This window comes from Streptomyces sp. NPDC051452 (genome assembly GCF_044454765.1).
GTDB lineage: Bacteria > Actinomycetota > Actinomycetes > Streptomycetales > Streptomycetaceae > Streptomyces.
Genome location: NZ_JBITEB010000019.1, coordinates 1 through 115,343 on the forward strand (window position 1 = coordinate 1; position 115,343 = coordinate 115,343).

Here is a 115,343-nt window from a genome sequence, read left to right on the forward strand (position 1 = left end):
AAACGCCCGGTTACATACCGAACCCGGAAGCTAAGCCTCACAGCGCCGATGGTACTGCAGGGGGGACCCTGTGGGAGAGTAGGACGCCGCCGAACTCCTTTTGTAGCTCCGGCTCTTGGGCATAAGCCCGAGAGCCGGAGCTTTTTTGCGTTGAGGTAGGGTCAGGGGGCATCGTTGGTTCGTTTCGCACAGGAGGCCCCCGGGTGGAGGTCCAGGAGACCCGCGTCCAGACAGACCGGGTCCTCACCATCCCCAACATTCTCAGCATGGCGCGGCTCGTTGGCGTACCCCTCTTCCTCTGGCTGATCCTCAGGCCGGAGTTCGGAGGCCCCAACAGCGACGGCTGGGCCCTCCTGGTGCTGGCGTTCAGCGGAGTCAGCGACTACCTCGACGGCAAGCTCGCCCGGCGCTGGAACCAGATCAGCAGCCTTGGCCGGCTCCTCGACCCCGCGGCCGACCGCCTCTACGTCCTCACCACGCTGCTCGGCCTCACCTGGCGGGAGATCCTCCCGCTGTGGCTCACCGGCCTGCTGCTGGCGAGGGAGCTGGTTCTGCTGGTGATGGTGGGAATCCTCCGCCGGCACGGGTACCCGCCACCGCAGGTGAACTTCCTGGGGAAGGCGGCCACCTTCAACCTGATGTACGCCTTCCCGCTCCTGCTCCTCAGCGACGGAACTGGTTGGATCGCGTCACTCGCCGCAATTTTCGGATGGGCGTTCGCCGGATGGGGTACAACTCTCTATTGGTGGGCAGGAGTGCTGTACGTGGTACAGGTCCGCCGTTTGGTTCGCGCGGACGCCATGGCCGATTGAGCCCGGCTCATGTCCTGACGTATCGATGGCCCCCGCTGGAAATGTGCGGGACAATCTGGACGGGTGAAGTCGGCTAGACCGTCGTCTCTTAAGGAGGACGCTTCCGACATGAAGGCCGTCGTGATGGCCGGAGGCGAAGGCACGCGCCTGCGCCCCATGACCTCAAGCATGCCCAAGCCGCTCCTGCCCGTGGTCAACCGCCCGATCATGGAGCATGTGCTACGGCTGCTCAAAAAGCATGGGCTCAACGAGACCGTGGTCACCGTGCAGTTCCTGGCATCCCTCGTCAAGAACTACTTCGGTGACGGCGAAGAGCTCGGAATGGAGCTCACCTATGCCAATGAGGAGAAGCCACTCGGTACCGCCGGAAGCGTCAAGAACGCCGAAGAGGCGCTGAAGGACGATGCCTTCCTCGTCATCTCCGGCGATGCCCTGACCGACTTCGACCTCACCGAGCTGATCAATTTCCACAAGGAGAAGGGCGCGATGGTCACGGTCTGCCTGACCCGCGTGCCCAATCCGCTGGAGTTCGGCATCACCATCGTCGACGAAGAGGGCAAGGTCGAGCGCTTCCTGGAGAAGCCGACCTGGGGGCAGGTCTTCTCCGACACGGTGAACACGGGCATCTACGTCATGGAGCCCGAGGTCTTCAACTACGTCGACCCCGATGTTCCGGTCGACTGGTCCGGCGATGTCTTTCCGCAGCTCATGAAGGAAGGCAAGCCGATCTACGGCTATGTCGCCGAGGGCTACTGGGAGGACGTCGGCACGCACGAGAGCTATGTGAAGGCCCAGGCCGACGTCCTCGAGGGCAAGGTCAACGTCGACATCGACGGCTTCGAGATCTCGCCGGGCGTGTGGGTGGCCGAGGGTGCCGAGGTGCACCCCGATGCCGAGCTGCGCGGGCCGCTGTACATCGGCGACTACGCGAAGGTCGAGGCCGGCGCGGAGATCCGCGAGCACACGGTCGTCGGCTCGAACGTCGTCGTCAAGAGCGGTGCCTTCCTGCACAGGGCCGTCGTGCACGACAACGTGTACGTCGGACAGCACAGCAATCTGCGCGGCTGCGTCGTCGGCAAGAACACCGACATCATGCGCGCCGCCCGCATCGAGGACGGCGCGGTCATCGGTGACGAGTGCCTGATCGGTGAAGAATCGATCGTCCAGGGCAACGTCCGGGTCTACCCGTTCAAGACCATCGAGGCCGGTGCCTTCGTCAACACCTCGGTCATCTGGGAGTCCCGGGGGCAGGCCCACCTGTTCGGTGCCCGTGGAGTGACCGGCATCCTGAACGTCGAGATCACCCCGGAGCTGGCGGTTCGGCTGGCCGGCGCGTACGCCACGACCCTGAAGAAGGGGTCGACCGTCACCACCGCCCGTGACCACTCCCGTGGTGCCCGGGCGCTCAAGCGGGCGGTCATCTCCGCGCTGCAGACCAGCGCCATCGACGTACGCGACCTGGAGAACGTGCCGCTGCCCGTGGCCCGCCAGCAGACCGCGCGCGGAAGTGCCGGCGGCATCATGATCCGGACGTCGCCCGGCGTGCCGGACTCGGTGGACATCATGTTCTTCGACGGCAACGGCGCGGACCTCTCGCAGGGCAGTCAGCGCAAGCTGGACCGGGTGTTCGCCCGCCAGGAGTACCGCCGGGCGTTCCCCGGTGAGATCGGCGACCTGTACTTCCCCGCCAGCGTCTTCGACTCCTACACGGGGTCGCTGCTGCGCAACGTCGACACGACGGGGATCGCGGAGGCGGGGCTCAAGGTCGTCGTCGACGCGTCCAACGGCAGCGCCGGGCTCGTGCTGCCCAGCCTGCTCGGCAAGCTCGGCGTGGACTCGCTGACCATCAACCCCGGTCTCGACGAGTCCCGGCCCACGGAGACCCCCGAGGTGCGGCGCAACGGGCTGGTGCGGCTCGGTGAGATCGTGGCGTCCTCGGGCGCCGCTTTCGGTGTGCGGTTCGACCCGGTCGGCGAGCGGCTGTCGCTCGTGGACGAGAAGGGCCGGATCATCGAGGACGACCGCGCCCTGCTGGTGATGCTGGACCTGGTGGCCGCGGAGCGGCGCAGCGGCCGGGTGGCCCTGCCGGTGACGACGACCCGGATCGCCGAGCAGGTGGCCGCCTACCACGGCACCCAGGTCGAATGGACGACCACCTCGCCGGACGACCTCACGCGCGTGGGTGGTGAGGAAGGCACCATCTTCGGCGGCGACGGCAAGGGCGGGTTCATCGTCCCCGAGTTCAGCAGCGTCTACGACGGCACGGCGGCCTTCGTACGGCTGATCGGGTTGGTGGCACGGACGCAGCTCACGCTGAGCCAGATCGACGCCCGGATTCCGCGGGCGCACGTGCTCAAGCGGGACCTGGCGACGCCGTGGGCCGTCAAGGGCCTGGTGATGCGACGAGTGGTCGAGGCCGCCGGAGATCGCTTTGTCGACACGACCGACGGTGTGCGGGTCGTGGAGACGGACGGGCGCTGGGTGATGGTGCTGCCCGACCCGGCCGAGGCCGTCACCCATCTGTGGGCCGAGGGCCCCGACGACGCCTCCGCGCAGGCCCTGCTGGACGAGTGGGCGGCCGTCGTGGACAGCGCCGGCCGATGAGGCCGGTCGAGGTGCGAAACAGCAGGCCCGCCGGGGTGGCCGGGTAACGCCGGACGGCGCCGGAAACGCCGCACGCGTGCGTGCCGGACACGTGTCCCGAAGGGGGCGTGTCCGGCACGCCGGTGGGGCCATTCGGAGGTACCGGTCGCGACATGCGACGATGTGCGGCATGCCGCAGCAACCCCCCGTTCGGAGCAGCCCCACGCGGTCGCGGCGCCCGGACGCCTCCATGTCGTTGATCACCAACGTCATGGATCACAGCCTCGACGACGGGTATGCCGAAGCCGCCGCCCGGAAGACGTCCGAGGGTGAGGGCGGCCTGCCGAAGACCCTGAGGGCGAAGCTGGGCCTCGCGGCCGGTCTCGTCCTGGCGGCACTGGTGGTGACCGTCGGGGCGGCGCAGGCGCGGGTGACGGCTCCGGCGGTGGCCAAGGAGCGCCAGGAGCTGATCGACCGCATCGACGGGGAGACCGCGGACGCGGACAAGCTCGAGGGCACCGTCGACAAGCTGCGCGACCAGGTCGGCGCGCGGCAGCGGGCGGCGCTGAAGTCCAGCGGTGGCAGCGCGGAGGCCGACCTGATGGGCATGTTGTCGGGAGCCACCGCGGTACACGGACCCGGCATCAAGCTCGTGGTGAACGACGCCAAAGAGGCCAGCAGCGGCGGTGACGGGAGCAACCCGCGGGAGACCTCGGGGTTCTCCGACACCGGCCGGGTGCGCGACCGGGACATGCAGCGGGTGGTCAACGGCCTGTGGGCCTCCGGCGCCGAGGCCGTCTCCATCAACGGCCGGCGGCTGACCGCCCTGTCCGCGATCAGGGCCGCGGGGGAAGCGATCCTCGTCGACAACAAGCCGCTGGTGCCGCCGTACACGGTCCTGGCGGTGGGGGACGGGGAGAGGCTGAGCACCAGGTTCCAGAACAGTGCCGATGGGCTGTATCTGCACGCCCTGGAGGAGAACTACGCCATCCGCGCCACCGTCTCAGCGCAGGGCGACGTCCGGTTGCCCGCCGCCCCCAGTGTGATCGTGCGTACCGCACAGCCGAACCCCGAGAAGACCGAGAAAACTGAGAAGGGCACATCGTGATCGCCGTACTGGGCCTCGTCGTGGGAGTCGTGGCCGGCCTGTTGGTCCGACCGGAGGTTCCGGCGGTCGTCGAACCGTATCTGCCGATCGCCGTCGTCGCGGCGCTGGACGCCGTCTTCGGCGGTCTGCGGGCGATGCTCGACGGCATCTTCGACGACAAGGTCTTCGTGGTGTCGTTCCTGTCCAACGTGGTCGTCGCCGCCCTGATCGTCTTCCTCGGCGACAAGTTGGGTGTGGGCGCGCAGCTCTCCACCGGCGTCGTCGTGGTGCTGGGCATCCGGATCTTCTCCAACGCCGCGGCGATCCGGCGACATGTCTTCCGGGCGTGAGGGACATGAGCGACCGTGACGAGCGGCCCGAGAACGGGCTGCGCAAGGAACTGCCGGACGAGGTGCGCGCGCCGGCCCCCGAGCCCGCGCCGGCCCCCGAGCTCGCGCCGGAGCAGAAGGCCCAGGGGCCGCTGACCGGCCGGCAGCGGCTGGTGAAGGGTCTGTGGCCGCCGCGGATCACCCGGGCCCAACTCATCGTCGCGATCCTGCTGTTCGGCCTCGGCTTCGGCCTGGCCGTGCAGGTGGCGTCGAACAGTGACAGTGACAGCGCGTTGCGCGGCGCACGCCAGGAAGATCTTGTGCGCATCCTCGATGAACTGGATTCGCGCACTCAGCGTCTTCAGGACGAGAAGCAGGGACTGGAGAAGCAGAGTCAGGAGTTGCAGAGCAGCTCCGACCAGGCCGCGGAGGCGCGCCGGCAGACTGCCGAGAAGGAGAGGCAACTCGGCATCCTGGCGGGCACCGTGGCGGCGAGGGGTCCCGGCATCACGATGACGATCGAGGACACGAAGGGAACGGTCCAGGCGGACATGCTGCTCGACGCGATTCAGGAGCTGCGCGCGGCCGGTGCGGAGGCGATCCAGGTCAACGGGGTACGGGTGGTCGCGAACACCTATTTCACCGACTCCGGCAAGTCGGTGAGCGTCGACGGGAACAAGATCAACGCTCCCTATCGTTTCCAGGTCATCGGCAAGCCGCAGGACCTGGAGCCGGCGCTGAACATTCCCGGAGGCGTGGTGCAGACTCTGGAGAAGGAGCAGGCCACGGTGACGGTCGAGCGGTCGGACAAGATCGTCGTGGACGCCTTGCGACAGGTGAAGCGGCCTGACTACGCTCGGTCGTCCTCCCAGTGAACCGCCGGTGCATGGGGGGCGTCGCGCAGGGGCATGAGGTTGCGGGGGGTCGGCGCACCGAAGGGGTGGTGCGTGGTGGAAACTGTCTGGTGGTTACGGACGTTGTGAGAATGTCCGGCTCGGCCGGTGTAGGCAATCAGGGTTCGTCCTGCCCCACGGGCGGGTCTGTTTCGGTCAAGGGGAATCGCCCGTGAAGTTGTTTGCGAAGTTGTTCGGCAAGAGCGCGCGAGAGGGTAGCGACAACGCGACCGCTCGCCATCGCGCACAGCCTGACGCGGAGGGTCGGCGCCCGCTGTTCCGGGACCAGGTCGCTGGTCCGGGCGGTGACATTTCGGGTGGTCAGGGCGCGGCGTCTGTTGACCCTGCCCAGTCCGGCGGCATAGGTTTCGGGCAACCGTCACCCTCAGGTGCGGGTGGAGGGTTCGCCTCCGGCCCGTACGCGTCCAACGCCCCGGCGGGGCAGCCGCGGCAGGAGGATCCGTCGATGTCGGTCCTGGTGTGTACGAGGTGCGGTAACCGCAACGCGGAGAACGCCCGCTTCTGTTCCAACTGCGGTGCGCCCCTGCGTCCCGGAGTGGCGCCCGAGCGTGCCTCCGAGACGACGTCCACGATCTCGATCTCGGGCCTCGAGGCCTACGACGCGGAGGTCACCGGCCAGACGCCGCTGCCGATGCTGTCGCCGGAGGCCCAGGCCGCGGTGGACGCGCTGCCGCTGGGCTCGGCACTGCTGGTGGTGCGCCGGGGGCCGAACTCGGGCAGCCGGTTCCTGCTGGACAGCGACCTGACCACGGCCGGCCGTCACCCGCAGAGCGACATCTTCCTGGACGACGTGACGGTCTCGCGTCGGCATGTGGAGTTCCGCCGCTCTCCGGACGGCTCCTTCACCGTGGCCGACGTGGGCAGCCTGAACGGCACCTACGTCAACCGCGAGCGGATCGACCAGGTCCCCCTGGCGAACGGTGACGAGGTGCAGATCGGCAAGTACCGACTGGTGTTCTACGCGAGCCGGCAGGGCATCTGACCACCCGCCCCCGGACCGGCGTCCGGGGGGCTCCCCAGGGAAGGTCCATGCTTCAAACACCGAGCGGCGGTGCCGGTGGCGGCACCGCCGCCAGGGACAGTGGGCTGATGAGCATCGGCGCGGTGCTGAACGCGCTGCGGGTCGAGTTCCCCGAGGTCACGATCTCCAAGATCCGGTTCCTGGAGTCCGAGGGGCTCATCGAGCCGCAGCGGACGCCCTCCGGGTACCGCAAGTTCAGCACCGGTGACGTCGAGCGGCTCGGACACGTCCTGCGGATGCAGCGGGACCATTACCTCCCGCTCAAGGTCATCCGTGAGCACCTGGACGCCATGGAGCGGGGCGAGGCCGCCCCGCTGCCCATGGTGGGCCGCCAGCGCACCGCGGACGACGTCGAGGGGCTCCCGGGGGGCCGTACGGTCGCCCGGGTCGGCAAGGCCGAGCTGCTGGCGGCCGCGGACATCGACGAGGACGCACTGCGGGAGTGGGAGTCCTACGGCCTCATCGCCCCCCTGGAGGACGGGGCGTACGACGCCGAAGCCGTCACGGTGGCCTCACTCGTCGCCCAACTGGGCCGTTTCGGTATCGAGCCGCGCCACCTTCGGGTGATGAAGGCCGCCGCCGACCGCGAGGCGGGGCTGGTGGACCAGGTGGTGACCCCGCTTCGGAGGCACCGCAATCCCCAGACCAGGGCGCTCGCCGAGGCCCGTGCGCGGGAGCTGGCGGCGCTCACCATGAAGCTGCACGCGGCGCTGGTGAAGACCGCTCTCGGCCTCCACCTGCCCTGACGGCGCGGTCGCGGAGCGGCCGGATCGGGCACCTGTTCCCGGCCCGACTACCCAAACGTCCCGGGCACGGCCTAGGGTTGCTGTGTGAACGAGCTCGATGTCGTAGGTGTCCGGGTCGAAATGCCCTCCAACCAGCCGATCGTGCTCCTGCGCGAAGTGGGAGGCGACCGTTACCTCCCCATCTGGATCGGGCCGGGGGAGGCCACGGCGATCGCCTTCGCCCAGCAGGGCATGGCCCCCGCGCGGCCGCTGACCCACGACCTGTTCAAGGACGTGCTGGAGGCCGTCGGCCAGGAGCTGACCGAAGTGCGCATCACCGATCTGCGGGAGGGCGTCTTCTACGCGGAGCTGGTCTTCGCCAGCGGGGTCGAGGTCAGTGCCCGTCCCTCGGATGCCATAGCGCTGGCCCTGCGCACCGGGACGCCGATCTACGGCAGTGACACGGTGCTGGACGACGCGGGCATCGCGATCCCGGACGAGCAGGAGGACGAGGTGGAGAAGTTCCGCGAGTTCCTCGACCAGATCTCGCCCGAGGACTTCGGCACGAGCAGCCAGTGAGCTGACGCACGCTGACGGGCCACACGGACCGGCGCGTTCACGGGAGCGTGCCGCCGTCTGTACGGCCCTCGCGCGGCCGCCGGGTGGCGCAAGCTCGCGGGCAATTGCCACCGGCCATTGAGAGCGTCCTACGGCCCTCGGCGAGCGCATTCGGCTAGCCTTTCCCCGCGGTGGGGCACGGAAAACCACTCCTAGGGTGATTATCACTCGGCGTGCCGAGTGTGGCGATCGTTGACGCACCCCTGGTGACTGCCTACCGTCGAGAAGGCAGGTCAAGGACGGAGGTCGGCGTGAGAACGAGCGGCGACGGTACGGCTGGGGGTGCCCCGGAACGCGGTTTCGGGGAGAGCGGTCCGTACCCTTCCCCGGGCTCTCAGCTGCGTGCCGGCGGGGGCCACCCTCAGCAGGGCGGCGCGGTCGATCACGCTCCGCACCGGCCGACGGCGGTGCCGAGCGGCGGAGGGGCGGCGTCCATGGCATCCGAGGAGCTCGGCTACCGGGGACCGACGGCCTGCGCGGCCGCCGGCATCACCTACCGCCAACTGGACTACTGGGCCCGTACGGGTCTCGTCGAGCCCAGTGTGCGGCCCGCGTACGGCTCGGGCACCCAGCGCCTGTACAGCTTCCGGGACGTCGTCGTCCTGAAGATCGTCAAGCGCTTTCTGGACACCGGTGTCTCACTGCAGAACATCCGCACGACCGTCCAGCACCTCAGGGAACGCGGTTTCCGCGATCTTGAGCGGATGACCCTGATGAGCGACGGCGCCACCGTCTACGAGTGCACCTCGCCCGACGAGGTCCACGCGCTGCTCCAGGGCGGTCAGGGCGTCTTCGGGATCGCCGTCGGCGTGGTGTGGCGCGATGTGGAAAGCGCACTCTCCCAGCTGCACGGAGAGCGCGTCGACACCGGTGAGACCCTCGTCGGACACAACCCCGCGGACGAGCTGGCCCGGCGCCGCAACCGGGCGGTCTGACCCGCTCCGGAGCCGTGCGCCCGCCTCGCGCCGCGACGGGCGATGGCGGGCCCCGCCGCGAGCCGGGGGCATGGGGCGGGTCCGTGCCCCCGCATTGTCAGTGCCGTGGTGCAGCATCGGACATGTGAGAAACGCGCCCACGATCCTGCATCTCGACATGGATGCCTTCTTCGCCTCGGTGGAGCAGGCGTCCAAGCCGAGCCTGCGCGGGAAGGCGGTCGTCGTGGGCGGCCTCGGACCACGCGGGGTGGTGGCCACCGCGTCGTACGAGGCCCGGGTCTTCGGGGTGCACTCGGCGATGCCGATGGCCCAGGCCCGCCGGCTGGCGCCCAACGCGGCGTACCTGGTGCCGCGCTTCGCTCTGTACCGGTCGGTCAGCGAGCAGGTGATGGCGCTGCTGCGGGAGCTGTCGCCGCTGGTCGAGCCGCTCAGCCTGGACGAGGCGTTCGTGGACCTGGAGGCCGGGGGAGCGGCCTGGGACGAGGAATCGGCTCGCTCGGCCGGGGCAAGGCTGCGCGCGGACATCAGATCGGTCACCGGGCTGACCGGATCGGTGGGGCTCGCCGCCTCCAAGATGCTCGCGAAGATCGCTTCCGAGCAGGCCAAGCCGGACGGTCTGGTGGTCATCGAGCCGGGTACCGAGCGGGCGCTGCTCGGGCCGATGTCGGTACGGACCCTGCCGGGGGTCGGGCCGGCGACCGGGGACCATCTGCGCAGGGCCGGCATCACCACGGTCGGGGAGCTGGCCGAGGCGGGTGAGGACGAACTCGTCCGGATGCTCGGCAAGGCGCACGGGCAGGCGCTGTTCGCGATGGCCCTGGCGCACGACGACCGGCCGGTGGTCGCCGAGCGCGAGGCCAAGTCGGTGTCGGTGGAGGACACCTACGACGTGGACATCCACGACCGGCTGCGGGTCGGCCTCGAGGTGCGGCGGCTCGCCGACCGCTGCGTACAGAGGCTGCGCGGGGCCGGGGTGTCGGGCCGGACCATCGTCTTGAAGGTACGGCGGTACGACTTCTCCACGCTCACCCGCTCCGAGACGCTCAGAGGCCCCACGGACGATCCCGCGGTGGTCAGGGAGGCGGCCGAGCGCCTGCTGGAATCCGTTGACACCACCGGCGGGGTACGGCTGCTCGGCGTGGGTGTCACCGGGCTCGCCGACTACACCCAGGAGGACCTGTTCGCGCAGGCGGCGGAGGGGGAGCGGGCCGCTCGTGAGCGGGCGGCGGCCGAGCGGGCGGCGGAAGGTGTCGCGGAGGACGTCGTACCCGAGGCGGTGACGGAGCAGCCGGAGCCCGCCGAGCGGCAGTGGCGGGCCGGCCAGGACGTACGGCACGCCGAGTGGGGCCACGGCTGGGTGCAGGGCAGCGGCCTGGGGCGGGTCACCGTGCGCTTCGAGACGCCCCAGTCGAAGCAGCGGGGGCGGGTGCGGACGTTCCGGGTCGACGACGCCGCGCTGGAGTCGGTGGATCCGTTGCCGTTGGTGGTGAGACCCGAGTCCGCCGAGTCCGCCGCCGAGCCAGGCGAGTCCGCGTCGAGCCGCGGTGGGGAGGGCTCTGCGGACGGCCGTGCGGAAGGTCCTGGGAAGGGGCCGACGGCCCTGCGCGACGACGGTACGGCCTCCTCGCCCGAAGGGCGGCTTCCGGCCGACGAGGCGGACGAGAGACGGGTACGGGAGGGGAAGGGGTCACCTGCCGGGAGTCAGGCCGCCGGCGGGCGTCGGGGGGTGGGAGCGGTAGGGCGTCCCGGCGGGGCGGGTCAGGTTTCCTCCGTGCCGGCCAGCCTGCCGAAGTCGTGGTCCGGAAGTGGGGGTGAGGGGGCCACGTCCAGGCCGTAGTGGTGGTAGAGCTGGAGTTCCTGCTCGGGGGAGAGATGGCGGCCCACGCCGAAGTCGGGGGCGTCCTTGATCAGGGCGCGCTCGAAGGGGACCTGGAGGGCGCCCCCGACCAGTTCGCTCGGCTCCAGGGGCACGAAGGCGTCACGGGAGAACAGGCCGGTGCGTATGGCCGCCCACTCGGGCACGCCGGTGGCGTCGTCGAGGTACACCTCGTCGATGGTGCCGATCTTGGTGCCGTTGCGGTCGAACGCCTTGCGGCCGATCAGGTTGCGCGGATCGATGTCGGTCTGCACGGTCCCTCTCCCTCCACGTGGTCGCAACTCATCCGTAAGCACTACGAAAGAGCACATTGGGGGAGGCGGCCACTCGAAGACCCGGCCGTTGACCCCGCTGGTAGGCTGAGAGCGGCTGCTGACCCCGTGCGGGAGAGTCCTCCGACCACCTCGGAGGCGCCGAAGGAGCAAATCCTCCCCGGAATCTCTCAGGCTCACGTACCGCACGGACGAGGTCACTCTGGAAAGCAGAGCGGTTGTCGATGGCTTCCGCTCTCACCGACGGGGAAAGCCGGGGCCCTCGGGCGCCCGGTGAAGCTCTCAGGTTGAGATGACAGAGGGGGAGGCCGTCGGGGCACCCGAGCCGTGGTGCCCCCCGAAGGTCGTGTCAGACCAGGAGGCCTCCGCAAATGACCGCCCATCGCATTCCGCTCTCCGAACTCGAGCAGGGTATTCCCTTCGAGCAGCGCCACATCGGGCCCGACCCGGAGGAGCGGGCCAAGATGCTCGCCCAGGTCGGTTACGGCTCCCTCGACGAGCTGACCGCGGCCGCGGTGCCGGACGTCATCAAGAACGCCGAGGCGCTGCGCCTGCCGGGTGCCCGCACCGAGGCCGAGGTGCTGGCCGAGCTGCGCTCGCTGGCCGACCGCAACCAGGTCCTCGGTTCCATGATCGGCCTCGGCTACCACGGCACCTTCACGCCGCCCGTCATCCTGCGCAACGTCATGGAGAACCCCGCCTGGTACACGGCGTACACGCCGTACCAGCCGGAGATCTCGCAGGGCCGTCTCGAGGCCCTGCTGAACTTCCAGACCATGGTCGCCGAGCTGACCGGTCTGCCCACCTCCGGCGCCTCCCTGCTGGACGAGGGCACGGCCGCCGCGGAGGCGGTGGCGCTGTCCCGGCGCATGGGCAAGAACAAGAAGGGCCTGTTCCTGGTCGACGCGGACGCACTGCCGCAGACCATCGCCGTCATCGAGACGCGCGCCGAGCCGACCGGTGTCGAGGTCGTCGTCGCCGACCTGGGCGACGGCATTCCGGCCGAGATCGCCGAGCGCGAGATCAACGGCGTGCTGATCCAGTACCCGGGCGCCTCCGGGGCCGTGCGGGACATCAAGCCGGTCATCGACCGGGCGCACGAGCTGGGCGCCGTCGTCACCGTCGCCGCCGACCTGCTCGCGCTGACCCTGCTGACCTCGCCCGGCGAGCTGGGCGCGGACATCGCCGTCGGCACCACCCAGCGCTTCGGCGTGCCGATGGGCTTCGGCGGGCCGCACGCGGGCTACATGGCGGTGCGGGAGCAGTTCGCGCGCAGCCTGCCCGGCCGGCTCGTGGGCGTCTCCGTCGACGCCGACGGCCACAGGGCCTACCGGCTCGCCCTGCAGACGCGTGAGCAGCACATCCGCCGCGAGAAGGCCACCAGCAACATCTGTACCGCACAGGTGCTGCTCGCCGTGATGGCGGGGATGTACGCGGTCTACCACGGGCCCGAAGGCCTGAAGACCATCGCGCGGCGCACCCACCGCTACGCCACGATCCTCGCCGAGGGCCTGCGGGCCGGCGGGGTCGAGATCGTCCACGGCGCCTACTTCGACACCCTCACCACCCGCGTGCCCGGCAAGGCCGCCGAGGTCGTCGAGGCAGCCCGCGCGGGCGGGGTCAACCTCCGCCTGGTCGACGCCGACCACGTCTCCCTGGCCTGCGACGAGACCACCAACCGGGCGCAGCTCGACGCCGTCTTCGCCGCCTTCGGTGTCGACGCCGACATCGAGGCGCTGGACGCCGCGGCCGGGGAGGCGCTGCCCGAGGCGCTGCTGCGCACGGACGACTACCTCACCCACCCGGTCTTCCACGACCACCGCTCCGAGACCGCGATGCTGCGCTATCTGCGCAGGCTCTCCGACCGCGACTACGCGCTCGACCGCGGCATGATCCCGCTGGGCTCCTGCACCATGAAGCTCAACGCGACCACGGAGATGGAGCCGGTCACCTGGCCCGAGTTCGGCCAGCTGCACCCCTTCGCTCCCGCCGAGCAGGCCGAGGGCTACCTCACGCTCATCCACGAGCTGGAGGACCGTCTCGCCGAGGTCACCGGCTACGACAAGGTCTCGCTCCAGCCGAACGCCGGTTCGCAGGGCGAGCTGGCCGGTCTGCTGGCCGTACGCGGCTACCACCGCGCCAACGGCGACGAGCAGCGCACCATCTGCCTGATTCCCTCCTCCGCGCACGGCACCAACGCGGCCAGCGCCGTGATGGCCGGCATGAAGGTCGTCGTCGTCAAGACGGCCGAGGACGGCGAGATCGACGTCGACGACCTGCGTGCCAAGATCGAGCAGTATCGCGACCAGCTCGCGGTGCTGATGATCACCTACCCGTCCACGCACGGTGTGTTCGAGGAGCACGTCGCGGACATCTGCGCCCAGGTGCACGAGGCGGGCGGCCAGGTGTACGTCGACGGCGCCAACCTCAACGCCCTCGTCGGCCTCGCCAAGCCGGGCCACTTCGGCGGCGACGTGTCCCACCTGAACCTGCACAAGACGTTCTGCATCCCGCACGGCGGCGGCGGCCCGGGCGTCGGCCCGGTCGCGGTCCGCGAGCACCTGGCGCCGTATCTGCCGAACCACCCGCTGCAGCCGGCGGCCGGCCCGGAGACGGGCGTGGGACCGATCTCGGCGGCGCCGTGGGGCTCCGCGGGCATCCTGCCGATCTCGTGGTCGTACGTCCGCCTCATGGGCGGCGAGGGCCTGAAGCGAGCGACGCAGGTCGCGGTGCTCTCCGCGAACTACATCGCCAAGCGCCTGGAGCCGCACTTCCCGGTGCTCTACACCGGTCCCGGCGGCCTGGTCGCGCACGAGTGCATCATCGATCTGCGTCCGCTGACCAAGGCGACCGGTGTCAGCGTGGACGACGTGGCCAAGCGCCTGATCGACTACGGCTTCCACGCGCCCACCATGTCCTTCCCGGTGGCCGGCACGCTGATGATCGAGCCGACCGAGTCGGAGGACCTCGGCGAGCTGGACCGTTTCTGCGATGCGATGATCGCCATCCGCGCGGAGATCGAGAAGGTCGGCTCCGGTGAGTGGCCCGCCGAGGACAACCCGCTGCGCGGGGCCCCGCACACCGCCGCCGCGCTCGGCGGCGAGTGGACGCACGCCTACAGCCGCGAGGAGGCCGTCTTCCCGGCCGGTGTGTCCGTCGCCGACAAGTACTGGCCGCCGGTGCGCCGCATCGACCAGGCCTTCGGCGACCGCAACCTGGTCTGCTCCTGCCCGCCGCTGGACGCCTACGAGGACTGACCGAGGCATCGCCGGCATCGACGAATGCCGGTCCGAGGGCCCCGTCCGCATCCGGACGGGGCCCTCGGCCTTGTCCTGCCTCGCGTGCCGTGCCGCTTCGCGCCGTTCCCGGGCGGATCGGCAGGGCCGCTCGGGACGGCTACGACGTCGCCAGCGATACCTCGGTCGACTTGATCAGGGCGATGACGTCGGAGCCCACGAAGAGGCCGAGGTCGCCGGCCGCGTCCTTCGTGATCGCGGCGGTGAGCTCGCCTTCGGCCACGGAGACTCCGACCGTGGCCATGGCCTCGCCGAGGACGAACCGCGTGACCGTGCCGGGGAGCTGGTTGCGGATGGACAGGCCCTCGACGCGGGCGGTGGACAGGGCAACCTCCGTCGACTTCACCAGGGCCTTCACCGAGGTCCCCGGTGCCAGACCGAGTTCCTCGACCGCCTCCCGGGTGATGGCGGCGGTGAGGTGCTGGCCACCGGTGAGCCGGACTGCGACGGTCGCCATGACATCGCCCGGGCGCACCTCGACGACGGTGCCGGGCAACTGGTTACGGATACTCAGGGTCATGGGCCCTCACCGTAGTGCTGGAGGGCGTTCAGTCGGGTTATGCGGGCGCCTGCGTCGTATGTGCCGTTGTGCCCGTGACGATCTTCGTCGTCTCGGGGCCGGCGGCGGCGCCCACGCCATGGCCGGTCACCTGAGCGTGTCTGTGGGGTGTGGCTGGGGGCGTGTCGGTCGTGGTGGGCCGAGTGGGTCAGACGCGGTCGATGTGCACGTTGGTGGACTTCACGCGCGCGGTGGCTTCCATGCCGACCTCCAGGCCCAGTTCCTCGACCGCTTCCCGGGTCAGCAGCGACACCAACCGGTGCGGGCCGGCCTGGATCTCCACCTGGGCGGCGACGTCGCCCAGCTTGATCGCGGTGACGATGCCGGGGAAGGCGTTGCGCACGGAGGTGTAGGACGCGTCCTCCTCACCGCCGCCCGACTTGGCCAGCTCGACCGAGAACGCGGCGAGGTCACGGCCGTCGACGAGACGCCGCCCGGCCTCGTCGCGATGGGTGGCCACCCGGCCCGCGTCCGCCCAGCGGCGGGCGGTGTCGGGGCTGACGCCGAGCAGCCGCGCGGCCTGGCCGATCGTGTAGGACTGCATGCCGGTCACCTTAGGGCCAGGCGCCGCGAACCATCGACGTGGGGTTGGCCGTCGGGCGTGACGCGATATGGCGCAGTGGGCGACGGGGAGCCCGTGGCACGAGGCGTGTGCCCCGAGGCCGGATTCTCAGCCCGCGTGCACGCGCGGCCGCCGCTCGCGGTCGGGCTCCGCTTCCCGCAGCACTTCACGGGTGACCGGGGCGACCTCGCCCTGACCGAAGAGGAAGAAACGCAGGAAGTTGGCGAACGGGTTGCCCTCGGTCCACTCGAAGTAGATGTGCGGGGTGCAGCCGGTGACATCACGGACGTGCAGGAGGAGCGCGGCGAGGGCGTTCGGGATGGAGGCGGATTCCAGGGTCAGCACCCGGTAGCGGCCGTGCAGCACCTCACCGCGGACGGTCAGCCCCGCCTCGAACTCGGAAGGGTCGGTGACGGTGACCTCGGCGAAGACGAAGTCCTCCTGCTCCGGCAAGTCGTTGTCGGCGCGGATCTGCTCGATCTTGTCGCGGTACTCGGCCTTGTCGCGGCTATCCGGCTCGTTGGCGATGAACCGCATCTTGCGACTGGCCATATCCCGGATGAATCGTTCCGCCAGTGGGTCGAGCGTCACGCTCGTCACCCGCAGCTCGAAGGCACGGGCCAGCCGGGACAGCAGCGACACCAGGATGATGCCCGCGATGAAGCAGGCGCCGATCTTCACACCGTCCGGGCGCTCGATGACGTTGACCACGGTCGTGTAGAGGAAGACCGTGGCGATCACCCCGAACGCGATGGTCCAGCCGCGCTGTCCCGCCTTGCGCGCGGCGATGGTCACCGCGATCGCCGCCGAGCTGATCAGCACCAGCACGCCGGTGGCGTAGGCGCTGCCCTGCTTGTCGACGTTGGCGTCGAAGATCCAGGTCACCAGGAACGCGACCAGCGTGAAGACGATGACCATCGGGCGCACCGCCCGCGCCCAGTGCGGGGCCATGCCGTAGCGGGGCAGATAGCGCGGCATCAGGTTGAGCAGCCCGGCCATGGCGGAGGCGCCGGCGAACCACAGGATGGCGATGGTCGAGACGTCGTAGACCGTGCCGAAGGCGCCACCGAGGTACTCGTGCGCGAGGAAGGCGAGGGCGCGGCCGTTGGCCTGGCCGCCCGGCTTGAACTCGTCCTCGGGGATCAGCAGCGTGGTGATGAAGCTGGTGGCGATCAGGAAGACGCTCATGATGATCGCGGCGGTGGTCAGCAGCTTCTTGGTGTCCCTGATCCGGCCGACCGGACGCTCCTCGGTGTCGCCCGGGTCGCCCTTGACGTGCGGCATGACGGCGACACCGGTCTCGAAGCCGGAGAGACCCAGGGCGAGCTTCGGGAAGACGATGAGGGCCACGCCGATCATCACGAAGACGTTGCCGTGCTCGGTGGTCAGGGCGCTGGTCCAGTCCGTGATCACGTGCCCGGCCGTGACGACGTGCCACAGCCCCACGATCACGACGACGACGTTGAGGGCGAGGTAGATGCCGACCAGGGCGACCGCGACTCCGATCGCCTCCAGGAAACCCTTGAGGAACACCGCGCCGAGCAGCGCCACGAGGCACAGCGTGATCACCAGCTGGTAGCCGTGCAGGGCGCTCGTGAGGTGCGGATTCTCCACCAGGTGGGTGGAAGCGTCGGCAGCCGACAGGGTGATGGTGATCAGGAAGTCGGTGGCCGCGAAGCCCAGCAGGGTGAGCACGAACAGCTTGCCCTGCCAGAAGGACAGCAGCCGCTCCAGCATCGCGATCGAGCCCTCGCCACGCGGGCTCTCCTCGGACACCCGGCGGTAGACCGGCAGGGCGCCGGCCAGGGTGACGATCACCAGCACGATGGTCGCCACCGGCGACAGCAGACCGGCCGCCAGCGCGGCGATGCCCGGCTGGTAGCCCAGGGTGGAGAAGTAGTCGACGCCGGTCAGGCACATCACCCGCCACCAGCGCTGTCCTTGGTGCGGGGGTTCCGGTGTGGCGTGCGGTCCGGTGTGGCCACCACCCTTGCCCATGTCGGACAGCCCCTCCAGCATCCAGGCGCGCAGGCGACTGGGAGGGTGCTCGGTCGTGGCCATCGGTGTGCTCCTGGGGTGCGGCTCCGCTGTTTCCGGCCATCACGCGGACGGAGGCACCAGCGTAAGCAGAGGGTGACGCCAGGGCCCACGGATCCCGGGCTCCGTGGGCGTCAATCTTCCGTTAAGAATGGCCCGGGAGAGCGGATGCCGCATCAAGAGGCCGAGGTCGGGGCCGGTTGGCGGGAGCGGAACCAGGTGGAGGGGGCGGCGCGACGTCGGTTGGGTCGGCAACCGAGCGTCATGTCCCGGGGTGTGCGGACCGGCCGTCCGGGACCGGCGGTTGTCCGCCGAGTGGAGCCGGGGTCGGCAGCCCGCGGCGGCGGGTCCGGGTCATCTCAGGCCCGCGGCCCCGGGACGCCCCCAAGCGGTCTCGCCGTCGACGTGGCGGGCGGAGCCACAGCCGGCCGCGGACTTCGAGGTCGGTGGCTGTCGCGGCAGGGACGGTGGCGTGTTCGGGTGGGGTGCGGCAGGCGGTGACCCGCGGCACTCGGCCGGCTGGTGGTGCCGTCCGATCCGCCGGTGACGTCGTCCGCGGAGATCGAGCAGCGCGTCCGGATGAAACCGTGACTGACCAGGGCGCCGCCGTGACTGGCCAGGGGCGCCGTTCTCGACCCGTTCGACGCGCCGGTCCGCACCCGCGGGGCGCGTCCCCGGGCCCGATCCCTCACAGCCCGATCCGTCACAGCTCCCGTATGTCCATCCGCAGGTGCCAGGTGTTGCGTCGGTGGACGGTGAGCAGCTCGGACTCCAGCGGGGACGGGGGTACCGCGAGGACCGGGCAGCCGGCGTGCGCCAGGCAGTGCCGGGAGACCCGGCCGGAGAAGGCGCGTTGGAGGCCGCGCCGTCCCGCGCCCACCACCAGCACGTCGTCCTCGCGGTCGGCGATCGCCACCAGAGCCGGGCCCGGAGTGCCGCGGACGATGACCGGGCGCATCGGTACGCCGGGTCCCGCCACACCGAAGATCTCCTCCAGCACCGCGGCCAGCCGCTGCTTGGCCAGTCGTTGCCACTCCTCCGTCGGCAGCCCGCAGGCGGGGGAGCGCCGGGCGGCCGGATCACCGCCCGGCGGTTCCCAGGCCAGCACCGGCCAGAGCGCGGACCCCAGGCGGCGGGCCAGTGCGGCGGCCCGCCGCAGTGCCGTGACGCTGCCCAGGGAACCACTCACTCCGACCACCACACGAGCGGTCGCCGAGACGTCGTGACCGGACATGACTTCCCCGTTCGTCAGACACGGGCACCGGCCGGGTGTCTCCCGCGGCCGCGCCCGCCACGAGGCTCCAGCTCTCCTTCCATCCCACTCCCGCACCGGCGATCCGACCAGCCGGGCGGGCGGCCCGAGGGGCCGGGATGTCCGTCGATTCCCGGGCTGCCGACGACGACTGCGGCACTGCGATGCCGTACGGACACGGACGGTGACCGGCCCCGGACATGCGTCGGGGCCGGTGCGCACCCAGTCGTGTGCGGCCGGCCCCTCAAGTCCTGTGTGCTCCGCTCAGGCGGCGGTCATCACGCGCTCCGCACCGAGCGGGCGGTGTGGAGCGATGATCCGGCCGTCGGGCAGCAGCTCGCCGGTGTCCTCGAAGAGCAGGACGCCGTTGCACAGCAGACTCCATCCCTGTTCCGGGTGGTGCGCCGCGAGACGGGCGGACTCCCGGTCGGCGGATTCTGCGGGCGGGCACGGTGGCTTGTGCTGGCACATGGGTGGGATCTTTCGCTGGGTCGTGGTCATCTTCGTCCCCCCGTGGTGATACGTCGGTCGGAACCCAGTGTTGTCCTCCGGGCGCCGTTCCGCAGGGATTTCGCGGCACCGCTTCTCACAGGTTCAGGACGCGTCACCCGCGCGGACGGTTCACTCCAACTGCACTGTCCCTTCGGGTGGTTCGCAGTGGCCGGAACGGGCTAGTCCAGGCGATGACGTCCGGCCGGGACGGACGTACCCCGCTTCCCTTCCGGGCAGCGGGGTACGCGAGTGTCGTTCAGGCGGGGGAACCGAGCAGCGGGACGGGAGTAGCCCGATGGGTCAGCACCGGAAGCAACTCGGCGACCCGGAAAGGCCGGTGCGTCGATATACCGGGCGGTGCCGGGGCCAGCGGGACGAGCAGATCGGTGGCGGCCGGGTGGCCGTCCGCGCCGTCGGCGACGCAGTCGCCGTGCAGCCACAGGGTGAGCATGTACAGACCGGGCACCGACAGCAGTCTCGGCTGATAAGGCTGTTGCAGTGCCTCGGCCTGCTGGAGGGCGCGCTCGGTGGAGGCGATGTAGGGGCCTTCGAAGAAGTGCGAGAAGGCCCAGCCGTCAGGGGTGAGCATCGTCTCCGCCGCGGCCACCGCCCGGTCGCCGCAGCGGATCAGGAAGCGCCAGCCGGCCAGCCGCGTCGCGGTCAGGCCTTGGGGGGTGATCCGGTCCAGCACATGGACGGGCAGTGGGAGTTCGGGTGTCGCCGGGCCCTGCGCGGCACGCAGGGAAGGGGTGCGGGCCTCGCGGACCGCGGTGGGAGAGCCGAGGGCGGTGAGGACGGAGCGCAGGGCGGGCGCGGGGGCAGGGGGCACGTGCAGCGGCATGTGGGTCGCCTCTCGTTCGACAGGCGCGGCGGCGCGAGGAGGGTGGGGCGGACGGCGCTGTCTGCTCACGGGAAAGGCCTGAGGGATGGGGGCCCGGGTCGGTGAACAAAGGTGCGTGCGGCTCGGCCTGCCGCCCGTCGTGGTGACGGCAGGAACACGGCAGGAACCAGGACCGAGGGCGCCAACCTTCTGCCTTGTGGACGAAGTTTATATGACGCGTGTTCGGCCGGTGTTTCGTCTATCCGTTTTCGGTAGGTCCCGCAAGGCGCTATTGAGCCGCCGATTCACGGAAATTATCCCGATTCTCGCGCCGACTCCTCCTCGCTGACCTGGCGGTACGTGCCGGTAGCGGTCGGCCGAATGTCGTCGGCGTTTTTCACGAGGCGTTCGGGGCACCCGAAGGTGCGAGTTGCGGCATGCCTCGTGAATGTGCCGCCGGGAACATTCGACAGACTAGCGGGTGCGAGGCCCGCGCGGGACGTTATCGATCGCTCTCGCTGGGCATCATCCATCCTGACCCGGGGCCTTCCCCCGGGAGCCCGGCGGCCGATCGTCGGCCCGCTTGTGCGAGGAGGGACACGTCGATGGGGGAGAAGGTCGTGGCAGGGCAGTTCGACCTGTCCGATCGCCAGCGCTACCGCGAAAAGCTCCAAAAGTGCCTGACGGGACTGGAGCGACTGCTGGTCGAGAAGCGCTTCGATCGCCCCAAGAATCTCATGGGCGTGGAGATCGAGCTGAATCTCGCGGGTGCGGACGGCCTGCCGAAAATGTTGAACGGGCAGGTACTGGAGCGCATCGCGAGCCGTGATTTCCAAACGGAGCTCGCGATGTTCAACCTGGAAGTGAACATCGCTCCCCACCGACTGGGGGGCCGGGTTTTCGACCGGCTCGCCGAGGAGCTGCGCACCTCGCTCGCCTACGCGGACCGCAAGGCCGGCGAGGTGGAGGCGGGCATCGTGATGATCGGCATCCTGCCCACGCTCGGCCGGGACGACCTGGTCTCCTCCAACCTTTCCGAGGTCGACCGCTACACGCTGCTGAACGACCAGATCGTCGCCGCGCGCGGGGAGGACTTCCGGCTCGACATCGACGGCGTGGAGCACCTGACGTGCACATCCAAGTCGATCGTCCCCGAGGCCGCCTGCACGTCCGTACAGCTGCACCTGCAGGTCACGCCGGCCCGGTTCGCGGACGTGTGGAACGCGGCACAGGTGGCGTCCGCCGCGCAGATCGCCGTAGGCGCCAATTCGCCGTTTCTCTTCGGTCACGAACTGTGGCGCGAGTCCCGGCCGCCGCTGTTCCTGCAGTCCACCGACACCCGGCCGCCCGAGCTCCAGACCCAGGGCGTCCGGCCGCGCACCTGGTTCGGGGAGCGCTGGATCTCCTCCGCCTACGACCTGTTCGAGGAGAACCTGCGCTACTTCCCGGCCCTGCTGCCGCTCTGCGACGACGAGGAACCGCTGGAGGTCCTGGACGCCGGCGGCACACCCAAGCTCGCCGAACTCGTCCTGCACAACGGCACGATCTACCGCTGGAACCGGCCGGTGTACGGCATCGCGGACGGTGTCCCGCACCTCAGGGTGGAGAACCGGGTGCTGCCGGCCGGACCCACCATCACCGACGTGATCGCCAACGCGGCCTTCTACTACGGCCTGGTGCGGGCGCTCGCCGAGGAGTCCCGGCCGGTGTGGACCCGGATGCCCTTCGCCGTCGCCGAGGCCAACTTCGACGCGGCGTGCCGGTACGGCATCGACGCCCGCTTCGTCTGGCCCAGGCGGGGCCGCTACGGTGGTACGAGCGAGGTCGACGCGGTCACCCTGGTCCGGGACGAACTGCTCCCGCTGGCCTCGGCCGGCCTGGACGCGTGGGGTGTCGAGGCAGCGGACCGTGACCTCTACCTGGGCGTCATCGAGGAGCGCTGCCGCCGCCGGGTCAACGGCGCGTCCTGGCAGACGGCCACCTTCCACCGGGCGCTGGAGAAGGGGCTGAGCCGCGAGGCCGCGCTGGCGGCGACGACCCGGCGCTACGCCGAGCTGATGCATGTCGGCGAACCGGTGCACACCTGGCCGGTGGGGCTGCCGGAGCCGGCACCGCTCGGCTGACCGCCGGTGTGCGGGCGGGCGGTGGCGGAGACTCCTCTCACGGGACAGTGCGTGGCTGGGCCGCGCGCACGTGGACATCGTCCGACGTGCGCTGTCCACGCCGCCCGCACTGGGCAGTGCCTGGCTGGAGCCGCCGGCGCTGCCTGCTCCGGGTAGCGCCGGAGCGGGCAGGTCCCGGGGCTGACGGGGCCTGACCGGGGCGGGCCTGGCCTGACCCGCGTGGGACTCGCGTCGGACCGGGCCGGACCGCGTCGGACCGCGGCGGACCCGCTCGTGACCGCACCCGTCCTGCGCTCGATCGCACCCGACGCGTGCCCGACCGCACTCGTCCTATGCCGAACGCATGCCGTGCCGGACTCCGCAGGCACGGGGCGGATACCCCCGGACCACGTCGGGTTCTCACCCACCCCGCCGCGCCCGGCGGGCGGGACCCGGGGGTCCTTCTGCGATCCTTGCCAGGCATAGGTGGGCCTGGGGCCCGTGAGCCGGCTGGAGGCAGGGGTGCAGGTGGAGGCTGACGCGGTGGGCGAATCGGTGGCGCGCGAGCGCGATCCGCGGCGGATCCTGCGGGACGAGACGCTGCTCGTCCTCGCGCTCTCGCTGGGCGCGAGCGGAGTCTCCGCGCTGATCAGCTTCATCGGCTCGGTCACCAAGCCGGGCGGCCTCAAGGACCAGGCGGCCACCCTCAACGCCTCGGCCGCGCCGGGCCGCCCCTGGCTCGACCTCGCCTGGCAGCTCTTCGGTATCGCATCCGCTCTGGTCCCCGTGGCCCTCGTCGCCCACCTCCTGATCCGCGAGGGGCGGGGGATGCGGACCCTGGGCTTCGACCGCACCCGCCCCTGGCCCGACCTTGGCCGGGGAGCCGGTGTCGCGGCCGTGATCGGCAGCACCGGCATCGCCTTCTACCTCGCCGCGCGCGGCCTCGGCTTCAACCTCACCGTCGTCCCCGAGGCGCTGCCGGACGTGTGGTGGAAATTCCCGGTGCTGATCCTCTCGGCCCTGCAGAACGCGGTCCTCGAAGAGGTCATCGTCGTCGGCTATCTGCTGCGCAGGCTCGGCCAGTTGGGCTGGACCCCGGGGACCGCGCTGGTGGCGAGCGCGGTCCTGCGCGGTTCGTACCACCTCTACCAGGGCGTCGGCGGCTTCCTCGGCAACCTGGTGATGGGCGTGGTGTTCGTCTGGCTGTACCGGCGCTGGGGCCGGATCGGTCCGCTGGTCGTGGCCCACTCCCTGCTCGACATCGGCGCCTTCGTCGGCTACGCCCTGCTCGCGGGCAAGGTGGGCTGGCTGCCGACGGCCTGAGTACGACGAGATGGCCTGCGGTGCCGTTCAGGCGTGCAGTTCGCCCTCGATGACCGTCACCGCGCGTCCGGTGAGCAGGGTGCGCGGGCCCCGGAGACCGGTGCGGACCAGGCCGGTGCGACGGGAGGCCTGCAGTCCGGTCAGGTCGTCGCGGCCGAGGCGGGCCGACCAGTGCGGGGCGAGCGCGGTGTGGGCGCTGCCGGTGACGGGGTCCTCGTCGATGCCGACGTTCGGGAAGAAGCAGCGGGAGACGAAGTCGTAGCCGAGGTCCGGGTTCTCGGCGCGGGCGGTGGCGATGACGCCGCGCGCGGAGTAGGCGCCGAGGGACCTGTGGTCGGGGGAGAGGCCGAGGACGGTCTTCTCGTCGGCCAGCTCCACCAGCAGGTCGCCGACGTTCGGCCCGGTGTCGAAGACGGCGGTCGGCCGCGCGCCCAGGGCCTCGGCCACCCCGGCCGGGATCCGGACCGGGGTGAGCGGGGCGGTGGGGAAGTCGAGAGTGATCGAGCCGTCCGCCGCGGGCGTGGCGACGAGGACACCGCTGCGGGTGGCGAACCGCACCGCACCCTCGTGGGCACCGGTGGTGTGCAGGACGTGTGCCGTGGCGAGCGTGGCGTGTCCGCACATCGCCACCTCGGCGACGGGTGTGAACCAGCGCAGCGCCCAGTCCGCCTCACCGCCCCCGGGCAGCCGGTGCGCGAACGCTGTCTCGGCGTGGTTGATCTCCATGGCGACGTTCTGGAGCCAGTCGTCGTCCGGGAAGACGTCGTCCAGGAGCAGGACTCCGGCCGGGTTGCCGGCGAAGGGGCGGTCGGTGAAGGCGTCCACGATTCGCATGCGCATGGCGCTGACGCTAGCGGCTGCGACCGTCCCCGGGCCAAGGCCAATTCACGAATCCCGGACCGTTTCTCGGACGTGGTCACAGTGTCGGGGGGCCGGTCGCGGGGACCGTGCAGGTGCTCCCCTCTCCGCCGTCACGTGCGTCGACCCGTCTCGACGACTCCGGGTCAGGACGGGGCGAGGACGCAGAACTCGTGTCCCTCAGGGTCGGCCAGGCATGTCCACGGGACGTCGCCCTGGCCGAGGTCGAGGTCGGTTGCCCCGAGGGCCCGCAGTCGTTCCACTTCCGCCGCCTGGTCGTCACCGGGATACGGCAGCAGGTCGAGATGGACGCGGTCCGGCACCGTCTCGCCGCCGGGTACGCGGAGGAACTCGAGATACGGGCCGCCGCCCTTGGCGGAGCGCAACACCGCTTGCCTGTCGCTCACTTCGTGCAGGGTCCAGTCGATCGCCTCGCCCCAGAACCGGGCCATGGCCCGCGGATCCGCGCAGTCGACCAGCACGGCGGCGATCGGCCCGGTGTCCCGGTAGACCTCCCGGGGCTCCAGCACGCAGAACTCGTTGCCCTCGGGGTCGGCGAGGACCGTCCACGGCACCTGGCCCTGGCCCACCTGGGCGGGCGTCGCGCCCAGAGCCTTCAGGCGCTCGACCAACTCCGCCTGATGGGTCGTGGAGGTGGTGGCGAGATCGAGGTGCACACGGTTCTTCGTCGCCGTCTTGGGTTCCGGGACGGGAACGACGTCGACGCAGACGGAGACCGGGTCCGGCCAGACGAGGCCGCCGCCGGGTCCGACGTAGGTGGTCACGCCGGCGCTGTAGGCACACCAGCCGAGCGCCTCCGCCCAGAACCGGCCGACCGCCGCGGCGTCAAGAGCCTTGATGTTCACCTGAACGGGTCGCAGTGCCATGCCGGCGATCCTAAAGGAGACCCCGTGATCTCGCGGCAGGAGTCGGCGGGTTGTACCGATGCGTGAGGTCGTCGGAGTCGCCGCGGATTGCGCCCGGTGGGCGGACGGCCGGCCGACCACACGCGGTTCCGGGCCCGGACGGCCGGTCTGCCGGCGTCAGTTGGGGAAGTTGGCGTCCGGGCGCGTGGGACCCGGAGGGGGGTATCTGTTCTCGGACGTCCGGGCCGGTCAGTCCGACAGGGCGGCCGTGAACGCCTTGCGATGGTCCACCAGCCAGGTCTGCATGCGGTCCCAGCGTTCCCATCCACCACGCTCGGCCAACGCCCGGAGATAGACGAGATCTCCGTCGGCCACGCGGCGGGCGACGAAGGCCCGGCAGACCTCCGTGGCCTGTTCGATGACACCGGGCAACTCGGCACGGTCCCCTGCCGAGAGGCCGTAGCCGTCGGCAAGGATCCGCAGCCGTGCGGCCGCATCGAGCCCGGGGGGATGGAGAGCGGCTGCGGACTCGGGATCGAGCATGGGCACCCAGTAGCGGGCGGTCATGGCGATGTCCCAGAGTGCACGGCCCGGGGCCGCCAGGTCGAAATCGATCAGGGCCGCGGCGCGACCGTCGCGGAAGACGACGTTCTCCGGGCACACGTCGTTGTGGCACAACATCGTTCCGCCCTCGGGGTCGGCGAGGTCCGAGGGCCACTCGGCTCGGGTGTCGACCGCGACGGTCGCGCTGGTCTCGTGCAGACGCCGCAGCAGGTTCCCCACCGATGCGAGGGCGGGATTTGTCATCGCCCAGTCCGGGAACGGCGGCAGAGCCACATCGCCGGGGATGAAAGTCAGCTGCTCATGGCCGTCCGAGGTGAGACCGACAGGCGTCGGCGCCGCGTCGAAGCCGTGCTGCTTCAGCGCAAGGAGATAGGCATGGAGGGCGCGCGCGTTGCGCGGTGCCGGTCGCTCCACCAACTCCCCTCGGCGGAAGACTGACCCCGCATTCGCCATGCCGCCGGTCAGCGCCTCGTCTTCAGCCGTCATGAGGATCACGCTATCGCCCGATCCGCCCCACGCGGGCCGGGCTGCAGGGCTCATCGAACCAACCACCGCCACGGAGCACCCGGTAGGCGCCAGAGACCTCGGCGTCGTAGACATCCCAGCACCAGTCCCAGACGTTGCCGAGCATGGCAATCGATCAACGTTCACCGGCACAGGTCAAGCAAGTATCGGATGCTTGTCACGCGATGGGTTCCGATATATCGTTGAGCCATCGCGAACAGTACGCGATGCATTCGTGACAGATCAACGATGGAATGGAGTGATCGCGATGCGCACCCACGGATTCGAGCGTGGACATCGGCACCAGGGCCCCGGTCGGCGGGGCATGGGCGGCGGGTTCGACGGTCGTCGCGCCGCGTTCGGCCCCTTCGGTCCGGGCGGTCCCGGTGGTCCGGGCTTCGGTCCGGGCGGGCCGGGCTTCGGCCCTGGGCCCTGGGGACCGCGAGGACGTGGCGGGCCTAGGGGGCGGGCGCGGCGCGGTGACGTGCGCGCCTCGATCCTCGCCCTGCTCAAGGACCGGCCCATGCACGGTTACGAGATGATCCAGGAGATCGCCGAACGCAGCGGCGGCGCGTGGAAGCCCAGCCCCGGCTCGGTCTACCCGACGCTCCAACTGCTGGAGGACGAGGGCCTGATCGCCAGTGAGAGCGAGGGCGGCAAGAAGCTCTTCGCGCTCACCGACAGCGGTCGCAGTGCCGCCGAGGAGGGGCCGGACGCTCCGTGGGAGGAGGCCTCTCGCGGCGTCGACTGGGAGGCCCTGCACGAGATCCGGCAGGCCGGCGTCGGACTGATGGAGGCCTTCGGTCAGGTCTGGAAGACCGGCACCAAGGAGCAGCGCGAGAAGGCGCTGACCGTCATCAACGACGCCCGCAAGAAGCTGTACCTCATCCTCGCCGACGAGGACTGAGACGTACGCCGGGACACCGGGACGCCTTCCAGTGTCCCGGTGTCCCCGTCTCCCGGTGTCCCCGTCTCCCGCCCGGGTCAGGTCACCAGGCCGCCCAGCTTGCGCAGCGACTCGTTGAGGGCCGCCGTCGCCGAGTCCTTCAGCCTGCCCGCCATCAGCGACACGGCGGCCCCGGTGAACTCGCCGTCGACGCGGACGGTGGTGGCCTCGCCGTCGGGGACGAGTGTGTAGCGGGTGGCGACGGTCACCGCCATCGGGCCCTTGCCGCGAATGGCGAACAACCGGGCCGGCTCCAGCTCCTCGATGGTCCAGTCGACCTCCGCCGGGAAGCCCATCAGCTTCATGTTCTCCCGGAACGTCCCGCCCACCGCCAGGGTTTCCGGGCCGCCCTGCGGAAAGCTGGTGTGGGTCGCGTTCCACTCCCCGTGGGACGGCCAGTCGGTGAGCTGGGCCCACACCTTCTCGGCCGGCGCCGGAATACGTGCCTCCGCGCTGACTTCGGCCATGCGACCACCCCTTCGGAATCGGGCGTAGCGGGCTACGGTGCGCGGAACGTATCCGCAGGCGCGCGAACATTCAATACACGCGTGGCGTGGGTTCGGGCGCCTGGCAAGGCGGCGCGCGAACCTCGCCGTGAATCGCCCTGATCTCCTCCCCAAGGATGAGATCCCGGCCGGTGACGTCCACTCTGTGTGGGACGCGAGAATGGTTCCGCTCGTGGATGCCCCGGCGCGCTGTGGCTGATGAGGTGGGGGTGTGCTTCCCCGTACAGCCCGCCCGACAGCCCACGACGAGATGGCCGCGCACATGGACGACGATGCCGGGCTCGGTGCCGAGTCGGCGGCGGTGGTCGAGGGTGCCCGGCGCAGGGCCGTCCGGGACGGGGACCGGCAGATCGACACCGCCCATTTGCTCCACTCCCTGCTGGAACACGACCCCCACGTCCGCGCGGCCGTCGGCGCTCCCGCGCAGCTCGCCCGGCTGCTCGGCTACCTCGTGCAGCGCAGCATCGGTTACGGGCTGCGCTGGCAGGGCGGCGTGGAGGGTTCCGGCGGCGGTTCCGGCGTGCTGACCGCCGTACCCGCTCCCGCCGCCCCGGGCATGGCGACCGTGCCCGCGGCTCGTCACCGTGAGGTGCGCGACGGTCGCGACGGTGGAGGATGTTCGCCCGTCGCCGCCGCCGCGTTGGCGGAGGCGCGCGAGCGTGCCCGGCGGCGGGGCGAGAGCGAGGCCACCGGCCTCGACCTGTTCGCCGCGCTCGTGGCGGACCCGCAGTCCCGTGCCGTCGAGGTCCTTCGGCGCGCCGGCATCCCGGCCGGCGACCTGGCCGCCCGGATCGAGGCCGCGGCCGGGGAGCGCGCCGGCGACGACCGCGCGACCTGCTGACGCACCCCGTGCGCGCACAGGTCCACATACCGCCCTTCCATGCGCCGGTCCACGCATAGGTCCGCACACCGTTCGACACACCGGGCCCCGCGCCGGGCGTCCATCAGCTGAGACAGGTGTCAAAGAGGGTGACGCTCCTGTCGTCGCCTGCCATCATGTGCCGGTGCGTACGTCAGAGAGCAGTCAGGGCGGCCGGGGCAGGGGTGTGGGACTGGGTCTCGCGCTCGTGTCGGCGCTGGCCTTCGGGGGGTCCGGAGTGGCCGCCAAGCCGTTGATCGAGGCGGGTCTGGACCCGCTGCACGTGGTGTGGCTACGGGTGACCGGTGCCGCGCTGGTCATGCTGCCGCTCGCCGTACGGCACCGGGCCCTGCCGCTGCGTCGTCCCGCACTGCTCGCCGGTTTCGGACTGCTCGCCGTCGCCGGTGTGCAGGCCTGCTACTTCGCCGCGCTCTCCCGCATCCCGGTGGGCGTGGCCCTGCTCATCGAGTACCTGGCCCCCGCCCTGGTGCTCGGCTGGGTGCGGTTCGTGCAGCGGCGGCCGGTGACCCGGGCCGCCGCGCTGGGCGTGGTGCTCGCGGCGGGCGGCCTGGCCTGCGTGGTGGAGGTCTGGTCGGGGCTGAGCTTCGACCTGCTCGGTCTGCTGTGCGCGCTCGGCGCCGCCTGCTGTCAGGTCGGCTACTTCGTCCTGTCCGACCAGGGCAGCGACGCGGGTGCCGAGGCCCCCGATCCGCTCGGGATCATCGCCCACGGACTGCTCGTCGGTGCCGCCGTACTGACGGTCGTCACGCGCCCGTGGACCATGGACTGGTCGGTGCTGGCCGGTTCCGCGCAACTGCGGGGCACCGCCGTACCGGCCGCCGTCCTGCTGGCCTGGGTCGTGCTCGTCGCCACGGTGGTCGCCTACATCACCGGCGTGTTGTCCGTGCGGCGGTTGTCCCCGCAGGTCGCGGGCGTGGTCGCCTGCCTGGAGGCGGTGATCGCGACGGTGCTGGCCTGGGTGCTGCTCGGCGAGCATCTGTCGGCGCCGCAGGTGGCCGGTGGCGCGATCGTGCTGGTCGGCGCGTTCATCGCCCAGTCCTCGGCGCCCGCCGGCGGTTCCCGGGAGCCGGTCGCCTCGGGCGGCGCGGAACGCGAGTTGTCGGCCCGTGGCACCGCCGCATAGGGTTTCGGCCATGCCGTCGAACGCACTCGTCCTTCCGCCTCCGGCCGCCTGAGGCGGGCCTTCCGGACCTTGGCCCCGCGCCTGCGCGTGGGGCCGGACGGTGCTGCCCGCAGATGAAGTCCGCGCGCCCCGCAGCAGCGGGTCGCCCTCGAACTTCCGCACCCTCGTGTGCGCTTCTGCGGAGAAACTCCCTTGTCGAACACTGCTTCCGGCCTGCCCACCGGGCGTGGCCTGCTCTACCTGATCATCACCGGCGCCGCCTGGGGCACGGCCGGTGCCGCCGCCTCACTGGTCTACCGGACCAGTGACATGGGCGCCTTCGGCCTGTCCTTCTGGCGCTGCGCGCTGGGGCTCCTCCTGCTGCTCGCCGGGCGCGGGATGCGTCCGCGCGTCCGGCCGGTCCGCACCGAACCCCGGCGCCGCGGGATCACCCGGGCGGTGTCCACCGGTCTCGGCCTCGCCGTGTTCCAGACCGCGTACTTCGCGGCCGTGCAGTCCACCGGCCTCGCCGTCGCCACCGTCGTCACTCTCGGCGCGGGTCCCGTCCTCATCGCGCTCGGTGCCCGAGTGCTGCTCGGCGAGCGGCTCGGCGCCGGCGGGCTCGTGGCGATCGTCGGCGCGCTCGCCGGGCTGGCCGTGCTGACCTTCGGCGGGTCGGCCGCGACCGTCCGGCCGACGGGTGTGCTCCTGGCACTGGCCTCGGCGGCGGGCTACTGCGTCATGACGCTGCTCACGCGCTGGTGGGGGCGGGACGGCGGCGCCGACGCCACGGACACGACCGTGTGGTCCTTCGCCGTGACCACCCTGTGCCTGCTGCCGTTCGCCGTACACGAAGGGCTGCTTCCGCACACCGCCCACCCCGAGCGGCTGCTGTGGCTGCTGCTGTACGTCGCCGCCGTGCCCACTGCCCTCGCCTACGCGCTCTACTTCGCCGGAGCGGCCGTCGTACGGTCGGCCACCGTCTCGGTGATCATGCTGCTGGAGCCGGTGACCGCGGCCGTGCTCGCCGTCGCCCTGCTCGGCGAGCGGCTGTCGGCGACCACCACGGCCGGCACCCTGCTGATGCTGGGCGCGGTCGTGGGTCTGGCCGTGAGCGAGGTCCGCGGCGCTGCCCGGCCGGGGCCGGCGTAGGGGCGGCCCCGGGGTGAGCGGCCGCCCGACGACCGCCCTGGGCCTACCGTCCCGCCAGGTAGTCCGGCAGCTCGATGCCGGGGGCCAGGTCGGCGTTGGGGACGGGCGTGTCGTACCCCTTGCGGAGCGGGACGACGCCGGCCCAGTGCGGCAGGGACAGGTCCGCCGGTTCGTCGACGGCGCCGCCGGTGCGCACCTTGGCCGACACCTCGTCCAGGTCCAGGCGGATCACGGCGGTGGCCGCAAGCTCCTTCTTGTCCGCGGGCCGTGAGTCGGCGGCCCGGCCCGGTACGACGTGGTCCACGAGCGCGTCCAGGGCCAGCCGCCGCTCCTCGGGCTCGGTGACCTCGTGCGCGACGCCGTGCACCACGACCGAGCGGTAGTTGATGGAGTGGTGGAAGGCCGAGCGGGCCAGCACCAGCCCGTCGACGTGGGTGACCGTCAGGCAGACCGGCAGTCCGGGGTCGGCCTGGCCGGTCATCCGCAGCGGGCGCGAACCGGTGGACCCGTGGACGTAGAGCCGCTCGCCGACCCGGCCGTACAGCGTCGGCAGCACCACCGGGGCGCCGTCGCGGACGAAGCCGAGGTGGCAGACGTACCCCTCGTCGAGTATCGCGTGCACCAGCTCCCGGTCGTACGACGCCCGGTCCGCGGAGCGCGTGGGTACGGTGCGGTCGGTCGGTGTGTAGGCCGCGGTCCGCGCTTCCTCGGTCGTGCCCTGCATGGGAGTCCTCCTGGCGATGTGGCGATGTGGCGATGCAGCGATGTCGTGATCCGGCGATCCGTGCGATCTGCTGCCTGGCGGTTTCGTTTGTACTAGTGCATAATACTGTTTGTGCTAGGAGAGTATCGGATTCAAGGGCGTGGCGCAGCCGAGATCGCGGCCGGTGTCGAGCGCGCGGTCGGTGCGGGTGAGCTGGAGCCGGGGCAACCCCTGCCCCCGATGCGGGAGTTGGCGGGCCGGCTGGGGGTGAACCCGAACACGGTCGCCGCCGCCTATCGCATCCTGCGGGACCGGGGAGTGATCGAGACCGCCGGCCGCCGGGGCAGCCGCGTCCGTCCCAGGCCGGCTACCACCGGCCGCGAGGAACTCCGGGTGGAGGCCCCCGCCGGCGGCCACGACCTGTCCACGGGCAACCCCGACCCGGCGCTGCTGCCCCGCCTGGCCCCGGCCCTCGCCGTCGCGGCCGAGGAGGGGGACCGGCGGCCCGTCCGCTACGGAGACGATCCCGTCGACGACGGCCTCGCCCGGGTGGCCCGAGCCGAACTCGACGAAGACGGCGTACCGCAGGGGCCGCTGACCGTCACGTCCGGCTCCCTGGACGCCATCGAACGCCTGCTCACCGCGCATCTGAAACCGGGTGACACGGTCGCCGTGGAGGACCCGGGCTGGGGCAGTCTCCTCGATCTCGTGCCTGCCCTGGGCCTGCGGGCCGTACCCGTCGCCGTGGACGACGACGGGCCGTGCCCCGGCGAACTGCGCCGCGCCCTGGAGGCCGGGGCCCGCGCCCTGATCGTCACCGACCGGGCGCAGAACCCGACGGGCGCCTCGGTGACCGCCACGCGCGCGCGTGCGCTGCGCGCGGTGCTCCGGGAGCATCCGCAGACCCTGCTCATCGAGGACGACCACGGCCACGGCATCGTCGACCTGCCGCTGCACCCCCTCGCGGGCGTCACCCGGCACTGGGCCTTCGTCCGCTCCGCCGCCAAGGCCTACGGCCCGGACCTGCGCCTCGCCGTGCTCGCCGGGGACCCCGTCACCGTCGACCTGCTGCGCGGCCGCCAGCGCCTGGGGCCGGGTTGGGTGAGCCGGCTGCTGCAGCGGACCGTCCTGCACCTGTGGACGGAGGGCGCGGTGGACCGGGCGGCGGTGGCGGCGTCGTACGGAACACGCCGGGACGCGCTGATCGACGCGCTGGCGGACCGCGGGGTCACCGCCCGCGGCCGCAGCGGGATGAACGTGTGGGTCCCGGTCCCCGACGAGACCGGGGCGGTGGCCCGCCTCCTGCAAGGGGGATGGGCGGTGGCTCCGGGGGCCCGCTTCCGGCTCGCGTCCCCACCCGGCGTCCGCATCACGATCTCCCCCCTCGCCATGGCGGACATCGGCCCCCTCGCCGACGCGGTGGCGAGAGCGGTACGACCGTCCCCGGCGCGCGTCTACGGCTGAGGGTTCCGCCGTTCCCGGGGCATGTCCACGACGGCTGAGGGTTCCGCCGTTCCCGGGGCATGTCCACGACGGCTGAGGGTTCCGCCGCCCACGTCAGCCAAGCCGGGTCTGCCGCCGGCTCCCCGTCCCGCCGTGAACCCGGGCGCGTCCGGGGGGAGGGCGGTGCTATGCGCCCTTGCGTCGCACCTGTGTCAGTGCGGCTCCGGCCAGCACGATCACCGCTCCCACCGGCGTGGTCCACCGAAGCGACTCCCCGAGGATCGCCACGCCCGCGGCCGTGGCGATGACCGGGATGAAGTACGTGACCATCTGCGCGGTGGTGGGACCGACCTCGGCGACCAGCCCGTACTGGATCAGCACGGCCAGCCCCGTCCCCAGGGCGCCCAGCGCGGCGATCGCCAGCAGCGGGACGACCGCGAGGTGATCGGGGACGCCGGTGAACAGGGGCGTCACCACTGCCAGCTGTACCGTCGCCAGCAGCAACTGCGCACCGGTCATGGACAGATGGGAGTGCCCGGTACCGGTCAGTGCGCGCCGGACGTAGATCCATCCCACCGGGTAGCTCAGCGACGCCAGCAACGCCATCGCCGTACCCGAGGCATCCAGGCCGTGGAACCCCTGCCAGGCGCCGAGCACCGTGAGTACGCCAACGAATCCGAGACCGAGCCCGGCCACGCGGACCCGGGTCGGCCGGTCCTCGGAGAGGGCGACCACGGACAGGGCCATGCCCCACAGGGGCGACGTGGCGTTGCAGATGCCGGCCAGGGTGGACGGGATCGTCAGCTCCGCGTAGGCGAAGAGGGAGAACGGCAGGGCGTTCAGGAAGAAGGCGGCGACCGTCATGTGCCCCCACAGCCGGGCCCCGCGCGGCAGCCGCTCCCGCTTCACGGCCATCGCGGCCACGAGGACGGCCGTACCGAACACGAGCCGGCCGAGGGTGACCTGGAAGGGGGCGTATCCTCCCGTGCCCACCTTGATCAGCAGAAAGCTGAAGCCCCAGATCAGGGAGAGGAGGCCGAAGCGGAGCCGCCAGCCGAGGCGGGCGCGGGCGGGGGTGTGGGTGCCCGATCGGATGGTGTCGGGGGCGGGGGACTGGGTCCCGGGTGGGGTGACCGTGCTCATGCCCTCCACGATGCGGGAAGCAACGTCTTAGGACAATGGAAATATCGCGCCCGGTACCTCTTAGAATCACTTACATGTTGAACCTGGAGCGCCTGCGCACCCTGGACGCCGTCGCCCGGCACGGCTCGGTCAGCGCCGCCGCCGACGCGCTGCACGTCACCACCTCCGCGGTCTCCCAGCAGCTGGGCAAGCTGGAGCGGGAGATCGGGCAGCAGATCCTCGCCAAGAACGGGCGGGGGGTCCGGCTCACGGACGCCGGCCGGCTGCTGTCCGAGCACGCCTCGCGCATCCTGTCCCAGGTCGAGCTCGCCGAGTCCGACCTGGAGGCACACCGCGGGCAGGTCATCGGCGAACTCCGGCTGTCGGCGTTCCCCACGGCCGCCCGGGGACTCTTCCCGGGCGCGCTCGGCATGCTGCGCGCGGGGCATCCGGGGCTGCGGGTGCGCTCCAGCGAGCTGGAGCCGGAGCAGGGCATCGCCGGAGTCGTGCGCGGTGACCTCGACCTCGCGGTGGTCCTGGACTGGTACAACAAGCCGATGCCCGTGCCCGACGGCCTGGTCAAGGCGCCGCTGCTGGACGACCCCGCCGAGGTCGCCATGCCTGCCGGGCACCGGCTCGCGGGCCGGGACGAGGTGGACCTCGCCGAATTCGCCGAGGACGAGTGGATCACCTGGGGCGAGGGGGAGTTCTGCCACGAATGGCTGATGTTCACGCTGCGGTCCAGGGGCATCGAGCCGATCGTCGGCCACCGGGCCGGCGAGACGCACACCCAACTCGGCCTGGTGAAGGCGGGGCTGGGTGTCTGCATCGCTCCCCTGCTGGGGCGTGATCCGGTGCCCGACGGTGTGGCCCTGGTGCCGCTCAAGCAGCGGGTCCGCCGGCACGTGTACGTCGTGTGGCGGGCGGACGCCGACCGCCGCCCCTCGATCCGCGCGGCGGTCGAGGCGTTGCGCACGGCGGCGCGCCGACTCGGCTGAAGCGTCCCGCGGCTCGGCCGGGCCCTTGCCGCAACCCGGCTCGGCCGGGCCCTTGCTCAACCCGGCTCGGCCGGGCCCTTGCCCAACCCGGCTCGGCCGGGCCCTTGCCCAACCCGGCTCGGCCGCAGCGCCGCGGCCCGCCCCGGCGCCTTGAGGGGGGCGTTTCGGATCTTGCCGTGGCCGTGGAGTCTGGCGCGCGACCCCGCTCGGGTAGGCCGTGCGACGCCCCCGATCCCGGCCGGCGCGATCCGAAAGCAGGGGTTCAGGCCCCGCCCAGCTTCCGGAAGTCCCAGGAGACGATCTTGTCCGGGGTGAGTCGGGCCCAGGCGTGGCGGCCGTCGTGCGGCATTTCGTCCAGGCCGAAGTTCTTGCGCGCGAACAGCGTCTCGGCCGTGTCCAGTTCGGCACACAGCTCCCCGGTGCGCGGCACCTCTCCCACGGATTCCACCCGGCCGGTCAGCTCGACCCCGCGCAACTGGTCGTACTCCTCGCCCGAGTCGACGACCACCGCCACCCGTGGATCGCGGCACAACTGGGCCCAGCGCCTGCTGCGCACCACCGAGTACAGCCACAGCGAGGTGCCGTCCCAGGCGAACCACAACGCGCTGACGTGCGGTGTGCCGTCCGCCGAGACGGTCGCGACCCGGCAGGTGCGCTGGACGGTGAGGAACGCGTCCAGCTCGCCGGGCGTCATCATGATCTTCCGGCCCCGGCGCTGCTGAGTGACGGACATACGGCCCCCTCTTCTCTCACGTCGTGCCAGAGAACTTCCGTTCGCCGGTGATCCTCTGACATTACGTCAGAAAAGGGAATGGCTCGTCTTCCACCCGTGCCCGGATGTGGCTACTCTCACCTGTCCCGGGCCTCGGCGAAAGGGTGCGTGATGCCGGTGAACGAGCGGCTGGGCGACCTTCTCGACCCCGTGGGCACCGTGCTGCTCACCGTGGAGTGCCAGCAGGGCGTGGTCGGCCCGGACAGCGCCCTGCCCGAACTCGCGCGCGAGGCCCGCTCCTCCGGTGCTCTGCACCATGTGGCCCGGTTGGTGGCCGCCGCGCACCGGACCGGGGTGCAGGTGATCCACGCGATCGCCGAGCGCCGCCCGGACGGCCGGGGCGCCAGTCGCAACGCCCGCCTCTTCCGTGCCGCCGAACGGCTTCCCGTGCGGCAACTGAGTGGCAGCACGGCGGTCCGGGTCGCGCCCCCGATCGAGGTCGCCGAGGAGGACTTCGTCGTACGGCGGCTGCACGGACTGTCGCCGATCCACGGCACCGACGTCGACGCCCTGCTGCGCAACCTCGGCTGCCGCACGCTGGTCGTCACGGGAGTCTCGGCCAACGTCGCGATACCCAACGCGGTGTTCGACGCGGTCAACCTCGGCTACACCGTCGTCGTCCCGGCCGACGCCATCGCGGGCGTGCCCGCCGACTACACCCCCGCGATGATCCGCAACACCCTCGCCCTCGTCGCGCGGATCACCACCACCGACGAGGTGCTCGGCTGCCTGGAAGGACCGCGTCGACGACCCTAGGCGGTTCAGTCGAGCGTGATCTCCTCGCCGGACACGGTGATCTTCGCCGGGGGCAGCGGCCGGGTCGCGGGCCCCTGCTTCACACTGCCGTCCTCGACGGAGAAGTGGCTGTTGTGGCAGGGGCAGACGATCGTACCGCCCGCCACGCTGCCCACCGCGCACCCCTGGTGGGTGCACTTGGACGAGAACGCCTTGTACGTGCCCGCCGTCGGCTGGGTGACCACGACACCCTGATCCTTGAAGATCTTTCCGCCGCCCTCGGGGATGTCCGATGTCCTGGCGAGCGCGGCGCCGCCACCCGCCGGAGAGCCGCTGCCCTGAGCGGAGCCGCCTGATCCGGGTTTGACGGTGTCGGACGAGCCGTCGCCCGCGCCGCAGGCGGTCAGCGCGGCGGCGAGCCCCGCCCCTCCGGCCGCCGCCATCAGGGTACGGCGGGCCGGTCCCGCCGGGGGCTGGAGCGAAGCGCTGGTCATGTGGGGTTCCTTCCGAGATGCGTCTCCTGGTCCGTCCAGGGGTACGGGCCGCGCGCACGCCCCGTTCAACCGCCCTGGTAACCGGCGGCCCCAGCCCCTGCTCCGGCCACGGCCGGCTCGGCGGGTGCCCTGAGTGCGGAAAGTAGGGCGCAGGCACGGCAGGTACGGCTAATACCGTGAGCGCTAACATTGGCGGCCTGGAGCGCACGCCTCTCTCTCCCCGCGAACCGCCCGGGCGTCGACGCGCCCGACGCGCGCCCGCTCGCATCCGGGGTGCACGGGCCCGTCCGTCGGGACGCGAACGGCGGCGCACTCGGCGCGGGAACTTCTTGTGTCATCGACCTTGACGCTCCGGTCTGTGAGCGCTAACAATACGGCCATCGAGACTCGGGAGGACCATGTCACACACCGCGGAGAGTGCGGCGCCGCGCCGGGCTCCCACCATGGCCGATGTCGCCCAGCGTGCCGGGGTGTCGCACCAGACCGTCTCCCGGGTGCTGAGCGACCATCCCAACGTACGCGAGTCGACCCGGGCCGAGGTGCTGCGCGCCATCGAGGAACTCGGCTACCGCCGCAACTCGTCGGCCAGGGCGCTGGTCACCCGGCGGACCCTCACGCTGGGAGTGGTCGCCTGCAACCCGACGCTGTTCGGTCCCGCGAGCACGCTGTTCGGTGTGGAGGAGGCTGCGCGGGACGAGGGATACATGGTCTCCGCCGTCACGCTGCGCCGCTACTCGGCCGGCGCCCTGAAGGAGGCCATCGACCACCTCAGCGGCTGGGGAGCCGAGGGCATCGTGGTGATAGTGCCCCACCGCGCCGCCGTCGAGGCGCTGGCCGAACTGCGGCTCCCGTTCCCCGTCGTCACGGTCGAGGGCGGTCACTCGCTGCCCCTGCCGAGCGTCTCCGTCGACCAGGAGCTGGGCGCCCGCCTGTTGACCGGCCACCTGCTGGCCGCCGGTCACAGCACCGTCTGGCACGTGGCGGGTCCGTCGGACTGGTTGGAGGCGGAGGCCCGCGTGCAGGGCTGGCGGGGCGCGTTGGAGGAGGCCGGCGCCCAGGTCCCGCCGCCACTGGTGGGGGACTGGACGCCGCTGTCGGGTTACCGGGCCGGGCAGGAGCTGGCCGGGCGGGTCGTGGCGTCCGGCACCGGACGCAGGACGCCTGAGGTCAGCGCCGTGTTCGTGGCGAACGACCAGATGGCGCTCGGAGTCCTGCGGGCGTTCCGCGAGGCCGGTCTTTCGGTACCCGGCCAGGTGGCGATCGCCGGGTTCGACGACATCCCCGAGGCGGAGTTCTTCACCCCGCCGCTGACGACCGTGCGGCAGGACTTCGTCGCGGTCGGCCAGGCCAGCATCCGCATGCTCGTCGGCCGCCTGGAGTCCGGGACGGCGCCGGAGCCCGAACGCCTCGTGATCGAGCCGCGGTTGATCGTGCGCGGCAGTACCACCCCGTCCTGAGCGAGCGCGTTCCCACACCTCGGGTCCCGGCCGCCGGCCGGGGCCCTCCCCTCGGGAGGAAAGCATGACGACCGACCTGCCCGCCGTCACGGTGGGCGTCGACTTCGGCACTCTGTCCGGCCGCGCGCTCGTCGTGAGCGTCGAGGACGGCCGGGAGCTGGGCAGCGCCGTCCACGAGTACGCGCACGGTGTGGTCGAGTCCACGCTGCCGGGCGGGCGGCCGCTTCCGCTGGACTGGGCGCTGCAGATTCCGCAGGACTGGCGGGACGTGCTGCGGTTCGCGATTCCCCGTGCCCTGCGGGCCGCGGGCGTGGGCCCCGAGCAGGTCGTCGGCATCGCCACGGACTTCACGGCCTGCACCGTGCTGCCCGCCACGGGGGACGGCACCCCGCTGTGCGAGGTCCCCTCGTTCGCCGAACGCCCGCATGCCTACCCCAAGTTGTGGCGGCATCACGCGGCACAGCCGGAGGCGGATCTGATCGTGGAGCGCGCGCGGGAGTCGGGCCAGTCCTGGCTGGCCCGGTACGGCGGCCGGATCTCCAGCGAGTGGCAGTACGCGAAGGCACTGCAGGTGCTGCGCGAGGACCCCGGGGTCTACGCGGCGGCGGACCGCTGGATCGAGGCGGCCGACTGGATCGTGTGGGAGCTGACCGGCCAGGAGAGCCGGAACCTGTGCACCGCCGGGTACAAGGGCATGCGTCAGGACGGGACCTATCCGGACGCCGCCTATCTGGCGTCGCTGCACCCGGACTTCGCGGACTTCACCGCCAAGCTGGACCATCCGCTCTCGCCGCTCGGCGCCCAGGCCGGCAAGCTGACCGAGGCGGCCGCGGAGCTGACCGGACTGCGCCCAGGCACGGTGGTGGCGGTCGGCAACGTCGACGCCCACGTCACCGCGGCCGCCGCCCAGGCCCTGGACCCCGGGCACATGCTGGCCATCATGGGTACCTCGACGTGCCACATCATGAACTCGGAGGTGCTGGCGGAGGTCCCCGGGATGTGCGGCGTGGTCCGCGACGGCGTGGTGCCCGGACTGTGGGGGTACGAGGCCGGCCAGTCCGGAGTGGGAGACGTCCTCGCGTGGGCCGTGCGGACGGCGACGCCGCACGAGTACGAGAGCGAGGCCCGGCGGCGTGGGATCTCCCCGCACGAACTGCTGACCGAGAAGGCGGCGGCCCAGCCCGTGGGCGCGCACGGCCTGGTGGCGCTCGACTGGCACAGCGGCAACCGGTCGGTACTCGTGAACCACCATCTCTCCGGTGTGCTCGTGGGACTGACCCTGGACACCCGGCCCGAGGACGTCTACCGGGCCCTGATCGAGGCGACCGCGTTCGGCACCCGCACCATCGTCGACACCTTCGAGCAGTCGGGTGTGGCGGTCACCGAGTTCACCGCGGCGGGCGGACTCCTCAGGAACCCGTTCCTGATGCAGACGTACAGCGACGTGCTGAACCGGCCCGTGAACGTGCTCGCCTCCGAGCAGGGGCCCGCGCTGGGATCGGCGATCCACGCCGCCGTGGCCGCCGGCGCCCACCCCGACATCCGCCGGGCCTCGGCGGCCATGGGGGGCAACCAGCGCGCCGCCTACACCCCCGACCCCGCGCGCGCGGCCGCCTACGACCGCCTCTACACCGAGTACCGCACCCTGCACGACTACTTCGGACGCGGTGCCAACGACGTCATGCTGCGCCTGCGCGCCCTGCGGGACCAGTCCTGAAGTCCTGACCCGTCGGCATGTGGTCGACGCTCTCCCCGGAATGTTAGCGCTCACTTCACGAGTAGCGAGGTCAATCGTCCATGAGGAGCATTTCACCCGCGGCCGCCTCGGCGGTCGCCTCCGCGCGGCGGAACGTCGCCGAACTCCACCAGGAGTTGGTCCGCTACGGACTGGTGGTGTGGACCGCGGGGAACGTCTCGGGCCGGGTGCCCGGGCACGACCTGTTCGTGATCAAACCGAGCGGCGTCGACTATGAACGCCTCACGCCCGACAGCATGATCGTGTGCGACCTGGCGGGCGAGGTCGTGGAAGGCGGCCTGTCACCGTCGTCGGACACCGCGGCGCACGCCTACGTCTACCGGAACATGCCCGAGGTCGGGGGAGTGGTGCACACCCACTCCACGTATGCCAGCGCGTGGGCCGCCCGCGGTGAGGCCGTGCCGTGCGTGCTGACCGCGATGGCCGACGAGTTCGGTGCCGAGATCCCGGTGGGGCCGTTCGCCGTCATCGGGGACGACTCGATAGGCCGGGGCATCGTCAAGACGCTCACCGGACACCGCTCACCGGCCGTACTGATGCGCAACCACGGGGTGTTCACCATCGGCGAGGACGCCCGAACGGCGGTCAAGGCCGCGGTGATGTGCGAGGACGTGGCACGGACCGTGCACATCTCCCGCCAGCTCGGCGACCCGCTGCCGATCGATCCGGCCGCCGTGGACCGGCTGTACGACCGCTACCAGAACGCCTACGGCCAGCCTGGCACGCCGGCCGGCGATTCCCGCGACCACTCCGCCGAACAGGGGGCCTGACGCCATGACGTCGTCCGACACATGTGAGGTGTGGTTCCTCACCGGCAGCCAGGGCCTGTACGGGGAGGACACCCTCCGGCAGGTCGCCGGGCAGTCCCGCCGGATCGCCGAGCGGTTGGCCGGTGAACCGGGGACCCCGGTGCGCGTGGTGTGGAAACCGGTGCTGACCGACGCGACCGCGATCGTGGACATCGTGCTGGAGGCGAACTCCTCCGCGTCGTGTGTCGGGCTGATCGCGTGGATGCACACCTTCTCCCCGGCCAAGATGTGGATCGCGGGGCTCGACCTGCTGCGCAAGCCGCTGCTGCACCTGCACACCCAGGCTGACGCCGAACTGCCGTGGTCCACCATCGACATGGACTTCATGAACCTCAACCAGGCCGCGCACGGCGACCGAGAGTTCGGCTATGTCCAGTCCAGGCTCGGTGTGGCCCGCAAGACGGTGGCCGGGCATGTGTCCGACCCCGCGGTGGTCCCGCGTGTCCACGCCTGGATGCGCGCCGCCCAGGGCCGGCACGCTCTGCGCACACTCAGACTGGCCCGCTTCGGCGACAACATGCGCGACGTCGCGGTGACCGAGGGGGACAAGGTCGAAGCGCAGCTCCGCTTCGGGGTGTCGGTGAACACCTACGGCGTCAACGACCTGGTCGAGGTGGTGGACGCGGTCGAGGACGCGGCCGTGAGCGAGCTGGTCAAGGAGTACGCGAGCGCCTATGTGCTCGCGCCGGAGCTGGCCGTCGGGGGCGAGCGGCACGAGTCCCTGCGGTACGCGGCCCGGATCGAACTGGGCCTGCGCACGTTCCTCACCGAGGGCAGGTTCGGCGCGTTCACGACGAACTTCGAGGATCTGGGCGGCCTCAGACAGCTGCCGGGGCTCGCGGTGCAGCGTCTGATGGCCGACGGTTTCGGCTTCGGCGGGGAAGGCGACTGGAAGACCTCCGCCCTGCTGCACACCCTCAAGGCGGCCGGCCGGGGCCTGCCCGGCGGCACCTCCTTCATGGAGGACTACACCTACCACCTGGCCCCGGGCAACGAACTGATCCTGGGCGCCCACATGCTGGAGGTGTGCCCCACCATCGCCGCCCACAGGCCGAGCTGCGAGATCCACCCCCTGGGCATCGGCGGACGGGAGGACCCCGTGCGCCTGGTCTTCGACGCCCGCCCGGGGCCGGGAGTCGTCGTGGGGCTGGTGGACATGGGTGACCGCTTCCGCCTGGTCGCCAACGCCATGGAGGTCGTCGCGCCCCTGGAACCCCTGCCCAGGCTGCCCGTGGCCCGGGCGGTGTGGAAGCCCGCACCCGACCTGAGGACCTCCACCGAGGCCTGGCTGAGCGCGGGCGGTCCCCACCACACGGTGCTGACCGGGCAGATCGGCGCCGAGGAGCTCGCCGACCTCGCCGACATGCTGGGTGTCGAACTCCTCCTCATCGACACCGCCACCACCGTCAGGCAGTTCATCAGGGAACTGCGGTGGAACCAGGCGTACTACCGTCTGGCGGGACGGTTGTGAACGGGCCGGGACGATCGCGTGCCGGCGCTCCCTGACACCGGTCGCGGGGCTGCCGTGGGGGTAGGCGTATGCGAGCGCGCACAATGGCCGTCGTACGGCCGGGGCGACGTAGCCGGGCCGTTGAGCGCCCCGTCCGCCGCTCGCGTCCGGCCCCCGCGACGCCCCGACTCGCGTCGTGTGTGGCCGCCGGACGCCCGGCGGCCCTCGTATCCCGCTGCCGCCTCGACCCCGGTCCGCACGGTCCTGACCAGGCGCCCTCGTGCCGCGTGGCGCAGGGCGGGCGGCGAGGCGCCGACGACGTTCGGCCCCGGGGAGACAGGAAGACCGGGTGGCTCTCTCGCGGAACGGCGGCGGGCGGCGGCGAATGGGCCGGGCCGCGCTGATTTTCTTCCGTGTGACACCTTGACGACAAACCAGTGAGCGCTAACACTCTCTGCCAAGCGGAGACACAAGGCGCAACGGAGTTCTCCTGCCCGGCAGTTCGCCTTCCATCGGGGCGTGAGGGTTCGGCAGGGACGTGGAACGAGGAGCGGGCGGCAGGAACGTGGGGGTGCGGGGTCGTCCCCGGGACTGCGCCCTGGTGGTGGTCGCCGACCTAGGAGTTACCCCACCCCCAGTGATGTGAGCGCTAACAGCAAGGGCCGGCAAGGCCCCTTCTGAAGAGGAAGTCGATCATGCTAGATGTGCTGTCCGGCAGGAGATTCGCGCGATGGGGCACCGCGGCCGTGGTGGCGGCCCTGGTCGTGGGCGCCGGTGCGTGCAGCAAGAGCGGGGCGGGCGGCGGTGGTTCGCCGGACGCCGGCAACGCCTCGAACTCCGGTGCCGTGGCGATCAAGGGGGACATCGCCTTCAACGACGCCAACCTCGCCAAGCTGGACGCGGCGCTGAAGAAGGCGCTGGCCGGCAAGGACCTGTCGAAGCTGCGCCAGGCGATGGTGGTCAACGTCTCCGTCGACTACTGGAACGCCGGCAAGGTCGGCTTCACCAAGGGGTTGGCGGACCTCAAGGTGAAGGGCACCTACCAGGCCCCGGCCAACGGCCGGCTCGACCAGCAGCTGTCGATCATCCAGACCCTGCTCGGCCAGGGCATCACCGGCCTCAGCGTGTCCGCCATCGACCCGACGGCCATCAAGTCGCCGATCGCGTCGGCCGACAAGGCCGGCATCCCGGTGCTGGCCATCGACTCGCCGCTGCCCAAGGAGGACGGTGCCGCGCTCTACCTCGGCACGCCGAACTACCAGGCGGGCCGGAAGGCCGGTGAGGCGATGAAGCAGGCGCTGGGCGGCAAGGGGCAGGTCGTCGTGCTCGTCGGCTCCCTGACCGCCTCGAACGCCGTCGAGCGGATCCAGGGCTTCGAGGACGCGCTGAAGGGCTCCGACGTCAAGGTGGTCCAGAAGCTCTCCGACAACATGGACGCGTCCAAGGCCCTGTCGAACGCCCAGACCGCGATCCAGACCAACGCGAACGTCAACGGCCTCTACGGGGTGTACTCCTACGACGGCCCCTCGGCCGGGCAGGCGGTGCAGACGGCGGGCAGGACCGGCAAGATCAAGATCATCTCCGACGACTCCGACCCGCAGACCCTGAAGTTCGTCAAGTCCGGCGTCATCCAGGCCACGGTGCTCCAGCAGCCCTACCAACAGGGCTACACCGGCGCGTATCTGCTGGCGGCGCTGAAGGTGCTCGGAAAGGACACGACGCTGAAGCTCGTCAAGCCCTACCTGGAGTCCGACGGCACCACCCTCTCCTCGGGCGTCGGCCTCGTGACCCAGGCGAACCTGGCCGACTACCAGGCCAAGCTCACCAGGATGGGCATCGGCTGATGCAGCGCGATGTCGCCGTCCGCCTGCGGGACGTCAGCAAGTCCTACGGGCCGGTGAAGGTCCTGGACGTCCCGAGCCTGGAACTGGCCCGTGGGGAGATCGTGGCCGTGGTGGGAGAGAACGGGGCCGGCAAGTCCACCCTCATGGGTGTGCTGTCGGGCACGGTCACCCCCACCACGGGAACCATCGAGATCGCGGGGAAGGGCCTCGCGGCCGGGCGCCCGGACCACTCGCGGGAACTCGGAGTGGCCCTGGTGGCTCAGGAGTTCCCGCTGGTCGGTCAGTTGAGCGTCGCGGAGAACCTGCTGCTGGGACGCCGCCCGCGGCAGACCGGCTCGGGACGGCTCGCGCGGGCCGTGTTCGACAAGGCCGGCACGCGGGCGGAGGCCAGGGAACTGCTGGCCGAGGTCGGGGTCACCACCGTGGACGTCGACCGGCCGGTCGAGCGGTATCCCGTACCCGTCCGCCAGATGATCGAGATCGCCAAGGCGTGGGGCCACCGCCCGGTGGTGCTCGTCCTCGACGAACCGACCTCCTCGCTCGGACCGGTCGAGGCCGGGCGAGTGCTGGACCTCGCGCGTCGGCACGCGGCGGCCGGGGGAGCGGTGCTGTTCATCGGCCACCGGCTCGACGAGGTCCGTGCCATCGCCGACCGGGTCATCGTGCTGCGCAGCGGCCGTCTGGTCGCGGACCTGACCCCGGACCAGGCCACCGAGGAGCGCATGATCCGGGAGATGGTCGGCGCGGAACTAGCCCGCGCCGACCTCGCACCGCCCTCCTCGGTCGAGCGCGCCACGACGCTGTCCGTCCGCGCGCTCACCGCGGACGGACTCGGGCCGGTGGACCTGGACGTGAGGGCCGGTGAGATCGTCGGCGTCGCCGGGCTGATGGGTTCGGGGCGGAGCCGCCTGCTGCACACGATCATGGGCGCGCAGCCGCGTACGGGCGGCACCGTCGTCTTCGACGGTGAGGACTTCCGTCCCCGCCACCCGGCCGACGCCGTCGAGGTGGGCATCGGCATGGTGCCCGAGGACCGCAAGGCCCAGTCACTGCTGCCGACGCACTCGGTGCGGTGGAACGTCACCCTGACGACACTGCGCCGGATCAGTCGCCGTGGCGTTCTGGGCCCGAAGACCGACAAGCGGCACGCCGCCCGGATCGTCCGGGATCTCGGCGTACGGCTGCGCACCCAGGAACAGCCGATCAGCGACCTGTCCGGCGGCAACCAGCAGAAGGCCGTCTTCGGCCGGTGGCTCGCGGCCGAACCGAAGCTGCTGCTGCTCGACGAACCCACCCGCGGTGTGGACGTCGGGGCCAAGGCCGAGATCTACAGCCTCATCGACGACGCGGCCGAGAAGGGCCTGGCGGTGCTGGTGGCATCGTCCGAGCTGGAAGAGCTGATGTGGATCTGCCACCGCATCGTCGTGATGGCGCGGGGCCGGGCCGTGGCCGACGTCTCGCGGGAGCGGTTCGCCAAGGAAGTCATCATGACCGCCGCGGCCGGGACACAGACCGGCCCGGACACCCGGAACCGGGGGAAGGCAAGCACATGAGAATCCGTGACTCCCTGCTTGGGGCCGACGCGAGTGCCGGCGCTCACGGGAAGGTGACCAGATGACAACCAGCACCGCAACGGCCAAAGCGGAGGGTGACGCCGGCGAGGGCGGGCGCACGTCGGTGCTCCGGCGCCTGGCCGAGACCCCGGAGGTCGGCGTGGTCGCCGCCTGCGTGGTGGTCTTCATGGCGCTCGCGCTGGACAAGTCGACGTTCGCCAGCGCGGTGAACCTCCAGGGCATGGGCTTCGACCTCGCCCAGTACGGCCTGATCGCCATCGGAGAGTCCCTGGTGATCCTGACCGGTGGCATCGATCTGTCCGTCGGTGCCCTGCTGGGCACCAGCGTCCTCGTGATGTCGTGGCTCAACGTCCGTGCCGGGCTGCCGCCCGTCGTGGCCATCCTGATCACCTTGGCCATCACCGGCCTGGTCGGGCTCGTCCACGGACTGGCCGTCACCCGACTGAGGATGGCGCCGTTCGTCGTCACCCTGGTCACGTACACCGTCGCCCAGGGCGTCACCCTGGCCATCACCTCCGGCACCTCCATCACCGGCATCGGCGGGACCTTCAGCGACCTCGGACAGACCTATGTGGCGCAGGTCCCGCTGCCGTTGATCATTTTCGTGGTCGTGGCCGTCGCCGCCTGGTTCTTCCTGGAACGCACCTACGCCGGCCGCCAGGTGTACGCGGTCGGCGGCAACCCGGAGGCCGCCCGGCTGGCCGGCATCCGCGGTGACCGGCGAGTGATCTCCATGTACGTCACCAGCTCCCTGCTGTCCGGCTTCGCGGGGATCCTGGTGCTGGGCCGGATGGGTGTCGGCTCGGCCAGTGGCGTCGGGGTCGGCTGGGAGCTCTCCGCGATCGCGGCCGCCGTCATCGGCGGGGTCAGCCTCGTCGGCGGTCAGGGCCGTCTCGTCGGCATCGTCGCGGGCACCGTCCTGCTGGAACTCATCAACAACGGCCTGACCACGCTGCAGATCAACTCCAACTACACCAACATCGTCCTCGGTTGCGTGCTGGCGGTCGCCATCACGGCGGACCGCCTGCGCGCCCGCGGCATCGCCCGGCGCGGCTGAACGGGGGTCCCGCGCGGCCGCGTCCCCCACCGCGTCCCTCCCCGCACAGGCGCGACGGCCCCGGTCTCTGCTGACCCGGGCCGTCGCGCCGGCACCGGGTCCCTGACTCCTCTCCCGTCTTGCGGAGGCCCGGCCTCAGGCCGTCTGGCGGCCTCGCCGCGGTGCCGGTACTCGCTCGCTCGGGGGTGTCGCACCCATCCCGTGGTGCTTCCCACGCGCGCCTTCGGTTCTTCGACCGGAGGCGCGCGGTCGTGTGCGGCCGCGAAGCCTCCGGCCGTGGGTCCGCTCACAGCCGGCCGCCGACTTACGGCGGCCGGCACGACCACCCTCACCGCGACCGTCGGTCCCCTGCGCCCACGGCCCGTTGGCGCCTCGGCCGGCCGCGGGCCCCGCAGACGGAACCGCGTCGGGGCAGCGCCCCGCTCATCGATCCGGAGCCGACGGTGGCGGGGGTTCCGCGCGGTGGACCTCAAGCAGCCGGGACGGGGCGGCGCACCGAACCCGCCGGCTGCCGCACCCCGTCGACACGGCGGACGGGGGGGGGGGGGGGGGGGGGGGGGGGGCGGCCCCCCGCCCGGGGGGGGGGCGGGGGCGGGGGGGGGGGGGGGGCCCCGCGGCGGGGGGGCGCCCCCCCCCCCCCCCCCCCCCCCCCCCCCCCCCCCCGGGGCCGGGGGGGGGGGGCCCCGGGCCCCCCCCCCCCCCCCCGCGCCGTTGGTGCCGGCCGGGCCTGCTCCGGTCAGGGAGTCCAGGGCCGGTCGACGGCCCAGCTCACGTCGTCGGCCCAGGAGGTCGCGCTGTCCCAGGCGTTGGAGCCGCCGTCACTCGCCAGGTAGAGCGTGTTGTCGTAGTGGCGCAGGTACTTGGACGGGTAGTTGGACGAGGCGAGGGAGGAGCCCTGGCCGTTCTTCCCGGTCTGAGGGCAGAAGGTGGCGTCGGCGCGGAAGCCGGCGCTGCCGTCCATCGGCTGGCGGTAGACCCTGAAGTTCTGGTGCCGCAGGAAGTCACCGGGGTAGTTGCGGGACTCGAAGGACACGCAGGAGGGGTTGGCCAGGCCGCGGCGGACGATCCAGGAGGCGTCGCCCTTGTCCAGGGCGGTGCTGCCGGAGTTGACGACCGAGGTCACGGCAACGTCGTACTGGTGGCGGACGTAGCGGTCGGTGTAGCCGGGGGTCGTGGCGCGCAGGGAGATGGTGGAGCCGGGGACGAGGCTGCCGGCCGCCACCGGACCCGCCGCCCCGTAGCCGACGGAGGTGATGTTGGCCTGGACGGCGTTGTCGGCGGCGTCGGTGGGCTGGCCCGCGGTCATGACGCCTTCGAAGAAGCTGCCGATGGAGCCGTTGCTGTTGTCGCCGCCGGTGCCCAGGACGATCGCGCCTTCCTGGTGCATGGGCGAGTAGCCGGATGCCGTCGTCGGTTCCGAGCCGGAGTACTCGGTGGTCAGGCCGCCGCTCTGGGCGTTGCCGTCCTTGAGGGCGAAATGGTTCTGGCCGTTGTTCTTCAACAGCGCGGTGACGAACGGGTTGCGGTTACCCGTGTCGGCACTGTTCTTGCTGTAGCCGGCCTCGGACTGGAACAGCCCGTTCTCCAGGTCGGCCTGCACCCACGGACCGGATCCGGCGCAGGGGGAGAACCAGCACTCGGTGCCGAAGTTGATGGCGTCCATGTGCCCGTTGCCGGTGTCCAGGTTGTTGGTCTCCGCGTTTCCGTAGTCGAAGCAGCAGCGGTTGTTGACGTGGGTGCCGGAGGTGACCATGTACATCCCCTCGGCCTGGCCGTCGACGGCGACGCCCGAGGTCGAGTTGTCCCGGTAGCCCATCTGCCCGGAGAACGACAGGCCGTAGACCGTGTGGCCGCCGGCGGTCACCGGCAGCGCGTCCGCCGGGACCCCGGTGTCCTGACCGCCGGCGCCGCCCGGCCCCTCCACGGTCAGGTCGTTGTGCCGGGGCGACTGGTCGTAGATCTTCGTGACGACGCAGGGGGTGGTGCAGAACGCGTCCTGGGCGGACGCGTTGGCGTATCCGCCGGCCGACAGCACACCGATGTTCGTGGTGGCTCCGTCCGAGGCGCGTTTCACCTGGTACAGCGGGCCGTTGTACGACGAGTAGAGCGCACGGGTCGAACTGTGCGCCGCCACGCACGGCGTGCCGGCCGAGGCGTAGATGTCACACGGCAGCGAGCCGGCGGCGTTCGACGGCTGGGCGGCCACCATGACGCCCGCCAGCGCCGCCACGGCCATCAGGAGGGCCGGCAGCGTGGCTCTGAGTCCGCGGATGGATGTGAGAGAGAACATGTGGGTTCTCCGTCCCGGATCGAAGGGGAGGTGGGAGGACATCTCATGTGTGTTAGCGCTAACATCCAGCGCCGATTTCCGTTGTCGATGGGTGGGTTGACTGGGATACCCGAGTGGAATCGCAGGCGAAGTTCGTGCCTCGTGATCTCGCCTGACGCGGTGATGTGCAACGAACAGCACTTGGTTCGCGCGGACTTGAGCGCTAACAGATCCCGGACGATTGTTGCCGCAGGATTGCGCGGCGGTCAACGGTCGTGCGCGGAACTCCTCCGTCGCGGACGGGTACCCGCGGGCTCCCACCCGCGAGCACGACCATCGCGGCGAGGGCCGGCGTCCAGGGGTGAGCACGGTCCGGAGCATCGTTCAAGACCCCGGCGGACGGCTCGTCGATTGCCAGGCGGGCAGGTCGGCTAGCCTGGCGAAATGCTGCGAGAAGTCACCGCGACCCGCTATATCACGCCACTGCGTGAGGGCGGCTCGCTGCCGGGCCTCGTCGAGGCCGACGACTTCGGGACATACGTCCTGAAGTTCACCGGTGCCGGACAGGGCCGCAAGACGCTGGTCGCCGAGGTGGTGTGCGGTGAACTCGCCCGGCGCCTCGGCTTCCGGATGCCCCGACTCGTCACCGTCCTGCTGGACCCCGTCCTCGGGCTGGGCGAGCCGGAACAGCAGGTGCAGGACCTGCTGCGGTCCAGCGGCGGCGCCAACCTCGGCATGGACTTCCTCTCCGGGGCCCTCGGCTACGACCCGCTCGCCTTCCCGGTGAGCCCCGAGGAGGCCGGCCGGATCGTCTGGTTCGACGCGCTGATCAACAACGTCGACCGGTCCTGGCGCAACCCCAACCTCCTGGTGCACCAGGGCGAGCTGTGGCTCATCGACCACGGCGCCACCATGATCTGGCACCACAACTGGCCCTCCGCCGACACCTCCGCGGCACGCCCCTACGACGCCTCCGATCACGCCCTCGCCCGTTTCGCGCCGGATGTCGCGGCCGCCGCGGCCGACCTGGCGCCCCGGGTCACCGAGGACCTCCTCGCCGAGGTCACCGCCGAGATCCCGGACGCCTGGCTGACCGGCGAGCCCGGCTTCGACACCCCGGACGACCTGCGCCGGGCCTACGCCCGGCCGCTGCTCGCGCGCGCGGCCGTCATCGCCGGTCGCGTCACCGGCACCGGCTCCGAGGAGGGCAAGTGAGCGAGCGCCACATCCACATGGCCGGCCATGTGACCGAACGGCACATCACCCGGGCGGGCCAAGGCGGTGACCGGGACGTGTTCGAGTACGCGCTGCTGCGGGTCGTGCCCCGGGCGGAGCGCGGCGAGTGCATCAACGCGGGGGTGATCGTCTACTCCCGCGCACAGGCATACGTCGGCGCCCGCACCCATCTGGACGAGGCCCGGCTGCTCGCGCTGGACCCGCTGGCCGACGTGGCCGGCATCCGGGCCGCGCTCGGGGCCGTGGAGAAGGTGTGCGCGGGCGGCGCCGGGGCCGGACAGGCCGGCGGGGACGATGCCGGGCGGCGCTTCCGCTGGCTGATCGCGCCCCGCTCCACCGTCGTGCGGCCCGGTCCGGTGCACACCGGTCTGACCTCCGACCCGGCGGCCGAGACGGAGCGGTTGCTGGACCTCCTGGTGAGGTAATGGATCACACCGGCCGGATGTGCCGTTGACACCGGGTGCCAGGGCTTCTAGCGTCACGGGTGCTGAAGGTACTAAGCGGTCGCTCACCGCACGCGGGGTTCGATCCGAGGGCCCCGCGGGTTCTCTCAAGGGCGAGGAGAAGCAGCATGTCCACCACTGAACAGCGGGTCGCGGTAGTCACCGGCGCGGCGCGCGGGATCGGCGCCGCCACCGCCGTACGACTGGCCGCCGAGGGCCGGGCCGTCGCCGTGGTCGACCTCGACGAGGCCGCCTGTAAGGACACCGTCGAGAAGATCACCGCGGCCGGCGGCAAGGCCATCGCGGTCGGCGCCGACGTGTCCGACGAGGCTCAGGTCGAGGCGGCCGTCGCCCGGATCGTGGAGGAGCTGGGCGCCCCGACGATCCTGGTCAACAACGCGGGCGTGCTGCGCGACAACCTGCTGTTCAAGATGAGTGTCTCCGACTGGGACACGGTCCTGAACGTGCATCTGCGCGGCTCCTTCCTGATGACCAAGGCGGTCCAGAAGCACATGGTGGACGCGGGCTTCGGCCGGGTCGTCAACCTCTCCTCCTCCTCGGCGCTCGGCAACCGCGGCCAGGCCAACTACTCGGCGGCCAAGGCCGGTCTTCAGGGCTTCACCAAGACCCTCGCCATCGAGCTGGGCAAGTTCGGCATCACCGCCAACGCCGTCGCCCCCGGCTTCATCGCCACCGAGATGACCAAGGCCACCGCCGACCGCGTCGGCATGGGCTTCGACGACTTCAAGAAGGCCGCCGCCACCCAGATCCCGGTGCAGCGCGTCGGCGAGCCCGAGGACATCGCCAACGCCATCGCCTTCTTCACCGGCGAGGCGGCCGGCTTCGTCTCCGGCCAGGTGCTGTACGTCGCCGGCGGACCGCTCGACTAGGGACTTCCGGAAACACAAAGGATCACGGACATGACTGAACTTCCGGAGCTCTCCGGCAAGGTCGCCCTCGTCACGGGCGCGAGCCGCGGCATCGGCTACGGCGTCGCCGAGGCGCTCGTCGCCCGCGGCGACCGCGTGTGCATCACCGGCCGCAACGAGGACGCCCTCAAGGAGGCCGTCGACAAGCTCGGCGCCGAGCGGGTCATCGGCGTCGCCGGAAAGGCGCACGACCTCGCCCACCAGAGCGAGGCCGTCGAGCGCACCGTGGAGGCCTTCGGCCGCCTCGACCACCTGGTCAACAACGCCGGCACCAACCCGGTGTTCGGCCCCATCGCGGACCTCGACCTGAACGTCGCCCGCAAGGTCTTCGAGACCAACGTGATCTCCGCGCTCGGCTTCGCCCAGAAGACCTGGCACGCCTGGCAGAAGGACAACGGCGGCTCGATCGTCAACATCGCCTCGATCGCGGGCCTCGCGCCCTCCCCGTTCATCGGCGCCTACGGAGTCAGCAAGGCCGCGCTGATCAACCTGACCGAGCAGCTGGCGCACGAGTTCGCGCCCGGTGTCCGGGTCAACTCGATCGCCCCGGCCGTGGTCAAGACGAAGTTCGCGCAGGCCCTGTACGAGGGCCGTGAGGCGGAGGCGGCCACCGTCTACCCGCTCGGCCGGCTCGGCGTGCCCTCCGACATCGGTGGCGCCGCCGCGTTCCTCACCTCGGAGCAGGCGGGCTGGATCACCGGCCAGACCCTCGTCGTCGACGGCGGCCTCTTCCTCAACGCCGGTGCGGGTGCCTGACCCGCTCGGCCCGGTCGTCTCTTTCGGGCGCCGTTTCACAGCGGAACGGCGCCCGGAACGGCGTACCCGATCCGGCACGGCGAGATGACAACGTCGTCATAGCTCAATCGATCAAGAAGTGCTGTTCCAGGGGAGGTTCGGCGGTCCGGACGCTGCGGTATGGTCTGCCGACCCTTGGCATGGCAGATCGAGGAGCGTGCGCGTGTTCAACCGGAACCGATTCCTGCGGAGAGTCGCGGCGATCGCGTCCATATCCCTGGTGGCCGGGTGCAGCCTGCTGTCCGACGACAACGCCGACGGCAAGGGGGCGATCGTGGTGGGGACCACCAGCGCGCCCAGCACCCTGGATCCGGCCGGCGCCTGGGACGGCTCCTGGGAGCTGTACCGGAACATCTTCCAGACGCTCCTCGCCTACCCGAACGGCGCCACCACCCCGCAGCCCGACGCCGCCCAGAGCTGCGCCTTCACGGACTCCTCCAGCCGTACCTACCGCTGCAAGCTGCGCGAGGGGCTGAAGTTCTCCGACGGCGACCCGCTGACCGCCGGGGCCGTCAAGCACTCCATCGACCGCATCCGCACGATCAACGCCCCCGGCGGACCCGCCGGCCTGCTCGGCAGCCTGGACCGGGTGCAGGTACTCGGCGACCGCGAGTTGGTCTTCCACCTCAACCAGCCCGACGCCACCTTCCCGTTCGTGCTGGCCACCCCCGCCATGTCGATCGTCGACCCGGACGACTACCCCGCCGGCTCCCTGCGCAAGGACGACGACGTGCGGGGCTCGGGACCCTACAAGCTCCAGTCGTACGAGGACGACAAACAGGCCGTCCTCGTCGCCAACGGGAACTACAAGGGCTTCGCCGAGCGGAACAACGACCAGGTCACCATCCGCTACTTCCAGGACTCCGCCAGCATGGTCGCGGCACTGCGCGCCAAGCGGATCGACGTCACCTACCGCGGTCTCGCCGCCGACGACATCGTCGCCCTCCAGCGGCAGGGCACCTCCGACCTGCAACTGGTCGACGGCGCCGGCACCGACATCAGCTACCTGGTGTTCAACCCCAAGGACCCCTGGGCCAAGCAGCCCGCCGTACGCAGGGCCGTCGCCCAGATCGTCGACCGGGGCGCGATCGCGCACAAGGTCTACAAGGACACCGTCGACCCGCTCTACTCCATGGTCCCCAAGGGCCTGACCGGCCACGCCACCGGCTTCTTCGACGACTACGGCGACCCGAGCGTGCCCAAGGCCCGCAAGATGCTCGGCGACGCCGGCATCCACCAGCCCGTGCCGCTCACCTTCTGGTACACCACCGACCGCTACGGCTCCGAGACGGCGCTGATGTTCCGCGAGCTGAAGCGGGAGCTGGACGACTCCGGTCTGTTCACCATCACCCTCAAGAGCCGCCCGTGGAAGTCCTACGTGGTCGGCTACCAGAAGGGCGAGTACCCGGTGTTCGGCCGCGGCTGGTTCCCGGACTTCCCCGACGCGGACAACTTCATCGCCCCGTTCGTCGGCGACCACAACGCCCTCGGCACGCCCTACCCGGTCAAGGAGATCACCGGCAAGCTGCTGCCCCACTCGCGCGCGGAGAGTGATCGCGCCCAGACCGTCAAGGACATGGAGCGGGCCCAGCAGATCATGGTGAACGACGCCCGGCTGATCCCGCTGTGGCAGGGCAGGCAGTACGTGGCGGCCAGCGACGACATCTCCGGCGGAGAACAGTCACTCGACCCGTCGACGATCATGATGATGTGGATGCTGCACCGCAAGACCAGCTGGTGAACACCCTCGGGGCACCGGTTGTCAGTGGTCGCCTGTAGGTTCTGAAGCCTGGAAGCGACCGTAGATCGTGAGGACGTTGACGTGACCGACATCGCCATGCTGCCCGAGTCCTGGCGTGGGGTTCTGGGTGACGAGCTGCAGCAGCCCTACTTCAAGGAGCTGACCGAGTTCGTCGAGGAGGAGCGGGCGAGGGGCCCCGTCTACCCGCCGCGCGAGGAGGTCTTCGCGGCACTGGACGCGACGCCCTACGACAAGGTCAAGGTCCTCGTCCTCGGCCAGGACCCGTACCACGGCGAGGGCCAGGGCCACGGTCTGTGCTTCTCCGTCCGCCCGGGCGTGAGGACCCCGCCCTCCCTGCGGAACATCTACAAGGAGATGCGGGAGGAACTGGGCCTGCCCATCCCGGACAACGGCTATCTGATGCCCTGGGCCGAGCAGGGGGTGCTGCTGCTCAACGCGGTGCTCACCGTGCGGGCCGGCGAGGCCAACTCGCACAAGGGCAAGGGCTGGGAGAGGTTCACGGACGCGGTGATCCGCGCGGTGGCCTCCCGGCCCGACCCGGCGGTCTTCGTCCTGTGGGGCAACTACGCGCAGAAGAAGCTGCCGCTCATCGACGAGACGCGGCATGTGGTGGTCAAGGGGGCGCACCCCTCGCCGCTGTCCGCGAAGAGGTTCTTCGGCTCCCGTCCCTTCACCCAGATCAACGAGGCGATCGCCGCGCAGGGCCACGAGCCGGTCGACTGGCGCATCCCGAACCTGGCCGACTAGGGCCTTTCATTCGGGTCAGGCCGGCCGGGATCGGGGGCGCCGCACGGCCTGCCGGACCCCGCGACTCCGGCGAGATCCGGAAGCAGGGCCCCAGTCGGTCGCGGCCCCCGCCGCCGGCGGTCTCGGCGCCGTGCCGTGCGGGGCCGCCTGACCGGGAATGGCGACGCCGCCGGTTAGCGTCGGAGCAGACAGCTGTCGCAGCGGACAGCTGACGACGGCCGGAGGACGCGGTGGCGGAGCGACGGGAACAGGCGGCGCCGGACGCCGTGCTGACGCGGATCGGTCAGGTCGTCATGCTGCACCACGCCGGCGACCGCGAGGAGGCCCGCAGCCGTCTGCTGGACCTGTGGGCGGAGATCGGCCAGGACGGCGACCCGCTGCACCGCTGCACCCTGGCCCACTACCTCGCCGACACCCAGGACGACCCGTCCGACGAACTGGCCTGGGACCTCAGGGCGTTGTCGGCGGCCGAGGAGCTGGCCGAGGGCCGCGGCGGGGATCCGCTCAGCGTCCGCGGCTTCTTCCCCTCGCTGCATCTGAACCTGGCCGCCGACTACGTCAAGCTGGGCCGCGTCACGGCCGCCCGCAGCCATCTGCGCCGGGCCCGCACCACGGCGAGCGACCTGTCCGACGACGGCTACGGCGACGGCGTCCGTGCCGCGATCGGCCGCCTGGAGTCGAGGCTGGACGGCGGCGGCACACCGGACGGCGACCCCCTCGGTCCGCCCCGGCCCCGACCGAGCTAGGGCCTGTCTGACAGTTCGCGTCGTCGCCCGAAGGGCGGCGCGGCGTCAGGTGCGTGCTCTGGGGGTCCCCCCGGCCGAAGGCTGGGGGAGCGTGCATGGCGTCGCGCGGCAGACGCGAATTGTCGGACAGGCCCTGGGGCCGGCGGGGCCGCCGGGTTCCGCGCGGACCGTCCGCGCGGTCGGTGTCCGGCCTGGGGGGTCAGTGTCCGTAGGTCCGGTCGCAGATGACCGACTCGGGGCTGTCGCCGCGCCAGCCGCCGTACGTCCTGCCGAGCGCGCACACATCGGGGGCCCCCGGGGCCGGCCGCGGCACATGGGGGACGCGGCCGTGCGGCCGGCGGCGGTGGTCCGGACGCGGCCGGGGGTGCGTGGGTGCGGCCGGGACCGCAGCGGCGGCAGGCGGCCGGTGCGCGGCCGGTGGCGCGGCGGGGGGCCGGGGCGGGGACGGCTGCCCGGGGTGCCGTGACGGTCCGACCATCTCCAGCGCCTCCCGGGCCGGTGCCTGCACCGCGCGGGGCCCGGCGCTGCCGTCCGGCCGGGCTGCGGCCCGCCGCGAGGGCGCCGAGTCCGACGCAGACCCGGGAATCGGCGGGCGCTCGACCGTCACACAGCCGGAGAGGGCCGAGACGGCCACGGCGACCAGGAGCGCTGCGATGGTGGTGGATCGATGCACCCGGGCAACTCTGCTGGGCCGGTCCCCGGGCGCGCAGCCGGGACCGGGGGATACGACCCCCGCACGGGTGATCTCGCGCCCCGTACGGGGGGTTCCGGGGAGCCGGGGTGACGTCGGCCGACGGGCGGGGACGCTGAAGCTCACGGCGTCCGAGCGGTAGCGGTCGTCGGACCACTCCACCGGGCGCCCCTCGCGTGTGGTGGTCACCCGGCTGACCCGCAGCAGGGGACTCGTCCGGCGGACCCCGAGCCGCTCGGCGTCCCGGGGACCCCGGGTCGGCCCGCCCGAGCGCGCGGACACGGGCTCTCGGTGGCCCAGCACGCCCGCCGGCAGTTCCCGCAGACCCTGAGGATCCGCGCAGGGCACCCGCGGGCTGAAGGACCGGCCATGGCCGAGCCCCCTCCCGCCTGCCACCGCCGCCGGGTCGCCCTGTTCGGTGACGCCGCCCACACCATGCCCCCGGCCCTGGGCCAAGGCGGTAACCAGGCCGGCTCCACGGCCGCCCGGCCGCCACGCACCGCGGCCATCGCCCGCAAGGCCGTCCGGGTCGCCCGTCCCGACATGGCACGCGGCCGCGCCGCCGTCGCCGCACGCGACAGCACCGCGATCGCGGTCCTGTCGAAGGCCGGGCCGGCGCTCCTCCCGCGAGGCTTCGACGACATCGCCGACCGAGGGCCCCCGTATGCTTCCGGACAGACGCGTACGGACAAGCGGTAAGCGGTAAGCGGTGGGAGAGCGCACGTGAAGGTCGGCTGCATCGGGCTCGGGGACATCGCGCGGAAGGCGTACCTACCGGTGCTGAGCACACAGCCGGGTCTCGAACTGCACCTGCAGACCCGTACGCCCGCGACACTCCACCAGGTAGCCGACACCCTGCGCCTGCCCGGCGAGCGACGGCACACGAGCCTGGACTCCCTGCTCGCCGCCGGCCTCGACGCGGCCTTCGTGCACGCGCCCACCACCGTCCACCCCGAGATCGTCACGAGGCTGCTGGAGGCGGGCGTACCGACGTACGTGGACAAGCCGCTCGCCTACGAACTCGCCGACTCCGCCCGCCTGGTGGACCTCGCCGAACAGCAAGGCGTCTGTCTGTTCACCGGCTTCAACCGCAGATACGCACCCGGGTACACGCAGTGCCTCGACCATCCGCGCGAGCTGATCCTCATGCAGAAGAACCGGATCGGGCTGCCCGAGGAACCACGCTCGATGATCCTGGACGACTTCATCCATGTCGTCGACACCCTGCGGTTCCTGGCACCGGGTCCGGTCGACGACGTCACCGTGCGCGCCCGCGTTCGCGACGGGCTGCTCCACCACGTCGTGCTCCAGCTCGGCGGCGACGGCTTCACCGCGCTCGGTGTGATGAACCGGCTCAGCGGCTCGGCGGAGGAGATCCTGGAGGTGTCCGGGCAGGACAGCAAGCGGCAGGTGCTCAACCTCGCCGAGGTGATCGACCACAAGGGGCAGCCGACCGTGCGCCGGCGCGGCGACTGGGTGCCGGTGGCCCGGCAGCGCGGTATCGAGCAGGCGGTCCTCACCTTCCTCGACGCCGTCCGCGCCGGCCGGGTGCTCAGCGCCCGGGACGCGCTGGCGACTCACGAACTGTGCGAGCGGGTGGTGCGAGCGGTTCAGGACCGCTCCGACGCAGCCTGAGCGCCCGCACCCCCTCCGTGGCGCACAGCGCGGCCAGCACCAGCAGCGCCCCGTGCACCGGCCAGTCGCCGTAGCGGACGTAGGGCGTGGTGCCGTGCGCCAGCGGTACCTCGTACATGCGGGCGCCGCTCGTGTCGGTGCCGAGCCAGGGGCCGAGACGCTCGCCCTGCGGGCCGTACACCGCCGACACACCGGTGAGCGTCGCGTGCACCATCGGGCGGCCGGTCTCCGCGGCGCGCAGCGCGGCCAGCGAGGCGTGCTGCTCCGGGGCCCAGCTGTGCTGGAAGGAGGAGGTGGAGGACTGGCCGAGGAGGACGTCGGCGCCGTCCTCGGTGAGATGCCGGCTCATGTCCGGGAACGCGGTCTCGAAGCACACCAGTGGTCCGACCCGCAGCCCGTGCCCGACGTTCATCACGACCTGCTCGCTGCCGCGCCTGCGGTCCTCGCCGGCCGCCTTGCCCATCGAGGTGACCCAGCCCAGCAGGGAGCGGGCCGGGATGTACTCACCGAACGGGACCAGCCGCATCTTGTCGTACCGGTCACCGGTCGGGCCGTCGGGGCCGACCAGTACCGAACTCTTGTAGATACCGGGCCGGTCGGCGCGGCGGGCGTCCACGTTCACCAGCACGTCGGCGCCGGTCGCGCGGGACAGCGCGCCGATCCGCCGGGCCAGGTCGGGCCGGTCGTCCAGGTCGAAGCCGACACTGGACTCGCCCCACACGACGAGATCGGCGCCCTGCCCGGCGAGCTGCCGGGTCAGCCGCTCCTCACGCGCGAAGCGCTTCTCCGCGCTGTCCTGTCCGTCCACGATCCCCGGCTGGACGACGGCGATCCGCACCCGGCCGTCGACGTCCGGTCGCGGCGCCCACACCCACGCCGCCGAGGTGGCGGCCGCCGTGGCGACCAGCGCGGCCACGGCCGGTATCCGCGCCTCGCGGACGGACAGCAGGACGGCCGCCGCCACGTTGACGGCCACCACCAGGAAACTGAGCAGCCACACCCCGCCCACCGATGCCAGCCGCAGGGCCGGCCCCACCTGCCACTGGCTGGAGCCCAGCATGCCCCACGGACCGCCGAGGCCCTGCCAGGAACGCACCAGCTCCACCGCCAGCCAGGCCGACGGCAGCACCAGCAGCGCGGCGGTGCGCCGCACCGGTGACGACGGCCCGCCGAGGAACCGGCGCACCAGCCAGCCCCAGGGCGCCCAGAGCGCGCCCAGCGAGAGGGCTATCAGGAAGATGAACACGTGCAGGCTGGGCAGCAGCCAGTGGTGCACGGCCACCAGGTAGCCGAAGCCGCCGCACCAGCCGTCGTACGCCGCCCGCCGCCCGGTGGGCGCGGAGCGGGCCAGCAGCATCCACGGGACCAGGGCGACGTACGCGAACCACCACAGCGAGGGCGCCGGGAACGCGAACACGGGCAGGGCGCCCGCGAGAACGGCGGCGCCGGAGCGCCGCCAGGGGGAGGTGAGCCAGTGGTCGATCGTCGTCCTCATACGGACCCTCCCTACCCCGCTCTGCCCCAAGTGTGCGTGCCGGGAGCGATCTCCGACAGTGCGCGTGGGGCAGGGCGACCGGTGGCCCTCGAAGCGCTGCGGGAGCCGCGCGGCTTGGGGTGTGCGCTCAGCCGGCCGCGTCCGCCGGGCCGCGCCCGGGCAGACGGCGCCACTTCTCCTGGACGATCACCTCGCGCAGCCGCCAGCCGTCCCGGGTGCGCAGCAGCGAGAAGTCGTAGCGGCCGCCGCACACCAGGTCGGGGGCGGTGGGTTCGCCGTCGCCGGTGAACCGCATCGGGTTGAGGTAGTCGGCCCGCAAGCGCGCGGTGTCACCGGTGTCGTGGTCGAGGACGTCGAACCGCACGCGGCGGTTGACGATCAGATGCTGGCGCATCGCGAACGCCGCCAGGTTCTCGGCGAGCCATCCGGCGATCCGCGGCGCGTCGCCCTCGATTCCACCGGCCGAACGGTAGTCGGCCCGCCCGTCCGCCGTGAACAGCCCTTGGTACGCCGTCCAGTCCCCGTCGTCCACCGCCATGGCGTACTCGGTGATCAGTTCGTCCACGGCCAACCGGTCCATCACGGTCGCAAGCTCCACACGCTGCGTCATCGGCACAGTTTTGGGCACGCGGGCCCCGGAGCCAAGAGGCGCGCCCGATATTGACGGGTGCCCGGTGCCTTCTTCACCCCGAGCCGCCCGGTGAGCGAACACGTACGCGGGTCAGTCGACCTCGATGCCGAAGTCCCGGACCAGTTCCGCCAGACCCCCCGGGTAGCCCTTGCCGCCGAGCACGAACTCCCAGTCCCCGTTGGTTCTGCGGCGGAAGGAGCCGAGCACCAGGGCCGTCTCGCCCGGGCGGCCGTCGGACACCTCGAGGCGTCCCCGTTCGGCGAGCCCGGGATCGAGGAGGCGGACGCGGGCGTCGGTGAAGCCGGAGAGGTCGCCGTGCGGGTCGGCCTCCGGATCCACGGCGGCCACGAGGACGAGTCGGTCGGCCTCGGCCGGCAACGCGTCGAAGGAGACGCCGATCGCGGCCTTGTCGGGTGCGGTGGCGGGCAGGGCGCACACGGATCCGTCCGGTGTCCGTGGATTGTTGAAGAAGACGAAGTGACCGTCGCTGAGGACCTGGTTGCCACGGCAGACGAGAGCGCACACGTCCAGGGCGGCTGTTCCGGTCCACGACATGCCGAGGACGTTGTGGTCGGCGGGCAGTTGGAGGTCCGCAACCGTCGGCGTCCGCGTCGGAACGGGTGCCTGCGTCGGAACCGGTGTCCGGGGCGCCGCGGTTCGCGGGGCTCCCTCGCCCAGGCGGCCCCGCAGCCCGTGGCGACGCAGCAGGTCGACCAGTTCGGTTCCCGAGACGAGTTCCAGCGGCTTGCCGGCCGCGAAGGTGCGGGAGCCGGGCCCGAACCCCGACGTCGTGACGAGTACGCCCTTGTTGGCGCCGGCGTCCTGCACGGTCCCGTACAGATCACGCACCGCGGTGGGCGGCACCGTGTTGCGGTAGCGCTTCACCTGGACGACGATCTTGCCGCCCCGGATCGGTGTCGGATCCAGCGCGTCGACGTCCACGCCGCCGTCGTTCGAGCGCTGGGTGGTGACCGCCCGCATCCCCATGGCCCGGAAGAGGTCGGCCACGAGGTTCTCGAAGGCGATGGGGTCCATGTCGTACAGGTCGGGCTCGTCGTCGTACCGCGCGGGCCGGTCGTCGCCGCCGTGCGTGACCACGCGGTTTCCGACCTCCTGCGGCCGGCGGCCCGGCCGTACCGGAGTCAGCTGGTCGGGACGGGCCGAGAGCTGGCCGCGCAGCGCGTCGGCCAGACAGCTGCAGGCGTCCACCTGGGCCAGGCGCAGATCGCGGAACGTCGAGCGCGCGGCCATGACGGTGGCCAGGTGGATGTGGCCGGGCCGGCCCGTGGTGGGGTCGTGGCCGTCCACGAACCCGTTCAGGGCCACCGACTCGAGGGCGCCCGGCTCGTCCGCGGCGAAGAGTTCGTGCAGGACGAGCAGCATGCACTGCGCGAGGACCTCCCGGTACAGCGCCCTGCGCTGGCCCACCGGCCGGGGGGTCTCCTTGTCCTGGTCCACCCCGGCGAGGTAGCGCACGGACTTGACCTCGGGGACGACGTCGTAGCCGGGCAGCTCCCAGTCCAGCACCAACTGTCCCGCCGCGGAGTCGTACGCCGCGGCCACCTGACGAGGGAAGCCCTCCGGCCACGCGGTCGAGGCGTAGAGCGCGGCGGAGAAGTACTCGACCACGGAGTCGGGTTCGCGGCGCCCGACGCCTTCGGTCAGCCGGGTGACGCCGGTGTTGTGCCGTCGTATGTCGGACAGTCGGGCATCGGCCCAGCGCCGGTACTCGTGCTCGTACGACGCCAACCGCTGCCGCCGCTCCGCCTCCGCGGCCTGGGCCGCCTGCCAGTCGCGCTCGAAGCGGGCCCGGGCTTCGGCCTGCGCCTGCGCCCGGCGACCGGCGGTCCATCCGCTCTGCGGCTGGTACTGCTCGAAACTCGGCAGGGGCACGGGCCGCGCCAGTGGCCCGGGAGCGAAGGGCTCGATCTGTTCGGGGCGCAGGAGGGAGGAGGCCCGGAAGGCCGGAGCGTGACATCCCGAGGCGAGCAGGCCTTGCAACGAGGCGACCTGTGCGTCCAGTTCCTCGGTACGGCGCAGTGCCTCCGCCTGCCGGTACTCGCGGTGGCTCTGGGCGACTTGCCGCTGATAGGCGCGTGCCTGCTGGGCTTCCTGTCTGTGCCGTCTGGCCTCGGCTTCCGCCTGGCGCTGCTGCTGTCGCTGCGCCTCGGCCCAGACGCCGACCAAACCGTTAGAGCGACGACTCATGTGGTGCAGGCCCTCCCCAAGGCGCCCTGGCCGTCCCCACAACCAGGCGTAAGAGGACGACTGTATCCAGCAATGGCCGTCTCGCCTATCCACTGGGCGAAGAGTGACGCGGCCCGGCCGCCGCCGAGGCGTCCGGGTGTTCCGGGGTGCCGGGCCGCCCGATCCCGGCGCGCCCTTCGTGACGCGGAGGTGGCCTCGCTCTCAGGCGGCTTCGCTGATCTTCTCGCGCATCGCGGCGGCCCATTCGACGACCAGCAGTTCGTACTCCGTGCGCTCCTGGGCCGACAGGGTGCCGCCCGTGCGCAGCCACAGCGCCCGGATCTGCTCGTTCACCTGAGCGGCTGGCCGCACGGAACCAGGGGGCATGGAATCGGGGGACATGCGGACAAGCCTAGGGGCAAGTACTGACACTGCGCTACCAGGTCGCTACAGAGAAGGTATGCGGTTGGTCACCGGCGAACCCGCCTCCGTGCGGGATCAGTGGTTCAGTCCACCCAGCCCAGGACGCATATGCCATGCCGGGCCGCCTCGCGGAAGGAGGCGGTGACGAGGGTGAACTACCGGTCCGGGCAAGCCCGTACGTTCACGGTGAGCCGTCCGAACCCGCAGGTCGCGGCCGCCTCGCAGGGGCCGGCGGGGCCGGCGGCCAAAGTCGCGAGAGCCTCGCCCGGGCCGAAGGCGCGGGGCACGCGGGAGATGTCCGAAACGGGTGCGGGCCGGGGGCCGGCGCGGTCCGCCCGACGAAGGCGTCGGCGCGCCCGGCGCGGCCACATCCGTCAACCGGCCGACTCCGCCGCGTGAGGGCTCAGCACATCCGCGCCGACCAGGGCGATGATGGCGACGCCGAGGGCGATCCGGTACCAGACGAACGGCATGAAGCTCTTGTGGGAGATCCATTTCATGAACCAGGCGATCACCGCGTAGCCCGAGGCGAACGCGATCACCGTCGCGAACAGGGTCGGGCCCCAGGCCACATGGCCCTCGCTCACCGAGTCCTTCACCTCGAAGACGCCCGAGGCGAGCACCGCGGGGATGGCCAGCAGGAAGGAGTAACGGGCCGCGGCCTCGCGCCGGTAGCCCATGAACAGACCACCGCTGATCGTCGCGCCGGAGCGGGAGACTCCGGGAATGAGCGCGCAGGCCTGGCAGAGACCGAAGACCAGGCCGTCCTTGACGCCCAGGTTCTCCAGCGTCTTGCGCTGCTTGGGCGCCCGATGCCGGCCGCCGGTCTCGTCCCGGGCCGCCAGCCGGTCGGCGACGCCTATGACGACGCCGACGACGACGAGCATGGTGGCGGTGATCCGCAGATCGCGGAACGGCCCCTCGATCTGGTCCTTGAGCGTCACACCGAGCACCCCGATGGGTATCGAGCCGACGATCACCAACCAGCCCGTCCGCGCGTCGTGGTCGCGCCGCATCGCCTTGTCGAACAGCGAGCGGGACCAGGCCGAGACGATCCGGCCGATGTCCCTGCGGAAGTAGATCAGGACGGCGGTCTCCGTGCCGATCTGCGTGATCGCCGTGAATGCCGCCCCGGGGTCCTGCCAGCCCGAGAACGCCGCCGTCAGCCGCAGGTGCGCGCTGGAGGAGACGGGCAGGAACTCGGTCAGCCCCTGGACGAGTCCGAGGACGAGGGATTCAAACCAAGACATGGCGGCACGGCGTCCAAGTACTGAGGGGGAAAGGCTGATCATGTGATGAAGGCAGGGTAACGGGCCCGGATGCCTTGACGAGCACGGGGGTTGGCCGGTCACGGGACCTGGGCGCGCGCCCCGGGAGGGATGTCGTGTCAGGCCGCCGTCGGGCCCGCGACCGTCCAGCCCGGGGTCTGGGCGTGCGCCGTCAGGTCCTCGTGGCGCACGGGGTCGCCGCAGGCCTGGCAGGTGACCACCGGCACCAGTTCGTTGCCGCAGGCGTGCTCGACGGCCATGGGGAGGTCGGCGCCCTTGCGGACATGGCGGTCGCCCCACTCCTTGAGGGTCATCAGGACCGGCTCCAGCTCCAGACCCGCCTGGGTGGGCCGGTACTCGAACCGCTGCGGGCGCTCGCTGTAGACCCGCTTGGCGAGGATCCCACCGTCCACGAGCCGGCGCAGCCGGGTGGCCAGGACGTCACGCGGGGCGCCGATGTTGCGCACGAGCTGGTCGAAGCGGCCGTTGCCCAGGCAGACCTCGCGCAGCACGAGCAGGGAGTACTTCTCGCCGACCAGCGCGAGGGTGTCGGCGATCGAGCAGGGGCGCGGATCCTTCGTGGCGGCCATGCGGCCAGTCTACGGGAGGGTTTGATTTTCCAACCCACCGCGCTATGGTCAGTTTGGATTTCCTACTCGCTGACTCCGGGGCGGGTAGCCAAGCGGCCAAGGAGGCCCGCACCATGCGAGACGCCGTCATCGTCGAAGCCGTACGCACGCCCATCGGCAAGGGCAGGCCGAACGGCTCCCTCGCCCACGTCCACCCCGTACAGCTCCTCGCGCACACCCTGCGCGCCCTGGTCGAACGCTCGGGTGTGGACCCGGCGCTGATCGACGACGTCATCGGGGGCACCGTCGACCAGGTCGGCGAGCAGGCCATGAACACCACCCGGTACGCCGTCCTCGCCGCCGGTCTCCCCGAGACCGTCCCGGCGACCACCGTGGACCGCCAGTGCGGCTCGTCCCAGCAGGCGGTGCACTTCGCGGCGCAGGGTGTCATCGCGGGCGCCTACGACCTGGTCGTCGCCTGCGGTGTCGAGTCGATGAGCCGGGTGCCGATGTGGTCCAACGTGCCCCCGGACAAGGACCCCTTCGGACCGGGAGTCGCGGGCCGCTACCCGGAGGGCCTGGTCCCGCAGGGCATCAGCGCCGAACTGATCGCCGCCAAGTGGTCGCTCACGCGCGCGGGCATGGACGAGTTCGCGGTCTCCTCGCACCACAAGGCCGCCGCGGCCTGGGAGGCCGGCCTGTTCGACGCCGAGGTGGCACCGCTGGACGGCGTCTTCCGCGACGAGTGCGTACGGCCCGGCAGCACCCCGGAGATCCTCGCCGGCCTCAAGCCCGCCTACCACGACCCCGGTTTCGCCGAGCGCTTCCCGCAGATCGAGTGGAACGTCACCGCGGGCAACGCCAGCCCCCTCAACGACGGCGCCTCCGCCGTCCTGATCACCTCCGGCGAGACCGCGGCCCGTCTCGGCCTGCGCCCGCTGGCCCGCCTGCACAGCTTCGCCGTCACGGGCTCGGACCCGCTGCTGATGCTCACGGGCGTCGTACCGGCCACGGAGAAGGTGCTGCGCCGGGCGGGGCTGCGACTCGACGACATCGACCTGGTCGAGATCAACGAGGCCTTCTCCAGCGTGGTCCTCGCCTGGCAGCAGGAGACCGGCGCCGACCTGGCGAAGGTCAACGTGCACGGCGGCGCCATCGCCCTCGGCCACCCGCTCGGCGCCAGCGGCACCCGGCTGACCACCACCCTGGTCCACGCGATGCGCGAGCGCGGCGCCCGCTACGCCCTGCAGACCATGTGCGAGGCCGGCGGCCTGGCCAACGCGATGATCCTGGAAGCCGTCTGACGGCCCCGAAGGCGTCCGGACCGGTCGCGGCTCAGCGGCCGCGCAGGTGGTGGCGCTTGCGCCAGGCCACCACCGTGCCGAGCAGCGCCGGTACGGCGATACAGCCCATCGCGATGAGGAAGGCGGGGGAGGTCGGCGAGGAGGCGCGGGCGCCGGCGACCGCGTAGGCGGCCGTGTTCGGGATCGAACCGAGCGCCGTGGCCAGCAGGAACGGCAGCCAGCCCATGCGGGAGACGGCGGCGCAGTAGTTGGCCGCCCAGAACGGCACCCCCGGAAAGAGCCGGGCCGCCAGCATGGACCTCAAGCCGTGCCGGCTGAGCTGCCCGTCGGCCGCCTTCAGCCAGCGGCCCCGCAGAAGCGGGCGCAGCGCGTCCTGACCGAGGAGCCGCCCCAGCCCGAAGGCCACCCCGGCCCCGAGCACCGTGCCGGCCAGTGCCGTCCCCAGCCCCAGCTGAGACCCGAACAGCGCGCCCGCCGCCAGGTTCAGCAGGGGGCGTGGCACGAACGCCACCGTGCACAGCCCGTACGCCACCGCGAACACGACGGCCGCGGCGGCCCCGCCCAGTTCTGGCGGCCACCCCTCGGTCAGCAGCCGCTGCGGCTCGAACAGCAGCACGGCCGCCGCGGCGCCCGCGAGCAGGGCGAACAGCAGGGACAGCCGGGTGTACGGGGACAGCAGCACGCGCGTGCAGCGGGCGGCCGGCCCCGTGCGGCGCGGGGACGGTACGGATACGTCGAGCTCCGTGGCGCCGGCCAGGGCCGTGGCCGTGGCGGTGCCAGAGCGGTTGGCAGCGAGCATCAGGCGACAGTAACCGACAGATGTGTGGGATCGCCGTATGGTTCGTCGCATGACCGTCACAGGTGCGGCGCCGCCGGAGGTGCCGCGCAGCGCCCTCGCCGACGTCGTGCTCGAACGCCTGACGGCCGTGTACGGCGCCGCGGCCGACCCGGGGCGGGCCGCCCCCATGCGGGCCTATATGAAGGACGTCGCACCCTTCCTCGGCATCCCCACCCCGGCGCGCCGCGCCCTGTCGCGCACCGTGCTCGCCGGCACCGCCCGCCCCACCGAGGCCGACTGCACCGCGATCGCCCTGCGCTGCTGGGAGCTGCCCGAGCGCGAGTACCACTACTTCGCCGTCGACTACCTGCGCCGCAACGCGCCCCGCTGCTCCGCCGCCTTCCTCCCGGTCGCCAGGCACCTCGTCACCACCGTCCCCTGGTGGGACACCGTCGACCTGCTCGCCGCGCACGTCGTCGGAGCCCTGGTCGCCGCCGAGCCACACCTCGCCTCCGCCATGGATGCCTGGATCACCGACGGCGACCTGTGGGTAGCGCGTACGGCCCTGCTCCACCAGCTGGCCTACAAGGAACGCACCGACCACGAGCGCCTGTTCGCCTACTGTCTGCTCCAGTCCGGCCATCCCGGCTTCTTCATCCGCAAGGCGATCGGCTGGGCGCTGCGCGAGTACGCCAAGACCGACCCCGACGCCGTACGGACCTTCCTGGCGCGCGAGCGGGGCCGGTTCGCGCCGCTGACCGTCCGCGAGGCACTGAAGAACATCGGCGCCTGAACCCGGCCCGGGGAACCGCTCACCCCCCTGTCCCGGCCACCGCCGAAAACCATTCGACGCCGGACAAACCGTCGGCGATGATCGACGCCATGTTCCGGTACGCCTTCCTCCTCGCAGCATCCGCCGTCGCGGATGCCCCGAAGGCTGCCGTCCCGTTTCTCGTGGCCGCTGTCGACGGCGCCCGAAGCTGACCCTCTCCGGATCGTCCGGCGGACCCCGCAGGGGGAGGGTCGGCCAGTCCCCGGGGTCCCGCCATCCCGTACGACCCGAGAGACTCCGAGGTACCGCCATGTCCAAAACGGCCTACGTGCGCACCAAGCCGCACCTGAACATCGGCACCATGGGTCACGTCGACCACGGCAAGACCACCCTGACCGCCGCCATCACCAAGGTGCTCGCCGAGCGCGGCACCGGCACGTTCGTCCCCTTCGACCGCATCGACCGCGCCCCGGAGGAGGCGGCCCGCGGCATCACCATCAACATCGCGCACGTCGAGTACGAGACCGACACCCGCCACTACGCCCACGTCGACATGCCGGGGCACGCCGACTACGTCAAGAACATGGTCACCGGCGCCGCGCAGCTCGACGGGGCGATCCTCGTCGTCTCCGCGCTCGACGGGATCATGCCGCAGACCGCAGAACACGTCCTGCTCGCCCGGCAGGTGGGCGTCGACCACATCGTCGTCGCGCTCAACAAGGCCGACGGCGTGCGTGACGAGGAACTCGTCGACCTGGTCGAGCTGGAGGTCCGCGACCTGCTCACCGCGCAGGGCTACCCGGGTGACGCCGTGCCCGTGGTCCGCGTCTCCGGGCTGCGGGCGCTGGAGGGCGACCCGCGCTGGACGGCGTCCGTCGAGGCGCTGCTCGACGCGGTGGACACCTATGTTCCGATGCCCGAGCGGTATCTGGACGCGCCGTTCCTGCTGCCGGTGGAGAACGTGCTCACCATCACCGGCCGGGGCACGGTCGTCACGGGAGCCGTTGAGCGGGGCACCCTCCGCCCGGGGGACCGGGTGTCGGTGCTCGGCGCCGACGTGGAGAGCGTGGTCACCGGCCTGGAGACGTTCGGCAGGCCGATGCGGGAGGCGCAGGCCGGGGACAGCGTCGCCGTCCTGCTGCGCGGGGTCCCACGCGACGCCGTCCGGCGCGGGCATGTCCTGGCGGCGCCCGGGAGCGTGGTGCCGGCCCGGCGGTTCTCGGCGCGCGTCCATGTGCTGTCGGCGCGCGAAGGGGGCCGTACGACACCGGTCGCCACCGGTTACCGGCCCCAGTTCCACATCCGTACCGCGGACGTGGTGGGCGACGTCGACCTGGGCGAGGCCACCGTCGCCCGGCCCGGGGAGACGGTCACCATGACCGTCGAACTGGGCCGTGAGGTCCCGCTGGAGCCCGGACTCGGGTTCGCCATCCGCGAGGGCGGCCGGACCGTCGGGGCGGGGACCGTCGTCCAGGTGGGCGACCAGGGGTGAGGCGCGGGGGCGTGGGACGGCCGGGGCCGCATCTCGCGCCCCCGCACTCACGCGCACCCCACAATGGACGGGTGAACGAAGCGATACCCGTCACCAGGACCACCGACCACGGCACCGCCAAGTTGATGCCGGACGTCGACCGGGAGCGGGCCTGGCTGCTCACGGTCGACGGGGCGCCGCAGTCGTACGTCGACCTGGACGACCCCGCTCATCTGGAGTTCGAGTACGCGCGGCGGCTCGGGCACGCCCTGGATCTCGCGGGCGAGCCCGGGCGGGCGCTGGACGTGCTGCACCTGGGCGGCGGCGCGCTGACGCTGCCCAGGTACGTGGCGGCCACCCGGCCCGGTTCGCGGCAGGACGTCGTCGACGCCGACCGGGGGCTGCTGGACATGGTCGCCGAGTTCCTGCCGCTCCCGGCAGGCTCCGGGATCGCCGCCCACGGCGCGGACGCCCGGGCCTGGCTGGAGGCGGCCCCGGACGATCACGCCGACGTCGTGGTCGCCGACGTGTTCGGCGGGTCCCGGGTACCGGCGCACCTGACCACGCTCGCCTACGCCCGCGAGGCAGACCGGGTGCTGCGTCCGGGCGGGGTCTACTTGGCCAACCTCGCGGACGCGGCCCCCTTCGCCTTCCTGCGCTCCCAACTGGCCACCTTCGCGGCGGCCTTCGAGGAGGTCGCGCTGGTCGCCGAACCGGGGGTGCTGCGCGGCCGCCGGTTCGGCAACGCGATCCTCGTCGCCGCGCACCGGTCCCCCGACATCGCCGGGCTGGCCCGCCGGGTGGCGGCGGACGCCTTCCCGGCACGCGTCGAACACGGCGCGGGCGTACGGCGGTTCATCGGCGGGGCCCGACCGGTCGAGGACCCCGACGCCGTGCCGTCACCGGTGCCGCCGGACGGGGCGTTCGGCATCGGCTGAGGCCGGCGCCGGCGGGGCCGGCCTCACTGGGCCGTCGGTGTCCCGTGCAGCCGTACCGTGCCGAGCACCTTCAGGACGGTCGCCTTGGGGATCTCGCCCCGCACGCCCGTGGCCCCGAAGAAGTTGAACGACACGTAGTCGTGCGCCGAGTTCTGGAAGCCGAAGGTGAGCGCCTTGCCGTCGGTCACGCACTTGCCCCTGCGCGGCGTGTGGGACGACTGGGCCCAGGCGTAGCTGCCCTTCACCCCCGAAGCGGACGTGAAGGCAGTGGCCTTCTTGTCCCACGAGATGCTCTTCTTGTCCGGCATGGTGTAGCCGCCGTAGACCCACCAGGGCGGTGTGTTGAGCGCGATCTCGTTCGAGTTCTTCGCACCGCCGGCGCCCTTGGTGCCCACGACCGCGAGCGCGGTGTCCTCGGTGCGGCCGTCCTTGTCGTCGTCGGAGGTGCACCACTTGGACTTGTACTCGGCGATGCCCGACATGGTGATGCCCTTGTCCTTCTCGGACTTCGGGAAGTCGAAGTAGACCGCGAGGCCGGGCGTCTGCACCTCCCACTCAGGCGGCACGTCGAAGGCGACGCCCCACTTGGGGTTCACCACGACCTTCCAGCCCGCGATGGTCGGCTTCTCCGTCGAGTTGCCGCGCGGATCGTCCTGCGCGGTGGAGGAGGACGGGTCCGGTGTCGGTGCCGACGTGGGCGACTGGCTCGGATGCGGCCCGCCCTTGTCGTCCTTGGCCTCGTCGTCCTTGGAACCGCCGAGGACCAGGAAGCCGGTCACGGCGGCGGCGACCACGACCGCCATGGCCGCGACGACGGCGATCAGCTTCGTACGGCCGCCACCGCCCTGCGGGGGCCCGGGCGTCGGCACGGTGGGCTGCCCCCACTGCGGCTGCTGCCCGTACGGCGGCTGCCCGTACGGTCCGGCCGGCTGCTGCTGCCCGGGTGGCCCTGCCTGCGGGTGCTGCTGCGGCCCGGGCTGCTGATACGGATTCGGCTGCTGGTAACCCGGCTGCTGGTACGGGTTCTGCTGCGGGTTGTGCGCGCCCCCTGGCGGCTGCTGATCTGGCCACATGGCCAGTAACCCTAGTGCCGTGGGGGACCCGCTTCGGTATCCGGTCGCCGCCGGGGTGACGGGGAAGTGGGGTGACCGTCCGCACAGAGCCTGGTCAGCCAGGGCTACTCATGAGTAACATGATGGTCATGAGCGCAGACCAGATGTCGATCGGCGAGATGCTCGCCGCCACCGTGCCCATGGCCCGGACGTTGAACCTGGAGTTCCAGGAGACCTCCGCGGAGCGAGCCGTGGTGTCCCTGCCGGACCAGGGCGAGTACCACAACCACGTGGGCGGTCCGCACGCCGGCGCGATGTTCACGCTCGGGGAGTCGGCCAGCGGGGCCATCGTGCTGGCCGCCTTCGGTGAGCAGCTCTCGCGCGCGGTGCCGCTCGCCGTGCGGGCCGAGATCACCTACCGGAAGCTGGCGATGGGTGCCGTCACCGCGACCGCGACCCTGGGTCGTCCGGCCGCCGAGGTGGTGGCCGAGCTGGACGCGGGGCAGCGTCCCGAGTTCCCGGTCGCGATCGAGATCCGGCGTGCGGACGGAGCGGTGACGGGTGAGATGACCGTCGTGTGGACCTTGCGTCCCAACGGCTAGACCGTCCCGGTATCGGCGGAGAGGGGCCCATGTGGGCCCCTCTTTCGTTTGCCGCCTTCCGGGGGGAGAGGGGGGAACCGAGAAGTCGGAGATTATGTGTGCCACCCCCCTTTCGGTGCGCACAAGGTGGCCTTCATGCGGCCTCGGGGGCGCCGCGATCCAGGGGATACCCCCGGTAACCTCCATACGGTTTAACGATGTTGAGGGCGAGTCATTCGAACTTCTTGTTTCCGGTGAGGCGCGTGTGCGAAGGTGAGCCTCCCCGCGGGAGGGTGCCGACTAAAGGTACGCACCAATCAGGTACTGCTTTCCGACAGGGTGCGGTTTCGTCTGCCGCCCTGCGGCTGGAAAGGAAATGGTCCCGTGCAGTCCCCTTACCCCCCACGCCCCCCGTACCCGCCGCTGCCCGGCCCCTCCGGGGAGTCCGACGGCGATCTGATCACCCAGCTCGCCGGTCCGTACGTCGCCCGGCACCATGCCGTCGCCGTGTTGCTGGCCCGGCACTGGCGCGCCGCCCGCGACTACGCGGCGGTCTGTCTGACCTCCGCCGGGCCGACGGCCCACCTGGTGGCCACCGCGGCCTTCCACCAGGTCTTCGACCGCGTCTCCGGCGCGGCGGTCGGCTGCGCCCTGCGACCGCGACTGCTGGTGGCCGTCCGTGACACCGTCCGAGCCTGGGCGACGGACGAGGGAACCTGTGCCGCCCTGCCGGAATTGCGCAAGACCGCCGGTGGCCGCGGGCTCAGTGCGACAAAACCCGGAACACCGGAAAGGCGTCAGCTGGCCGAAAGCGCATTCCAGGCTCTTCCGGGGGGTTCGCAATGCCTTCTCTGGCACACCGAGGTCGAAGCGGAACCCATAAACATACCCGCTGGTCTGCTGGGCATCGACACGGCCACCGCGACGGCCGCTCTGGAACGGGCGCGGGAGCAATTCCGGTCCGGCTGCGTACGTGCCCACCAGGAACTCGCGCCTTCCACTGAATGCCGTCTCTACAACCGGCTCCTCGACGTGGCCATGCGTCGCGGTGGCGGGAACGCGTTGCCGCCGGAGGTGCGTCGGCATCTGGCGGTGTGCCGGTTCTGCCGGTACGCGGCCGAACAACTCGCCCCGTTCACCGACGGTCTGGAGCTCCTCCTCGCCGAGACCGTGCTCGGCTGGGGCGCCCGCCGCTATCTCGACATACGTCCCGGCCGTGGCGCCGTCGAGGAGCGGCCGTCCGCGAGCGTGGCGGGTGCGGGGGCTCCGGGGGCTTTGGGGCTCGCCGGCCGGCATCGCGTCGTGGGGGAGGGCCGCCGTCGTCACCGTACGGTGGTCGCCCTGGGAGTCGCGCTGACCTCGCTGCTGCTGCTCACCACCGCGCTCGCGGTCAGGAGCTGGTCTGTTGACAACGGTGTCCCCGCGCGGCCCGTGCCCGGTGCCGGCTGGGTCTCCCCGGCCGGCCGCGCGGGCCGCCCGAACGACAGCGGCCCCGGGGTGACCGATTCGCCCTCTGCCGCTTCGCCGTCCACGGGTTCGCCGTCCGGTGAGTCGTCGTCTGCCGCGTCGCCCTCGGCCGCTTCGGCGCCCGTGGGCACGTCCCGTACGTCCTGCGGGCCGTCGTCCTTCGTCGCCTCGGCCGGTGGGCCGGTCGGGGCCGTCCGCGGCCGGCTGCGCGGTCCCGCCCGCGGACTCGGCCGGGATGCCCGGGCCGTGCACGCCGACAGGGTCGCGCCGGCTGCGGGCGCGGGCGTGGGTGCGGGCGTGCGGCTCGCGGGGTGCTCGTCGGCCGCCGCACGGCAGTGGTCGCACCGGGCCAACGGAAGACGCGGTGCCGCCGTCCCCACCTCGGGATTCCCGGGCCCGACGCCGGGACGGTAACCGCTTCGGTGGTGCGCGCGAGGGCGGTCTGAGGAGCCGTCAGGGGGCGGAAGGGGCGCGCCGGGCGCGGTTTTCGCCATGGCGCGAAGGTCATGTGAAGTTTACAGACGACGCCTCACTGTCATGGCGTGTGACGACCGGATGAGTGGAGGGTGAACCGGGCGCACGCTTGGGTGGACTTGTGGCGTTGTGGCGCAGGGCGGACGCATCGGCAGGCGTCGACCAATGAAGGTGATTGATCGGGTTTCCGGTCTCTTGCGGGGAATTCGGTGGGCTGGCCGAATCGGAGCCACCGGGCGGGGAAAGGCCGCGTCGTTATTGACCCGTGAGTAGGCCCTCGCTAGGTTCCGGAGCCCTCGCACCAGAGCGTCCCGCCGCACAAACCCCCCACCGTGCTGTCTCGCCGAATGTGCCGGAGCCTCATGACCTCCCCTGTGCGCGCCCATGACCTGATCCTGTGCATCACACCCTTCGGTGAGCCCGACGCGGGCTTGGCCGCCGCCGCCTCGGCCGCGGGCGGGCTGGGTGTGCTCGACCTGGACACCGGAGACCGAAGATCCCGCGAAGAGCTGTCCCGGCTCAGACGGGCCGCGCCCGGGCCCTTCGGGGTACGGGTGACGGGCCGCTGCACGCTGGCCCCGGACGACCTCGAAGACGCCCCCGACACCGTGGTCCTCGCCGCCGACGCACCCTGGCGGGTGGACCGACTCGTCGCTCGCTTCCGTGTGTTGGCCGAGGTGACCGACCTCGGCCAGGCACGTGAGGCGGCCCGCGCGGGCGCCCACGGGCTCATCGCCCGGGGATCGGAGGGCGGTGGCCGGGTTGGTGCGCTGAGCACCTACGTGCTACTGCAACAACTGCTCGGCGACCCGGAGTTGAGCCGCCTGCCCGTCTGGGCCCGTGGTGGCGTGGGGCCGCGTACGGCTGTCGCCGCCGTGGCGGGCGGGGCGGCCGGAGTGGTGCTCGACTCCCAACTGGCCCTGCTGGCCGAGTCCTCGCTTCCCGAGACGGTCCGGGCCGCGCTGCGGTCCCTCGACGGCTCGGAGACTGTGGTGCTGGGCGGTCACCGGGTGCTGCGCCGACGCGGCCCCGCGGCCCTGCGGCCACCTGCCGACGATCCCGGCACGGTCGCCTCCCTGTTGGGCGCCCGCGACCTCCCCGGCCGACTGCTTCCCGTGGGCCAGGACGGATTCCTCGCCGCCCGGTTCGCCGAGCGGTGGGGGAACGTGCGGGGAGTGGTGCGCGCGTTGTCGGCGGCGATGCGGGAGGTCACCGATCCGGTGATCCCCGAAACGCCGGCAAGGCCCGCAGGGGCGCCGGGGATGGACGCACGAGATGTCCCCGAGGCTGCTGACAGCGCCGATGCCGGGGTGGCCGTTCGGGCGCTGCGTCCCGGGTCCGCCATGAGCCGGGCGCTCGGCACGCGACTGCCGGTCGCCCAGGGGCCGATGACCCGCGTCAGCGATCAGGCCGGCTTCGCCGCCGCCGTCGCCGAGGGCGGGGCGCTGCCCTTCCTCGCGCTGGCCCTCGCCGACGGCGAACGGACCCGGGCGATGCTCACCGAGGCCCGTGCCGTCCTGGACGGGCGGCCCTGGGGCGTCGGCGTGCTCGGCTTCGCGCCCGAGGACATCAGGAACGCCCAGCTCGAGGCCGTACGGGAGCTGCGGCCCACGCACGCCGTCATCGCGGGCGGGCGGCCGGCCCAGGCCGAGGCGCTGGAACGGGCCGGGATCCACACCTTTCTCCACGTGCCCTCGCCCGGGCTGCTGCGGCAGTTCCTGGAGGCCGGGGCGCGCCGGTTCGTCTTCGAGGGGTCGGAGTGCGGCGGGCATGTCGGGCCCCGAGCCTCCTTCCCGCTGTGGGAGGCCCAACTAGGCGTACTGGAGGACTTCCTGGCGGACACCGAGGCGACTGCGGACGCCGGCACCGCCGACGAGACGGCCCGCCGGCTGGAGATCCTCTTCGCGGGCGGCATCCACGACGAGCGGTCGGCGGCGATGGTGGCCGCCCTGGCCGCGCCGCTCACCGCCCGGGGCTCCGCCGTCGGCGTCCTCATGGGCACCGCCTACCTGTTCACGGAGGAGGCCGTCACCCAGGGGGCCATCCAGCCCCTCTTCCAGCGCCAGGTGCTCGCCGCCACCGCTACCGCCCTGCTGGAGACCGCACCCGGCCACGCCACCCGCTGCGTGCCCAGCCCCTTCACGGAGGACTACCGCGAGCGGGAAGCCGCCTTGCGGGGAAGGGACGTGCCCGACCGGGAGGTCTGGGAATCGCTGGAGCGCCTCAACGTGGGCCGGTTGCGCATCGCCAGCAAGGGACTGGAACGCACCGCCGACGGCGAGTTGCGGACCGTCGAGGAAGAACGGCAGTTGAACGACGGGATGTTCATGGCCGGCGACGTCGCCGTCCTGCGCGCGGCGACCACCACCGTGGCGGCCCTGCACCGGTCGGTGACCGACGGCGCCGCCGACTTCCTGACCGCGCGGGCCGGGCAGGCCGCACATGCCGCGCTCTTCCTACCCCGGTCCACCGGCGAACCGGAGCCGCCCGCACCGCTCGACATCGCGATCGTCGGCATGGCCTGTATGTTCCCGCAGGCCCCCGACCTCGCCTCCTTCTGGGCGAACGTCGTCCTCGGACGCGACGCCGTCACCGAGGTACCGTCCGACCGCTGGGACCCCGCCGTGCACCACACCACCGGCGCCACGGCCTCGAAATGGGGCGGCTTCCTGCCCCGCATCCCCTTCGACCCGCTGCGCTACGGCATCCCGCCCACCTCCCTCGGCAGCATCGAACCGGTACAGCTGCTGTCCCTGGAAGCGGCCCGCAGAGCGCTGGACGACGCCGGATACGGGTCCGGGGGAAGGGACTTCGACCGCTCGCGCACCTCCGTGGTCTTCGGCGCGGAAGCGGGCAGCGACCTGTCGAACGCGGTCACCCTGCGCGCCGTACTCCCGTCGTACTACGGCCGGGTCCCGTCGGGACTGGAGGAGCAGTTACCCCGGCTGACCGAGGACTCCTTCCCCGGGATGCTCGCCAACGTCATCTCCGGCCGGATCGCCAACCGGCTGGATCTCGGCGGCGCCAACTACACCGTCGACGCCGCCTGCGCCTCCTCCCTCGCCGCCCTCGACGTGGCCTGCAAGGAACTCGTCTCAGGCGCCAGTGACGTGGTGTTGTGCGGGGGCGCCGACCTGCACAACGGCATCAACGACTATGTGCTCTTCTCCTCCGTCCACGCGCTCTCCCCGACCGGCCGCTCCCGCGCCTTCGACGCCTCCGCCGACGGGATCGCCCTCGGCGAGGGGGTGGCCTGCGTGGTCCTTAAACGGCTCGCCGACGCCGAACGCGACGGCGACCGCGTCTACGGGGTGGTCAAGGGCCTCGGCGCCGCCAGCGACGGCCGCTCACTCGGCCTGACCGCGCCCCGCCCCGAAGGCCAGCGGGCCGCGCTGGAGCGGGCGTACCGCAACGCCGGTGTCTCACCCGCCGCGGTCGGGCTGGTGGAGGCGCACGGCACCGGCACGGTCGTCGGAGACCGCACCGAACTCGCCGTGCTCGAAGCCGTGTTCACCGAGGCGGGCGCGGAGCGGGGGGAGTGCGCGCTCGGTTCCGTCAAGTCGCAGATCGGGCACACCAAGTGCGCCGCCGGACTCGCCGGTCTGATCAAGACCACCCTCGCCCTGCACACCGGCGTCAAGCCGCCCACCCTGCATCTGGAGCGGCCCAACCCCGCCTGGGCGGAAGGCGCCAGCCCCTTCGCCTTCCACACCCGGGCCCAGCCCTGGGCGGCCCCCGCCGCCGAACGCCTCGCGGGGGTCAGCGCGTTCGGCTTCGGCGGTACCAACTTCCACGTGGTGCTGGCCGCGCACGAGACCGCCGTGCCGCCCCGGCAGACCCTGGACGCGTGGCCCGCCGAGCTGCTCCTGTTCCGGGGACGGGACACGGCGGCGGCGCACCGCGAGGTCGCGGAGCTGCTCCGGGTCGCCGAGGCCGACGGCCGTCCCTGGCGCCTGCGCGACCTCGCCCTGGCCGCGGCCCGCCGCGCCGACACCTCGGACGAACCGGTCCGGGCCGCGCTCGTCGCCCGGGACCCGGACGAACTGGCCACACAACTGCGGCGCGTCCTCGCCGGCGAGCACGATCCGACCGCCGGTATCCATCTCGCGGACCCGCTGGACGGCGACAGGGACCGGGACCGGGACCGAGGGGACGGCGGGTGCCCGGTGGGTGCCCGGGGCCCGGCGACGGCCGGCCAGGACTCCGTGGACGCCGCCTGCCCGGTGGACGCACCGGACTCGTCGGGGGCCCGGCGCCCCAAGGGCGGCCGCATCGCCTTCCTCTTTCCCGGCCAGGGCAGTCAACGGCCCGGCATGCTCGCCGATCTGCTGGTCGCCCTGCCGGAGCTGCGGCACTATCTGCACCTCGGCCGGGCCCACGCGGCCCCGCTGTATCCGCCCGCCGCCTTCGAGGACTCCACCCGCGAGCGGCACCGGGCCGCCCTCACCGACACCCGGACGGCGCAGCCGGCACTCGGCATCACCGGTCTCGCCGCCCACGCCTTCCTCACCTCAGCGGGCGTCCGCCCCGATCTGGCCGCCGGGCACAGCTACGGCGAGCTGGCCGCGCTCGCCGCGGCCGGCGCACTGGATCCGGAGGACCTGCTGGAGCTGAGCACCGAACGCGCCGAGGCGATCCTGGCGGCGGCGGGCGACGAACCCGGCGCCATGGCCGCCGTCGCGGGCCCCGCTGAGGACGTCTCCCGCGTCCTGAGCGCGGCCGGGGCACCCGAGTCGGTCGTCGTCGCCAACCTCAACTCGCCCGAGCAGACGGTGATCTCGGGACCGACCGAGGACCTCGACACCGCCGTACGACTGCTGCGCGCGGCCGGCCTCGGAGCCCGGCGCATCCCCGTGGCCTGCGCCTTCCACAGTCCGGTCGTGGCCCCGGCGGCGAAACGGTTCGCCAAGGTCCTCGCGGGCAAGACCGTCAGGGCCCCGGAGTTCCCGGTGTGGGCCAACCGGACCGCCGCGCCGTATCCGTCGGACCCTGACGGGGTGCGTGCCGAACTCGCCGCGCAGATCGGCGCCCCGGTCGCCTTCGCGACGCAGATCGAGGAGATGTACGCGGCGGGCGCGCGGATCTTCGTCGAGGCGGGCCCCGGCACCGTCCTCACCCGGCTCGTCGGGCAGATCCTCCGGGGCCGCCCGCATCGTACGGTCGCCTGTGAGCCCCGCGCCGACAGCGGCCTGCCCGGCTGGCTCGACGCGCTCGCCGCCCTCGCCGTCGTGGGGGCGCCGGTGCGCGCCGCGTGGCTGTTCCGCGGCCGCGACGCCGTGGACGCGCTGCGCGGCCCGGCGCCCGAGCGGCCCGGCTGGACGGTCGACGGACACCTCGTCCGCACCGCCGACGGAGCGACCCTTCCCGGTGCCCTCGCACCGGCCCGACGAGCCCTGGAGCCGACTGTGACGAGCGACCAGCCGTACGGCGCGCCCGCCGACCGGGACGCCCTGATCTCCGAGTTCCTGCGCACCAGCCGGGAGATGATCGCCGCCCAACGCGACGTCCTGCTCACCTACTTCGGTGCGACGGGATCGGTGCCCGCCGCACCGGCCGTACCGATCCCAGCCGCCGTGCCTCGACAGGCCGAGACGCCGACACGACCTGCCCTGCCCGCGCCACCGCCGGGCGAGCCGGATGAGCAGGGGAGTCCGGAAGCATCGGAAGGGCCGGTCGGCGACGTGGCGCGGGTCGTGCTGGAGATCATCAGTGAACGCACCGGGTATCCCGTCGAGATGATCGAGCCCGACCTCGATCTGGAGGCGGACCTGAGCATCGACTCGATCAAGCGGGCCGAGATAGCGGGCGAACTCGCCAAGCGTCTGGGCATCGCGGGCGGAGCCGAGCTGCTGGACGACGCGGAGCTGGAGGAACTGGCCAAGGCCCGCACGGCGGCCGCGGTGACGAACTGGCTCACGGCGCGAATCGGCGCGGACGCCGCCGCAGACGAGGAACCGGCCCGCGAGCAGGACGCGGGTCCGGCCGAGCTGTTCGACACCGCCGCTCCCCAGCGCTACGAGGTGCGCCCCGTCCCGTTGCCACACCCGCGACCCGCCGCCGACCCCGCCGGGGCCCTGGCCGGTCTGCGCTTCGTCATCCTCGGCGACGGTCCTCACGACAGCGACCGCGACAGCGGTCACGACGGTGACCGGGACAGCGCTCACGACGGCGATCGCGACGACGGCACGGGCGTCGCACATGGCACGGACGCCGGCCGGGTCGCGGCCGAGGTCGCCGCACGGCTCGCCGCGCACGGTGCCGACGCCGTGGTGCTCGGCCCGAACCACCTCCTCGGTGCCGCCGACGGCGCCGTGGACGGTGTGGTGTACCTGGGCGCGCTGGCGGGGGCCGATCTCCCGGTGCTGCCGGCCGCCTTCCCCGTGCTGCGCGCGGCGCTGGTCGGTGGGCCCCGCCGTCTGCTGGCCGTCCGAGCCGCCGAGGGGCCCGGGGTGGCGCGCGCGGCGGGTCTGGACGGCCTGTTCCGTACCGTCGTCCGGGAGTACCCCGACGTCCTCGCCCGTGTCGTGGCCGTCGGGGACACCTCCCCGGCGGTCGTCGCCGAGGCCGTGTGCGCCGAGTTGCTCGCCCCGGAACCGGCCCCCGTCGTCCTGCGTACGGCGGCCGGTTCCCGGCAGGGGCTCGAACCGACGCCCGCGCCCCTGGGCCTGCTGGGCAGCACCGGTGCCGGCCCCGCCGGGGAGGGCGCCGCGGAGGCCGCCGCGCTCGGACTCGACCGGGACTCCGTGGTGCTGCTGGCCGGCGGTGCCCGGGGCATCACGGCGAGGTTCGCGGCCACCCTCGCCGGCGCTTCCGGGTGCCGGATCGAGCTGCTCGGCCGTACCTCCGCGCCCGATGGCCCCGAGGACCCCCGGACCGCCGGTGCCCGCACCCTCGCCGAACTGCGCGCGGCGCTCGCGACCGGCCCCGGTGCGCCGAGGCCCGCCGAGATCAACCGGGCCGCCGAACGGATCCTCGCCCGGCGCGAGATCGCCACCACCCTCGCCGAACTCGCCTCCCTCGGCAGCGCGGCCCGCTACCGCTCGGTGGACTTCCGCGAACGCGACGCCGTCCTGCGGGCGGTCAAGGAGATCCACGCCGAACACGGCCGCCTCGACGGGGTCGTCTTCGCCGCCGGGGTGATCGAGGACCGGCTCATCGCCGAGAAGACCCCCGAGTCCTTCCAGCGTGTCTACGGCACGAAGACGACCGGGGCCGCCGCGCTGTTCGCCGCCCTGGACGACCTGCCCGCCGCACCCGCCTTCACCGTCCTGTTCGGCAGCATCGCCGCCGTCCTCGGCAACCGTGGACAGGCCGACTACGCGGCCGCTAACGACGCCATGGCGCAACTCGGCGCCGACTGGGCCACCCGCACCGGCGGGCGCGCGCTCACCGTCCACTGGGGACCCTGGGCGCCCTCCGGTACCCACACCGGCATGGTCGGCGCGGAACTCGGCCGCGAGTACGCCCGACGCGGGGTGCGGCTGATCGAGCCCGACGAGGGCACGGCGGCCCTGCTCCGGGAACTCGCCTGGGGCGACCCGGCGGCCCGCGCCGTCGTCTACACCGCGTCGGGCTGGTGACATGACACAGCGACCGGCACGATCGTCCCTGCCACGGACCGCGCGGCAGACCCCCGTCGCCATCGTCGGGATGGCGGTACTGCTGCCCGGCGCCGCCGGGCTCGACGCCTACTGGCGCAATCTGCGGGACGGTGTCGACGCGATCGGTGACGTCCCACCGGGACGCTGGGACGCCGACTACTACCACCCCGGCACGGCCGACGGTCCCGCCGCGCCGGATCGGGTGTACTGCCGGCGGGGCGGATTCGTGGACGGCCTCGCCCAGGTGGACGTCACCCGCTACGGCATCATGCCCGCCTCCGTCCCGGGCGCCGAACCCGACCAGCTGATCGCCCTGGACGTGGCCGCCGCCGCCATCGCCGACGCGGGCGGCGAGGAACGGCTGCCCGAGCGGGACCGGATCGGCGTGGCCCTGGGCCGCGGCGGCTACCTCGGCCCCGGGCTGGCGCGGCTCGACCAGCGGGTGCGCACGGCCGGACAACTGGTGCACACGCTCAACGAGTTGTTACCCGGACTCACGCCCGACCAACTGGGGCGCGTGCGAGCGGCGTTCACCGAGCGGCTCGGACCGGACAGTCCCGACTCCGCGATCGGCCTGGTCCCCAACCTCGCCGCCTCCCGCATCGCCAACCGGCTCGACCTGCGCGGCCCCGCCTACACCCTGGACGCGGCCTGCGCCTCTTCCCTGGTCGCCGTCGACCAGGCGGTCACCGAACTCGCCACCGAACGCTGCGACATGATGCTGGCCGGGGGTGTGCACCACTGCCACGACATCACCCTCTGGAGCGTCTTCTCCCAACTGCGCGCCCTGTCCCCGAGCGAGCGCGTCCGCCCCTTCCACCGCGACGCCGACGGCATCCTCATCGGCGAGGGCACGGGCGTCGTCGTCCTCAAACGCCTCGCGGACGCCGAACGCGACGGTGACCGCGTCTACGCCGTGATCCGTGGCACGGGCGTGGCAGGTGACGGGCGTACGGCCGGCCTCGTCACCCCCGACCCGGGTGGACAGGCCCGCGCCGTGCGCCTGGCCTGGCGGGCTGCCGGACTCGACCCGGCCGCACCCGACTCGATCGGCCTGCTGGAAGCCCACGGCACCGCCACACCCGCCGGTGACGCGGCCGAACTGGCCACACTCGCCGACGTGTTCGGACCGGCCGAGGCGCTCGGGCCGGGTACGGCATCCGGCGCCGACGACCGGCCCGTCCTCGGCTCGGTGAAGTCGATGATCGGGCACACCATGCCGGCCGCCGGAGTGGCGGGCCTGGTCAAGGCGGCCCTCGCGCTGCACCACGGCACCCTGCTGCCCACCCTGCACTGCGAAGACCCCCACCCCGCCCTCGCCGCCACCCGCTTCCGTACCCTCCGGCAGGCCCGTCCTTGGCGGACCGACGCGCGGCAGCCGGTCCGCCGGGCCGCCGTGAACGCCTTCGGCTTCGGCGGGATCAACGCCCATGTGGTGCTGGAGGAGGCCCCGAGCGCCCGCGCCACACCCGCGCCCGCCGCACCCACCGATCCGGACGTTTCGGCCGCCGCGGACCCGCCGTCGGCACACCCTCCCCGCGCGCCCGTCCCCGTGTCCGCCGCAAACCCCACCTCCGCCTCCGCGCGGGTCGTCGAGCCCGAACGCGTCCTCTTGCTCGCCGCCGCCCGCCCGGAGGATCTCGCGGCCCTCCTCGACGCCGACGACTCCGCCGTACTCGCCGCCGGCCGCGACCCCGACGACCCCCATCCGGACGCCGGTCCCGTACGCCTCGGTGTCGTGGACCCCACCGCCAAGCGGCTCGCCCTGGCCCGCCGCGCCGTCGCCAAGGGCCGCGCCTGGCAGGGCCGCAACGACGTGTGGTTCCGGCCGGGCCCCCTGCTGGGCCGGGCCGGCGGCAGGCTGGCGTTCGTCTTCCCCGGCCTCGAGGGCGACTTCGCGCCCCGCACCGACGACATCGCCGCCCACTTCGGTCTGCCTCCGGTGCCCGGCATGGACGTCAGGGTGGGAGACGTCGGACGACACGGCTTCGGGGTCGTCGGGGTGGGCCGGCTGCTGGACCAGGCGCTGCGCCGTATCGGCGTCGTACCGGACGCGGTGGCCGGACACAGCGTCGGCGAGTGGACGGCGATGGTGGCCGCCGGACTGTACTCCGCCACCCAAGTCGACGCCTTCATGGGCGACTTCGATCCGGACGCGCTCACCGTACCCGGACTGGTCTTCGCCGCCGTCGGCAGCTCCGCCACGGACGTGCGCGCCGCGCTCGCCGAGAGCCGGACGGACTCCGGCATCGTCCTCTCCCACGACAACGCGCCGCGCCAGACCATGGTCTGCGGACCGGAAGCGGCGATCGAGGAGTTCGTACGGTCCTTCCGTGCGCGGGGCGTGCTCTGCCAGGTGCTGCCGTTCCGCTCCGGCTTCCACACCCCGATGCTCGCGCCCTACCTCGCCCCCATCAGGGAGGCCGCGGAACGCTTCCGGATTAACCAGCCGACGGTGCCGGTCTGGTCCGGGACGACCGCGGCGCCCTTCCCGCGCACGGAGTCGGCGGTACGCGAGCTGTTCGTACGGCATCTGCTGGAACCCGTCCGCTTCCGGGAACTCACCGAGGCCCTGTACGCCGACGGACACCGTGTCCTCGTCCAGACCGGCCCCGGCCGGCTCACCTCCCTCATCGATGACACCCTCGGCGACCGCGACCACCTGGCCGTCGCCGCCAACTCGCCCCACCACAGCGGTATGGACCAACTACGGCGCGTGGCAACGGCCTTGTGGGCGGCGGGGGCGGCCGTGGCACCGGCGCTGCCGGCCCGCGCCACGGCGGGGACCGGGGTGCGCGCGGCCGCCGGGCGCCCGCCGGTCCGCCTCGACCTCGGCGGCGCCCTGGTGTCTCTGGACGGTCCCGTCCTGGACGCGCTGCGCGCGGAGCTGCGGCCCGCCGCGCCCGCCCCTGGCGCCCCCGGTCCGCTGGACGGCCTCGCCGCGCGCTTCCCGGCCGCCGGCGAACTGACCGCGCTGCTCCGGGAGACGGCGGACACCGCGGCCGAGCTGATCACGGCGGGCCGGCCTTCGGCCCCCACCCCCGATCCGCATCCCGGCCAGCCCACCAAGCCGACCGGGCTCCCTCATCCCACCGCCCCCGCCGCTCCCGCCACGACACCCGCCCGGCCCACCGAGCCCGCCATACCCGCCACCCGCGGCCGGCCCCCGACGACCCCGACGCCCCCGGCGGCCCCCAAGTCGACCACGACCACCCTGCGCGTCTCCCCGCACACCATGCCCCACCTCCTGGACCACTGCTTCTTCCCGCAGCGACCCGGCTGGCCGGAGGTGGAGGACCGCTGGCCGGTGATGCCGGCCACGACGATCGTCCGGCACATGATGGACGCGGCGGAGCGCGCGGTCCCCGGCCTGCGGGCGGTCGAGGTGCACGCAGCCCGTTTCGATCGGTGGCTCACCGCGACACCCCCCGTCGACGTCCAGGTGACAGTCACCGCCGACTCCGACGGCGCATCCGACCCCCGGCACCGCGGCCGCGTCACCGTCACCTTCGGCCCCACCGCCCGCGCCGTGATCGAACTCGCCCCGCACCACCCCGCGCCACCGCCGCCCAGCCCGATCCCGGTCGGCCCCGAGCGGACCCCCGAGCACACCGCCGCCCAGCTCTACCGCGACCGCTGGATGTTCCACGGCCCGGCGTTCCAGGGCCTCACCGAGCTGACCGCGATCGGCGACCGGCACATCCGGGGTGTGATCACGGCACCCGCCGCACCCGGGGCGCTGCTGGACAACGTGGGCCAGCTGCTCGGCTACTGGATCATGGCGACCCGTACCGAGCGGACCGTCGTCTTCCCCGTGCAGACCGGACGGATGCGCTTCCACGGGCCGCACCCGGCTCCCGGCACCGAGGTTGGATGCCTGGTCAGGATCACCTCGCTCACGGACACGGTCCTGGAAGCGGACGCGGAGCTGACCGTCGGCGGCCGGGTGTGGGCGGTGATCGGCGGCTGGCAGGACCGCCGCTTCGACAACGACCCGACGACCCGGCCCGTCGAACGCTTTCCCGAGCGCCACACCCTCTCCGCGGCCCGGCCCGGCGGCTGGACGCTGGTCCACGAACGCTGGCCGGACCTGGCCTCCCGCGAACTCATCATGCGCAACTCGCTGGGCGGTGCGGAACGCGCCGAGTACGCCGGACACCCGCCGCGCGGGCGCAGGCAGTGGCTGCTGGGCCGGATCGCGGTCAAGGACGCGGTACGGCAGTGGCTCTGGCAGCACGGTGAAGGCCCCGTCTTCCCGGCCGAGATCCAAGTCCGCAACGACGAACTCGGCCGCCCGTACGTCACCGGTGTGCACGGACGCTCGCTGCCGCCGCTGCGTGTCTCGCTCGCCCACCGGGCCGAGGCGGCGGTGGCGATCGTCCGGCCGCACACCCCCGGGCCGGGCCCCGGCATCGACGTCGAGGAGGTCACCGAACGCGACCCGGCGACCCTCGCCACCGCGCTCGGCCCCGCCGAACTGCGGCTCCTGCGGGACCGGACGGCACCCGGGCCGGATACGCGAGCATTGTGGTTCACCCGCTTCTGGGCCGCGAAGGAAGCGGTCGCGAAGGCCGAAGGGACCGGATTCGGCGGTCGGCCCCGGGACTTCGCCGTGCGGGAGGCCGCCCCCGACGGCAGCCGGCTGCTGGTCTCCGGCCGTCGGGCACACACCTACGCCGTGCACTGCGTGCCGGTGGCCAACCCGCCGTCACTGCCGGCGCGCTCCTATGTGGTGGCCTGGACGACCGGGCCCGGCGCCGACGACGCACCACACGCCCCAGCAGCCGAGGAGAACACCCGATGAACCCCACCTGGCCGGCCCCGGCGCAGCCCACCGCGGACACCGTGCTCGCCGACGTCACCGGCATGCTCCGCACGGTGCTGGCGGAGTACGGCGACGACGACGTGGTGATCGGCATGTCCACCACCTTCAACCGCGACCTGGAACTGGAGAGCATCGACCTCGTCACCCTGTCGGGACTGATGGAGGAGCGGTACGCGGGACGGGTCAACCTCGCCGAGTTCCTGGCCGGTATGGAGTTCGACGAGATCATCGAGCTGACCGTCGGCCGGCTCGTGGAGTACGTGGTGTGGAGCCTGCAGACCCCGCAGGCGGGCTGAGCCATGGCCATGGTCGACGCCGACGGCATCCGGCTGCACGTCCAGCGCATGGGCCCCACCGGCGGCCGCACACCGCACGCCACCGTCGTCCTGGTCCACGGACTGCTCACCGACAGCCTGGCCAGCTACTACTTCACCGTCGCCCCCCGCTTCGCGGCCGCCGGACTCGACGTCGTCATGTACGACCTGCGCGGCCACGGCCGCAGCGAGCGCCCGCCGGACGGCTACACCCTCGACCACAACATCGACGACCTCACGGCCCTCCTGGACCGCCTGGGCGCCACCGGGCCCCTGCACCTGGTCGGCAACTCCTACGGCGGCACCGTCGCCTTCGGCTTCGCGGCCCGCCACCCCGGTCGCGCGGCCAGTCTGACGCTGATCGAGTCCGAGCCCGCGACCAGGGCCTGGGCGGCCAAACTGGGCGGCATCCTGCGCCGGGTGACGAGCGAACTCGCCCACAACGAGGCCGCCGCGATCGCCTGGATCACCGCCCACCGGGGCCACAACACCGCCCGTCTCGCCAAAGGGGCGGCCCGGCTGGCGCGCGAGACCACCCTCGGGCGTGACATCCCCGCCAGCCGGGTGCTGACCGAGGCCGAGATCAGCGCCGTCCGCTGCCCGGTGCTCGGCGTCTACGGCGGCGACTCGGACCTGGTGGACCTGGTACCGCTCAAGCGGGGGCTGCTGCCCGACTTCCGGGCCGTCGTGCTGCCCGGGCATGAGCACTCGGTACTCGTGGAGGCGCCCGGCGCCGTCGGCGCTCACATCCTGGGCCTGATCCGCCCGGAGGTGAGCGTCCGGTGAGCGCCTTCCTCTTCGTCGTCCCGCCGCTGACCGGTCACATCAACCCCGCGGTCGGCGTCGCCGCCCGACTCGCGGCGCGCGGGCACCGGGTGGCCTGGGTGTGTGCCGATCCGGTGCTGGTGCGTGGGCTCGCCGGCGCGGACGCCGAGGTGTTCGGGTGCGCGGGACCGGTGCCGGGCGTCGGGGGCGTCGTACGACCGCCCGACCTGCGGGGCGCTCAGGCGCTGAAGTTCCTCTGGGAGTGGTATCTGCTCCCGCTCGCCGACGCGATGGCCCCCGGCGTCCGCGCGGCCGTCGCCGCGTTCCGCCCCGATGTGCTGGTCTGCGACCAACAGGCCTTCGCCGGGCCCCTGGTGGCCGAGGACCTCGGACTGCCGTGGGCCACCTCGGCGACCACCTCGGCGGAGTTCACCGGCGCCTACGACGGTCTGCCCAAGGTCGCCGCATGGCTGCGCCTGCGCCTGGCCGAGCTGCGGACCCGGATCGGTGACCCGGCCGGGCACACCGACCCGCGCTCCTCGCCCCACCTGTTGCTGGTGTTCAGCACACCCGAACTCATCGGCCCACAAGCACCCTTGGCGCCGCACATCCACTACGTGGGCCCCTCGCTCGCCGGCCGCCCGGCCACGCCCGGCTTCCCCTGGCAGTGGCTGGACCACGGCCGGGCCAAGGTCCTGGTGACCCTGGGCACGGCGAACGCCGACGCCGGTGGACGCTTCCTCGCCGTATGCCTCGCCGCCCTGCGCGAACGCGCCGACCGGGTCCAGGCCGTGCTCGCCGACCCCGGCGGCGCACTCCCGGCCACGGCGGGCGACAAGGACGTCCTGATCATGCCGTCCGTACCCCAACTCCCGCTGCTGGAGCGGATGGACGCCGTCATCTGCCACGCCGGGCACAACACCGTGTGCGAGGCACTGTGGCACGGTGTCCCGCTCGTGGTCGCGCCCATCAGGGACGACCAGCCGGTGGTGGCCGGACAGGTCGTGGACTGCGGCGCCGGTGTCCGGGTCAGGTTCGGCCGGGTCACCGCGCCCCGGCTCGGTGAGGCCCTCGACACGGTCCTGCACGACCCCGCCGCCCGGGCGGCCGCCGCCCGGGTCCGCACCGCGTTCCGCGCGGCGGGCGGCGCCCGGGGCGCGGCGACCCACCTCGAACGACTCGCAGGGGAGAGCCGATGAGCGACCGCGACCAGGCGAAGACCGACCGTATCGCCGCCCTGCGCCCCGCCTACCAGGCCGCTCTGGCGGACGGAACGGACCGCTTCCTGGCACCTCGGCGCACCACCTGCCCCTGGTGCTCCTCCGGCCGGCTCACCCCGCGTCTGCACACCACCGACCTGCTCCAGCACAAGCCCGGCCGGTTCGCCCTCGACCGCTGCGCCGACTGCGGGCACCTCTTCCAGAACCCGCAACTGACCGAGGAGGGGCTGGGGTTCTACTACCGGGACTTCTACGACGGTCTCGGCGAGCAGCGGATGAGCGGTACCTTCGGCGGTCGTACCGCGATGTACCGAAGCCGTGCGGAGGCGTTGCTGCCACACGACCCCACCCCGAAGACGTGGCTGGACGTCGGCACCGGCCACGGCCACTTCTGCGAGGCCGCCCGTACCGTCCTGCCCGGCACCGCCTTCGACGGGCTCGACTTCACCGAAGGGGTGGAACTCGCCGCCCGCGCGGGCCGCGTGGACCACGCCTATCGCGGGGCCTTCCCCGACCTGGCGCCCGAACTGACCGCCCGCTACGACGTCGTGAGCATGTTCCACTACCTGGAGCACAGCACCGACCCCGACCGCGAACTCCGTGCCGCCCATGCGGCCGTCCGTCCCGGCGGGCATCTGGTGATCGAGGTCCCCGACCCGGAGAGCCGGTACGCCCGGCTCCTCGGCCGCTGGTGGCTGCCCTGGCTCCAGCCGCAGCACCTGCACTTCATGCCGGTCGCCAACCTGCGCCGGCGGCTGACCGAGCTGGGCTTCACGGTCGTCGCGGAGCAGCACGCCGAACCGCACGATCCGGTCGACCTGCTCGCCGCCGTCTGGCTGGCCCTCGATCACACCGCCCCGCGCGAGGACGCCCCCTGGCTGCCCGAGCGGCCCGGCGGGGTCCGGCGCGGCGTACGCACCGCACTGCTCCTCGCGGGCGTCCCCGCCCTGATCACGGCGACCCTCCTCGACCGCTTCGCGATCCGCCCCCTGTCCCACCGCCTCGGCCTGTCGAACGCCTACCGCCTGGTGGCCCGCCGCGGGTGACCGGTGGGGCGTGGTCGCCCCACCGCCCCGGGCCCGTCACGGACACCCCGTTCCCAAGGTCTTCCCGCGGATCAGGGCCGACGGGCTCAGCTCGCCGGGGAGCAGGGGCGGCGCCGCGGGGCGCGACGGGCCGGTTGGTGACGGCCCAGCCGGTGGCGAACAGCGGGGGCGCCAGGCACAGGGCCGGCCGTACGGGACGGCCCGCCGGCGGGGTCGTCGCCCGGACCGGCGCGGCGGGCCGGTCCCGGCAAGCCTGGGCGGGGGGCGTCTCCCGCCCGGGGAGCGCGGCGGAGATCTCGGGGTGAGCGGGGACGGTGAGGCCACGGGGACGTCTTCCTTCCGCGGCGGGCCCCACGGTGAGGACCGGGGGAGGCGGGTCGGGCGAGACCAGGGGGAGCCCGCCCCTTCCGCGCGCGTCACCGGGATGTCCGGAAACCGAAGGAGCGAGGGCGGGACGGTCCGCCCGGCGGGTGCGCGCGAACCGTCGTTCACCGCCGACCAGGTAGCCTTCCCGTGGGGCTCCCTCCGCATGCGCGCCGCACGCGGAGGGCGAGCGAGGCCCCGGAACCAAGGTCAGCCACAGGGGAGGAACCGGCGGTGCACGTCCAGGAATGGCTCGACTCGGTGCCCGCGGTCGCCGTCTACGCCCTGGTGGGCCTGGTGATCGGCCTGGAGAGCCTGGGCATCCCGCTGCCGGGGGAGATCGTCCTCGTCTCGGCGGCCCTGATGTCCTCACAGCACTCGGGCATCAACCCCATCGTGCTCGGCGCGTGCGCCACCGCCGGGGCGGTGATCGGCGACTCCATCGGCTACGCGATCGGCCGCAAGGGCGGACGCCCCCTGCTGGCCTGGCTGGCGAACAAGTTCCCGAGACACTTCAGCGAGGGCCATGTGGCCACGGCCGAGCGGTCCTTCGAGAAGTGGGGCATGTGGGCCGTCTTCTTCGGCCGCTTCGTCGCGCTGCTGCGGATCTTCGCCGGGCCGCTCGCGGGCGTTCTGCACATGCCGTACTGGAAGTTCCTGATCGCCAACGTCCTCGGCGGCATCTGCTGGGCGGGCGGCACGACGGCCGTCGTCTACTACGTCGGCATGGTCGCCGAGGACTGGCTGAAGCGGTTCTCCTACCTCGGTCTGGCGGTGGCGGTGCTGATCGGCGTGGCCTCCATGCTGGTCGTCAGGCGCAAGGCGAGGAAGGCCCAGCCGGCCGAGCAGGCGGCGGAACCCGTGAACGCCGGGGAGTGAGCCCGCCCGCGAGACGCCCCTACTCGTGTACGGCGCGATGAGCCTTCGCCAGGTCCGCGTACAAGGTGCCGTTGAGCGTCACTCCCTGCCGCTCCTCGTCGGAGAGGGGCCGGCGCACCTTCGCCGGTACCCCCGCCACCAGGGACCCCGGTGGCACCACCATCCCCTGGGGCACCAGTGCCTGCGCCGCGACGAGCGACCCCGCCCCGATCACGGCCCCGTTGAGCACGGTCGCCCCCATCCCGATCAGGCAGTCGTCCTCCACGGTCGCCCCGTGCACGACGGCGTTGTGCCCGATGGAGACCCGCTCCCCGACACGGACCGGGAACCCGGGGTCGGCGTGGAGGGTGACGTTGTCCTGGACGTTCGCGTCCGCGCCCACGGTGATCGTCTCGACGTCGCCGCGCACGACGGCCCCGTACCAGACACTCGCCCCCGCGTGCAGCGTCACGTCACCGATCACCGAGGCCGTGGGGGCGACGAACGCCTCCGCGTCGACCCGGGGCTCCCTGCCGCCGATGCCCACGATCAGGGCCCGCTGTGTCATCACCGTTCTCCTCGCGTCGCTGGTACCCCGCACGGTACGACACGGGGTAGGGCAAAGATCACAGCAACCCGTCTCCTCGACCGGGGGGCCCGCTGAGTACCGTAAGGCCCGTGCCAAAGCGCAAGAACACGTTCTCATCCCGGTGTCGCAGCCTGGCCCAGCGTGCCGTCCACGCGATCTGGGCCACGGCCCAGCGCCTGGGCTCCGTCACGGCCGAACACCCGGCGGGCTTCCGCTTCGGCGCGATGGGAACAGGTACCAGACTGGCCTTCCCCCTGGGCACGGTCTTCGGCGAACCCTGGATCCACCTCGGCTCCCACTGCATCATCGGCGAGCAGGTCACCCTCACCGCCGGGCTGATGCCGGACCTGGACCTCGGCCCGGACCCGATCCTGCGCATCGGGGACGGAGTGGTCCTCGGCCGCGGCAGCCACGTCATCGCGGACACGACGGTCACCATCGGCAGCGACTGCTACTTCGGGCCGTACGTCTACGTCACCTCCACCAACCACTCCTACGACGACCCGCACGAGCCCATCGGCCGGCAGTGGCCCCGGATGGAGCCGGTGGAGATCGGCTCGGGCTGCTGGATCGGCACCGGCGCGGTGGTACTGCCCGGCGCGCGGATCGGCCGGAACGTGGTCGTCGCGGCCGGCGCCGTCGTACGGGGCACGGTGCCCGACCACGCCGTGGTGGCCGGAGCGCCGGCCCGGGTCGTTCGGCGCTGGACGGCCGAGGACGGCTGGCAGCCGCCCCTCAGGACCCCGGCCCCGGTGCCGATCCCCGCCGGTACGACGCCGGAGCAGCTGCGGGCGCTGGCCGAACTGGACGAGGGCGCGGTGGCGCGGCTGGCCGAACTGGAGCCGGAGGCCTGACGCCGCACACGACCCGATGCCGCCCAGCACCGTCCACTAGACTGCGGCATCAAAAATAATGAACCACTCTCGGGCATTGGACGGAATGTGTCGGACCTGGAACTGCTGACCCAGTCCCTGGCGCGCAACGTGAAGCACTGGCGATCGGTGCGCGGCTTCACCCTCGACGTGCTCGCCGCCCGGGCCGGGGTCAGCCGCGGGATGCTCATCCAGATCGAGCAGGCGCGCACCAACCCGAGCATCGGCACGGTCGTCAAGATCGGCGACGCGCTCGGCGTCAGCGTCACCACGCTGCTCGACTACGAGCGGGGTCCCAGGGTCCGTGTCGTCCCGGCCGAACGGGCGGTACGGCTGTGGCACACCGACGCCGGCAGCTACAACCGTCTGCTGGCGGGCACGGAGGCGCCCGGCCCGCTGGAGATGTGGGACTGGCGGCTGATGCCGGGCGAGAACAGCCCCTCCGAGCCCCATCCGGCCGGCACCGTCGAACTGGTCCACGTCACCGCGGGCGAGCTGACGATCACCGTGGACGGCGAGGACCATCGCGTACCGGCCGGTGCGAGCGCCAGCTTCGAGGCCCACGTGCCGCACGTCTACGGCAACCGCGGCGAGGTCCCGATGGAGATGGTGATGGCCGTCTCCGTACCGCCCGTGCACTGAGACACCGGTACGCCGGGCGGCCGCGGCTTGTTAGGTTTGCGGCCATGCGCGCACCCATCGGAGACTTCGACACCGCCACCCCCGCCCCGGAGTGCCTGGAGGAGCTGACCGCCCCGGTCGCGGACGCCCTGCGCCAGTGGCAGGGCGGCGTCACCGCCGACCGGATCCTCTACGTCGACACCGACCCGCGCTGGGCCGACACCGCCGTCTTCGTCGAGCACTACGGCCGCGAGCTGCTGGAGCGGTCGGCGAACTGCGTGGTGGTCGCGGGCAAGCGGGGCGCCGCGACCACGCTCGCCGCGTGTGTGGTGCTCTCCACCACCCGGGTCGACGTCAACGGCGTGGTCCGTCGCCAACTCGGCGCCCGCAAGGCCTCGTTCGCCTCGATGGAGACGGCGACCGGGGAGAGCGGCATGGAGTACGGCGGCATCACCCCGATCGGGCTGCCCACCGGCTGGCCGCTGCTGGTGGACTCGGCCGTCGTCGGCCTCGATTACGTCCTGGTCGGCAGCGGCCGCCGGCGCGGCAAGCTGCTGGTGCCGGGCAAGGCCTTCGCGGAATTGCCCGGCGTGACGGTGCTCGACGGGCTCGGGGTCGCCTGACGCCCTCGGCTCAGAACGCGCCGGCGGCGCCGAGGTACTGCTCGGCGAACGCGGCGGACGCGGTGGGCGAGGTGAACAGGCGGCGGAGCCGGGCCAGTGTGGTCCCGGCCCGGTAGGAGTCGCCGTGGGAGATGCCGTGGTAGATCTCCGAGAGCCACTCGGAGAACTCCTCGTAGTCCCACACACGTCGCAGACACTCCCGCGAATAGCCGTCCAGGCCCGCGGCGTCGTCCTTGGTCAGCTGTCCGACGAGCGCGTCGCCGAGCAGGAAGGCGTCGTTCAGGGCCAGGTTCATGCCCTTCGCGGCGATCGGCGCGACCAGGTGCGCGGCGTCCCCGGCCAGGAAGAGACGGCCGAACACCATCGGCTCGACCACGTAGTTGTGCATGTCCAGCACGCGCTTCTCCAGCAGGCGTCCCTCGGTCAGCGGCGGGCGGTCCGCCGCGCCCAGACGCCGCTGGAGTGCGCTCCAGACCCTGTCGTGCGACCAGGCGTCGGGGTCGTCGCCGGGTGGGCACTGCAGGTAGTACCGGGTCAGCTCGGGACCGCGCGGCATGTGCCCGGCGAACCCGTCGGGATGCATGCCGAACAGCACGCGGTCGCAGGACGGCGGGGCCTCGGCGAGCAGCGCCAGCCAGCCGATGCCGTAGTCGTGCCGGGATATCCGCGCCCGTGGCGGCAGCGCGGCCCGGCTCGCCCCGCGGGCCCCGTCGCAGCCGGCGACGAAGTCACAGCGCACCAGGTGCCGTTCACCACTGTCCGGGTCGGTGTACGACACGGCGGGCCGGTCCGAGTCGAGGTCGTGCAGGCGCACGTCCCGCACGCCGAAGCGGATCTCGCCGCCGCGCACATCGGCGTACTCGCGCACGAGATCCGTCACGAGCAGCGGCTGCGGATAGACCCAGTGGTGAAGGCCCGTCAGTTCGGTGTAGCGGAAGCGGTATCCCTGCCCGTCGAAACGGAACTCGCACTCGGAGTGCCGCTCCGCCCGCTCCAGCAGAGGGCCGCCCAGGCCGCGTTGTGCGAGGCCGCGCACGGCCCATTCCTCGATGACTCCGGCGCGCGGCCGCCGCTCGATGAACTCTCTGCTCTCCGCTTCCAGGACCAGGCAGTCGACGCCGGCGGCGCGCAGGATGTTGCCGACGGTCAGTCCGGCCGGACCGGCGCCCACGACGACGACCGGAACACGCCGCGGGGAAGGGGAGTTGAAGTGGGGGGAAGGAGACGTCACGCGAGCATTATGACGGTGTCCCGTCAGCACGACGGTGTCCCGTCGGCCGGGCCGACGGGACACCGTGAGCGAAGCGGTGCGGGTCAGTGCGCGGGAGCGTCCGTGACCACGACCTCCTCGATGCTGCGCTCGATCGCCTCGGTCTTGGAGGCGGTGGCCTTGGCCCAGTAGTAGATGCCCACGGAGAAGGCCGCCACGATCAGCATGTCCCACCACAGGGCGAGGTTGCCCCGGCCGCCGCCGAAGCCGCCCTGCCAGGAGATCAGGCCCATGCCGAGCAGGTAGACGGGCAGCCACTGCGCGGCCTTGAAGTCCAGGCGCGGGGCGTCCGGCAGCCCCTTGCGGATCGCGTACCAGGCGTAGGAGCCCAGCAGCACGTACCCGATCACGATGGCGCAGCCCAGCCGCCAAAGGGTGCCCCAGCCGGCCCAGTAGATGATGAGGTCGGCGACCACGAAGGACAGCGGCGAGATGAGCTTGCCGGCGGGCAGCCGGTACGGCCGCTCGTGGTGCGGCAGCCGGTCGGCGAACACGCCGTACGCCAGCGGCGCGCCGGCGTACATCAGCACGCTCGCCGAGGTGATGAAGCTGACCAGCGTCTGCCAGCTCGGGAACGGCAGGAAGCAGATCACACCGGTGATGAACGAGATCAGCAGACCGAACCACGGCACACCGCGCTTGTCCGTCTTGCTGAAGAGCTTCGGCGCGTAGCCGTTCTTCGCCAGGCCGTAGGAGACGCGCGAGGTGGCGGTGGTGTAGATCAGACCGGTGCCTCCGGGCGAGATCACCGCGTCGAGGTAGAGCACCACGCTCAGCCAGCCCAGGCCCACCAGGGTGGCCAGGCCCGCCCAGGGGCCGCTGATGCCGGGGAAGTCGAGCTTGGCCCAGCCGTGCGCGAAGCTGGTGTGCGGCAGCGCGCCGATGAACACGACCTGGAGCAGCATGTAGATCACGGCGCCGATGGCGACGGAGCCGAGGGTCGCGCGCGGCAGGTCCCGCTTCGGGTTGCGGCTCTCACCGGCCAGCTGGATGGCCTGCTCGAAGCCGAGCAGCGCGAAGATGATGCCGCTGTCGCTGATCGCGCTGAGCACACCCTTGGCGCCGAACGGCGCGAAGCCCTCGGAGGTGAAGTTGCCGGGGTGGAAGTTGCCGATGGCGATGATGAAGATCGCCGCGAGCGGGACGGCGATCTTCCACCAGGTGGCGGCGCTGTTGGTGTGGGCGAGGGCACGGACACCGAAGAAGTTGACGCCGACGAACACGGCCATGAGGACCACAGCGATCGCGAGACCGCTGGCGCTCAGCGTCTGGTCGGGGTGCTGCAGCCCCTCGGCCCACTTCCAGTGCTGGGCGTAGCCGAGCATGGCCTCGACCTCGATCGGGGCCACGGTCGCCGCCTGCAGCCAGGAGAACCAGCCGAACGACATACCGGCCAGACCGCCGAAGGCGTAGTGCGGATACCGGGCGGTTCCGCCCGCCACCGGGAACATGCCGCCGAGCTCCGCGTGCACCAGGGCGAGCAGCACGATGGCCACCGTGCCGATCATCCACGAGATGATCGCCGCGGGGCCCGCCGCCACAACCGCCTTCTCGGCGCCGAAGAGCCAGCCGGACCCGATGATCGATCCCACCGAGGCCCACATCAGACCGATCAGTCCGACGTCGCGGCGCAGGCCTCCGGAGTCGCTCGGGACTATCGGAACAGCCTGGTCGACTTTCGACATGTCAAGTGGCCTCTCAGATCGTATACGCGGGATTAACGAGCAAGGAGGCCACACCTTAGGGACGAGATCTACCTCTACAGAAGACTATTAACCAAGTTTTGACCCGGGATCTTGTCTGTCTTGGGTACAGCCTTCGTACAGGTCAGGCCCCATCTCCGAATGTCAATATTCAGCGACCAATTGTGAGAAGAAAGTGAGACGGGCTAGCGCAGCCGGGGAATTTCGATCGCCGGGCAGCGGTCCATGACCATCTCCAGGCCCGCCGCCAGGGTCCGCTCCCGGGCAGCCTCGTCCACGACACCCAGCTGGAACCACACGGCCCGGGCGCCCTTCGCCACGGCCTCGTCGGCCACCGCTCCGGCCAGCTCGCTGTTGACGAAGACGTCCACCACGTCCACGTCGAAGGGGATGTCCGCGAGCGTGGCGTAGCCCGGCTCGCCGTGCACGGTCCCGGCCTTGGGGTGCACCGGCACGATCCGCTTGCCGAACCGCTGCAGCACCTGGGCGACCCCGTATGCCGCCCGGTTCCGGTTCTCGGACAGGCCGACGACCGCCCAGGTGTCGCCCAGCTCGGTCAGGATCCTGCGGATCGTCGCTTCGTCGCCGTACACGGGCGCCTCCTCGGACAGGACTGCGGGGGATCTCCGCGCGCAGACGGTTGCGGCAACAGCACCCCGGGGGCACTGATTCCCGCCCCCGTACCCCGCCACGGTGTCCGGAACCGGCACATCTGCCCACGCGGCGCCGCTCGCCCGCCTACGCTCGCTCCGTGCTGCGCATCCTCGACGCCCGAACCGGTGAGTCCGTCGCCGCCGCGCCCGCCCGGCGCGGCCTGACCCGCATCGAAGCCCACGCCTCCCGCCTCGATCCGACGGCCCTGCGCGTGCTGCTCACCGCCGATCTGCTCGTCCGCGCCCTGGAACTGGGCGGCACCCCGGTGTGGACGACCCTCATCGCGCCCGGCGGTCACGCACGGTTCCGCGCCGCCGCGTCCGCCCTGGCTCTCCACCCCTTCGAGGACGGCGACGACATCGCGTCCGGGCCGGGCGAGGCGCAGCTGATCCGGGTGCGGGAGGCCGGGACGGGCGACCCGTCCGGCGAGGCCCGTGTGACTGCCGAGGCGCAGGTGTCCGCCGAGGCGCCGACGGCGGCCGACGTGCCGGCGACCGCCCAGCAGGGAAGCAAGCAGGGAACCCAGCAGGGAACAGGGGCCGCGGCGGCGCCGGTGGTGGCCGTGGCGCCGGTGGTGTGGACGGACCCGGGCCCCTCCTTCACCTCCCTTCTCGCCGATCCCACCGCCCTGCGCCTCGCCCTGCTCTCCGTCCCCCGCACCGAACCCGCACGACTGGACGGCGCACGGCTGGAGCGGGGCGCCGAGGAGCTGGCCCACTGGCGGCGGGCCGTGGCCGAATGGGCGCGCACGCCCTCACGACCCGTGCCCGAGGAGCTGCGGACGCGGCTGCGGACGGCCTGGGACGACGATCTCGACCTGCCCGCGGTGCTCGCGGTACTGCGGGACGTGGCCGCCGCCCCGGACCTGCCCGACGGCGCCCGTTTCGAGACGTACGCCTACGCCGACCGGCTGCTCGCCCTCGACCTCTCCCGTGACATCGGGAGCCTCGCGTGATCGAGCGGGCGGGGGCCGGCCCGCTGCGCCGTCTGGTACTGCTGCGGCACGCGAAGTCCGACTGGCCCGCGGGGGTCGAGGACCACGACAGGCCGCTCGCACCACGCGGTCTGAGGGACGCCCCGGCCGCCGGCCGCGCCCTCGCCGAGGCGGGCGGGCTGCCCGACCTCGCCGTGTGCTGCACCGCCGTACGCGCCCGCCGCACCTGGGAGCTGGCCGCCGCCGAGTGGGGCACCCCGCCCCCGGCCCGCTACGACCGGCGGTTGTACGCGGCCGGCGTGCCGGACCTGCTGGAGGTCGTGCGCGAGGTGCCGCCCGGGGTGGAGACGCTGCTGCTGGTCGGGCACAACCCGGGGCTGGAGGACCTGGCCCTTCGGCTGGCCGGGGACGGGATGGACGACGCGCTGGAGCGGTTGCGGGAGAAGTTCCCGACCTCCGCGCTCGCCGTGCTGGCCTGGCGCGGCACCGGCTGGCCGGCCCTCGCTCCGGGCACCGCCCTGCTCACCGCGTTCACCGTGCCCCGGGGACGGAAGGGCGACCAGCGGAAGTAGTCCGCTCCCGCTCGCATAGGCTGACGGGATGCAGGACGAGTACCGCACAGTGGCCCGCGCGGGCGTGCACGAGACCGAGATCAACCGCTCCCGCTTCCTGTGCGCTCTCGCCCCGGCCGCCACCGAGCGGGAGGCGCAGGAGTTCATCGCCGCCGTCCGCAAGGAGCACGCCGACGCCACCCACAACTGCTGGGCGTACGTCGTCGGCGCCGACGCCTCCGTGCAGAAGGCGAGCGACGACGGCGAGCCCGGCGGCACCGCCGGCCTCCCCATGCTGCAGATGCTCCTGCGCCGCGACATGCGGTACGTCGTCGCCGTCGTCACCCGCTACTACGGCGGCGTCAAGCTCGGCGCCGGCGGCCTCATCCGCGCCTACGGCGGCGCGGTCGGCGAGGCTCTCGACGCCCTCGGCACGCTCACCCGGCGCCGCTTCCGGCTGGCCACGGTGACCGTCGACCACCAGCGTGCGGGCCGGATCCAGAACGATCTGCGGGCCACCGGCCGCGAGGTGCGGGACGTCCACTACGGGGAGGCCGTCACCATCGAGATCGCACTGCCGGACACCGACGTGGACGCCTTCCGCGCCTGGCTCGCCGACGCGACGGCCGGCACGGCCGGGTTCGAACCGGGCGGGGAGGCGTACGGCGACGCGTGAGTCCGGGGGCGCCGCCCGTGTCAGGAGGGCGAGGGCTCCGGGGTCAGGTCCTCCTGGCCGATCCGGCTGCCCGACCGGTACACCGTCACGACACCGCCGTGCACGACGTACCGGTACTCGCCGTTGCGGGCCTCGTACCCCTCGCTCGTCGCCTCCGCCTTCATGGCGATGCCCTTCTCCCGGCCGTCGCTGAACTCGCCGTAGTAGTACAGCGTTCCGGATCCGGTACGGCACAGGGTGATCCGCTTGTTCGTCGTGTGGAACGCCTGGACCAGCTCGGCGCCGTCGCCGTCGGGCAGCCGGGCGGCGATCCGGTCCGGGCACGCGGGCGCGGTGGACGTGGGTGCCGAGCCACCGGAGTCCGAGGAATTGTCGCAGCCCTGCGCCAGCATGCCGATCACGAAGAACACCGCGACGGCACCCAGGCAGCCCCCCACACAGCCGCCGCCCCTGGAAGGCTTGGGCGGGGGGACGTACCGCGGCCGGGGGGAGGGGGTGTAGACCGGCTCCGGGCGGCGGGGCGGAGCGGCGGGCGGCGCGCTCGGCCGGTAGCCCGTGGTGCCGGACGACGGGAAGAAGACACCCTCCTCGATGCCCGTCCGCCGTGTCCCCGGAGCGGCACCGCTTCGTCCTCCCGCCGTACCGGACGGGCCCGGGCGGGCGGCGCGCGGCGCGGTCCGGGGCGAGGACGTGCTCCGATCGGAGGAGGGCGTGCTCCGGGGCGTGGTCGTGCGGGGCGTCGAGGACGACGCGGGGGTGCTTCGGGGCGTGGTCGTGCGAGGCGGCGACTTGCGGGGCGCGGGCTTCTTCGCGGTCGGGTCGCCCGGGGACGGCGGTTTCGGGGTCGTCCGCCGCGCCGCCTTCCAGGAGGTTCCGCACGCGATGCAGGACACATCGGTGCGCGCGTTGTTCGTGTCGCACTCCGAGCAGCGCCAGGGCGCGGTCGGGCGACCGGCGCCGCCGGGCCGCTTGGCCGCGGGCCGGGCGGCGGACCCACCGGAACCGCCCGCCTTCGTCCCCGCGCCCGGCGCGGGCCTCGACCCGGACTTGCCCGCCGCCGACCCCGGCTTGCCCTTCGTCGTCCCCGGCTTCGCGGATGCCTTCGGCGCGGGCCGGGGCGGCAGCGGTGCGGTGCCGCGCCGGGTGCCGCCGCAGACCGCGCATGACGTCTCCGCCGGCTCGTTGTACGTATCGCAGTCCACGCAACGCCAGTTGGCCGATGCCGCCACCTCGTGCCGCCCTCCCTCTTCCGTCGACGCCGTCGCGCGCTCAGCCCGTGTCGCCGTCGACGCGGGCCGTGACCGCGGCGAACAGCTCCTCCGAGGCGTCGGAGGCGGGTGCGGTCACCCACTCCCGCTCGTCGAGCGGAACCCGCCGCCATCCGGACTCCTCGGCGTCGTCCTGCGGGTCCTCCGGGATCTCGAAGCGCCGCCGCAGCAGATCGCCGTACTGCATCGCCTCACCCTGCCGGTCCGCCGGTACGTCCACCCGCACCACGAGGAGCCCGGGGGTGGGACCCGCCGGGTAGCGCAGGTGGAAGACCCACTGGGACAGCCCGTCCGCGCCCTGCGGCAGCAGCCGCAGCCGGGAGCAGTGACGCACATGCGACTTGACGAGGCCGTAGCGGGGCCAGCGGAACGTCAGATAGCCCGCGTGATCGCACTCCAGCTCGAACTCCGGCCAGTCCAGCTTCACAGGCTGTTCGCGATCGTCTCGATGATCTCGTCCATCTCGAACTCCTCCAGACCCTCACCGGCCTTGGAGGCGAAGTGCAGCGTGAGGTCCCACTCCTCGGCGATCGGATCGGACCAGGGCGCCTGGTCCGGCGCGAACAGCACCAGCCGCTTCGCCGACTGCTCCATCACCGCCGTCTGGCTGCGGGCGTATCCCCACCGCTCGAACAACTCGTCCAGGCTGTGCGGGATGCCCGCCGGGTACGACGGTACGGAGGCGTGCGCGCCCAGTGGGTGGGCCGGTGCGTCGGTGAACATCACGATGACGTGCCGTCGCCGGTCGAGCCCCTGCTCCCAGGGCGAGTCGATGGCCAGCGCGAGCGCCTCCAGACCCGACTCGGGAATGTCGCCGCCACCGGAGGCGTCGATGCCCCGCACGAACTCCTCGAAGTCCTTGGACTGTTGGGGAAGCCGGAGGAATCCGGTCTGCTCGATGGCGGTCGAGGCGTCGTCGCCGAAGTCACGGAAGGCGATGACCTTCAGCCGCAGCTGGCTGATCGCCTTGCCCTTCTTCGCCATCTCGTCGTGGAGCCGGTCGTGGAACTGCAGCGCGCTCGACTTCACGTTGTCGAGGACGGGGAACATGCTCCCGGTGGCGTCGACACACAGGACGATGTCGACGGCGTACTGCAGATTCCCCTGGTACTGCTCGATGTTGCTCATACGGAGTCTCCTGGATGGAACGGGCGGGGTGCTTCGGTTCGCCGACGGACCCGGGTCAGGACGAGCCGGGGCGTGAGCGGCGGTCACCGAGGTTGATGCGGACGCGGGAGGTGCGCTCGGCCGGAGGGTCGGCGACCGGCGGCGTCGCCGGGGTGGTGGGCGTCGCGGGGGCAGCCGGAGGCGCGGGCTTCTCGGCCCTCTCGGCCCTCTCGCCCCTGCCGGTTTCCGTGGCGGGACGCGGCGTCGACGTGAGGTTCTTGGCCTTGATCCGGCTGGCGCGCCGACCGGGACCGGACGCGTCCGCGGGCGCCGCGGGGGACCCGGCGGAGGTGGCCGAAGTGGGCTTCTTGGCAGTGGACTTGGCCTTGGCCGTCCCCGGGCGTCGGTGCTGCAGGGCGCACACCTTCGGGTCGGACAGCGTCTTCAGGAACGTCCCGACCCGCGGTCGACCGCCCGGGGCGCGGGCGGTCATGGCGCGCAGCAGACCGAGCATGTCGTCCGACAGCCGCGTGTCCAGGTCGAGGTTCTCGCCCGCGTTCACGGCGTCGGCCGGTGAGCCGTAGCGCCCGTCGTGGTGCGGGAGTTCGCCCGTCAGATACAGATGGGTCATCAGCCCGAGGGCGAAGACGTCCACCGCGCAGGTCAGGTGCCGCGGTCCGACGGAGTCGTCGCGCTGCATGTAGCGGCGCCACTCCGGGGCGCCGTACACGGAGTCGCCCGCGATGTCGTCGGGCTCCGGCGGCTTGCCCGAGACGTAGGAGTCGTCGAAGTCGATGAGCTTCGCCGTGTGGAACGCGGCACCGTCCCGCTTCTGCACCAGGACGTTCAACGGCTTGAGGTCGCCGTGCACGACGTCGATGTCGTGCAGCTGCTTCAGGCTGTTGCCCAGGGTCTTGAGCAGCACCATCTTGTTGCGCGGTTCCAGGGACTGCGGTTTCTCCAGGCTGGAGGTGTCGATCCGCTCGGTGACCTTGTAGTACGTGCTGCCCTCGTGGAAGAAGTCGGTGGCCAGCACCAGGTTGCCGCCACCTCGCGCGTCCGGACGCAGCCGCTCCATGATGGTGCGGTGGCGGTCCTCGAACTCACGGGCCAGCTGGCGCCGGATCCGCACGCTCGGCGAGTCCGCCGCGTCGTCGCGCGGCCGCTTGGGTTCCAGGAACCGCTTGACGAAGTACTGGGTGTCGCCCTTCTCGGCGAACGCCCACATGCACTTGCCGCCACCGGCGTTGGTGGGCTCGCTGACGATGCGGTAGCCCCCGACGTCGTCACCCTTCTTCATGCGTGCTCCTCCAGTGCCGGGGGCAGATGGGTCTCGTAACCGGCGCGGTAGGCGTGCCAGGTGCTGTCCTGCCAGGCGCGGACCCGGGCCGGCAGGTCACCGGGATCGGCCGGCCCGGGTGCCGGACCGGCTCCCGCGTCGCCGCCCGCGCGGGGGGCGGGGTCCAGGCCTCGCGGCCGGGTGTGCACATAGCGCTCGGTCAGCTCGTCCAGCCGTTCGGCGAACTGCTCGCGCAGATCCTTGAAGCCCCGGTAGCCGAGCGCCACCACGGCGAGCGAGGCGTCGTCCGCGGTGTAGGACTGCACCTCCCGGCGGATGAGGTCGGCCCACTCGCCGACGGTGCCGGCCTGGCGCAGGGTGCGCAGCAGCAGGGTCTCGAAGTCGGCCGGGGTGTGCACGTAACCGAAGAAACCGTCGGTCGCGGTCACCAGGACACAGGGGAGCGGATGCTTCAGCAGCCGGCCGTCGATCTGGAACTCCCGGTCCGCGCACACCAGGTTGGTCATCGGCGGGTCCGTGCGCAGCAGTTCCAGGGCGTCGCTCTCCCGGGTGTGGTCACGGGTGAGCACCTGCAGCCCGTGCCGGGAACGCAGCACATAGGCGCGCGAGTCACCGGCCCACAGCGGTCGCAGCTCAAGCTCGGGCTGGTCCCGGGTGCCCACCAGGCGGTAGTGCACCGAGGCGAGGGTGGTGGGCAGTTGGCGGCGCATGGTGCCGCTGATCTTGCTGCGCCGCTGCGGCGCGTAGCCGAGGAAGAAGCGGAGGTATTCGCGCAGGGTCTCCGGTGTGGGCGGTTCCCCCTCCGCCGCGACGTCGTGGAACCAGACGTCCGTGGCCAGCCGGGCCACCCGGGCGCCCACCCAGGCGCCGGTGCGGCTCTCCCCGTCGGACGCCTGCCACACGGGGGCGGCGCCGGCGCCGCCCGATCCGTCGAAGACGGCGAGCATGCCCTGGTCGCTGCCCAGGTGATAGGCGACGAACGGTTCCGCGTCCTCGCCGCGCCCCGCCACCCGCTCGGTCCACACGGTCATCGCCAGCAACCCCATCCGGTCGTGGTCGACACACCAGATCCGCTGGGGAACCGGCCGGCCGGACGAACCCGGGTCCGACGACGCCGGAGGCGCACCCGACGCGACGGCGGCGGTCGCGGACGGGGCACCGGCCCGCGCCGGCGGCGGCTGGACGGCCGCCCGGTCCCACGGAGCCGGCGGGCCGGCCGGATACGCCTCCGGCGTGCGGACCGGGGCGGCGGGATATCCCGCCGGCGTGCCGGTCCGGGCCGTGGGCGCCGCCGTCTGGTCGTCGTGGCCCGTCATCGCCGCTCCCCGCTTTTGCCGTCGGTGTCCGGACGGTGCCTCTTGGCGGTCCCGCGCACCCGGCTCACCTTCGGCGCCGTGCCGTCCGCACGGCGTTCGGTGCCGCCGTCGTCGGCACGGGCGCCGGCCCGGCCGCCCGCACCGTACGGGGTACGGGCGTCGTCGGCGGCCCCGCGCTCCGTTCGGTGCTCCTCGCGGCGGCCGTGATCCGTGCCGTGGTGCTCCTCGCGTCGGCCGCGGCCCGCGCCACGCCCGTCGGCCCGTCCGCCCGGCGCGCCGGGCAGCGGTTCGTCCTCGGGCGGCCCGCTGGACCCGGCGGCCCCGGCGGGTCCGGCGGAGCTTGTGGGCACGGCGGGTCCGGGCGGCCCGGCGCGACGACTCCCGGTGCCCGACAGCCGCGACCGGGGCGTACCGTCGTCGTCCCGCGCACGGGAGTCCGGGGCGCGGCCGGTCCCGCCTCCGTAACGGCCCTCCAGCACCTCTCCCTTGAGCGGTTCGCGTGCGCCGCCGCGCCCTTCCGCGTCCTCGTCGCGGTCGCCGGCGCCGGGCTCCAGCGCGGGGGCGAGACTGCCGCGCAGCCGTCCACGCCCGGTGGCCGTCTCGAACAGACCGGCGCCGTCGCCGTCGCGGAGCACCTCATCCAGCACGGCGCGCTCCAACTCCGCCTGCTCGAAGGGCTCCCGGTCCCCGTCGCCGCGCTCCAGGACCATGCGCATCACCTCGCGCCGGACCTCCCGCTTCTCCGCCTCGCCCCTCTCGATCCAGGCGAGTGCCGCGCGGGGACCCTCCTTCTCCATGATCTCGGCGATGAGACCGTCGACGCCCTCCTCGCGGATCATGTCCAGGTGCCGCCGACGGCGCATGCCCGTCAGCCGGGTCTCGCGCACGACGTCCCGGTACTCGCGCCCGCTGCCGGCGATCTCGTCCTCGTCGACGAGGAGTTCGACCTGGATGTTGCGCAGCCGGATCGCGTCGTCGCCGCTGAACCCGGTCAGGGCCGCGTTGAGCGCCATCTCCGTCTCGTGGAACTCGGCGATGTCGTAGTCGCGGGCGACCGACTGCAGTGTCTTGCGCAGATATCCGTAGAGCGCGCCGCTCATGTCCCGGATGCCGCGCGCGACCACCGCGGCGGGGTCGGCGACCCGGCACACGAGGTCGACCCGGCTGCGGAAGGAGAACGTGGCATCGCGGCTGAGCAGCGGGATGTCCAGGATCAGCCGGTGCTCGGTCATGTCGACCGTGAACACACCGCGGTACGCCCCGAACCGCGACGACGGGATCTCCTCGCCGCTGCGGACCGTCAACGACGGCCCGCCGTCCCGTACGAGGACCAGGGCGCGGCCGGGAGCCGGTGGCCGCAGCGGGTTCACCAGCCGCCACTTGGGCACGTCGTCGCTGCTCAGGACCGGATCGTAGGTCTGTTCCTCCATGTCTCCCCCTCTCCTTCCAGTGCTGTCGGGGGTACGGCCGGCGCGGTGCGCCTCACCGGGCGTGTTCGAGGGTGGTCAGCAGGCGGGCGGCGGCCGCCGAGGGCTTCGCACGGTCGCGGGCCCACTTCTCCAGCCACCACAGGAGCCGCTCGCGGTGCCGCCCGGGCCGCCGGGCCACTGACACCAGCAGCGCTTCGACGGCGTCGAGTGAACCGGGGCTCTTGTCGGCGTAGGTGTCGATCCATGTGCGCAGGGCTTCCAGCGCGGAGTCCTGCACCGGCCGGCGGGCCAGGGCGCGCGCCCACAGCTCGGCGAGCCGGTCCTGGTGCCGGGGCAGCTCGGCGAGCAGCACGGGCACGCCCGGCACGCGCGCGTCGCCGCGGTCGCCGCCGGTGCCGATGACCGGCTCCTGGTAGGGCTGGGACACCGCGAAAACGAAGGCCGACAGCGACTTGACGACCATGGGGGACAGGTCCTGCGGCTCGGACCAGTCCAGATAGGCTTGCAGGACCGCCGCGATCTGCCCCTGGTGGAGGAGGTGGACGCCGCCCCAGGCCACCGGTGCGAGCGTGCCCCAGTCGTCCTCCCGGTCCAGGGCGCTGCGCAGGACGGCCACGGCCCGGTCCGGCGCGGCCCGGCCGAGCTGCCCGCCCACCGCGTTCGCCGCGGTGCCGGCGAGGCGGCGCTGCTGGGCGGACGCGTCGCCGCGCGCCCACTGGTGCAGCAGTTCCCACACCGCGTCGGCCGTCTCCGGCCGGCTGCCCGCCACGCCGAGGGCCGTCGCGGCGGCCTGCCGCAGCGGCCAGGAGGTGCTGCCCGCCCAGGCCGTCAGGAAGCGGTGCACCGCGTAGTGCGGATCGGCGAGCGCCAGCACGCCCGCCGCGACCGAGGCGCGGGCGCGCACCTCCAGATCACGGTGGTACAGCAGGCCGCGCAGCCAGTCCAGTACGGTCTCGCGGCGGCCGTCCAGCAGATTCCAGGCGTAGGAGAGGATGACCTGTCCCAGCAGCGCGTTGCGGAACCGCACGCGGGGCGGGGCGAAGCCGCCGCCCTCGGGCATGTCGAGCCGGATCCACTGCTGCTCGTGTCCGAGCCGGTCCCCGAACCGCAGGTCCGCCGGGGCGGGTTCGGGCGCGACGAGTGCCGTGCGCAGCCGCACCGCCGTGTCGGCGACGGTGAGATAGCCGCACTCCTCCAGCACCGCCGCCGCCAGGGCGAAGGCCACCGCCTCCGGCGCCCGGTACCGGTTGAACCAGGCGCGCACCTGTTCGCTCGGATCGCGCAGCTGGGCCACCGTGCCGCTCACATCGCCGTCCGCGCGGATCACACAGGCCAGCCGGGCGGCGTTGCGGGCCGTCGGCTGCTCCCGCAGCGCCGCGGCGGCGCCGGTGCGTTCCAGCAGCGCGCGCAGGTCGGCCTGGGCGTCCGCACTGCCGCCGTGGCCGAGCACCCGCCGTTCCACGATGGCCGACGGGTCGACCGGGAGGAGCGGATGCCGGGCCAGCTGGTCGCCGCCCGGGCCGGCCGCGAGCACGTCCAGGTCGTGGCCGCCGGTCAGGACCAGGAAGCAGCCGGAGGCGCGCAGCGTGGCGACGACCGCGGGCCACCTGGCCGTGCCGTGGCCGCGCCCGCCGAGGAAGGCGGACGTGAACGTCTCGTCGACGGCCGGCCCGTCGTCGAGCGCGACCAGGTATCCCGAGTTCTCCACGGGGGGCTTCCAGCCGGCGTCGAGCACGGCGGCGGGCGTGAGCAGCCGGTGGCAGCCCGCTCCGCCGCCGTCCATGGCGAGCGCCTCCCCGAGCAGGTTCACGGCGACGGCCTCCCGGCCGCTGCCCGGCGCGGCGGTGAGCACCAGCACCCGCCGCTCGCACAGGGCGTCCAGCGCGTCGCCGTAGCCCTCCGGCGCGACGAACAGCTCGGTGTGGTCGGCGATCTCGGTCGGGTCCAGCGCGAGGACGGACACCCCGCCCGGTCGTGGGCCGCCGCTGCCGGCGCCGCCGGAGTGGAAACCGCCGCCGAAGCTCACGTCCGCGTTGAACAGTGCCAGGGTGCCGATGCGGGTCCCGGAGGCGTCGGCGCTCAGCCGCCGGGCGATCTCGTCGGCGAGGGCTCCGGCGCGCCGCGCCTCGGACCGCTCGGCGTCGTCGCGGCCGCTGCCCCCGGTGAGGGAGCGCAGCGCGTCCTGCTCGCTGACCGGCCCATCGTGTTCCTCGGCGTCCGCGCGCGGGGGCTCGGTCTCCCGTCCCGGACCGTCCTTCCCGGCCTCCGCCGCGTCCTTGTCGACGCCGGGTTCCCCCTTGGCGGGTCCTGTGGTCCTGTCCCTGTCCCTGTCCTTGCGCCGGGGCGGATCATCCGCGCGGTCCGTCACACCGGCCGAGGACCGGGGGCTGTCCAACGAGCTGTCCTCGTTCATGCTCTTTCTTCGGCCTTCGAATCAGCGGTGTCCGTCTGTCGCGCACCGGCCCGCGGTGCGGACCCGCGCGATGCGTGGGGAGGGGGAGAGGGCGCGTGCCACCGGGCGGCGGGCCGGCGGGCCGAGCCGCCAGGCGTCCGTCATTCCCTCAAGAGGTCGTCCAGTTCCCCTGGACCTCGACCTTGCCGTTGAACACCTGGGCGTTCTTGACGAGCGCGGCGCTGATCTGGGCGCCGGACCGGCCCTGTGCGGCGACGGCCTCGTCGACCAGCCGCCGGACCTCCGACTCGAAGTCGGGGTCGAGCAGCATGTGTGCGGCGAGCCGTCGTTCCAGGGCCTGCCGGGCTTGCTCGTCGTCCGGGGAACCGGTGACCCGGTCCAGCGCGCTCTCCGCGTCCGCGTCCCCCCGGAATCGCGCGCGGATCCGTTCGACCAGGCGGGCACCACCGGCCCAGCCCGAGCGGCCGGCCTCCTGGCCCGCCGTCTCCAGCGCTCCCTTGACCACGAGCGCCACTCCCGCCGCGGCTACAGCCGTCACCGGATCCATGCTGTTCCCCCCGAGCCACTGCCTGAACAGGGCAGTCAATCTAGGGGACGGACACGACACCCGGAGTGCTTCTTCTCATATTGGCCGAAAGTCGCTGCACCGAATCGGCGTTGCCGGATTGCTCCCGCAGCGTACGGGTTTGACCTGTTGGCGGAGGTGAGAGGAGGGAGGCGGGGGAGGTGCGAAAGCGGGAGTAACCGCCCGTGATGTCAGACCCGGCCGTTAGTCTCGGGGATCATGAGACTCCTGCACACGTCCGACTGGCATCTCGGCCGGGCCTTCCACCGGGTGAACATGCTCGGGGCCCAGGCCGGGTTCATCGGGCACCTGATCACCGTCGCGCGCGAGCGCGAGGTGGACGCGGTGGTCGTGTCCGGGGACGTGTACGACCGCGCGGTCCCGCCGCTCGCCGCGGTCGAGCTGTTCGACGACGCCCTGCACCGGCTCGCGGACCTCGGCGTGCCCACGGTGATGATCTCGGGCAACCACGACTCGGCCCGCCGCCTCGGCGTCGGCGCCGGACTCATCGACCGCGCGGGCATCCACCTGCGCACCGAAGCCTCCGCCGTCGGCACCCCGGTGATCCTGTCGGACACCCACGGGGACGTCGCCTTCTACGGACTGCCGTACCTCGAACCCGCCCTGGTCAAGGACGAGTTCGCGGTCGACCGGGCCGGTCACGAGGCGGTGCTCGGTGCCGCCATGGACCGCGTCCGCGCCGATCTGGCCACGCGCGCGCCGGGCACCCGCTCCGTCGTCCTCGCCCACGCCTTCGTCACCGGCGGCCGGGCCAGTGACAGCGAGCGCGACATCACCGTCGGGGGAGTGGCCGCCGTCCCGGCCGGCGTCTTCGACGGCGTCGACTACACGGCGCTCGGGCATCTGCACGGCTGCCAGACGATCACCGAGCGGGTGCGCTATTCCGGCTCCCCGCTCGCCTACTCCTTCTCCGAGGCCGACCATCGCAAGAGCATGTGGCTGATCGACCTCGGCGCCGACGGCTCCGTCACCGCCGAACGTGTCGACTGCCCGGTGCCCCGCCCGCTCGCCCGGATCCGTGGCACCCTGGACGGCCTTCTCGCCGACCCCGGGCTCGCCCGGCACGAGGACTCCTGGATCGAGGCCACGCTCACCGACCCGGTCCGCCCGGCCGACCCGATGGCCCGCCTCGCCGAGCGGTTCCCGCACACGCTCAGCCTGCTCTTCGCCCCCGAGCGGGCCCCCGACGAGCCCGGAGTGTCGTACGCCCGGCGCCTCGCGGGCCGCGACGACCAGCAGATCGCCCAGGACTTCGTCGCCCATGTGCGCGGCGCCGGACCGGACGAACGGGAGACGGCCGTGCTGCGGGACGCCTTCGACGCCGTGCGCGCCGACGACGCCGTGCGGGAGGTGGCCCGGTGAGGCTGCACCGGCTGGACATCACCGCCTTCGGGCCCTTCGGCGAGGCCCAGCGCGTCGACTTCGACGCGCTGTCCGCCGCCGGGCTCTTCCTACTGCAGGGACCGACCGGCGCGGGCAAGACCTCCGTCCTCGACGCCGTCTGCTACGCCCTGTACGGCGCCGTCCCCGGCGCCCGGCAGAGCGGCCAGGGCATGAACCTGCGCAGCGACCACGCCGAGGTCCGCACCCGCACCGAGGTCCGCCTCGAACTGACCGTCGCCGGACGGCGGCTGGAGATCACCCGGCAGCCGCCCTGGGAGCGGCCCAAGCTGCGCGGCACGGGCACGACCGTCGACAAGGCCCAGACCTGGCTGCGCGAGTACGACAGCGCGGCCGGCGGCTGGAAGGACCGCAGCCGCTCCCACCAGGAGATCGGCGAGGAGATCACCCAACTGCTCGGCATGAGCCGGGAGCAGTTCTGCCAGGTCGTCCTGTTGCCGCAAGGAGACTTCGCGCGTTTCCTTCGCTCCGACGCCGAGGCCCGTGGCCGACTCCTCGGCCGGCTCTTCGACACCCGGCGTTTCGCCGACGTCGAAAAGCGCCTCGCCGAACGCCGGCGCGCCGCCGAGGCCCGGGTGCGGGAAGGGGACGCGGCACTGCTCGCCGACGCCCACCGCATGCAGCAGGAGGCCGGCGACGCCATGGAGCTGCCCGAACTGGCCCCCGGCGAACCGGGCCTGGCCGAGGCCGTCCTGGGCGCCGCCGCCGTCGCCCGCAGCACCGCCCGCGAGCGCCTCACCGTCGCCCGCTGCCGCCTCGACGCCGCCGAATCCGCGCACGAGGCCGCTCACCACGCCCTGCGGGAGATACGCGAACTCGCCCGGCTGCAGGCCCGGTTCACCGAGGCCCGGCAGCGCGCCGAGCGCCTGGCGGAACGGTCGGACGCCCATCGTGAGGCGCGGGACCGCATGGAGCGCGCCCGCAAGGCGGAGGCCGTCGCGCCCGCACTGGAGCTACGAGAGTCCGCCGAGGCGGAACACCGCCGGGCCGGCCGGGCGGAGACACGCGCGCGTGCGGCCCTGCCCGACACCCACGCCGACACCGGGGCGGCCTCGCTCGCCGCCGCCGCCCGCCGGGCCGCCGAGGAGCTGGGCGCCCTGGACGCCGCCCGGCGCGCCGAGCGGCGGCTCGCCGCGCTGGCCGAGGAACGCGCCGGCCTCGACCGGGAGGAACGCGCCGACGAGGACGTCCTGCGCGAGGCCGACGCCTGGCTCGCCGACTGGGACACCACCCGCGAGGCGCTCAGGACCCGCATCGAGACGGCCCAGGAGGCCGCCACCCGCGCCGAACAGCTCGCTGTCCAGCGGGAAACGATGCGCGGGCGCCTCACCGCCGCCCGCACCCGGGACGCGCTGGCCGCGGAGCTGGAGGAGACCCGGCAGCAGGCCCTCGCCGCCGAACAGCACGTCCTCGACACCCGTGCCCACTGGCTCGACCTCAAGGAACAGCGCCTCGAAGGCATCGCCGCCGAACTCGCCGCCCACCTCACCGACGGCACACCCTGCGCGGTCTGCGGAGCCACCGAGCACCCAGCACCGGCCCGCAAGGACGCCGGACACGTCGACCGCGCCGGCGAGGACCGCGCCCTCGCCGCCCACCAGCGTGCCGAGGAGCAGCACGCCGAGCACGCGCGACGCCTCGGCGTCGTCCGCGAGGCCTTGGCCGCCGCCACCGCCGAGGCCGGCGACACGCCCACCGCGCGGCTCGCCGCCGAGGCCGAGGAACTCCACCAGCGGCACGCCCACGCCCACCGCGACGCCTCGGCCCTGCACGCCGCCCACGAGGAGCTGCGGCGCACCGAGCACGAGCGGGAACAGCGCCTCGCCGACCGCCAGCAGGCCGCCGTACGCGCCGCCTCCAGGCTCACCCGGCGTGAAAGCCTGGAACGCGAACAGGGTGCCCTGGAAGAGGAGTTGAGCAAGGCGCGCGGTGCCGCCGGCAGTGTGGCCGCGCGGGCCGCCCAACTGGAGCGGAAGGCAGCCCTGTTCACCGAGGCCGCCGACGCCGTGCGCGCCGCCGAGGACACCGCCCGGCGACTGAAGACCGCCGACGCCCGGCTCGCCGACGCCGCCTACCGGGCCGGCTTCGACACCCCACAGGCCGCGGCCGCCGCCCTCCTGGACGCCGCCGCCCACCGCGAACTCCAGCACCGGCTGGACGCCTGGCAGACGGAGGAGGCCGCCGTACGCGCCGTCCTGGCCGAGCCCGACACCGCGGCCGCCGCCCGGCAGCCCCCCGCCGATCCGGGCACGGCCGAACGGACCGCGGCCGCGGCCGAACGCCGACTGCGCGAGGCCGCCTCCGCGCGGGACGCGGCCGACCGCTGCCGCGCCGAGCTGGACCGCCTCTCCGCACGGGCCACCGAGGCCGTACGACGCCTCGCCCCGCTGCGCGACGAGTACGACCGGGTCGCCCGGCTCGCCGCCCTCACCTCCGGCACAGCCGCCGACAACGAACGCAAGATGCGCCTGGAGTCGTACGTACTGGCGGCCCGGCTGGAACAGGTGGCCGCCGCCGCGACCGCCCGGCTGTGGCGCATGTCCTCGGGCCGCTACACCCTCGTCCACTCCGACGACCGCACCGGACGCGGCCGCAGCGGTCTCGGGCTGCACGTGGTCGACGCCTGGACCGGACGGGAACGGGACACCGCCACCCTCTCCGGTGGCGAGACCTTCTTCGCCTCCCTCGCCCTCGCCCTCGGCCTCGCCGACGTCGTCACCGACGAGGCGGGAGGCGTCCGCCTGGACACCCTCTTCATCGACGAGGGCTTCGGCAGCCTCGACGACCAGACCCTGGACGAGGTCCTGGACGTCCTCGACTCCCTGCGCGAACGCGACCGCAGCGTCGGGATCGTCAGCCACGTCCCCGACCTGCGCCGCCGTATCCACGCCCAACTGGAGGTCGTCAAGGGCAGATCCGGTTCGGCGCTGCGGCAGCGGGGCGTCTGACGCGCGGGGGCGGCGGCCGTGGTGGCGGCGCCCCGCTAGCGCCCCAGAGGCCGCCGGGGCAGTGGGGAGGAGTACACGACGCTGGTGGTCACCGAACCCAGCGTGCCGATCTTGCCCGCTATCCCCTCCAGGTGGGACATCGAGCGTGCGGCGACCTTGACGACGAAGCAGTCGTCACCCGTGACGTGGTGTGCCTCCAGGATCTCGGGGGTGGCCGCGACCAGGTCGTGGAACGGCTTGTAGTTGCCGTTGGGGTACCGCAGCCGCACGAACGCCAGGATCGGCAGCCCGATCCGCTCGGGGTCGACGACCGCCGCGTATCCCTGGATCACACCCGCCTCCTCCAGGCGCCGCACCCGCTCGGTGACGGCGCTCGGCGACATGGAGACCTCGCGGGCCAGTTCGGCGTAACTGGCCCGTCCGGCGCGCTGGAGGACCTCTAGGATGCGCCAGTCGACGGCGTCCGGGGAATACACGGTCATCCCGGATGGATAGCAGGGAAATCCCCGGCCGGGCAAGGGGAACCCCGGGGATCGTCACTTCAGCGAGCGGGCGGCGGCCCCTAGATTTTTTGCCATGACCACCACCTCCGAGAACCCCGTCCTGCGTGTGGCCCCCGCCGCTCCCGCCGAGGCCGCCGCCTACTTCCGGGCGTCCCTGGCCTTCCACGCCGACGTCTCCGACGTGGCCACCGCGCTCGCGGCCGGCGGCGACCCCGGCCTCACCGTCGTCGACACCCGCTCCACCGAGTCCTGGGACCAGGGACACGTGCCCGGGGCGATCCATCTGCCGACCGCGCTCATCCCCGGCCAGGCCGAAGGGCTCCTCGACAGGTCGGTGCCCGTCGTGACGTACTGCTGGGGCCCCGGCTGCAACGGCGCCACCCGCGCCGCCCTCGCGCTCGCCGAACTCGGCTACCAGGTCAAGGAGATGCTCGGCGGTTTCGAGTACTGGGTCCGCGAGGGATTCGCCTACGCCACCTGGCGGGGCCCCGCCCGCCGGGACGCCGACCCGCTGACGGCACCCGTGGTGGGCGAGTGCGGCTGCTGAGATCCGCCCGTGTAGGTTCTGGGGCCATGGCTCGATACGCGGACCCTGGCGTGCTGGAGTGGGTGGAGTCGGGCGGTGGCCCGCTGATAGCAGTCCCGGAGACGGTCCTGCCGTTCTGGGCGGGCGCCGACACCGAGGAACTCGACACCGACTACGACCGGGCGTGCGAGGTCGCCGGATACGCCGGCCTGCTCCCGGTCGGCGACGGCGCGGCCCTCGTCCTCGGCGACGAACCGGCCGCCACCTCCTACCTGCCCGCGCACGACACCTTCGTGCGCTGGTCCGCCGCGGACTGCGAGGACGAACTGCTCGCCGCCGTCCCCCAAGCGCTCCAAGAGGCCGAATGGCAGCAGGAGTTCCACTGGACCGTCCCCGGCCCGGTCGTCCTCTTCGACTCCGCCAGGCCGGGCGGGGACCTCGCCGCCGTCGAGCATCTGCGGGTTCCGCTCGCGCCGGGGCGGTACGCGGTGCGCGCCGCCCAGGCCACACCACGCCCCGAGACCTGGGTCGGCCTGGTACGGCTCAGGCGACTCCCGCACTGACCCGGCGCGCATCCTCCCGCGGGCTCAACGCACCGCTTCGAAGGCGATGTTCAGATGCCGGGGCCCGCGCAGGACGGCGTTCTGCCGGTACGGTGGCGGGTCCTCGACCAGACGCGGATCGTCCAGCCGCCGGGCCAGCGCGGACAGGGCGATCTGCGTCTCCAGCCGGGCCAGCGGCGCGCCGAAGCAGCTGTGGATGCCACTGCCGAACCCGAGGTGCTGGATGTCCTCGCGGTCGGGGTCGAAGCGCTGCGGGTGCTTGAACCGCTCCGGGTCACGGTTGCCGGCGGCCAGCACGAGCCAGAGCCGCGAACCCTTGGGAATGGTGACCCCGCGCACGTCGATGTCGGCGATGGTGGCGCGCTGCGGCACGATCTGCACCGGCGGCTCGTAGCGCAGCAGTTCCTCCACGATGTTCACCGACAGGCCCGGGTCCTCCCGCAGCCGCCGCAGGATCTCGGGGTGGCGCAACAGCGTGAGCATGCCGTTGGTGATCAGGTTGACCGTCGTCTCGTGACCGGCGATCAGCAGCAGCACCGAGGTGCTGAGCACCTCCATCATCGTCATGGCGCCGTCCGGCCCATGGCTGTTGACCAGGTCGGACAGCATGTCGTCGCGCGGCTGCTT

At 72.4% G+C, this 115,343-nt stretch carries 97 protein-coding genes, 1 rRNA gene, 3 pseudogenes and 1 riboswitch (1 of these 102 running past the window's edge); of the genes and pseudogenes, 60 read left to right on the top strand and 41 right to left on the bottom strand.

The genetic code is table 11. The annotated features are described in order from the left end of the window. The 11 genes from rrf to ACIBA9_RS32385 all read left to right on the top strand — a co-directional run. Positions 1–95: ribosomal RNA gene (gene rrf / locus ACIBA9_RS32335) — 5S ribosomal RNA — on the top strand; the annotation flags it as partial. Between the two features lie 108 nt (positions 96–203). Beyond that, positions 204–812 carry a CDP-alcohol phosphatidyltransferase family protein gene (locus ACIBA9_RS32340; RefSeq protein ID WP_362155939.1) on the top strand — a complete coding sequence of 203 codons (609 nt, stop codon included), beginning with the start codon at positions 204–206 and terminating at the stop codon, positions 810–812. A gap of 108 nt (positions 813–920) precedes the next feature. Then, positions 921–3,416, top strand: coding sequence for a mannose-1-phosphate guanyltransferase (locus ACIBA9_RS32345; protein ID WP_362155936.1), 2,496 nt, complete (start codon positions 921–923; stop codon positions 3,414–3,416). Positions 3,417–3,645: 229 nt separating this feature from the next. Continuing rightward, positions 3,646–4,503 carry a DUF881 domain-containing protein gene (locus ACIBA9_RS32350; protein ID WP_399368635.1) on the top strand — a complete coding sequence of 286 codons (858 nt, stop codon included), beginning with the start codon at positions 3,646–3,648 and terminating at the stop codon, positions 4,501–4,503. Continuing rightward, positions 4,500–4,832 carry a small basic family protein gene (locus tag ACIBA9_RS32355; protein WP_003988855.1) on the top strand — a complete coding sequence of 111 codons (333 nt, stop codon included), beginning with the start codon at positions 4,500–4,502 and terminating at the stop codon, positions 4,830–4,832. The genes ACIBA9_RS32350 and ACIBA9_RS32355 overlap by 4 nt, the downstream gene beginning before the upstream one ends. A gap of 5 nt (positions 4,833–4,837) precedes the next feature. Next, a complete protein-coding gene (locus tag ACIBA9_RS32360) occupies positions 4,838–5,686 on the top strand; it encodes a DUF881 domain-containing protein (RefSeq protein WP_399368637.1) in 849 nt (282 codons plus the stop codon). 190 nt (positions 5,687–5,876) lie between these two features. Continuing rightward, positions 5,877–6,707 (top strand): FHA domain-containing protein, encoded by an 831-nt coding sequence (locus ACIBA9_RS32365; protein WP_362155927.1) that lies wholly within the window; start codon positions 5,877–5,879, stop codon positions 6,705–6,707. Between the two features lie 47 nt (positions 6,708–6,754). Continuing rightward, positions 6,755–7,492 (top strand): MerR family transcriptional regulator, encoded by a 738-nt coding sequence (locus ACIBA9_RS32370; RefSeq protein WP_399368640.1) that lies wholly within the window; start codon positions 6,755–6,757, stop codon positions 7,490–7,492. An 84-nt stretch (positions 7,493–7,576) separates the two neighbouring features. Beyond that, a complete protein-coding gene (locus ACIBA9_RS32375; RefSeq protein ID WP_026253112.1) occupies positions 7,577–8,050 on the top strand; it encodes a bifunctional nuclease family protein in 474 nt (157 codons plus the stop codon). Between the two features lie 290 nt (positions 8,051–8,340). Further along, the gene (locus ACIBA9_RS32380) at positions 8,341–9,024 is read left to right on the top strand and encodes a MerR family transcriptional regulator (RefSeq protein ID WP_362155921.1); all 684 of its coding nucleotides are present in this window, start codon (positions 8,341–8,343) and stop codon (positions 9,022–9,024) included. A gap of 124 nt (positions 9,025–9,148) precedes the next feature. Next, positions 9,149–10,861: a DNA polymerase IV gene (locus ACIBA9_RS32385; protein WP_399368642.1), complete on the top strand. Its 1,713-nt coding sequence runs from the start codon at positions 9,149–9,151 to the stop codon at positions 10,859–10,861. Here ACIBA9_RS32385 and ACIBA9_RS32390 read toward each other — a convergent pair. After that, complete coding sequence (locus ACIBA9_RS32390) at positions 10,783–11,154, bottom strand: PRC-barrel domain-containing protein (protein ID WP_399368644.1); 372 nt, start codon at positions 11,152–11,154, stop codon at positions 10,783–10,785. The two genes, ACIBA9_RS32385 and ACIBA9_RS32390, sit on opposite strands and share 79 nt — an antisense overlap. Before the next feature lie 119 nt (positions 11,155–11,273). Next, a riboswitch (glycine riboswitch) is annotated at positions 11,274–11,368 on the top strand. A gap of 175 nt (positions 11,369–11,543) precedes the next feature. Between ACIBA9_RS32390 and gcvP the strand changes: the two genes are divergently transcribed. After that, the gene (gene gcvP / locus ACIBA9_RS32395) at positions 11,544–14,429 is read left to right on the top strand and encodes an aminomethyl-transferring glycine dehydrogenase (RefSeq protein WP_399368646.1); all 2,886 of its coding nucleotides are present in this window, start codon (positions 11,544–11,546) and stop codon (positions 14,427–14,429) included. Positions 14,430–14,568: 139 nt separating this feature from the next. On the opposite strand, the gene ACIBA9_RS32400 is transcribed toward gcvP, so the two are convergent. The 6 genes from ACIBA9_RS32400 to ACIBA9_RS32425 all read right to left on the bottom strand — a co-directional run bounded on the left by ACIBA9_RS32400 (position 14,569) and on the right by ACIBA9_RS32425 (position 20,211). Next, positions 14,569–14,988 (bottom strand): TOBE domain-containing protein, encoded by a 420-nt coding sequence (locus tag ACIBA9_RS32400; protein ID WP_362155911.1) that lies wholly within the window; start codon positions 14,986–14,988, stop codon positions 14,569–14,571. Positions 14,989–15,175: 187 nt separating this feature from the next. Further along, on the bottom strand, positions 15,176–15,571 hold the full coding sequence (locus tag ACIBA9_RS32405) for a molybdopterin-binding protein (protein ID WP_393902560.1): 396 nt from the start codon (positions 15,569–15,571) through the stop codon (positions 15,176–15,178). A 126-nt stretch (positions 15,572–15,697) separates the two neighbouring features. After that, positions 15,698–17,650: an amino acid transporter gene (locus ACIBA9_RS32410; RefSeq protein ID WP_399368649.1), complete on the bottom strand. Its 1,953-nt coding sequence runs from the start codon at positions 17,648–17,650 to the stop codon at positions 15,698–15,700. Positions 17,651–18,329: 679 nt separating this feature from the next. Beyond that, positions 18,330–18,860 carry a universal stress protein gene (locus ACIBA9_RS32415; RefSeq protein ID WP_399368651.1) on the bottom strand — a complete coding sequence of 177 codons (531 nt, stop codon included), beginning with the start codon at positions 18,858–18,860 and terminating at the stop codon, positions 18,330–18,332. A 282-nt stretch (positions 18,861–19,142) separates the two neighbouring features. Continuing rightward, positions 19,143–19,349, bottom strand: a complete 207-nt coding sequence (locus ACIBA9_RS32420; protein WP_399368653.1) for a DUF5999 family protein — start codon at positions 19,347–19,349, stop codon at positions 19,143–19,145. A 277-nt stretch (positions 19,350–19,626) separates the two neighbouring features. Next, entirely contained in the window at positions 19,627–20,211 is a 585-nt protein-coding gene (locus ACIBA9_RS32425) for a hypothetical protein (RefSeq protein WP_362155897.1), read from the bottom strand. Positions 20,212–20,795: 584 nt separating this feature from the next. On the opposite strand from ACIBA9_RS32425, the gene ACIBA9_RS32430 reads away from it, so the two are divergent. Next, a complete protein-coding gene (locus ACIBA9_RS32430) occupies positions 20,796–22,313 on the top strand; it encodes a glutamate--cysteine ligase (protein ID WP_399368655.1) in 1,518 nt (505 codons plus the stop codon). A gap of 501 nt (positions 22,314–22,814) precedes the next feature. Continuing rightward, positions 22,815–23,615 carry a CPBP family intramembrane glutamic endopeptidase gene (locus tag ACIBA9_RS32435; protein WP_393902555.1) on the top strand — a complete coding sequence of 267 codons (801 nt, stop codon included), beginning with the start codon at positions 22,815–22,817 and terminating at the stop codon, positions 23,613–23,615. A 27-nt stretch (positions 23,616–23,642) separates the two neighbouring features. Here ACIBA9_RS32435 and ACIBA9_RS32440 read toward each other — a convergent pair whose 3' ends face one another. The 4 genes and pseudogenes from ACIBA9_RS32440 to ACIBA9_RS32455 all read right to left on the bottom strand — a co-directional run. Then, on the bottom strand, positions 23,643–24,455 hold the full coding sequence (locus ACIBA9_RS32440) for a PhzF family phenazine biosynthesis protein (protein ID WP_399368658.1): 813 nt from the start codon (positions 24,453–24,455) through the stop codon (positions 23,643–23,645). A 164-nt stretch (positions 24,456–24,619) separates the two neighbouring features. After that, on the bottom strand, positions 24,620–25,360 hold the full coding sequence (locus ACIBA9_RS32445; RefSeq protein ID WP_399368660.1) for a VOC family protein: 741 nt from the start codon (positions 25,358–25,360) through the stop codon (positions 24,620–24,622). Positions 25,361–25,588: 228 nt separating this feature from the next. Next, a complete protein-coding gene (locus ACIBA9_RS32450; RefSeq protein WP_399368662.1) occupies positions 25,589–26,389 on the bottom strand; it encodes an aminoglycoside phosphotransferase family protein in 801 nt (266 codons plus the stop codon). A gap of 10 nt (positions 26,390–26,399) precedes the next feature. Continuing rightward, positions 26,400–26,534 (bottom strand): annotated as a pseudogene (locus ACIBA9_RS32455) (SUMF1/EgtB/PvdO family nonheme iron enzyme); the annotation flags it as partial. A 141-nt stretch (positions 26,535–26,675) separates the two neighbouring features. On the opposite strand from ACIBA9_RS32455, the gene ACIBA9_RS32460 reads away from it, so the two are divergent. Next, positions 26,676–27,314: a PadR family transcriptional regulator gene (locus ACIBA9_RS32460; protein WP_399368664.1), complete on the top strand. Its 639-nt coding sequence runs from the start codon at positions 26,676–26,678 to the stop codon at positions 27,312–27,314. Positions 27,315–27,391: 77 nt separating this feature from the next. On the opposite strand, the gene ACIBA9_RS32465 is transcribed toward ACIBA9_RS32460, so the two are convergent. Continuing rightward, positions 27,392–27,820 (bottom strand): SRPBCC family protein, encoded by a 429-nt coding sequence (locus ACIBA9_RS32465; protein WP_399368666.1) that lies wholly within the window; start codon positions 27,818–27,820, stop codon positions 27,392–27,394. Positions 27,821–28,070: 250 nt separating this feature from the next. Here ACIBA9_RS32465 and ACIBA9_RS32470 point away from each other — a divergent pair, with 250 nt between their 5' ends. The 3 genes from ACIBA9_RS32470 (at position 28,071) to ACIBA9_RS32480 (ending at position 30,993) form a co-directional block, all read left to right on the top strand. Then, the gene (locus ACIBA9_RS32470; protein WP_399368668.1) at positions 28,071–28,700 is read left to right on the top strand and encodes a Clp protease N-terminal domain-containing protein; all 630 of its coding nucleotides are present in this window, start codon (positions 28,071–28,073) and stop codon (positions 28,698–28,700) included. A 157-nt stretch (positions 28,701–28,857) separates the two neighbouring features. Beyond that, entirely contained in the window at positions 28,858–29,862 is a 1,005-nt protein-coding gene (locus ACIBA9_RS32475) for an EamA family transporter (RefSeq protein ID WP_399368670.1), read from the top strand. A gap of 192 nt (positions 29,863–30,054) precedes the next feature. After that, positions 30,055–30,993 (top strand): DMT family transporter, encoded by a 939-nt coding sequence (locus ACIBA9_RS32480; protein ID WP_399368672.1) that lies wholly within the window; start codon positions 30,055–30,057, stop codon positions 30,991–30,993. A 43-nt stretch (positions 30,994–31,036) separates the two neighbouring features. Here the strand turns inward: ACIBA9_RS32480 and ACIBA9_RS32485 are convergent, their stop codons facing one another. After that, a complete protein-coding gene (locus ACIBA9_RS32485) occupies positions 31,037–31,717 on the bottom strand; it encodes a pyridoxamine 5'-phosphate oxidase family protein (protein WP_399368674.1) in 681 nt (226 codons plus the stop codon). Between the two features lie 111 nt (positions 31,718–31,828). Between ACIBA9_RS32485 and ACIBA9_RS32490 the strand changes: the two genes are divergently transcribed. Next, positions 31,829–33,160 (top strand): aminotransferase class I/II-fold pyridoxal phosphate-dependent enzyme, encoded by a 1,332-nt coding sequence (locus ACIBA9_RS32490; RefSeq protein WP_399368676.1) that lies wholly within the window; start codon positions 31,829–31,831, stop codon positions 33,158–33,160. 165 nt (positions 33,161–33,325) lie between these two features. On the opposite strand, the gene ACIBA9_RS32495 is transcribed toward ACIBA9_RS32490, so the two are convergent. Next, positions 33,326–34,282, bottom strand: a complete 957-nt coding sequence (locus tag ACIBA9_RS32495; RefSeq protein ID WP_399368678.1) for a DMT family transporter — start codon at positions 34,280–34,282, stop codon at positions 33,326–33,328. Positions 34,283–34,356: 74 nt separating this feature from the next. On the opposite strand from ACIBA9_RS32495, the gene ACIBA9_RS32500 reads away from it, so the two are divergent. Beyond that, positions 34,357–35,259 (top strand): LysR family transcriptional regulator, encoded by a 903-nt coding sequence (locus ACIBA9_RS32500; protein ID WP_399368680.1) that lies wholly within the window; start codon positions 34,357–34,359, stop codon positions 35,257–35,259. Between the two features lie 262 nt (positions 35,260–35,521). Here ACIBA9_RS32500 and ACIBA9_RS32505 read toward each other — a convergent pair whose 3' ends face one another. Then, entirely contained in the window at positions 35,522–35,992 is a 471-nt protein-coding gene (locus ACIBA9_RS32505; RefSeq protein ID WP_399368682.1) for a pyridoxamine 5'-phosphate oxidase family protein, read from the bottom strand. A gap of 150 nt (positions 35,993–36,142) precedes the next feature. On the opposite strand from ACIBA9_RS32505, the gene ACIBA9_RS32510 reads away from it, so the two are divergent. After that, positions 36,143–36,787 (top strand): cysteine hydrolase, encoded by a 645-nt coding sequence (locus ACIBA9_RS32510; RefSeq protein WP_399368684.1) that lies wholly within the window; start codon positions 36,143–36,145, stop codon positions 36,785–36,787. 5 nt (positions 36,788–36,792) lie between these two features. On the opposite strand, the gene ACIBA9_RS32515 is transcribed toward ACIBA9_RS32510, so the two are convergent. Continuing rightward, positions 36,793–37,260: a Rieske (2Fe-2S) protein gene (locus ACIBA9_RS32515; protein WP_399368686.1), complete on the bottom strand. Its 468-nt coding sequence runs from the start codon at positions 37,258–37,260 to the stop codon at positions 36,793–36,795. Positions 37,261–37,658: 398 nt separating this feature from the next. Here ACIBA9_RS32515 and ACIBA9_RS32520 point away from each other — a divergent pair, with 398 nt between their 5' ends. The 7 genes from ACIBA9_RS32520 to ACIBA9_RS32550 all read left to right on the top strand — a co-directional run bounded on the left by ACIBA9_RS32520 (position 37,659) and on the right by ACIBA9_RS32550 (position 47,207). Then, positions 37,659–38,717, top strand: a complete 1,059-nt coding sequence (locus ACIBA9_RS32520) for a LacI family DNA-binding transcriptional regulator (protein WP_362155856.1) — start codon at positions 37,659–37,661, stop codon at positions 38,715–38,717. A gap of 64 nt (positions 38,718–38,781) precedes the next feature. After that, entirely contained in the window at positions 38,782–40,434 is a 1,653-nt protein-coding gene (gene araB, locus ACIBA9_RS32525) for a ribulokinase (RefSeq protein WP_399368688.1), read from the top strand. An 80-nt stretch (positions 40,435–40,514) separates the two neighbouring features. Then, positions 40,515–41,243 carry an L-ribulose-5-phosphate 4-epimerase gene (locus ACIBA9_RS32530; protein ID WP_399368690.1) on the top strand — a complete coding sequence of 243 codons (729 nt, stop codon included), beginning with the start codon at positions 40,515–40,517 and terminating at the stop codon, positions 41,241–41,243. 4 nt (positions 41,244–41,247) lie between these two features. Then, positions 41,248–42,753 (top strand): L-arabinose isomerase, encoded by a 1,506-nt coding sequence (gene araA / locus ACIBA9_RS32535; protein WP_399368691.1) that lies wholly within the window; start codon positions 41,248–41,250, stop codon positions 42,751–42,753. Between the two features lie 674 nt (positions 42,754–43,427). Then, positions 43,428–44,576, top strand: coding sequence for a substrate-binding domain-containing protein (locus ACIBA9_RS32540; protein ID WP_399368693.1), 1,149 nt, complete (start codon positions 43,428–43,430; stop codon positions 44,574–44,576). Further along, positions 44,576–46,129, top strand: coding sequence for a sugar ABC transporter ATP-binding protein (locus ACIBA9_RS32545; protein ID WP_399368695.1), 1,554 nt, complete (start codon positions 44,576–44,578; stop codon positions 46,127–46,129). Before ACIBA9_RS32540 ends, ACIBA9_RS32545 begins: the two co-directional genes overlap by 1 nt. Positions 46,130–46,190: 61 nt before the next feature. Continuing rightward, positions 46,191–47,207, top strand: coding sequence for an ABC transporter permease (locus ACIBA9_RS32550; RefSeq protein WP_399368697.1), 1,017 nt, complete (start codon positions 46,191–46,193; stop codon positions 47,205–47,207). A 736-nt stretch (positions 47,208–47,943) separates the two neighbouring features. Here the strand turns inward: ACIBA9_RS32550 and ACIBA9_RS32555 are convergent. Next, complete coding sequence (locus ACIBA9_RS32555; protein WP_399368699.1) at positions 47,944–49,497, bottom strand: alpha-L-arabinofuranosidase B; 1,554 nt, start codon at positions 49,495–49,497, stop codon at positions 47,944–47,946. A 423-nt stretch (positions 49,498–49,920) separates the two neighbouring features. On the opposite strand from ACIBA9_RS32555, the gene ACIBA9_RS32560 reads away from it, so the two are divergent. The 7 genes from ACIBA9_RS32560 to ACIBA9_RS32590 all read left to right on the top strand — a co-directional run bounded on the left by ACIBA9_RS32560 (position 49,921) and on the right by ACIBA9_RS32590 (position 56,134). Continuing rightward, a complete protein-coding gene (locus ACIBA9_RS32560) occupies positions 49,921–50,691 on the top strand; it encodes a HipA family kinase (protein WP_362155835.1) in 771 nt (256 codons plus the stop codon). Then, positions 50,688–51,137 (top strand): DUF3037 domain-containing protein, encoded by a 450-nt coding sequence (locus ACIBA9_RS32565; RefSeq protein WP_362155832.1) that lies wholly within the window; start codon positions 50,688–50,690, stop codon positions 51,135–51,137. The genes ACIBA9_RS32560 and ACIBA9_RS32565 overlap by 4 nt, the downstream gene beginning before the upstream one ends. Positions 51,138–51,283: 146 nt before the next feature. Next, complete coding sequence (fabG, locus tag ACIBA9_RS32570) at positions 51,284–52,045, top strand: 3-oxoacyl-ACP reductase FabG (RefSeq protein ID WP_362155829.1); 762 nt, start codon at positions 51,284–51,286, stop codon at positions 52,043–52,045. A 30-nt stretch (positions 52,046–52,075) separates the two neighbouring features. Beyond that, on the top strand, positions 52,076–52,840 hold the full coding sequence (locus tag ACIBA9_RS32575) for an SDR family oxidoreductase (protein WP_399368702.1): 765 nt from the start codon (positions 52,076–52,078) through the stop codon (positions 52,838–52,840). A 202-nt stretch (positions 52,841–53,042) separates the two neighbouring features. Beyond that, positions 53,043–54,620, top strand: coding sequence for an ABC transporter substrate-binding protein (locus tag ACIBA9_RS32580; protein ID WP_399368704.1), 1,578 nt, complete (start codon positions 53,043–53,045; stop codon positions 54,618–54,620). Positions 54,621–54,701: 81 nt separating this feature from the next. Beyond that, complete coding sequence (gene ung / locus ACIBA9_RS32585; protein WP_399368706.1) at positions 54,702–55,388, top strand: uracil-DNA glycosylase; 687 nt, start codon at positions 54,702–54,704, stop codon at positions 55,386–55,388. 230 nt (positions 55,389–55,618) lie between these two features. Then, positions 55,619–56,134 carry a hypothetical protein gene (locus tag ACIBA9_RS32590; protein ID WP_399368708.1) on the top strand — a complete coding sequence of 172 codons (516 nt, stop codon included), beginning with the start codon at positions 55,619–55,621 and terminating at the stop codon, positions 56,132–56,134. Positions 56,135–56,333: 199 nt separating this feature from the next. On the opposite strand, the gene ACIBA9_RS32595 is transcribed toward ACIBA9_RS32590, so the two are convergent. Continuing rightward, positions 56,334–56,807 carry a hypothetical protein gene (locus ACIBA9_RS32595; RefSeq protein ID WP_399368874.1) on the bottom strand — a complete coding sequence of 158 codons (474 nt, stop codon included), beginning with the start codon at positions 56,805–56,807 and terminating at the stop codon, positions 56,334–56,336. A gap of 129 nt (positions 56,808–56,936) precedes the next feature. Then, a pseudogene (locus ACIBA9_RS32600) lies at positions 56,937–57,077 on the bottom strand (UTRA domain-containing protein); the annotation flags it as partial. 117 nt (positions 57,078–57,194) lie between these two features. On the opposite strand from ACIBA9_RS32600, the pseudogene ACIBA9_RS32605 reads away from it, so the two are divergent. Beyond that, positions 57,195–57,524: pseudogene (locus ACIBA9_RS32605) on the top strand (FAD-dependent monooxygenase); the annotation flags it as partial. A 24-nt stretch (positions 57,525–57,548) separates the two neighbouring features. Then, positions 57,549–58,460: a Gfo/Idh/MocA family protein gene (locus ACIBA9_RS32610; RefSeq protein ID WP_399368710.1), complete on the top strand. Its 912-nt coding sequence runs from the start codon at positions 57,549–57,551 to the stop codon at positions 58,458–58,460. Here ACIBA9_RS32610 and lnt read toward each other — a convergent pair. From lnt to ACIBA9_RS32640, 6 genes are all read right to left on the bottom strand, one after another. After that, positions 58,378–59,955 (bottom strand): apolipoprotein N-acyltransferase, encoded by a 1,578-nt coding sequence (gene lnt / locus ACIBA9_RS32615; RefSeq protein WP_399368712.1) that lies wholly within the window; start codon positions 59,953–59,955, stop codon positions 58,378–58,380. The genes ACIBA9_RS32610 and lnt overlap by 83 nt on opposite strands. Positions 59,956–60,082: 127 nt before the next feature. Then, positions 60,083–60,565, bottom strand: coding sequence for a nuclear transport factor 2 family protein (locus ACIBA9_RS32620; protein WP_362155807.1), 483 nt, complete (start codon positions 60,563–60,565; stop codon positions 60,083–60,085). A gap of 111 nt (positions 60,566–60,676) precedes the next feature. Next, positions 60,677–62,794 (bottom strand): restriction endonuclease, encoded by a 2,118-nt coding sequence (locus tag ACIBA9_RS32625; RefSeq protein WP_399368714.1) that lies wholly within the window; start codon positions 62,792–62,794, stop codon positions 60,677–60,679. A 201-nt stretch (positions 62,795–62,995) separates the two neighbouring features. After that, complete coding sequence (locus ACIBA9_RS32630) at positions 62,996–63,175, bottom strand: hypothetical protein (RefSeq protein WP_362155802.1); 180 nt, start codon at positions 63,173–63,175, stop codon at positions 62,996–62,998. Positions 63,176–63,570: 395 nt separating this feature from the next. After that, positions 63,571–64,446, bottom strand: coding sequence for an undecaprenyl-diphosphate phosphatase (locus tag ACIBA9_RS32635; protein ID WP_399368717.1), 876 nt, complete (start codon positions 64,444–64,446; stop codon positions 63,571–63,573). A 137-nt stretch (positions 64,447–64,583) separates the two neighbouring features. After that, positions 64,584–65,054, bottom strand: coding sequence for a winged helix-turn-helix transcriptional regulator (locus ACIBA9_RS32640; RefSeq protein WP_399368719.1), 471 nt, complete (start codon positions 65,052–65,054; stop codon positions 64,584–64,586). Between the two features lie 113 nt (positions 65,055–65,167). On the opposite strand from ACIBA9_RS32640, the gene ACIBA9_RS32645 reads away from it, so the two are divergent. Beyond that, positions 65,168–66,337: a thiolase family protein gene (locus ACIBA9_RS32645; protein ID WP_399368721.1), complete on the top strand. Its 1,170-nt coding sequence runs from the start codon at positions 65,168–65,170 to the stop codon at positions 66,335–66,337. Between the two features lie 31 nt (positions 66,338–66,368). Here ACIBA9_RS32645 and ACIBA9_RS32650 read toward each other — a convergent pair whose 3' ends face one another. After that, a complete protein-coding gene (locus tag ACIBA9_RS32650; RefSeq protein WP_399368723.1) occupies positions 66,369–67,136 on the bottom strand; it encodes a TVP38/TMEM64 family protein in 768 nt (255 codons plus the stop codon). Between the two features lie 49 nt (positions 67,137–67,185). Between ACIBA9_RS32650 and ACIBA9_RS32655 the strand changes: the two genes are divergently transcribed. The 3 genes from ACIBA9_RS32655 to ACIBA9_RS32665 all read left to right on the top strand — a co-directional run bounded on the left by ACIBA9_RS32655 (position 67,186) and on the right by ACIBA9_RS32665 (position 70,296). Next, positions 67,186–67,908 (top strand): DNA alkylation repair protein, encoded by a 723-nt coding sequence (locus ACIBA9_RS32655; RefSeq protein ID WP_399368724.1) that lies wholly within the window; start codon positions 67,186–67,188, stop codon positions 67,906–67,908. Between the two features lie 289 nt (positions 67,909–68,197). Beyond that, positions 68,198–69,379, top strand: a complete 1,182-nt coding sequence (gene tuf / locus ACIBA9_RS32660; RefSeq protein WP_399368726.1) for an elongation factor Tu — start codon at positions 68,198–68,200, stop codon at positions 69,377–69,379. A gap of 71 nt (positions 69,380–69,450) precedes the next feature. Then, positions 69,451–70,296 carry a spermidine synthase gene (locus tag ACIBA9_RS32665; RefSeq protein ID WP_399368728.1) on the top strand — a complete coding sequence of 282 codons (846 nt, stop codon included), beginning with the start codon at positions 69,451–69,453 and terminating at the stop codon, positions 70,294–70,296. 23 nt (positions 70,297–70,319) lie between these two features. On the opposite strand, the gene ACIBA9_RS32670 is transcribed toward ACIBA9_RS32665, so the two are convergent. After that, positions 70,320–71,369 (bottom strand): hypothetical protein, encoded by a 1,050-nt coding sequence (locus ACIBA9_RS32670; protein WP_399368730.1) that lies wholly within the window; start codon positions 71,367–71,369, stop codon positions 70,320–70,322. 128 nt (positions 71,370–71,497) lie between these two features. On the opposite strand from ACIBA9_RS32670, the gene ACIBA9_RS32675 reads away from it, so the two are divergent. The 9 genes from ACIBA9_RS32675 to ACIBA9_RS32715 all read left to right on the top strand — a co-directional run bounded on the left by ACIBA9_RS32675 (position 71,498) and on the right by ACIBA9_RS32715 (position 90,883). Then, entirely contained in the window at positions 71,498–71,950 is a 453-nt protein-coding gene (locus ACIBA9_RS32675) for a DUF4442 domain-containing protein (RefSeq protein ID WP_399368732.1), read from the top strand. Between the two features lie 363 nt (positions 71,951–72,313). After that, positions 72,314–73,810: a hydrolase gene (locus ACIBA9_RS32680; RefSeq protein ID WP_399368734.1), complete on the top strand. Its 1,497-nt coding sequence runs from the start codon at positions 72,314–72,316 to the stop codon at positions 73,808–73,810. A gap of 422 nt (positions 73,811–74,232) precedes the next feature. Beyond that, a complete protein-coding gene (locus ACIBA9_RS32685; protein ID WP_399368736.1) occupies positions 74,233–81,450 on the top strand; it encodes an SDR family NAD(P)-dependent oxidoreductase in 7,218 nt (2,405 codons plus the stop codon). 1 nt (position 81,451) lies between these two features. Then, on the top strand, positions 81,452–86,275 hold the full coding sequence (locus ACIBA9_RS32690; RefSeq protein ID WP_399368738.1) for a beta-ketoacyl synthase N-terminal-like domain-containing protein: 4,824 nt from the start codon (positions 81,452–81,454) through the stop codon (positions 86,273–86,275). Further along, complete coding sequence (locus ACIBA9_RS32695) at positions 86,272–86,592, top strand: acyl carrier protein (protein WP_362155774.1); 321 nt, start codon at positions 86,272–86,274, stop codon at positions 86,590–86,592. The genes ACIBA9_RS32690 and ACIBA9_RS32695 overlap by 4 nt, the downstream gene beginning before the upstream one ends. Before the next feature lie 3 nt (positions 86,593–86,595). Then, positions 86,596–87,396: an alpha/beta fold hydrolase gene (locus ACIBA9_RS32700; protein WP_399368740.1), complete on the top strand. Its 801-nt coding sequence runs from the start codon at positions 86,596–86,598 to the stop codon at positions 87,394–87,396. Further along, a complete protein-coding gene (locus ACIBA9_RS32705; protein ID WP_399368742.1) occupies positions 87,393–88,574 on the top strand; it encodes a glycosyltransferase in 1,182 nt (393 codons plus the stop codon). The genes ACIBA9_RS32700 and ACIBA9_RS32705 overlap by 4 nt, the downstream gene beginning before the upstream one ends. After that, positions 88,571–89,641 carry a class I SAM-dependent methyltransferase gene (locus tag ACIBA9_RS32710; RefSeq protein ID WP_399368744.1) on the top strand — a complete coding sequence of 357 codons (1,071 nt, stop codon included), beginning with the start codon at positions 88,571–88,573 and terminating at the stop codon, positions 89,639–89,641. Before ACIBA9_RS32705 ends, ACIBA9_RS32710 begins: the two co-directional genes overlap by 4 nt. Positions 89,642–90,238: 597 nt before the next feature. After that, positions 90,239–90,883, top strand: a complete 645-nt coding sequence (locus tag ACIBA9_RS32715) for a DedA family protein (protein WP_399368746.1) — start codon at positions 90,239–90,241, stop codon at positions 90,881–90,883. 19 nt (positions 90,884–90,902) lie between these two features. Here the strand turns inward: ACIBA9_RS32715 and ACIBA9_RS32720 are convergent, their stop codons facing one another. Further along, positions 90,903–91,430, bottom strand: a complete 528-nt coding sequence (locus ACIBA9_RS32720) for a gamma carbonic anhydrase family protein (protein ID WP_362155760.1) — start codon at positions 91,428–91,430, stop codon at positions 90,903–90,905. 110 nt (positions 91,431–91,540) lie between these two features. Here ACIBA9_RS32720 and ACIBA9_RS32725 point away from each other — a divergent pair, with 110 nt between their 5' ends. The 3 genes from ACIBA9_RS32725 to ACIBA9_RS32735 all read left to right on the top strand — a co-directional run bounded on the left by ACIBA9_RS32725 (position 91,541) and on the right by ACIBA9_RS32735 (position 93,567). Then, positions 91,541–92,305: an acyltransferase gene (locus ACIBA9_RS32725; protein WP_399368748.1), complete on the top strand. Its 765-nt coding sequence runs from the start codon at positions 91,541–91,543 to the stop codon at positions 92,303–92,305. A gap of 87 nt (positions 92,306–92,392) precedes the next feature. Beyond that, a complete protein-coding gene (locus ACIBA9_RS32730) occupies positions 92,393–92,965 on the top strand; it encodes a helix-turn-helix domain-containing protein (protein WP_399368750.1) in 573 nt (190 codons plus the stop codon). Positions 92,966–93,009: 44 nt separating this feature from the next. Further along, a complete protein-coding gene (locus ACIBA9_RS32735; RefSeq protein ID WP_399368752.1) occupies positions 93,010–93,567 on the top strand; it encodes a YbaK/EbsC family protein in 558 nt (185 codons plus the stop codon). A 10-nt stretch (positions 93,568–93,577) separates the two neighbouring features. On the opposite strand, the gene ACIBA9_RS32740 is transcribed toward ACIBA9_RS32735, so the two are convergent. The 3 genes from ACIBA9_RS32740 to ACIBA9_RS32750 all read right to left on the bottom strand — a co-directional run bounded on the left by ACIBA9_RS32740 (position 93,578) and on the right by ACIBA9_RS32750 (position 97,133). Beyond that, positions 93,578–94,798 carry a 4-hydroxybenzoate 3-monooxygenase gene (locus ACIBA9_RS32740; RefSeq protein WP_399368754.1) on the bottom strand — a complete coding sequence of 407 codons (1,221 nt, stop codon included), beginning with the start codon at positions 94,796–94,798 and terminating at the stop codon, positions 93,578–93,580. Between the two features lie 83 nt (positions 94,799–94,881). Next, positions 94,882–96,522, bottom strand: a complete 1,641-nt coding sequence (locus tag ACIBA9_RS32745) for an APC family permease (RefSeq protein ID WP_399368756.1) — start codon at positions 96,520–96,522, stop codon at positions 94,882–94,884. 203 nt (positions 96,523–96,725) lie between these two features. Beyond that, positions 96,726–97,133, bottom strand: a complete 408-nt coding sequence (locus ACIBA9_RS32750; RefSeq protein WP_362155743.1) for a CoA-binding protein — start codon at positions 97,131–97,133, stop codon at positions 96,726–96,728. 158 nt (positions 97,134–97,291) lie between these two features. On the opposite strand from ACIBA9_RS32750, the gene ACIBA9_RS32755 reads away from it, so the two are divergent. From ACIBA9_RS32755 to ACIBA9_RS32765, 3 genes are read left to right on the top strand one after another with little or no spacing between them, the layout of a single operon-like run. Then, positions 97,292–98,149 carry a hypothetical protein gene (locus ACIBA9_RS32755; protein ID WP_399368758.1) on the top strand — a complete coding sequence of 286 codons (858 nt, stop codon included), beginning with the start codon at positions 97,292–97,294 and terminating at the stop codon, positions 98,147–98,149. Continuing rightward, entirely contained in the window at positions 98,146–98,700 is a 555-nt protein-coding gene (locus ACIBA9_RS32760; RefSeq protein ID WP_399368760.1) for a SixA phosphatase family protein, read from the top strand. The genes ACIBA9_RS32755 and ACIBA9_RS32760 overlap by 4 nt, the downstream gene beginning before the upstream one ends. 28 nt (positions 98,701–98,728) lie before the next feature. Continuing rightward, positions 98,729–99,355 carry a YigZ family protein gene (locus tag ACIBA9_RS32765; protein WP_399368762.1) on the top strand — a complete coding sequence of 209 codons (627 nt, stop codon included), beginning with the start codon at positions 98,729–98,731 and terminating at the stop codon, positions 99,353–99,355. Positions 99,356–99,375: 20 nt separating this feature from the next. Here ACIBA9_RS32765 and ACIBA9_RS32770 read toward each other — a convergent pair whose 3' ends face one another. From ACIBA9_RS32770 to ACIBA9_RS32805, 8 genes are all read right to left on the bottom strand, one after another. Further along, entirely contained in the window at positions 99,376–99,792 is a 417-nt protein-coding gene (locus tag ACIBA9_RS32770) for a hypothetical protein (protein WP_399368764.1), read from the bottom strand. An 832-nt stretch (positions 99,793–100,624) separates the two neighbouring features. Further along, positions 100,625–101,050, bottom strand: a complete 426-nt coding sequence (locus ACIBA9_RS32775) for a hypothetical protein (protein ID WP_399368766.1) — start codon at positions 101,048–101,050, stop codon at positions 100,625–100,627. Further along, on the bottom strand, positions 101,047–101,751 hold the full coding sequence (locus ACIBA9_RS32780; RefSeq protein ID WP_399368768.1) for a vWA domain-containing protein: 705 nt from the start codon (positions 101,749–101,751) through the stop codon (positions 101,047–101,049). Before ACIBA9_RS32780 ends, ACIBA9_RS32775 begins: the two co-directional genes overlap by 4 nt. A gap of 55 nt (positions 101,752–101,806) precedes the next feature. After that, positions 101,807–103,030, bottom strand: coding sequence for a lipopolysaccharide kinase InaA family protein (locus ACIBA9_RS32785; protein WP_399368770.1), 1,224 nt, complete (start codon positions 103,028–103,030; stop codon positions 101,807–101,809). Further along, a complete protein-coding gene (locus tag ACIBA9_RS32790) occupies positions 103,027–104,346 on the bottom strand; it encodes a serine/threonine protein phosphatase (protein ID WP_399368772.1) in 1,320 nt (439 codons plus the stop codon). The genes ACIBA9_RS32785 and ACIBA9_RS32790 overlap by 4 nt, the downstream gene beginning before the upstream one ends. Then, positions 104,343–105,776, bottom strand: coding sequence for a hypothetical protein (locus ACIBA9_RS32795; protein WP_399368774.1), 1,434 nt, complete (start codon positions 105,774–105,776; stop codon positions 104,343–104,345). Before ACIBA9_RS32795 ends, ACIBA9_RS32790 begins: the two co-directional genes overlap by 4 nt. A gap of 52 nt (positions 105,777–105,828) precedes the next feature. Continuing rightward, entirely contained in the window at positions 105,829–108,189 is a 2,361-nt protein-coding gene (locus ACIBA9_RS32800) for a hypothetical protein (RefSeq protein WP_399368776.1), read from the bottom strand. A 148-nt stretch (positions 108,190–108,337) separates the two neighbouring features. After that, positions 108,338–108,736, bottom strand: a complete 399-nt coding sequence (locus ACIBA9_RS32805; protein WP_399368778.1) for a hypothetical protein — start codon at positions 108,734–108,736, stop codon at positions 108,338–108,340. Positions 108,737–108,973: 237 nt separating this feature from the next. Here ACIBA9_RS32805 and ACIBA9_RS32810 point away from each other — a divergent pair, with 237 nt between their 5' ends. Then, on the top strand, positions 108,974–110,137 hold the full coding sequence (locus ACIBA9_RS32810) for an exonuclease SbcCD subunit D (protein WP_399368780.1): 1,164 nt from the start codon (positions 108,974–108,976) through the stop codon (positions 110,135–110,137). Continuing rightward, the gene (locus ACIBA9_RS32815; RefSeq protein ID WP_399368782.1) at positions 110,134–113,124 is read left to right on the top strand and encodes an AAA family ATPase; all 2,991 of its coding nucleotides are present in this window, start codon (positions 110,134–110,136) and stop codon (positions 113,122–113,124) included. The genes ACIBA9_RS32810 and ACIBA9_RS32815 overlap by 4 nt, the downstream gene beginning before the upstream one ends. A gap of 35 nt (positions 113,125–113,159) precedes the next feature. Here ACIBA9_RS32815 and ACIBA9_RS32820 read toward each other — a convergent pair whose 3' ends face one another. Further along, positions 113,160–113,606 (bottom strand): Lrp/AsnC family transcriptional regulator, encoded by a 447-nt coding sequence (locus ACIBA9_RS32820; protein WP_399368784.1) that lies wholly within the window; start codon positions 113,604–113,606, stop codon positions 113,160–113,162. Between the two features lie 94 nt (positions 113,607–113,700). Here ACIBA9_RS32820 and ACIBA9_RS32825 point away from each other — a divergent pair, with 94 nt between their 5' ends. Further along, positions 113,701–114,174, top strand: coding sequence for a rhodanese-like domain-containing protein (locus ACIBA9_RS32825; RefSeq protein WP_399368786.1), 474 nt, complete (start codon positions 113,701–113,703; stop codon positions 114,172–114,174). Positions 114,175–114,200: 26 nt separating this feature from the next. Beyond that, on the top strand, positions 114,201–114,716 hold the full coding sequence (locus ACIBA9_RS32830; protein WP_399368788.1) for an immunity 21 family protein: 516 nt from the start codon (positions 114,201–114,203) through the stop codon (positions 114,714–114,716). Positions 114,717–114,740: 24 nt separating this feature from the next. Here the strand turns inward: ACIBA9_RS32830 and ACIBA9_RS32835 are convergent, their stop codons facing one another. Beyond that, positions 114,741–115,343, bottom strand: the final stretch of a protein-coding gene (locus tag ACIBA9_RS32835; protein WP_399368790.1) for a cytochrome P450. 633 nt of this gene lie beyond the right edge of the window; the window shows 603 of its 1,236 coding nt (coding positions 634–1,236); the start codon falls outside the window, past its right edge; it ends in the stop codon at positions 114,741–114,743.

Coding starts and splice junctions, on each gene's coding strand:
- ACIBA9_RS32345 (WP_362155936.1), top strand. CDS start 921: ATGAAGGCCGTCGTGATGGCCGGAGGCGAAGGCACGCGCCTGCGCCCC.
- ACIBA9_RS32350 (WP_399368635.1), top strand. CDS start 3,646: ATGTCGTTGATCACCAACGTCATGGATCACAGCCTCGACGACGGGTAT.
- ACIBA9_RS32360 (WP_399368637.1), top strand. CDS start 4,838: ATGAGCGACCGTGACGAGCGGCCCGAGAACGGGCTGCGCAAGGAACTG.
- ACIBA9_RS32370 (WP_399368640.1), top strand. CDS start 6,755: ATGCTTCAAACACCGAGCGGCGGTGCCGGTGGCGGCACCGCCGCCAGG.
- gcvP (WP_399368646.1), top strand. CDS start 11,544: ATGACCGCCCATCGCATTCCGCTCTCCGAACTCGAGCAGGGTATTCCC.
- ACIBA9_RS32400 (WP_362155911.1), bottom strand. CDS start 14,988: ATGACCCTGAGTATCCGTAACCAGTTGCCCGGCACCGTCGTCGAGGTG.
- ACIBA9_RS32405 (WP_393902560.1), bottom strand. CDS start 15,571: ATGCAGTCCTACACGATCGGCCAGGCCGCGCGGCTGCTCGGCGTCAGC.
- ACIBA9_RS32410 (WP_399368649.1), bottom strand. CDS start 17,650: ATGGCCACGACCGAGCACCCTCCCAGTCGCCTGCGCGCCTGGATGCTG.
- ACIBA9_RS32415 (WP_399368651.1), bottom strand. CDS start 18,860: ATGTCCGGTCACGACGTCTCGGCGACCGCTCGTGTGGTGGTCGGAGTG.
- ACIBA9_RS32420 (WP_399368653.1), bottom strand. CDS start 19,349: ATGTGCCAGCACAAGCCACCGTGCCCGCCCGCAGAATCCGCCGACCGG.
- ACIBA9_RS32425 (WP_362155897.1), bottom strand. CDS start 20,211: ATGCCGCTGCACGTGCCCCCTGCCCCCGCGCCCGCCCTGCGCTCCGTC.
- ACIBA9_RS32430 (WP_399368655.1), top strand. CDS start 20,796: ATGGGGGAGAAGGTCGTGGCAGGGCAGTTCGACCTGTCCGATCGCCAG.
- ACIBA9_RS32440 (WP_399368658.1), bottom strand. CDS start 24,455: ATGCGCATGCGAATCGTGGACGCCTTCACCGACCGCCCCTTCGCCGGC.
- ACIBA9_RS32445 (WP_399368660.1), bottom strand. CDS start 25,360: ATGGCACTGCGACCCGTTCAGGTGAACATCAAGGCTCTTGACGCCGCG.
- ACIBA9_RS32450 (WP_399368662.1), bottom strand. CDS start 26,389: ATGACGGCTGAAGACGAGGCGCTGACCGGCGGCATGGCGAATGCGGGG.
- ACIBA9_RS32460 (WP_399368664.1), top strand. CDS start 26,676: ATGCGCACCCACGGATTCGAGCGTGGACATCGGCACCAGGGCCCCGGT.
- ACIBA9_RS32465 (WP_399368666.1), bottom strand. CDS start 27,820: ATGGCCGAAGTCAGCGCGGAGGCACGTATTCCGGCGCCGGCCGAGAAG.
- ACIBA9_RS32485 (WP_399368674.1), bottom strand. CDS start 31,717: ATGCAGGGCACGACCGAGGAAGCGCGGACCGCGGCCTACACACCGACC.
- ACIBA9_RS32495 (WP_399368678.1), bottom strand. CDS start 34,282: ATGAGCACGGTCACCCCACCCGGGACCCAGTCCCCCGCCCCCGACACC.
- ACIBA9_RS32500 (WP_399368680.1), top strand. CDS start 34,357: ATGTTGAACCTGGAGCGCCTGCGCACCCTGGACGCCGTCGCCCGGCAC.
- ACIBA9_RS32505 (WP_399368682.1), bottom strand. CDS start 35,992: ATGTCCGTCACTCAGCAGCGCCGGGGCCGGAAGATCATGATGACGCCC.
- ACIBA9_RS32510 (WP_399368684.1), top strand. CDS start 36,143: ATGCCGGTGAACGAGCGGCTGGGCGACCTTCTCGACCCCGTGGGCACC.
- ACIBA9_RS32515 (WP_399368686.1), bottom strand. CDS start 37,260: ATGACCAGCGCTTCGCTCCAGCCCCCGGCGGGACCGGCCCGCCGTACC.
- ACIBA9_RS32520 (WP_362155856.1), top strand. CDS start 37,659: ATGTCACACACCGCGGAGAGTGCGGCGCCGCGCCGGGCTCCCACCATG.
- araB (WP_399368688.1), top strand. CDS start 38,782: ATGACGACCGACCTGCCCGCCGTCACGGTGGGCGTCGACTTCGGCACT.
- ACIBA9_RS32530 (WP_399368690.1), top strand. CDS start 40,515: ATGAGGAGCATTTCACCCGCGGCCGCCTCGGCGGTCGCCTCCGCGCGG.
- araA (WP_399368691.1), top strand. CDS start 41,248: ATGACGTCGTCCGACACATGTGAGGTGTGGTTCCTCACCGGCAGCCAG.
- ACIBA9_RS32540 (WP_399368693.1), top strand. CDS start 43,428: ATGCTAGATGTGCTGTCCGGCAGGAGATTCGCGCGATGGGGCACCGCG.
- ACIBA9_RS32545 (WP_399368695.1), top strand. CDS start 44,576: ATGCAGCGCGATGTCGCCGTCCGCCTGCGGGACGTCAGCAAGTCCTAC.
- ACIBA9_RS32550 (WP_399368697.1), top strand. CDS start 46,191: ATGACAACCAGCACCGCAACGGCCAAAGCGGAGGGTGACGCCGGCGAG.
- ACIBA9_RS32555 (WP_399368699.1), bottom strand. CDS start 49,497: ATGTTCTCTCTCACATCCATCCGCGGACTCAGAGCCACGCTGCCGGCC.
- ACIBA9_RS32560 (WP_362155835.1), top strand. CDS start 49,921: ATGCTGCGAGAAGTCACCGCGACCCGCTATATCACGCCACTGCGTGAG.
- fabG (WP_362155829.1), top strand. CDS start 51,284: ATGTCCACCACTGAACAGCGGGTCGCGGTAGTCACCGGCGCGGCGCGC.
- ACIBA9_RS32575 (WP_399368702.1), top strand. CDS start 52,076: ATGACTGAACTTCCGGAGCTCTCCGGCAAGGTCGCCCTCGTCACGGGC.
- lnt (WP_399368712.1), bottom strand. CDS start 59,955: ATGAGGACGACGATCGACCACTGGCTCACCTCCCCCTGGCGGCGCTCC.
- ACIBA9_RS32620 (WP_362155807.1), bottom strand. CDS start 60,565: ATGACGCAGCGTGTGGAGCTTGCGACCGTGATGGACCGGTTGGCCGTG.
- ACIBA9_RS32625 (WP_399368714.1), bottom strand. CDS start 62,794: ATGAGTCGTCGCTCTAACGGTTTGGTCGGCGTCTGGGCCGAGGCGCAG.
- ACIBA9_RS32630 (WP_362155802.1), bottom strand. CDS start 63,175: ATGTCCCCCGATTCCATGCCCCCTGGTTCCGTGCGGCCAGCCGCTCAG.
- ACIBA9_RS32635 (WP_399368717.1), bottom strand. CDS start 64,446: ATGTCTTGGTTTGAATCCCTCGTCCTCGGACTCGTCCAGGGGCTGACC.
- ACIBA9_RS32640 (WP_399368719.1), bottom strand. CDS start 65,054: ATGGCCGCCACGAAGGATCCGCGCCCCTGCTCGATCGCCGACACCCTC.
- ACIBA9_RS32645 (WP_399368721.1), top strand. CDS start 65,168: ATGCGAGACGCCGTCATCGTCGAAGCCGTACGCACGCCCATCGGCAAG.
- ACIBA9_RS32650 (WP_399368723.1), bottom strand. CDS start 67,136: ATGCTCGCTGCCAACCGCTCTGGCACCGCCACGGCCACGGCCCTGGCC.
- ACIBA9_RS32655 (WP_399368724.1), top strand. CDS start 67,186: ATGACCGTCACAGGTGCGGCGCCGCCGGAGGTGCCGCGCAGCGCCCTC.
- tuf (WP_399368726.1), top strand. CDS start 68,198: ATGTCCAAAACGGCCTACGTGCGCACCAAGCCGCACCTGAACATCGGC.
- ACIBA9_RS32670 (WP_399368730.1), bottom strand. CDS start 71,369: ATGTGGCCAGATCAGCAGCCGCCAGGGGGCGCGCACAACCCGCAGCAG.
- ACIBA9_RS32675 (WP_399368732.1), top strand. CDS start 71,498: ATGAGCGCAGACCAGATGTCGATCGGCGAGATGCTCGCCGCCACCGTG.
- ACIBA9_RS32685 (WP_399368736.1), top strand. CDS start 74,233: ATGACCTCCCCTGTGCGCGCCCATGACCTGATCCTGTGCATCACACCC.
- ACIBA9_RS32690 (WP_399368738.1), top strand. CDS start 81,452: ATGACACAGCGACCGGCACGATCGTCCCTGCCACGGACCGCGCGGCAG.
- ACIBA9_RS32695 (WP_362155774.1), top strand. CDS start 86,272: ATGAACCCCACCTGGCCGGCCCCGGCGCAGCCCACCGCGGACACCGTG.
- ACIBA9_RS32700 (WP_399368740.1), top strand. CDS start 86,596: ATGGCCATGGTCGACGCCGACGGCATCCGGCTGCACGTCCAGCGCATG.
- ACIBA9_RS32710 (WP_399368744.1), top strand. CDS start 88,571: ATGAGCGACCGCGACCAGGCGAAGACCGACCGTATCGCCGCCCTGCGC.
- ACIBA9_RS32720 (WP_362155760.1), bottom strand. CDS start 91,430: ATGACACAGCGGGCCCTGATCGTGGGCATCGGCGGCAGGGAGCCCCGG.
- ACIBA9_RS32735 (WP_399368752.1), top strand. CDS start 93,010: ATGCGCGCACCCATCGGAGACTTCGACACCGCCACCCCCGCCCCGGAG.
- ACIBA9_RS32745 (WP_399368756.1), bottom strand. CDS start 96,522: ATGTCGAAAGTCGACCAGGCTGTTCCGATAGTCCCGAGCGACTCCGGA.
- ACIBA9_RS32765 (WP_399368762.1), top strand. CDS start 98,729: ATGCAGGACGAGTACCGCACAGTGGCCCGCGCGGGCGTGCACGAGACC.
- ACIBA9_RS32780 (WP_399368768.1), bottom strand. CDS start 101,751: ATGAGCAACATCGAGCAGTACCAGGGGAATCTGCAGTACGCCGTCGAC.
- ACIBA9_RS32785 (WP_399368770.1), bottom strand. CDS start 103,030: ATGAAGAAGGGTGACGACGTCGGGGGCTACCGCATCGTCAGCGAGCCC.
- ACIBA9_RS32790 (WP_399368772.1), bottom strand. CDS start 104,346: ATGACGGGCCACGACGACCAGACGGCGGCGCCCACGGCCCGGACCGGC.
- ACIBA9_RS32795 (WP_399368774.1), bottom strand. CDS start 105,776: ATGGAGGAACAGACCTACGATCCGGTCCTGAGCAGCGACGACGTGCCC.
- ACIBA9_RS32800 (WP_399368776.1), bottom strand. CDS start 108,189: ATGAACGAGGACAGCTCGTTGGACAGCCCCCGGTCCTCGGCCGGTGTG.
- ACIBA9_RS32805 (WP_399368778.1), bottom strand. CDS start 108,736: ATGGATCCGGTGACGGCTGTAGCCGCGGCGGGAGTGGCGCTCGTGGTC.
- ACIBA9_RS32810 (WP_399368780.1), top strand. CDS start 108,974: ATGAGACTCCTGCACACGTCCGACTGGCATCTCGGCCGGGCCTTCCAC.
- ACIBA9_RS32820 (WP_399368784.1), bottom strand. CDS start 113,606: ATGACCGTGTATTCCCCGGACGCCGTCGACTGGCGCATCCTAGAGGTC.
- ACIBA9_RS32825 (WP_399368786.1), top strand. CDS start 113,701: ATGACCACCACCTCCGAGAACCCCGTCCTGCGTGTGGCCCCCGCCGCT.
- ACIBA9_RS32830 (WP_399368788.1), top strand. CDS start 114,201: ATGGCTCGATACGCGGACCCTGGCGTGCTGGAGTGGGTGGAGTCGGGC.